A 115,343-nucleotide genomic window follows, 5' to 3' on the forward strand; every position below is an offset into this window, starting at 1 on the left:
ATGGCGATGAGAAGTTCATGATTTGGCGTCGCTCTTACGCAACTCCACCTCCTGAGATTGATCCAAATGATCAGTATTCCCAAGCTAACGATCCGCGTTATGCTGGCGAACCAGTTCCAGAAACTGAGGCTTTGGCAAACGTCGTGACTCGCGTAACTCCTTACTGGGAGTCAGATATTATTCCAGAGCTTAAGTCCGGCAAGACTGTAATGATTGCTGCTCACGGCAACAGCTTGCGCGCAATCGTTAAGATGCTCGATAACTTGAGCGAGGAAGAGATTTCCAAGGTGAACATTCCAACCGCTATTCCTCTGCTTTACGAGTTGGATGAGAACTTCAAGCCAATCAAGCCTCGCGGTGAGTATTTGGATCCAGAAGCTGCTGCTGCCGGTGCTGCCGCTGTGGCTGCTCAGGGTCAGAAGTGAGATTCTGATTCGCTGGCTTTGCCGCGCTTAAGTTAGTTTTAAGAGCTTAAGTTAGCTTTTAAAATAAAAGTAGGTTTGCAATTAATTTGCAAACCTACTTTTTGTTTACTTTTATTTTCATGCGCGCTTTGTGCAACTTGAAATTGCGTAGCGTGTTTTGCTGTAGCCGCTTTACGCTACAAATCTCGTTACGCTACAACAGTGTCTTTATCTGGCTCTGGCTTCTTGGACGGATCGAATCCGGAAACAATAAACACAATTTGCCTTGCGACGGCAACGCAATGGTCTCCAATTCGCTCAATAAAGCGGCTAAGCAGAACGACATCAATTAACTGCCTGCGCGTACCCTTCCAATTTTCGCCTTCTACCAGCTCAAAAATCTTCTCGTGCAATTTGTCGAGCGCATCGTCGCCAGCAATAATAGTTTCCGCAATTTGCACGTCGCGATTTGCAACCATGGTCGTTAAGCGACCTGACAGTTCGCGCAAGAAATCAACCATTGCAACAATAGTTTCGCGTCCTTCTTGTGCAATAGCAGATTCAGGCCAGGTTCGTCTAGTAATTTGAGCGATATGACTTGTTAAATCTCCCATGCGTTCAAACGTTGCAGCTAATCGCATTGTAGCTACAACTTCGCGCAAGTCCGTTGCCACAGGGTTTTGGCGAGCAAGCAAAGTCAAGCATTGGTCAATAGTGTTTGCTTCTAAAGCGTCTAAGTCTGCGTCTTTATCGATAACAGTTTGAGCAGCTTCCAAATCCGCGTTTAAAAGCGCGCTTCCAGCATCGTTCATAGCTTTTGCTACAAGTTCTGCCATGCGTTCGATGTTTGAAGCAATTGCCTTCATTTCTTCGTTGAAAATTACTCGCATGGTGCGTCCTTTCTCAGTGCTGTGAGTTTATTTGAACGCCTAGTTTGCACGTCGCTATAAGTCAGGCATCCTATGTAATTATAGACGACGCTGGTAACGAAGCGACCGAAACTTTACGGCGGTGTAAAGTTTCTGCCGTTTTTGTGGTGATTTTCGACCGAAACTTTACAGCCGTGTAAAGTTTATGCCGCTTTTTAGTTGCATAGTTACAAAAGCGCGCAAAGTATGAGATTATAGGAGTATGCCTCAAGGTTCTTCTGCGGTTGTGATCGTTGTATTTGTTGCTTTCGGCGTGCTTGCGTTGTGCGTTGTGCTTTCGTTGTGTGTGTTGATGTCGGATTGGTTTTCTACAGTTTGCCGTCTTTTTAAACGAGCGTTTAATTATATTCGTGGCGCAAAGTATGGCGCAAGGTATGACGCAAAGTATGACGAAAGCGACGACATAAGCGACGACATAAGCGACGATTCAAGCGACAACGCAAGTGACGATATCAGCTACGACGCGTCCCAAGTTTTGGCAATGCTCGACATGCCAACTGTTGTAATTGACGCCAACAATGACGTAATTCGCGCAAGCTCCGAGGCTTATTTGCTGGGTGTTGTTAGCGATGATTCGTTATGCCAGCCTCGCGTTCTTCAAGCTGTTAATTCCGTGCGAGCTTCTGGCGGATTCGAGCGCTTCTCTTTGGTTACTTCGACACCTGAGCGTTATGCGTCAATAACTGTAAATCCTCAAGAGTCAACCACTGTTTCGCGCCCTAATTGGCTTACTGTTACGGCTGGAAGTATTGGAGGCGGTATCGTAGTTGTAATTATTGAGGATACGAGTGCAGCTCACCGTTTTGCGCAAACTCGCGACGACTTTATTTCCAACGTTTCTGAGCAGTTAATGCGATCTACTCGCAACTTAACTCAGCTTACGAAAGTTTTGCAAAACGAACAGGTATCTGCGCAAAAAATTAAAGATATTGCGCAAATTGCCGGTAAATCTTCCAAGAAACTTCAGCACATGCTTGAAGATTTGTTGTGGCTGGTTCGCGCTCAAAATCCTATTGACTTAGATTCTGCGCAAGTATTTTCTTTGAATGATGTTTTGTCGTATGTGCAAAATCAAGTTGCTGCGTTTGCTAAGGATTGTTGCGTACATGTTGTGTCAAAAGTCGATTCGCGTTTGTGCGTGCGCGGTGAAATTTCGCAAATTCAAGCTGCAGTGCGGAAATTAGTTGAGAATGCAATTACGTATTCTCCAAAAAATTCTACAGTTTCGCTATCTGCGTCACTATCGACAGATGGTCAATACGCTGTGATCCGTGTTGTAGATCGCGGAGTTGGCATTGATTTGCAAGATCAGTCGCGAATTTTTGAACGATTCTATCGTGCGAATAATCAAAATAGTCAAAGCCAGGATGGCGTTGGTTTAGGGCTTGCAATTGCCAAGCATGTGGCACTTACGCACCACGGAAATATTACTCTTTGGAGTATGCCGGGGCAGGGTACTACCGTAAGTTTTGCGCTACCAATTGCAAATAAATAAGCAGCAAATTAGTAAGTTAGAAAATCAGTAAGTTAGCAAGCCAGCAAATCAGCAGTAAATAATTCAGCAAATCAGCAACAAACTATTTTCCTAAGCGCCTGTAGTCCCAGCGGTCAAAATGTTCCCAAATTAATAGCAGAACGCCAATAATTGTTCCCGATGCGCAAAACAACACAGGAAACCAAGTTGTAATATGCAATAACGCAACGATAAGCGCAATTATTGTTGCGACTAGCCACGCGATCGTTCCTATAGCAAAAACCTTTCGCAAATCAACTCGCAGCGGTTTTGGTGCTGCTTTTCGTGCATCAGGATTAACTATAGGTGCAAATTTCATACTTCCAACCATACAACTTACCGAAGTCTAAGTGTGACGAGTGCAGCTTAAGCGCGAAAATTAGCGGATTTAGGCTGTGTGCGTTTCTTACATCCTAACCACGTTGTAACCTTTCACATAGAGGATTGAAAGAAAGTCAGTTGGGGGTGTGGCGTTTGTGCGCTGCGTTCCACGTTTAACATAAGAAAGTGATTAGTATGAGACATGCTGCACATGGTGCCACAAAAGCAAAGAGGCATGGAGATTCGCCGCTTTCGCTGTTTGTAGCTCAGCGTGGCGCGCATGGTGCGCATAGTGTGCGTGGCATGCGTTCTGTTCAAGCTAATCGTGTTAGTGAGCGTTTGGCTGCGGTTGCTACTAGCAATGGTGCTGTTGTAGAGCTTCCAGAAGCTGTTTCTGAGCGTTTGCAGGAGCTTGTTCCTCAAAGCAGGCGCGCGCTTAGGTTGTCTAAACTTGCTAATGAGCGTCGTCGCAATGTAATACTTTCGACTTCTCTTGTTGCAATGGTTGGTACTGTTGCAGCTACTATGGCTTTAACTAAGGTTAATAGTTTTGATTCTCGCGCTTCCGAATTTGAGCCATCTATGACTGCAGTTGGCGACGCATCTTCAACAGTTTCGCGTTCTAGCCAACGCGAGTCTCTTGATCCTATGGCAACTATTAATAACGCTGTTGACTCTATTGAGAATGCTGCTAAAAAATCGCATAATGCGAACTCTGCTGATGCTGCAAATGGCGCGAATGAAAGTAGTTCTGCTCGCTCGAATTCGAAGCATGAAAACTTAGCCGATAAAGTTGCTAATTCGGTACAACCTGGCACTTTTTCTACTATATCTTCGAAGTCTGATTCGTGGAATTTAGGTTCTGGTTCAGGCTTTAATATTGCAGAGATGTCACGTTCTGCTGCGAATAATCCTAAGGTTGCTTTGTTGATAGATAAAGACTTTGACGTTTTGCCGAAGGGCTTTAATCCAAATCATGCAACTGGTGATACTGGTAACGCGTATGAGTTCAGCCAGTGCACGTGGTGGGTGTATGTTCGTCGCCATCAGTTAGGTTTGCCTGTTGGCTCGCATTTTGGCAACGGAAATATGTGGGCTGATTCTGCGCGCAATCTTGGCTATTGGGTAGATAATTCCGCTCGTCATGTTGGCGATATTATGGTGTTCCGCTCAGGTCAGGCTGGTTCTGATCCATTCTACGGGCACGTTGCAGTTGTTGAAAAAATTAATTCAGACGGTTCTATTGAGACTTCTGAATGTGGCGCTTCTTACCAAGGACGAACTTTCTCGCGCAAGTTTGACGCTAAGGAAGTTTCTCAATATCAGTTTATTCATTACTAAAGTTGTACTACCGAAGCTTCGTTACTAAAGCTGCTTTGTTAAAATTAGTTTGTTTATTACTAAAATGAGTTTGCTTGTTACTGGCGTTGCTAATTTCTCTCGTATGTAATGCCCCGATGATATACTGCAAAAAGTATGCTAAAACAAAGTAGAATTTTCTCAGTTTTTGTATCAGCTGCCGCTGCAGCTTCAATGCTTACTGTTATGGCGCCATTCGCCATGGCAGAGTCTTCGCATGAGCTTTCCGAGTCAGCTGTCACTTCTACGCGCGCATTTCCAAAGGTGACGAATGTGCGTCGCGATATTTTAACTGAATCTACTTCTACTGATGTCGACGCAAATTCTCATTGGGGTGGCATAGAAAGCTTGAATGTACCTCAAACTAAGACTCCTAGCGAACAAGCTGCTGAAACGGCACGACGTGCTTTTGCTGGAAATGCTACTGCAAGCCGTTCTGGTTTCCGCAGTGGCGTTGAGCAGGTTCCTCTTGCTTCTGTAGTTCCTCCTGATGGTAAGTCTGTTGCCTCTCTTTTGAATTTTGCTACTCAATTCTTAGGCAAAGTGCCGTATCGCAGCGGTGGCAATACTCCTGCTGGATGGGATTGCTCCGGTTTTGTGCAGTATGTTTTTGCTAGTGTTGGTATTTCTTTGCCTCGTACTTCTGGAGCGCAGGCAACTGTTGGAACTCCAATCCCAAGTTTGGCTCAAGCGCAGCCTGGAGATATTATCGCGAATGCGCAGCATGCTTCTATTTATGTTGGCAACGGCATGGTAATTAATTCGCAGCTCGCTGGCACTAAGTACGATCCTATCCGCTACGTGTTCCCAGGTGGGTACTCTATTCGTCGCGTTCTGTAGCTTCTGTAGTTTCTGTATCTTCTGTAGTTTCTGTAGCTTCTGTAGTTATATATCGCAAAACTGCCAACACTCAATCTAAAATTACGCTACAATAGTATTTACAAGTTGTGCGCGAGTGACGCTGCTGTCGCGAGTGCAAGTATGAGGAGGTTGGCAATGATCCCAGAAAAAGCTGTATTGGTTGGAGTTGACGGCTCACACGCGAGCTATAAAGCGGTTTGGTGGGCTGCAAATTACGCAAAGCATGCTGGGTTGCAATTGCAAATTGTTTGCGCTTATTCGTTGCCAAGTTATGCTGCTGTTTCTTTTGATGCCACCTACACTGCGATTGGTGACGATAATGCAGCTCATCACGATGCGCAAGAAATTCTATCTAAAGCAAAAGCTGTTGCTCTTGAGCAGGGTGTTGACGCGACTACGCTAATTGTTACGGGCGATCCTTCTTCGGTTTTCGTGGAGCTTTCTCGTAACTATCAGCTTATTGTGATTGGTAATCGTGGAAAAGGTGGCTTGGCAGAGCGTTTGCTCGGCACAACTAGTTCTTCGCTTCCAGCTTATGCGTATTGCCCAATTGTGGTTGTGCCTTACACTGACGATGACGGTCAGCGTATTCACTTGAATAATACGATTACGCGTGTGGCTGTTGGCTCTGACGAGTCAAAGTGGGGGCTTAAAGCTCTTGAAATTGCGGCTGATTTGGCGGATAGCTGGCATGCTGAGCTTGATGTTATTTCCGCAGTGCCAAGAGTGCAAGGTGCTGAGGGCGATACTGCTGTTATGGGATCGTACATGGAGGATCTTGAGGAGCGCGTGAAGCCGATTTTGCAGCGTTTGCCGGATTTGCAAATTCATCGAACTGTTGTGCCTGGTTCTGCCGTTGAAGCTTTGACTCAGGCTAGTTTGAATCATGATCTTGTGGTTGTTGGTTCTCGCGGTCGCGGTGGCTTTACCGGTTTGCTGCTTGGTTCGATTAGCCAGGGATTGTTGCAGCATTCTTCGAGGCCTGTGTACGTTGTGCCGCGCAAGTATGTGGAATTTAGTGCAGCTCAGGTTGCAGCAGCGCAAAAGCAGCATTCTGAAGCGTCTATTGACGATATTTCCGGAGTACATGAGGTTGATGTGCCGAAGGCTGGTAAAGAAGCTGCTAAGGAGATTGAGCAAACAATCGATCCGCTGCGATAGCGCGAAAGCATGTCGTTACGTGCGCAGTCGCTCATCTGCACCAGTAACGAAAAACGGCAGAAAACTGTGCAGCTGTGTAAAGTTTCTGCCGCCTACGCGCTAAAAACGACCAAAACTGTGCAGCTGTGTAAAGTTTCTGCCGTTTGCCAGCCGGATTCCGACCAAAACTTTACAGCCGTGTGCAGTTTCTGCCGCTTCCCAGTCGGATTCCGACCAAAACTGTGCGGCTGTGTGCAGTTTCTGCCGCTTACGCGTTGTGCTGCGCTCAAGCATGTCATCGCGACCGCGTTTGGAGCGTTTGGAGCGTGAGAGCGTCTAATCTTGCGATTCTTGCGGCTCCGCTTCAGTATTCTCGCGCTTTTTCAGCATAAAACGCGCGCGCCTGGCATCTCGCTTAGCTTTCTTTTCAGCGAGCTTTTCCTTGTTCATCTCGATTGCGCGCTTGTAAATCTTAAGCAGCTCAAGCGCTTGGCTCTTAAAATCGTTATTCTTCGAATACTCGAGCACGTTCGCCTTAAGCTGAGCCTGCTCAGCCTCGCTCATATTCAAAACTTTACTAAAAACAGTCTTAAAATCTTCCTTAGTATCCCACTGATACCCGTTTTGACCGCTAATAATCTGCTTCTCATTCGGCACATCATGCTTTACAAGCGCAAACAGACCGGAAGCCATTGCCTCTAGCATCGAAAGTGAGTGCATTTCGGAAAGTGATGCTGTTGTGTAGTAGTCCATTGCGTGCAAATACTTTGGAATTTCCGTGTGAGCAATAGGCCCAAGCAAGCAAATTCTGTCGTCAAAACCATTATCTGCCACGCGCTTGCGCAACGATTCCAAATCAGGACCGCCGCCAATAACAAATAAGCGCGCTTTTTCGCGAGGAAAATCGCAATACATAAAGTTGTCAATTAATTCTGAAATATTTTTTTCAGCGCCGATTCTACCAACGAAAACAAACAGCTTAGTAGAGTCAGAAACGCCATATTTTTCGCGGAAAGCTTTGCGGAATGCAAGTCGCTCAGGCGTTGGTAGGAACTTCTTATATTCCACAGCGTTATTCAGCACAATTACTTTTTTATCAACCTTCTGACGGTCAATATATGCCTGTGCTTTAGGAGACATGCTCGTAATAATTGTGGCATTTTTCGAGAATCGCATAAAATATTTCGCCGAAATATTGCGAGAGAACTCAGTAAAATGCTTTAAGCCAATGTAAAACAGGAATTTATCGTATTCTGTGTGAAGCGTATAAATAACGGGAATATGCTCTTTTTTTGCTACTTCCAAGCCGATTTCGCCAATGCCAAATTCGTTTTGAATATGAATGACATCCGGCTTAAATTTAAGAGGAAGTTGCTTTCGCATGTGACCAATCGGGAGCGCAACGCGGTATTTGTAAAGCTTTTTAAGCAATATGCCCGGAACGTAAACAACTCCATCTTCAAGCTTGGTTTTGCGCTGTTTTTCGGAGCCGACCGTGACTACTAGCACTTCATGACCAAGCTCTTCATACATCTTTTTGAGCATATAAGACTGTGTTGCGACGCCATTTATGTACGGTGGATACGTTTCGGTAAAAATAGCGATTTTCAAAGTTTCCTCCGGTTGCATACATGCATGCGTAGCGTCATTATTGCGCAAATATCTTGTGTACTCAATTGTGCCACATGTGGTGAATTTTAGTGTGATTTTAGTGCGATTTTTCGCGACTTTTGGCGCGACTTTTGGCTTATTCTAGCTGCGAACCGTAACGTTTACGCTAACTTGCGCGCCTTTTTCAAGCGTATGCTTAACAGTACAACCCCTGGAAATGTGGCGTTCCATGCGCTCTTTTAGTGCGGACGCATCTTCCTGGCTGAGCGCAGGTTTTGCGCAAGTTGCGTCAAGAGTGACATCTTCTTGAAAACGCAAGTACGTGCCTTCTTCCGCGTCGTACGTGCCGTTTACTACAACTCGCGCTCCAGCGCCCTCGCCAATAGCGTGTTCTGCAGCGTATTGGCTGCTAAGAGCTGTGCAACCAGCTAAAGCGATTTGCATTAATTCAACCGGGTTGAACATGCCTTCGCCGTGACCAAACTTCAAGCTCACACCGTCGTCGCTGTGTGCTTCCCAAGTGCCGTCCTCGTTGCGCTCTACCCATAATCTTCTAGACATTTTTGCTCCTTTGCTGTAGTCGTTTTTGTTCATGTTATCGTAAGGATTGTAACTTTGCGCTCAATTGTCGAATCTAGCGTTTTGCGTGGTAGACATATGGTTTTACGAGCGCAATTCTTTAAATTTATTAGCGCTTTGTTAACATGGCAGCATGGCTTTAACAGAAGAAGAACTTGCAGCAATTCGCGCGCGGGTACCACAAAAACCAGCGTCTAATATTCCAACTCCTTACGAGGATTTAGTGCGAAAAATCCTCACGGAAGGCACTCTAAAATCAGATCGCACAGGCACTGGTACGATTTCGCTTTTTGGCCAGCAAATCCGCTTCGACATTAGCAAATATTTCCCGCTTATCACCACGAAAACCGTGTTTTTCAAAGGACTTGCGTACGAGTTGCTTTGGTTCCTTAAAGGCTCGAGTAATGTGCGTTGGTTGCAAGAAAACGGCGTTCATATTTGGGACGAGTGGGCGGACGAAAATGGCGATTTGGGCCCTGTTTACGGAGTGCAATGGAGGAGTTGGCCGGCGCCGACAGCGGAAAATCCAAACCGCACAATCGACCAAATCGCAAACGTGCTGGATCTTATGAAGAATCACCCGGATTCTCGTCGCATGATTGTTAGCGCTTGGAATCCTGCGGAAGTTGAGCATATGGCGTTGCCGCCTTGCCATTCGCTTTTCCAATTTTACGTTGCTGACGGCAAGCTTTCGTGCCAGCTTTACCAGCGCTCTTGCGATATGTTCCTTGGCGTGCCGTTTAACATTGCGTCTTACTCGCTTTTGACGATGATGATGGCTCAGCAAGCAGGTCTTGAGCCGGGCGAGTTCGTGTGGACGGGCGGCGATTGCCATATTTATGACAATCACGTTGAGCAGGTGCTTGAGCAGCTTTCGCGCGAGCCGTACCCGTATCCGCAGCTTGAAATTCGTAAGGCGGATTCGATTTTTGACTACGATTACAGCGATTTTAAGGTGGTTGATTACAAGCATCATCCGACGATTAAAGCACCGGTTGCGGTGTGATTGATTGCAAATTATTTTGCTTGATTTTGCTTGATTTAGTTTAATTTTTAGCTTGTTTTAGCGTGTGAGGTGCGTATATGGCAAACAGCGTGTCGCATAATTTCCCTGTGCGACTGATTTGGGGCGAGGCTTCTGGTTTGGATGGCAAGCCCGGCGCTATGGGCGTAAACGGAGGCATGCCGTGGCGACTTTCGCCGGATTTGCGCTATTTTAAGGCGATGACTATCGGCTGCCCTGTGATTATGGGTCGCGGTACATGGGATGCGATGCCTCCGAAATTCCGTCCGCTTCCGGGTCGCGAAAATATTGTTGTTACGCATAATCCTGATTTTGTAGCAGATGGAGCGCGTAGTTTTACTAGCATTGACGCGGCTTTGGATTACGCGCGCGAATGGCTGGAAAATAGGGAAGTGCTGGAAAGTCAGGAAAGCGTATCTCAAAACGTATCTCAAGACTCGCCTCAAGATGGCCCAGCAATCTGGGTTATTGGCGGAGCTGCGATTTTGCGCGAAATGCTTGCGAATTATCACGCAGACGCAGCTTACGTAACGCAAATTGATGCGAAAGTTGCAGCGGACACATTTGCTCCGAATATTCATGCACTAGTTGATGCAGGAAAATGGCATGTTGCGCGCGAAGGCGAGTTTGAGGAAGCGCCTCTGAAGGTTGGCAGCGAAAGCAATCCTGCACGATACCGGTTTATGGTATATGAGCCTGCTTAGTAAACGAGAAATCGCAAAGTAAACGAGACAGCAAAATAAACGAGGAAGCATGACTGAAGAATCAAGCAAAATCAAGGTAGACGCACGTCACCCATACACTGTTATGACGGTTTGCACAGGTAATATTTGCCGCTCGCCAATGGCGGAAATTGTGTTGCGCAACGAGTTTCAATTGAGGGGATTGGGCGACGTTGTTGCTGTGCGTTCCAGCGGTGTAAGCGACGAAGAGTACGGAAATCCGATTGATCGCCGCGCGCAAAGAGAATTAACTAAGCGCGGATACAGGCTTCCTGCTTCGCATTTTGCGCATCGAATTGAAGCGGATGAGATTGCGGAAACGAACCTGTTTTTGCCTATGACGGCTTCGCATATGCGTTCGCTTTTGCGTTTGTTGCCTGCGCAAAAGCGCGAACTTGTGCATATGTATCGCGCGTTTGATCCGTCGCTTCCTAAGCCTCAGCCGGGTCGCGAGATGTTGCTCGACTTGGCAGATCCGTGGTACGGAGGTCCTCGCGAATTTGAGGTTGCGATGGATCAGGTTGAGCAGTGCGCGCCTTATATCGTCGATTGGGTTGCCACGCGCATTGAGAGGGCTTGAAAGCGGCAGAAACTTTACGTGTGTGTAAAGTAATGGTCGTTTGCGCGCCAAAAAGCGGCAGAAACTTTACGTGCGTGCGCAGTTTATGTCGCCTACGTACCAAAAAGCGGCAGAAACTTTACAGGCGTGTAAAGAAACGGTCTCGCAAGCTGACCAAAGTAGATAGTTAAGTTTGCGTCGCGTTTTCTCGCGTTTCCTCATATTTGCGGACATAGTTGCGAATATAGTTTAAATTTGTAGATATAGTTTTACAGGCATCAATTATCGCTCTGTTACTTTTAGTTGGGAGGATTTATGGCAAATTTGGCTGTCGAAGACGTGCGCGCTCGCGTGCAAAACGCCTGGAATGACGTAGTTTCCGTGCTGAATAAGAAGATTTCGCTGGCTGCGGTGTCAGCTAAGGGCATTGCTGGCGAGCATATGCGCAAGTCCGCGCAATACGTGGCTGGGGTATTGCGTGAGGTTGGTATTGACGCGCGCGTCGAGCAGTCCACGAATCCGGACGGCACTCCAGGAGCTTTCGAAGTGGTCGGCTCGCGCATCGTAAACCCAAGCGCGCCAACGGTTTTGCTCTACGCGCATCATGATGTGCAGCCAGTTCCAGATCCATCTGAGTGGGAAACCAACCCATTTGAAGGCACCGAGCGCGACGGTCGCCTCTATGGACGCGGCTCAGCCGACGACGGCGGCGGAATCGCAATTCACTACGGAGCTTTGCGCGCACTGAGCGACGATTTGCGCGTAAATATTAAGGTTTTCATCGAAGGCGAAGAAGAAATGGGCTCGCCAAGCTTCATTCCTTTTATCGAGTCGCATAAAGCCGAATTTGAATCAGACGTAATTATCGTTGCCGACTCCGGCAACTGGTCCGCCGAAATCCCAAGTCTTACAACGAGTTTGCGCGGAAATACCGACGTGGACGTAAAGGTTAAAGTGCTTGGTCATCAAGTGCATTCCGGTCAGTTTGGCGGCCCGATTTTAGATGCTTACACGCTTGCTTCCATGCTTATTGCCTCGCTTTACAACGAGGCTGGCGACCTGGCAGTGCCTGGAATTGAAGCACAGGAGCCGGTTGGCGGTTTGCAGCGCGATTTGGACGAAGCGCAAGTGCGTGCCGACTCTTCCGTGGTCGATTCTTATAAGCTTGCCGGCACCGGTTCTCTCGCAGCGCGCATGTGGACTAAGCCGAGCTTGACGGTAATCGGCATGGACGCACATCCTGTTGAGGGCAGTTTTAATGTGATTGCGCACGAAACTAAGTTGCGTCTTTCGCTTCGTACCGCGCCTTCGCAGCGTCCGGAAGAAGCGCAAAAAGCTTTGTGCGACTTCTTGGTATCTCACGCGCCTTTTGGTGCAGAAGTTACTGCAGAGCCGATTGATAACGGCATGGGTTGGGCAATGGATCCGGATGCTGTTGCAACGAAGGATGCGCTCGCTTCTATGCGCGATGCTTTCGGCGTGGAGCCGGTAAATAAGGGCGAGGGTGGTTCGATTCCGTTTATTCCGGAGCTTCAGCGCATCTTCCCGAAGGCGCAGGTGCTGGTGACGGGTCCGGAAGATCCTAAGTCCAATGCGCACAGCCCGAACGAGTCGATTTCATTGCCTGGTTTGCGCGGAAATATTGTGACGGAAGCGCTGCTTTTGGATCGATTGGGCGAGTAATTCTGACTAATTTTGCGCGCAGGCGGCATAAACTTTGCAACGCTGTAAAGTTTCTGCCGCTTTTTGCTGCGTAGCCGACTTTTTCTTTACACGCGCGTAAAGTTTCTGCCGTTTCCTCCGCGTCTGCATGCGTCTAGTCTGTTGAGTAATCTGCAAACATGACATGGAATCCATTTGCAAAGAAAACTGCCAATAATGAGGGCGCGTCTACTCCTTCGTTGCAAAAGAAAGTAGCGGATGCAGAATCGTCTGTAGCGACGAAATCTCGCGAAAAAAACGCGCCGACTCCTAAGCGCAACGCTGCTCAGGCGCAAAAGCTTCGCCCACTAGTACCAGCAGATCGCAAGGAAAGCGCAAAACGCGCGCGTGCTCGTCTTCGCGAATCTGAGAATTTGCAATACAACGCAATGCGCACTGGCGATTTGGCGCATATGCCAAAAATTGAGCAGCTTCCGTGGCGTGTGTATATTCGCGATTACGTGGATGCTCGAATTAATATTGGCGAGTTTTTCATACCAGTTGCAGTGCTGATTATGATTTGCTTGTTTGCGCTATCTAAGTTTGTGATTGTTTATTTTGTTTTTGCAGTGTTCTTGTACGCGTATTTGTTTGCATCTGTAATTGACATGTTTGTTATGTGGCGTAAGTTGCGTAAGGAGCTGATTCGTCGTTTTGGTGATGTGGCTGTGTCGCGCAAGTCGCGTTCCGGCATGTACGCATTCAGCCGCGCTATGCAGCTTCGTCGCTGGCGTTTGCCTAAGCCGAGTAGCGCAAAGCGTGGTAACTGGCCGAAGTAAGTGCAAAAGTAAGTGCAAATTTATTAATATTTGCACAAGCTACTATTATTATTTGGGATACTCAAAATAACGCGAATATTATGGGGTAAACGCATGGCACAAGATAAAGCACAAAGCAAATCGCAAGGCGCGTCGAAGGGTGCGACGCAAGGCATGAAGCAGACTAAGAAAAAGCAGGGCATGTTCTCGCAGATCATACGTATTTATAAGTACACGCATTCTGACGATAAGCAGCTGCCTCTGTGGTTGTCTTGCGCGTTTGCTGCGCCGATTTTGGTTGCTGTAATTCTTGGAATTGCATCTCGTTGGTCCATTTTGATGTGGATTATGATGCTTATTACAGCGGTGATGCTTGGTTTGCTGCTGTTTACTGTTGTGCTTACGAAGCGTGCAGATAAAGTTGGTTACGCAAAGTTGGAAGGTCGTCCGGGTGCGGCTGCCGGCATTATTTCTGCGATTAATAAGGGCGGTTTTACTTTTCCGCAGCAGCCTGTGTGGGTGGATGCGCGCACGAAGGATGCGCTTTGGCGAGGCACTGGTTTTAACGGAATTTTCCTCGTTGGTGAGGGTAATTACGAGCGTTTAATGCATGCTATGGATCGACAGGAGCACGCTATTAAAAGCGTTACTGCCGGATCTAATATACCTGTATACCGTATTGCTGTTGGTAATGGCGAAAATCAGGTGAAGCTTAAAGAATTGCGCGGAAAGGTGTTGCGCTCGAAGACGCTACAGCCTGTGAAGCACAAGTTTGCGTTGTTTGATAAAATTCATCCGAACCGCCGATTCTTCCTTACTAAGACGGAGCTTGCGATTTTGAATGAGCGTTTGCGCACGTTGCAAAGCAAGAGTGGATTTGGCATTCCGAAGGGAATCGATCCAACGCGTCCGCAGCGCATCAGCCGTCGTGCAATGCGCGGTAAGTAAATTATTCTTGCGACGGATTGGCGACAGTTACTTTACGTAAATGTGAAGGAACTATCGCTTTTTGGTGAGATTTCGACATTTTCTGTACACAGCTGCACAGTTTCTGCCGGGATTGCGCGCGCAGGCGGCATAAACTGTACGCGGTTGTAAAGTTTCTGCCGTTTTTTGGTGCGCAAGCGACCTTTATTTTACACGCGCGTAAAGTTTCTGTCGTTTTTCGTTACTGGTGCAGATGGGTGACTGCGCGCGCTGTGCTGCGCTCAAGCATGTCGTCGCGCGCACAAAACACAACCGAATTCCCAATAAACTACCATGCAAACCTGCCCTGCCTTCGTCAATCGAGACGAAGGCAGACCTCGCTTGCGTTGAAAGCACACCGTGCTTTCAACCCTGAGCAAGCTCGGCGCTCCGAGTTGCTTTCGCGCGCTCTGTGCTGCGCTCAAGCATGTCGTCGCGCCCGCGTTTGGAGGGTTGGCGTCTACGCGCTGCCGTACAATCGTCAATCGACACGGGTGCTCTGTGTTTTCGCTTATGTAAGCGTGAACATTCAGAGCTGAGAGAAAACCGCTTGAACGTGAATCCGGGTAATACCGGCGCACGGAGGTCTGTTTTTCCCGTGCCTGGAGAGGTGTTGCAAGGTTTCTTTGTAACGCAAAGTATTGCATGTAACGCATCGCAATGTAACGCGTTTGACGCACAGCATCGTAATGTACACATGTAACGCAAAATATTGCATTGCGCACAATGTAACGCATTGCAACACGTAACAAGAAAGGCACATTTTTATGTCAGAAGAAAATTATCAGTCCAACATGCAGTGGCGTGTTGCAGACATCGCAGTTGCTTCCGTAATTGGCGTTGTTTCTGCTTTTATTTATTGGGTTGTTGCCATTTTTAGTGAGGTTCCATGGACTGCGCTAAACAGCATTCTTCCAGGTTTTGCAGGTCTTATTAACGGTCTTTGGCTCTTCGCTGCTCCTTTGGCCGCAGTAATCGTGCGTAAGCCGGGTGCTGCTATTTACGCTGAAGTCGTAGCTGGCGTGCTCGAAGCTTTGATGGGCAATCAGTGGGGTGGTGCTGAAACCTTCGCTATTGCAGTGGTTCAGGGTCTGTTTGCTGAAATTGCGTTCATTATTTTCGCTTACAAGAAGTGGAATTTGAACACAATGATTCTTTCCGGCGCATTGACTGGCATTGGTTGCTGGGGTTACACCTTCCTCGGTAAGTTGCAGGCTGTTAGCGTATTTGGCAAGTATGGTCTTCCATACTTCGCCAGCACAGTGGTTTCCGGAATTGTGTTTGCTGGTGTTTTAATGTGGTTCTTGTATGTGGGAATCGCTAAGACCGGCGCGTTGGATCAGTTTGCGTCCGGTCGCGAAATACGCGAAAAATAGCGAATAACGTATTCGCAAAAATTAAAATCTATCATTGCCATAAAGGATTTACTATGCCTGATGCTGTTAAATCGCAAGAATCTGAAACTTTCCTTCCATCAGCTTCGAGCGATTGCAATAGTGACAGCAGCGCTAATAACGCTAATAAAGCTAATAATGCTGAGCTTCGTTTTGAGCATTGGGGTTATCGTCATGCTTCCCGTCGCGCTTTTGCTGTGCGCGGGTTGGACCTCACGATTAAGGCGGGGCAGCGCGTGTTGCTGCTTGGTGCGTCAGGCATCGGTAAATCCACGATTTTAAGTGGTGCGGCAGGTCTTATTGGCAATGATTTTGTGGCGAAAAATAGCGCAAAAGATAGCGTAGAAAATAGCGAAGATAGCGCAAAATCCCAGCAAACCACTCTCGTCGAAGATGCCGATGGTGGTGTGAGCGAGGGTTGCGTTTTGGTTGACGGCGTGCCGGTTCGACGTGCGCGCGGTCGTGTTGGTTTGGTTTTGCAAGATCCGGATGCACAGGCGATTTTCCAGCGTTTGGGGGATAACGTTGCGTTTGGTCCGGAAAATATGAACGTTCCGCGCGGCGAGATTTGGGATCGCGTGCGCAAAAGTCTTAAAGAAGTTGGGTTGGATGGCTTGCAATTGCATCGCTCAACTTCGCATTTAAGTGGCGGTCAGATGCAGCGTTTGGCGCTTGCTGGCGCGCTCGCTATGCAGCCGAGTGTGCTGCTTTTGGACGAGCCGACTGCGAATTTGGATCCGGATGGCACGCAGCAGATTGTTGGTGCTGTGCGCGCGGTTTTGGATTCGACGCATGCCACGATGGTGCTTGTGGAGCATCACGCGGAGCCGTGGATTGACATGATTGACCGCGTGGTTGTGCTTGGGCTTGAGAATGATGAAGCTGCGAACGGAAAAGCTGCGAACAACGAAACCGTTCATAGCGAAACCGTTCACGACGACGATATTGCGCGCGCGGCTTCTTCGCGCACGGTGATTGTGGCGGACGGCACGCCAGACGAGGTGTTTAATCGCACTGATTTGGACTTTGAGGATCTGGGTATTTGGCTTCCGGAGCGCTACAAGAAAAACGTAAAATCTTCTGTAAATGAATCTTCCATAAGTAATTCTTCCGCAAATGCAGAATCTTCTGAAAAATATTACGAAAACTGCAATCTAGCGGAAGGCTACGGAGAAGTGCTACTTTCCACGAAGGACCTCGCAATCAGCCATAATAGCGAGCCGATTGCGCGTCACATCAATCTTGAGTTTAAAGCCGGGCAGATTACGGCTTTGGTCGGCGCGAACGGTGCTGGAAAATCAACGCTTTCGCTCACTTTGGCTGGTCTTTTGCCGGCAGTAAGCGGCGAGGTTGTGGCGAGTGATGCTCTTGCTCAAGGCGCGAATGGTACGGATCCAATGAAGTGGAAGTCGCCTGATTTGGCGAAGCGCATTTCGTACGTTTTTCAGAATCCGGAGCATCAGTTTGCGTGTGGTTCGGTGTTGGATGAGGTTATGTTGGGGCCGCTTCGCACGGGTGTTTCGGCGGATGAGGCGCGCGCGAAGGCTCAGGAGTTGCTGAAGCGATTCCGTCTGGCTCGTTACGCGAAGGCGAATCCGTACACGCTTTCGGGAGGTGAAAAGCGTCGTCTGACTGTGGCAGCGTCGCTTGCTGCGGCTCCGCGTGTGCTGATTTTGGACGAGCCGACTTTTGGGCAGGACCGCAAAACTTGGTTGCAAATTATTCGCTTGATTGCAAGCCTTCGTAGCGAGGGTGTGAGCATTATTGTGGTGACGCACGACCGTGAGCTGGTTGAGGTGTTGGGTGCGCGCTTGGTTGAGCTTGTGCCGGATGCGAAAGCTGAAGCTGCTGAAATGAGTGCTGCTGAAATGAGTGCTGCTGAAGCAAAATCTACCGAAGCGCTTTCCGCAACTACCGGCGCAACCGACATTTCGCGCATCAAAGTGAGCGCAGTAAACAATCGCGACGAGGAAGCGAAACTTTCCAGCAAATCGCCACTTCTTGCGTCAATTAATCCAGTATTTCGCATTTTTGGAGCGTTCGCGGCTTCGATTCCGCTACTTTTTACGCTTGATTGCGTTTCTGCTTCGGTTGCGTTGCTGCTGGAATTTGTGATTTTTGCGTGCATTAAGCTTCCGCCATGGCGTGTGATTCGCCTTTCGTGGCCTGTGTGGGTGGGCGCGCCGACTTCCGCGCTCACTGTGTTACTATACGGCAAAAGTGGCGGAAATACTTGGTTCCAGTGGTGGCTGATGCATGCTACGGATCGTTCGGCTATGCTGGCTGTTGCAACTTCGCTTAGGATTTTGGCGATTGGCGTGCCGTCGATTGTGATGGTGATTGGGCTTGATGCTACGGATTTGGCAGATGCTTTCAGCCAGGTGTTGCATTTGCCGGATCGATTCGTGTACGGCGGTTTGGCTGGAATTAGGCTGTTTGGCGTGCTGCAGGATGATTGGGCGGCACTGACTGCGTCGAGGCGTTCGCGCGGTTTGGGTGATGAGCATCGCGTGAGGGCGTTCTTCCCGCAGTCGTTTGCGCTGCTTGTGCTTTCGATTCGACGTTCGACGACGCTCGCCACTGCTATGGAAGCGCGCGGTTTTGGGGGAGTTGGTGCGCGTTCGCACGCTAGGGTGAGTCGTGTGCGTGCGCGCGACTGGTGGATTTTTGCTGTGTGCGCGATTGTGCCGTCGGTTGCTGTTGCGGCTGCGCTTTACTTTGGCACCTTTGCCTTCCTCGGTGGCGCGTGATGGCTGCGTGCGCGATTGCGTGCGCAGGCGGCATAAACTGCGCGCTCCTGTAAGGTTTCTGCCGTTTTTTGCTGCACAGGCGGCATAAACTGTGCGTGCCTGTAAAATTTCTGCCGTTTTTTGGCGCGTAGGCGACATTTATTTTACATGGCTGCACAGTTTCTGCCGTTTTTTCGTGCGTAGCCGACCTTTCCTTTACACCGCTGTAAAGTTTCTGCCGCTTTTTGCTTCGCATCCCCAGTCACAATCTAGTTTTTAAAGCACAACCATACTAACCTGCCCTGCCTTCGTAATAAAGCCGCAGGCAGACCTCGCTTGCGTTGAAAGCACACTGTGCTTTCAACCCTGAGCAAGCTTGGTGCTCCGAGTTACTTTCGCGCGCGCTGTGCTGCGCTCAAGCAGGTCGTCAGCGCATCCTCACTAGCGTGTATACTTTCTCGAGTTGCGGGCTTGTAGCTCAGTGGATAGAGCGTCTGCCTCCGGAGCAGAAGGTCGTGGGTTCGAACCCCATTAAGCCCACTTTTGATTTTCTACTTTCCCTACTTTCCCTACTTATCGTCGTAGTGGCCTCTGCAGGCGTAGATTATAATCGAGTCATCTGTAAATGAGTAAACGATTCTATCCTTATCGTTTACTCGTCTACTCCAGCAGCCAGAATAGTTTCCTTTGAGTGGTTCAGGCTTACCTTTTCCGTCTATTGGATTCCGCATAATCTCTTTAATAATATTGTTGAGCTTTTTGCGAGTCTTATTATCGCTTTCCCAATAGAGATAGTCGTTCCAGGCATCTGGAGTCCAAGCAATCTTTCTCATTGTTTGAACCATACGTCCTAATTCATTATTAGATTGTGCTCTTCGAGCTTGATGGTTCCATTTCTCACGCCGTCAATCTGCGATTTCAAATATGCTTGATTTGACGGTTCGTAAAACGGATCTAGCGAAAAATCTAGCGGTATCCTCTTTTCGCGACCAATAGTTTTAATAAACACGTTCAGCGCGGCGCTCATAGAGATTCCGAGCTCTTTGCAAACTCGTTCCGCGTTGAGTTTGTCTTCTTTCTTTGCTCGAAAGTTTACGTTTACTATATCTGTTGTTGCTGTAGTCATTTTGACTCCTATGTCTATGGTGAATTTTGTACTTTTTCTCATACTCTCATATAAGTATACAATAATTCTATATAATGTAACGTAAATATCATTAATTATGCAAGCAATTATTGATGATTTTAGCGCGCGACGACCTGCCTGAGCGCTGCGATTTAGCGCGCGAAAGCAACTCGGAGCGCCGAGCTTGCTTAGGGTTGAAAGCACGGTGTGCTTTCAACGCAAGCGAGGACGTGAACGCGGCTAATCCGCGCGAGCGACACGACCTGCCTTTTCGCTTGGAGCGTAGCGCGCGGCTGCACAGTTTCTGTCGCAATTCCGTCATTTCGCGACATTTATTTTACGCGGCTGCACAGTTTCTGTCGCTTTTTGCCGCGTAGCCGACTTTTTCTTTACACGGCTGTAAAGTTTCTGCCGTTTTATCGCGCGTAGCAGACCCTTATTTGTACTGTTATTGACAGTCGGATATGTGAAAGATAGAATTGAAAACGCTTGAAAACCTTAGGTTTTTGGGGGGGCGGATGTGCGAGAGCGCGTCTGCCCCGATTTTTTTTTTGCCGCGCAAACGACTTTTTCTGTACACGCGCGTAAAGTTTCTGCCGCTTTTTGGTGCGCGTAGGCGACATAAACTGCGCGCGGTTGAGTCGTTTCGGTCGTGCCTGTCTACTCGTTGCTTTTCCTGCACTGTTTTGTAGAATAGTTGTATATGCGCTGATGCGTTTAAACGATGCGTTTATATGTGATTTGCGTGATTTTAGTAACTTAGTGATTTGTTTCTGTGATTTGTTTCTGTGATTTTGCAGTGTTGCTTGTGATTTATGGGTCTTGTGTTAGAAGTTACGTTTTTGTTGCACTGCGCTAGGTTTTACGTACATTTTTTAGGAGGGGTTTTATGGTAGAGCAGAATAAAAATTTAATTATCGCGGACGCTAGAAGTGTGCCATCTAAAGCGCTTATAGATGCTAAAACGATAAAAGAGAAGATCTATAACATTCGCAATCAAAAAGTTATGCTTGATTTTGAGCTTGCTGAAATTTATGGGTATACTACGGCAAGATTCAACGAGCAGGTAAAAAATAACATAGAAAAGTTTGATGATGACTTTATGTTTCAGCTAACTGCTGATGAGTTCAAAAACTTGATGTCGAAAAATTCTACATCAAGTTGGGGTGGTCGCAGAAAGCTTCCATATGCTTTTATGGAGCAAGGTATTTATATGCTCATGACTGTGTTAAGAGGCGAACTTGCCATAATTCAGTCGAAAGCGCTTATTAGAACCTTTAAGCAAATGAAGGATTATATTGTTGAAAATAAGGATTTTATTGGCGCGAAGGAATTAGCTAAGCTTGCGATTCAAACGAATCAGAATACTAAAGATATAGCGGAAATAAAATCTCAAATGGCAACGAAGGAAGATTTTAATAAGGTAATGGATAATTTTATTAATCCAGATTCGTATAAACATTTTCTTCTTATGGACGGCAATAAAATAGAAGCGGATCTTGCGTATTGCAAAATATATGAGTCAGCTAAGAAAAGCATTTACGTTGTTGATAATTATATTGGTCTTAAAACTTTGGAACTATTACGTTTTGCTGGTGAAGGGGTGGGAATAGTAGTTTTTAGTGATAATTCTAGGAGCAAGAATATGCTTACGGAAAGCATGTTGGGAGATTTTGTAAGCGATTATCCTGGTGTTGATTTGAAGTTTAAGACTGCTGGCAGAAAGTATCACGATAGGTATGTGGTTATAGATTATGGGACGGCAGATGAGGCTGTTTACGTTTGTGCGCGACGACCTACCTTTGCGCTTAAAGCGTAGCGCGCAAAGGTAATTCGGAGCGCTGAGCTTGCTCAAAGTTGAAAGCACGGTGTGCTTTCAATGCAAGCGAGGTCTGCCTTCGTCAATAAAGACGAAGGCAGGGCAGGTTTGTGTGGTGGTTCATTGTGAATTCGGTTGTGTTTTGTGTGCGTGCGTATGCGGCATAAACTGCGCACGGCTGCACAGTTTCTGCCGTTTCTTCCGGCTCCGCACTTCTGCTCGCGCTTTCTGTCTGCACTCGCGTAAAGTTTTTGCCGGATTAAGGTGCGCAAACGACCGTTTCTTTACATAGCTGTAAAGCTTTTGCCGTTTTTTGGCGCGGAAACGACTTTTTCTGTACATGTGCGTAAAGTTTCTGCCGGAATCTGGCTGGGAAGCAGCATAAACTGCGCACGGCTGTAAAGTTTCTGCCGGATTTTGGTGCGTAGACGACCTTTATTTTACACCGCTGTAAAGTTTCTGCCGGAATCTGGCTGGGAAGCGGCATAAACTGCGCACGTGTGTAAAGTTTCTGCCGGATTTTCTTTCTGACGCGATGACATGTTTGAGTGCTGCACAGTATATATAGCAGCACGGCATATAGCGACGAAGCACACAGTATATATAGAGACGAAGCATATAGCAGCACGGCATATAGTGACGAATCTCACATGGGATACAGCAGCGAAGTACACAGCACACAATACACACAGCATATACCAGCACAGTATATACCAGCACAGTATATAGCGGTGCGATGCGTGCATTATAACAACATGTAGTACTTTGGGTTGGGAAAGTGGTCGGTTTTTAGACACGCCGAAGACGCGATTTTTGCGTTTTGTCGTCGGAAATTATTCATTATAAATGCGTTTTGCAGTAGATTTTTTAGCGATATTCGCGAATTATAGAAATTTTTTATATGCACGAATATAACACGTGTTTTGCTTGAAATCCTTCATGGGGGGGGGGTATAAATATTAGAGGCTTTTCAGCAACCATGCTTGCATATAGGGCATACAGATATGTTATACTGACTACCTGTGGTTAGCTCTGTCTATGGCATTTGCAGTAGTATGCGTACAAGGTTTTAGTACGCTAAGCATTGGCATCGTATGCAGGTTGAGTACGTGAAGTCTTAAAGATTAGAGAGTTGGAATTTGGGATATACTGCGGCTTGTGCGCGGTTGAGGACCAGGAAGGCGAGAAAATGTTACCAGCAAAGTTCCGTGGATTCGCATCACGCGTGGGTCGTCTTGCGTCGCGCGCTTTGGTCTGGCGTAAGACCAGCGCTAACGACGCCGTTCGTACTTCCAGCACCGCAGTTATTTCTTCCAGCAATGCCAATACTTTCGGCGCTGCCAGCACTTCTTTCGACAATGCAGTCACTTCCAGCAACGCAGCCACTTCCGGCAGCGTCACCATCGCTCGCGCAGCACGCCCATCTCACACTCTTCGTCGCGCGCTCTTCGCAATGCTCGTATCAGCCGCCACCATAGTAACCATGCTCATAGTGCCGCCGGCACATAATGCGAAAGCTGATCAGGCTTGGTGGGATAAATCAGGTAACGGTTTTTTCACTCATAATGGTTATTGGGTTGGTGACGCTCAGAGAGATATTGATCTTTCATATCCTGAAATAGAGACTGTTAATGATAATGGTCGTATCAGGAGAAAGATAACTTGGAAAGTAACTTTTAATGCCAATAGCTTAGCACTTAAAAGAATGGGCTCATCGCAATTCGCTGCTGAAAATATTGGAAATCAGAAATCTGATGGTCAGGCTTGGGATGGTAGAAGCTACATCTACGTATATCTTCCGAGGGGTATTGATGACTCTAGTGTTCATGTTTATCGTGAATATACAAAACGAAGTTTATTGCCTGGTCAAACTAATTTTAACTGGTCGTTACAGGGAGATGAGAAGAATCCAGGAGAATTTAATGCAGGTTGGACCAGATGGACATATACTTACGCTGATGGTCCGAAATTTCAGCATGATTGGGATTTGTCTTTAGGAAACCTTGGACGAGGTAAAGATCCGAAGGATCAATTTAAAGATCAATTTGATACTTGTGAAGTTAAAAAATGGAAAGAACACGGAGATTTTTCTCGTGTGTTGATTTCTCGAGAGAACGGTGATACCGTAACTGCGTATCGATGGATAGTTTCTGCTTATCTTGATGATTCTGTAACTGTTCCAGAAAACCTTCCATTCATTGCAGGATTTAGATCGGATGATAGTGATAAGCACAAGTTTGCGATCATGGGTCCTTATGATACAGATGGCGATGGTTTCCCTGATTTATGGGAGCACGCTCATAACACGAATCCTGATTCTTGGGATGAACTACGGTATCCAGAGCCGAAAGGTGCGTTTGGTAGATTCGATGACGGCAAAGATTATAACGCTGTTTATGGTAAACCTTATTCGCAAAAACCATTTATGTATACCGGTAAGTGGGTTGGTGATTCTGTAAAAGGTCATTTCGAATACAATAAGGATAAAAATCCGAAGCCTACAAACCCTAAGGACTATAAAACAGAAGATATACCACAAAATGGCATAGCATATGTGTTTACTAATCAAAAACTACCTGACGGAGTCCGGCGTGTGTGGAGTAGTAACAATATGCAGGATGGTGATGTATACCTCAATGAATTCACTGGTGAGGTCATATACAAACCTAGGAAGCAGGATGCGGGTAAGACTGTAACCTTTAATATAGGTATAAATTATCCTGATCCATCTTTCTATAACTGCAAGAAATCACAGGTTAGTGTATCTAAAAAGGTCGTTTTCAAAGTTAAGAAGATGTCGCAGTTGTACAACCCAGTGTATGTAACAAAGGATATGTATGCTGGTACTCAGGATTTTTCTGATAGACCTACCAGTGATGGATCGTATGGATCTATAAAGGGTCCTTTACCTGAAGGTACTACTTTTGCAATAGGAAAGTACAATCATGGAATAGATCCTTTATCGTGGTCTGCAATTCAACCACAAGATACTAAGACTGGTTCTGTATATTTTTACCCTAACAAGTGGCTTACTGCAAGCAAGCCAAATGATCCTTATAAGACACCAGTAATAGTTACATATCCTGATGGATCAAAATCTACAGATGAAGATTCTATTACTAAAGGTAATCCTGTTTATGCGAAGGTAAATTTAAAGCGTCATGATCCTGGTACTGGTGACTTGCAGCTCCATATTGCTAGGAACCAAAATGGTCAAGAGATTAACTACAACAATGGATTCGTATTCCGCAAGAATCGTGATGTTAATCCACAGCCATGGATAGATTCTTGGTCAGTGCAGGAGCCTGGCGATATTAAGATTCGCTCTGTGTGTGCTGATACTACAAGTCCTACGAATATTAAGTTTTATCTTGACGGTATTAATGGAATAAAAATAAATGGCGAAAAACCGTGGCCTCATGCTACTGATGAGGAACAGGAAAAGTGTCGAAATGGTCAGGGTTGTGTAGCAAACAAATTATTTGATAGCACTGGCAATACCATGGAGCGTACGCGTGGTAGTATCACCGGAAAGCCAGTAAAGACTGGTAATTATCAGTGCACTGTATATGCTTTGAAGCCTAAGGCTTTGAAGAAATTTGAGGATGCTGAGAAAAAGAATAAGAATATTGGAAAGGAAGAAGGTTCTTCTACTAATATCATTAGTTCGGATACCTTCAGTGAGTTAAGAGAAGGCATTGACTATACATCTAGGACTGTGCCAATTAAGGTTCACTCTGACGCGCATTATTATAACCCTAAATACGATAAGATATATGTGAAGGCTGGTAATTCTAAACAATCGGCTGTTCCAGTAAGCCATCGTGGTTCTAACGGCGTGAAGGGCGACGACAAGAGTCAAAATGATCTTGTTGATGAAGGCACAAGGTTGCCAAAAGGCACTTGGTTTGAGTTAAGAGGGTATCCTAACGATAAAAATAAAGTTCGTGACTGGTTTAAGTTTGATGGTAAGCAAAGTAACAAGAAATCAGGAGAGAACAAGCCTGAAGATGCTACTTCCGAAGAGATGTATGGCAAAGTCACTTTTTCTCCAAACAAGATTGTTAAGATTAACGAAGAATATTACGCTCCTGTAATCGTGCATTATCCGGACGGTTCCACTTCTGAAGATCCGGATTCTGGTAATCTTGGCAAACCTGTATACGCTCCAGTGGAAGTAACTAATCAAGATATTCAAAAAAATGATTTAAAACTCAATGTTTATTCCCAACATGGTGGCGGAAGGAAAATTGAGGACAACGATAAAAGCGGTATGCGTTTCCGTAAAGGTGATACTTTAGGCGACAAGCCTAGCGATACGTATAAGCCAATGTTCTTTGACTCCTGGTCGAGTGCTAAGCAGGGAAAAATTTACCAGCGCATGCTTTGCTACAAAAAGAATCCACAAACTGGTAAACCTGAACCTAAAAGCTATGAGGTTGATGGTGTTAATGGTCTGAAACTTGCTGGTCGAAAAGGCAATATTGAAGGCGGTGAGTTTACCGATAAGAATCCATCTCAGTGGACGCGAGCTAATGAACAGCAGAGGAAAGAGTGTAAAGCCAATGATAGTAAGTGCGATCGTAATAAATATCTTTATGGTAATGAACGTGATACTACAGAGCGCACGTGGGGCTGGCTGTACGGCAAGGTAAAAGAAAATGGCGACTTTGTGTGCACTGTGTACGCTATTAAAGACCTTGAGGGTAAAGGTAATGCGCATGGTGCTTTGCAAACTAAGTTTGATAATGCTGTAAAGGAGTTTGTAAAGAACCCTGGTGACCGCAAGTTTGAAGATGTTATCAGTAAGTCAGTCTTAACGGATAAGCAGGGTAGTCAAGATCATCCTGAATATGCCACTCAAAGGCACATCGATTGGGACTCTGTGAAATTCCCAATTCACGTGCACTCGGACGCGCACTACTACAACCCTAAGTATGAGCCTATAACTATGGAGGCTGGTACCAAACAAGCCACTGGGCTGCCTCAAAGCAAGAAGAATGCTAACGGTGCTGATAAGTCGCAAGACGATGTGAAAGAAGGCGACTTGCCGGACGGCACTTGGTTTGAAAAGAATGGTTTAAGTTATGCATTCTTTGAGGATGGTCAAGACAATAAAGCTGACTCTGGTGATTCAGCTAAAAATGGCACGGGTCAGTTTGGTAAGGTTACGTTCCGACCGCACAGGTGGTTCCCTGTTGCTCCTGACCAAACGCAGGTTATAGTGCATTATCCGGACGGTTCTAAATCAACAGATTCAGATTCTGGAAACAACGGCAAGCCTATTTATGCGAGTGTGAAGGTTACTCGATCACATGATGAGACTCCTGATAATTTGCACTTGAATGTTGGCGATAAAGAAGGTAGTGGCAACTGGTCTAATACTACAATCAAACTCACTAAGGGCGAGGAGTTAAGTGCTTCTAAACAGACGACTCGTTGGCTTGATTCTTGGTCCGTGTATAAGCCTGGAAAAATCAATTTGCGCACAATCTGCTATAAGATCAATTCAGACGGCACTAAGTCTCACTACCAGTCGGGCGGTATTGCCGGCATTACGATGCAGGAAGTTAAAATTTGGGAGCATACAGAGAATGCGCAACAGCAGAAAGACTGCGAGAAGGATAGCAGACAGTGCCACCCTGATAGGCAGCTGTATGACGATTACATTACGAATGGTAACTCACGCGACACAACTGAGCGTACTCGTGGATGGATTAAAGGCAAGGCTAACGAATCTGGTGACTACGAGTGCGTAGTGTATGCGATTAAGCAAAAGCAGTTTAAGGACGATACCAATAATTTGCTTGATAGATTCGATGCAGCTGTAGCAAAACTCAACAAAGATGCAAGTAAGAATAACACTGATCCGTTGCAAAACTTCAAGTGGAAACTTGATGGTGATAACGGCAGCAAAAACGCGGTTGAAGGCATTGACTATGCGAAGCGCCCAATACCAATTAAGATTCACAACGAAAACCACTTCTACAACCCGAAGTACGTTGATGTGAACGTTACGGCTGGTCAAAAGGTTGAGAATGCTGTGCCTCAAAGCGTTAAGAGCGCTAACGGTGCGAATGAATACCAGGATGCTGTGAAGGCTGGCGCGCTGCCGGATGGCACTTGGTTTGAGTTTAAGGATTCTGCGAACGGCTTTGAGGTAAATGATTACGGTACTAAGGGCAAGAGTGTGTCTTTAGACTGGTCGTATTGGGCTTCCGCTGCTGGTAACACCGGTGAGCAAAGCAATAAGCCTGACGATCCTACCAAACAAAAGAGTGGCAAGCACAGTGCCAAGGATGACGGCACGCGTTACGGCAAAGTGACCTTCCATCCAGATCAATCTGTTGCGCCTAAATCGTACTTTAAAGAGATTGTCATCCATTATCCGGATGGCTCCACTTCGGAAGAGTCGGATTCCGGAAACAACGGCAATCCTGTGTATGCGAAAGTTACGGTTTCAGGTTTGGGCAGTGGTGCCGACAAGGATCTTAAGATGACATTGCTAAGGTCTCAAGATGCTGATCCTGTTGACACTCTTGGTGGAGGTCATTCTCTTACTGTTATGAGCGGCACGAGCCTTACTAAGAACCCGTATGTGCTCGCGTGGAGCTTGAAGGATCGTAGCAATATTTCATTGCGCATGATGTGCACTAAGCAAGGCGAGGAAAAGTGGAGTCGCGGGCTTGACGATACGCTCAATATGCACCTGAACCAGAATTATGGCGAAAGTGTAAAGCCGTGGACTTTTGCAACTGCTGATCAGCGAAAGTCTTGCAGTGAGAACAGTAATAATTGCATAGCTAACTTGCTGTATGGATTCACGAAGAATAAAGATCCGAACAGCATAGAAAGCGCTGTGTCTCGCAGTGAAGACGATATTGCTGGCGTACCTCAAAAGGCTGGAAATTACACGTGCGCTGTGTTTGCGTTGAAGCCGAATGCACTAACGGTGTTTAATAACACTGTTGATGCTGGGCTTAGTGCTGATAAAAAGTATTCGTCTACAGATATGCAAAAGGTTCAGCTTACAGGATTAAAGTCTGCGGTTGATTGGAACAGAATTTCCTTCGACGTGAACGTGATCGATCCGCCTAAATTCGCTCTGCCAAAGACCGGCGGAATGAACTGGAATGTGCTGCTTGGTGCGTTTGCTGTGATTGGCACGGGCGTGATGGCGGCTGGGTTCTTCCTTGAGCAAACCAAGTGGGGGCGCGCGATGCTTGATGCGTTGCTGCGTAAGACACTGATTAAAGATTTTATCTGCAAAACTGCCAAAAAGCTTCGCGCTTTAAGGCGACGTAGCGAAAGGTGGCGATGCTGATGAAAACATTTGCACGCAATCCTGCTAGCCGGCTAGTCGCAAGACGTAACTGACTCGCAAGCTTGCAGTGCGATTCTCGCTAAAACTTGTTGCGCAATGCGACGCGCGCAAACAGTGGCTAGCGGAAAACGGTGGCTAGTTCACTGAATGCGGCACGCGTGTGGAATGTGGCTCTCACTCGCAAGTTGTGGGAACCTCTGCATGTGGGAACCTCTGAATGTGGTCACACTCGCAAACCGCAAAACAAAATAAAACAATAAACGTATTTTCCTCAAAACCTGCCCACAAGGGCACTGAACAAAGGAGAAGAAAGTGAATAAATTCACTAAACAATGCGTGGCGGCATTCGCCTCGCTCGCAATGGCTGGCACGCTGTGCGTCGCCGGCGCCGTGGTGGCAAACAGCTCTGCTTGGGCTGCTGCTACGCCAAGTGTTGATACTACTTTCAATACAAAGGGTAAAACAGGTTTGACCACAGATTCGCAAACTGGTGATTACCAAAAGGCTCCGTGGCTTGAACAAGCTCCAACTTCTGGTAACATCACTGTTTACAAGTGGAAGAGTGAAACTGATCAAACCGGAAACCAGAAGAAGGAAACTCCTGTCAAGGGTGCAGAATTTACTATTAAGAAGGTTAAGTCTGTCAGCGGTAAAAAACTTGATCTGACCAAGTATGACTCTTGGGTAGAGATCGCTAAGGCAGCTGATAAACTCAACAAGAATGCAGCCGGTGTTGTAGTAACTGATGAGACATTTGCTGCTAATGCAGGTAAATTAACTGGCACTACAAACGATAATGGTGTTTTAAGGTTTAAGGATCTTCCACTTGGTTTATATCAGGTTCAGGAAACCAAGGCTCCTGAGGGCTATTCTGCTGCGGAAACTAAACCATTCTATATGACTTTGCCAATGATTCAGCAGGTTACTGCTGGCAGCAAGAAAGATACCAAGTACAACTATTCTCCGTTCGTTGATCCTAAGAACGTTGATATCAATGATAGTGTTAAGAAGACTAAGGATACAACGAAGACTGTAGGTGCTGGAGATAATATTAGTTATACCATTACCGCAGACCTCGATAAGATTAAGGCGAAGACTTCTGACATAATTACTGCAGATGATTTCAAAGGTTATAGCGTCTTCGATCTTGCGCCAGCTAATTACTTTACGAGCTATAACGATGTTGTAAAGAAGGTTAAGGCAGGAGATACTGAACTTAAAGTAACTGAAGATTACACAGTTAATACTGCTGAAGTTAACACTGATAAGAAGATTACAATTGATTTCACTGATAAAGGTCGTGGAAAGCTTGCTGCTGCTGCAAATGCTAGTACTGGCAAGGCTGCAAAAGTAACTGTTGAGTTGACGTTCAAACTTGTTGATACGGCTAAACTCGGTAATAGCTCTGTTACCAACAAGGGTGGTATTGTGCCATCTCACGATACTGGAACAACTCCAAGTGAAGTTAAAACTAAAGACAACCCAAAGGTAGACTTCGCTACATTCAAAATCAAGAAGGTTTCTTCTAAGGATAATTCTGTTTTGAAAGATGCAAAGTTCAGGTTGTTTGCAGTGGAATCGGAAGCGAATACTTGTGCTAAAGCCCTTAAAGAAGGTAAGAGTGGCAATGAACTTAAGAATGCTTGTGAAACTCCATCCTCTACTGGTTTTGGCGAGAAGAAGACTGGTGTGGATGGCTTAACTGAAGCTTATTCTGTTAAGCGTGCTGAAAAGTTCTATGCAGTGGAAACTGTTGCTCCAGCTGGATACATTCGTAACCCTGATGTTCATCCTATTATTGTTGATACAGCTAAGACTGAGGAAACTATTACCGTTGAGAACCTTCCAGATTCAGGCAATGACGGTAAGAGCTGGCTCTTCAATCTTCCAAAGACCGGTGCTGCAGGCGTGATTATCTTCGCGTTGGCTGGCATGTGCTTGGTTGCTGTTGGTATGTTCATCTTCTTGCGCAACCGCAAGAAGGATGAAGAGCAGCAGGCTGCCTGATTGTAGTTGGTGACTGCTGAGAAAAATCAGCAGTCACTGCTGCATGAATGTAAATATCTGTTTGCATGGCATAAATATTGGAGCTGGGTGCGACTTGTTGCTCCCGGCTCTATATTTGTGCGCTTTAATTGAACTAACTAGCGAGCGCAAAATAAATAAATCGTAAATCAAATCTAAATCCAACGAAAAACCCACGAAACGAGGAAGCATGAAATTAAACGACGCTGTTGCTAAAGTATATGCCTTCCTCAACAAAATTGCCCTTAATACACCCATCGTAAGTAAGCTTTTCAAGAATCGCACTGCTGAAACTAGTACTGCTGAAACTACCGTAATCGAAACTGTTACATCCGAAACTAATCCTGCAGACTCAAACTCTTCCGAGCAGACTTCCGCAAGCGCGCAGCCCACCGTAGGCGCGCAAAAAACCAAGCAAAAATCCAAGCTCCGCCGCATCGTTGAACCAATCGCATTCGTGTTGGCAGGTATTTTGTGCTTCAGTTACCCTGTTGTTTCAACGCTTTGGAACAATCGCGTGTCGAAGGAAATTTCTAACGCGTACGACAAGTATAACCACGATCAGGCTGGTGATGTGCGCCGCGCTCACATTCGCGCCGCGAAGCTTTACAATAAAACTCGCAAGAATATGCTTACCACGGATCCGTATGGTCCGAATGGTCAAAAAGACGTAACTAACACACCTGAATACAAGCGTTATCTTAAAGCGCTTGAGGAACCTATGGGCATTATCGGCATCGTAAAAATTCCGAAAATTGGTGTAAAACTTCCTATTTATCACGGCAGTTCGCAAGAAGTTTTGGCGCGCGGCGCTGGTCATTTGTACGGCACGGATTTGCCGGTTGGTGGCAAGAACCGCCACACAGTTATTACCGCGCACACGGGTCTTGCGGATGCAACCATGTTCGACGATTTGGTGAATTTAAAGAAGGGCGACTACTTCTACCTTGACGTGCAAGGCGAAACTTTACGATACAAAGTGTTCCGCATCAGCGTGGTTGAGCCACACGATATTAGTTTGTTGCAGCGCGAAAAGGGGCGCGACTTGGCGACTCTGCTAACGTGTACCCCGTATGGTGTGAACTCGCATAGGCTTTTGGTGACGGGGTATCGTGTGCTGCCGGACCCTGTGAAGCCGCCGGATGACCACGTGCAATGGCCGCTTTGGATGACGCTATTCGTGGTTGCAATGGCGTTCTCATTGATTGTTTTGTCCATGATGATTGCTGCTGCAACGTCTAAGCGAGGGCGACAGCTCGACATTCGCGGCAAGCATTTGCTGATCCTTTCGCGCAAAATGCTGCGTAAGTTGCGTCGCGAGTAACGCGACGACTGTGCGGTGAGCGTTGTGACTGCGCGCGCTAAATCGCAGCGCTAAAGCAGGTCGTTACTAACGCAGTCACTAATCTGTACCAGTAACAAAAAACGGCAGAAACTTTACAACCGCGCGCAGTTTATGCTGCTTCCCAACTAGATTCCGGCAGAAACTTTACGCGCGTGTAAAGAAAAAGTCGGCTACGAGCGAAAAAACGGCAGAAACTTTACAACCGCGCGCAGTTTATGCTGCTTCCCAACTAGATTCCGGCAGAAACTTTACGCGCGCGCTGTGCTGCGCTCAAGCAGGTCGTCGCGCCTGCGTTTGGAAGCAAAAGTAGCGCAAACCCTCCAAATGTGAGATAAGTTCCCCGCAAATGGAGTGATTCGCAGCAGATAACACTCCAAACGTGAGATAACACTCGCGCGAGTTTTGTAGGCGAGCGCGTTACTGCGCGAGCGTAAAATTTAGGTCATTTGCGCATATCGTCGGTTGGCTGAAAAATTTACGGTTTATATTGCACAACGCGCCAACATTAGTTGGTAAATCAGCAATATTTTTTTAAAAAACATTGTCAAAATGCAAGGTTGTTGAAAAATTCTGTAAATTATATGTTAACTACAGATTTTTTACATGTTACTTGCGGAAAGGTGTTTGCGAGAAAATGGCGTAATTTAGCCATTTTCCTATCCTAAATATAATTTTTTCAAATTTTATTTGCTAAATTAACAAGTTAAAAAAGTTTTTTCTCTTTAAACAAGTGCTAGAGTATATGAAAAATATTTTGTTGCACTTGCAAAAATGCATCATTATTTGCTGTTTGCATGGGGGGGGGGTATGCCTCTTGTGTGATATTTAGCGGAAATGATTCAAACCAGCGTAACAAAAATATTTACACCCGTATGAAAGATTTTGGCAGTCAGTATGAAAGATTTTGTCAGCTGGCTTGAGTTTGTTATAGCTAGAACCGAAATTTTTCCGGGATAACAACCACCATTTTGAAGGAGAGTATGTTTATGAAGTTCAAACGAACGTCATATCTGACTCGTTTAGCAGCATTAGGCGTGGCTGCGGCGACGCTTATGGTACCGCTTGGTACAGCAAATGCTAAAGACAATAGTGCTGAGAACAATAATCTCGCACAAGTTGTAAATCAAAAGAATAAGAATAAGAAGAATAAAACTACTAAATATCTTGATCCTAAGATTGTTAGCAGAATAGTTAATAATCCATTTAATAGGACTGGTACTTCTAATAAGCCTGTTACTGTTATCGTTACTTTGAAGAAACAGCCAAAACTTCCTTCGGAACAAGCTGAAGACAGTAATAAAGTTGACCAGAATCGTCTTATTGGAAAATGGTCTTCAAAATATGGCATGACAGTACGTCGCCAATTTGGTTACCTGATGAATGGTTTTGAAGCAACATTACCAGCTAACAAAGTTGCGGCTTTACGTCATGAACATGAAGTAGCTTCTGTTGCAAAAGAACGTTTGTATTATCCTCTTGAAAATTATGCTCGCGGTTTGCAGGGTGTAAATGAAGAATTTAAGAAGCGTGGACTTGATGGAACTGGAATGCTTGTGGCTATCATCGACACTGGTATTGATCCAAGTCACCATGATATGAAGCTTGATTTCAAAGCTGAAAAAGCTCGTAAGATTCAGAAGACATTCCCGTCTAATGGTGTAAAGTTCACCAATAAAGTTCCTGCTGGATTCAACTATGCTGATGAAAACTACACTATTACAGATAGTGGTGCAGAGCAGCATGGCATGCACGTAGCTGGTATTGTGGCAGCTAATGGTGATGATGAGAATAAGCCAGCTGATAAAAACGGTCATATTAACGGCATTGCTCCAAATGCTCAGCTACTTGCAATGAAAGTATTTTCAAATAAGCCGGGAGCGCACGGAGCTCGTGATGCTGATATAGTTGCTGCAATTGAGGATTCTGTAAAGCTTCATGCAGACGTTATTAACATGTCTCTCGGCTCAGATAACGGTTTTGGTGGAACTTCTAACGCTACATCTCTCGCTTTAAAGAAGGCTCGCGAAGCTGGTGTGCTTCCAGTTATTTCTGCAGGAAACTCCGGTTTAAGCTTCTCTACATCTGGAGGAACTAATGATGCATTAGGAAAGTGGGATGATGCAACTCTCGGCTCGCCATCTTCTTATCCTTCTGCTTTCAGCGTTGCTTCTGTAGAAAATTCTTATATTATTCAAACCGCTGGTTCATATACGGATAAAGCTAATAAGACAACTGAGATTCCTTACTCTATAGCCTCAGGAAAAGCTGATGGTAAAGAACATGAGATTGTGAATATCGGTCTTGGCAAAAAAGATGAAGTTAAGGATTTGAATCTTCACGGAAAGTACGCTTTAGTTGAACGTGGCGCAATAGCATTTAGTGAAAAATTCCAGAATGCTATTGATAAGGGTGCTGATGGTGTAATCGTTTATAACAAAGCTGGCGATTCGGCACAGTTCCTCGGCATGGCTGGAGTTGATAAGTTCACATGCTTTGGAGCATCAATTCGTCGTGAAGATGCTTTAAAGATTGTTGATGCACTCAAAGCTAATGCAAGTGGTACAGTTAAGGTTTCCTTCTCTGATAAGACAATGGGCATTGCAAATCCTGATAAGTTGCATCCTTCTAGCTTTACTTCTTGGGGTCCAACGCCAGAACTTGATTTTAAGCCTCATATTGCTGGCATCGGCGGTAACGTGTGGTCTACTCAGAACAACAACAAGTACACTAATATGTCTGGTACTTCTATGGCTGCTCCAAACGTTTCCGGTCTTTCAGCTTTGGTGATGGAAAGCTATATGAAGCGTTTCCCTAAGCTTTCTCCAAAAGATCGTGCTACTCGTGTTGAACAAGCCTTGATGAATACGGCTGAGATTCTCAATAATTCCAGCAATGTACCATTTGCTCCCCGTCAAATCGGCGCTGGCTTAGCTCAGGTTGATAAAGCTGTTGCTACTAACGTGATTGCAACAGTCAATGGCAATTCGTACGTGGCTCTACGCCAGGTTAATGGAGATCGTAAGTTCACTGTTAAACTGCATAATTATGGAGATAAGGCTGTAACTTATGAAGTTCCTAAACAAAATGTTGTTAATGAATCTAATAATGCTAATGCAGAAACTACTACCTCTATTAGCTCAGAAACATTAGCTTCTTCGACTAATACAGTTACAGTAGATCCTAAGTCAGAAAAGGAAGTAGAGTTTACATTAACTCCAGACGTGACTCGCGACCATTATGTTGAAGGTTGGGCGCGTTTTACTTCAAAGACTTCTGGGGAACCAGATTTGGCTGTTCCATATCTTGGCTTTGTTGGAAATTGGGATAAGGAACCAATTCTTGTAAAGCCTGGTGAAGAGTATCTTCAAAATGCAATTAATATGACTACTTCGCTGATTGCCGAAAGTTATTTTGGTGATGTGCAAGTTAATGATGAAGCTCCTGGTCATTTAGAATTTTCTCCAAATGGTGATGAGTTATTCGATAAGATACGACCATCATTAGCATTATTCCGTAATGCAAGTTTAATACAGTATTCTGTTTTGGATAATTCTGGTAAGACTGTTGCAGAAGTAGGAGAGGAACATGACGTTTCTCGTTCTAATTTCTCAGAATTATTACGTGATCCAAGAGCATTAAATAGTTCTATTGATTTTGATGGAACTATTTATGATAAGACATCTACTGATATTGCGCATTTTAATAAGAAACTTCCTGATGGCAAATATATTTATCGAGTAAAAGCTTGCTTGACTAAGGATATGTGCCAGACGACTGATATGCATTTTAACCTTGATACTAAAGCTCCAACCGTTACAATTAGCGAACCTGATAATGATGGTAAAATCACCATTACAGCTCATGATGAGTTAAGTGAAACGTTGAGTGATCCAGGTGTAAAAGTTAATGGTAACAGTGATTATGTCAAGGTTGATGAGAAGGACTGCAGCGAAACTCATGACGCAAATGGCTATACTCGCACTTGCAAAGTTAATGTAGGTAAGGATGCTTATTACGTCAATGTCAGTTTGCATGATGGCGGTTTCAATGAAACCAATACTTCCAAAGTGTTTAAGGGATTTGCTAATAAAAAGATTCTCATAAATAATGAGGTTAATCTTAAGAATATTGGCATTAAGGATGTCACTGCTAAAAAAGATAACGGTGTTGATAAATATAGCATCGAAATCTCTGGACGTATTGCTGATGGTTGCAAGGATGTGAAAGCTTATGTTCAATCAGGAACTGAAGCAGAAAAAGAATTAGCTGTTAAGACAGATGATTCTGAATTTAGCTTTACAGCCCCTATTAAACAAGGTGCTAATACAATAAAAGTTAAGGCAAAAGGTTCTGATAATAAAGAAGTAGTTGAAACTCTTGCAACTAATTTCGACGGAAAAGCACCAACAATTAAACTAACTAATGCAGATAGTAATGGGAATGTAACAATTGACCAAACTGGTGCAGTAGAAGTTAAAGGTGAAGTTAAGGACGATACTAATCCAAAGCAGAATCTTACGTTTACTGTCAAGTATAGTAAAGATGAGGTTGTTGATGGTGAAGTCCAGAGTGAACAAGTGGAAGAGCCTGTAAATGTTGCTACTGATGGCTCATTTACTGTAAAAGTTATTCCATCTGCTAGTACATATTCAGTTACCTTGGTTGCTAATGATGGAGTTAACACAGCTACTCAGAATGTAGGTTTCGCTAATCGCGTTATGCCAACAAAGACAGAGCCAAAGCTTTATAATATTTCACTGAGTAATGCTAATAGCTTAGGAGCATACAACTGGATTGTTCCTGGAAATAGTGGTACTTCGCTCGATTCATTCACCGCAAACGGCAAAGTAAGTAACAAAGCTACAGAAATACTATTTACAAAAGCTAATCGAGTTAAAGATGATGGTTCGGGGTATGAGGATTTTGATCCTATAGCTGCAACAATCACTAAGTCCACTAATGCAAATGCTGATTCTACATTCACGGTAACTCTGCCAATGCATCCTGGAATAAATGACTTTAGGATGATTGTCAAAGAGGGAAGTGATGTGGTATTAGACACTCCAGTTGCTTTCTACTTCGACAGACAGGCTCCAGAAGTAATGTTTAGTACTCCAAAGTTGTATGGCGGCAGAATATTCACTAATAATGACACTGTGAAATTCAAGGGTGTTATTAGTGATGATTTTGCTGGTTATACTCTTAAGATTAATAATCTTATTGCTTCAGACAACTTCAGTACTGATTCTAAAGGCAAAGAAACTAATGCTCAGAGCTTCGATAGAGATGTTGAAGTTAAAAATGGAGAGTTTGTGTTAATCCAAGCCATCGATCAGATGTCTAGCGCACTGTATGGTCGTGCTCCTGTTATTGTTGATAAGGATGCTCCTTCTGTGACACTTGGAATAAAGGACAATGATCATGTTGAAGCAAATCATAAGATTTCTGTAACAGCTAAAGATGATCATTTGAAGTTATTGCGAGTGAAGATTGATGGTAAAGAAGTAAATCATGCAAGTAATGGTCTTAAAGAAACGGATATTAAGCTGAGTAAGAATAATCCTTACGATGCTACTTTTGCCGATCTGAAAGATCTGAAGGATCCGCTGAAGGTAGATGTTGATTTCAATTCACTTTCTGCCGGAAAGCACTTAATCACAGTTGAAGCTGTTGATTATGCGGGTAACGTTGCAACGAAGAATACTTCCGCAGAATTCGTCGTTGAAAAGAAGTCGAATGATGGTCATGGGAACGATCATGGTTCCTCCTCTGTAACTGTCAATCCTCCTTCCGCTTCAACTCCAGCACCTAAAGCTCCTGAATCTACCGCAAAGCTAGATCAGTCGCTTAAGGGAAGCCTTGTTGCTGGTGAACACATGAATGATGTTGTTCGTGCTGGTAAGAGCAATCCTGTGAAGTTGTATTTCGCTGGCATGGATGCTCCTGCTAAGGGTGATGCTGGCTCTAAGTCTCACAAGACTAAGGTCTCTTCTGCCACGAGCGAGTTCATCAAGGAACTTAAGAAAAACAAGGTTGCTTACGCTTATGCTTACATGTATTCTTCGCCTGTGTTATTGAAGGGCGCAGATGGATCTAAGTATGTGAAAGTAACTTTGGATAAGAATGGTCAACCTCAGTTTAATGTTGTGATTCCAGCTGGCTACTCCGGTAAGCATACGATTGTTTTGCTTAACGATAAAGGTGAGCAGCTTGCTTGGGCTAACGTGTGGGTTGTTCCTGAGAATGCTACAGCGTTCGATGAAACAGTTGCAGAGATTAACCTGAAGTATTCGGAGCTTCATTCTGGTACTGGATTCGGCAACGGGCTTGGTACTGGATTTGGTAACGGATTAGGTGCTGGTTCTGGATTCGGCACATTTACTGGCACTACTTACGTTGGTACAGACGGAAATGCCGCCAGCGGAAGTGGTAGCGCAGGTGCCGCATCCGGCGATGCCGCTGCCAATAATGGCAACGCAAGTGCTGCGAATGGCAACGCTGCTGCAAAGCAGAGGGCTGCTGAAAAGGAGCAGGCTGCCGCTAAGTCTGCCGCCAAGAAGATGACTTCTGATTTGGCGATGACTGGTAGCAGTGTGATTGGTATGGTTGTGACGTTTATGGTGTTGCTTGCAAGCGGTGCTGTAACGTTTAAAACTCGCCGCCATCATGTGCACGCAAGCAAGTAAATAAACAAAATAAGTAAAAAAGTAAATAAACAAAGAGCACTCTTCATCTTCTAGTAAGGTGGGAGTGCTCTTTTTGTATGTAATATATTTTGTGGAATAACCTGAATAACCCATATTTTGTTGTATGTAATATATTGCGAATATTCTAATTGCTCCATAAATTTTAAGGTTAAAATAACGTAATTTTAGATATTTTTCGCAAAATCTTTTAAATCTTAAATAGTGGTTGAAATCTGCCTTGGGGGGGGGGGTATAGTTGCAAGAACTGTGGCTGCAATTAAGAGAGGTTTTGCAGTGCTGTGTAGTTTCTGATTTTGTAATGATGACTACACAAATTTTGAGAGTTTGAACTTAACGAAGGTGATTAGAGATGTTTCCGCAGCGTCGTCGTAACAGTCTTTCTAAGATTATGCGCGTAATTTGCGGTTTCACGTCCTGCGTGCTGACTCTAGCAACTCTCGCGATTGTGCCTATCACTCCGTCGAGTGCTTCAACCGAAGAAACAACGCCTAAGACCTCAGAGCGTGCTGAGATTAAGGGTAATCAAGAGCTTAAGAATAAAGACGAACATAAGTCTGATAAAAAAGCTGAGCAGCAACCTGTTAGTAATCTTGAACAACATACTTCCGCAACGGCTAATACAAATCCTAAGAACGAAGTTTCCAATAAAGATAAAGAAGCTGATCAAAACAGTAAAAATAAAAAAGCTAAAAACGCTGCTGAAGCCGCGCAAACTGGTTCGAACGGTGACAGAAGTTCTACCAACACTACCGAAAACGGAGCGCAATTCTATAATCCTGAGTATTTACGTACTCTGAATATTGTTGCTGGAAATCTTTCTACAAGTGCAAACAATAAGTCGGGCGCTCCTAGGAGTAAGCCAATTCACGGCAATAGGAAAATTAAGCGTGGATATCTTCCTGTTGGTACGCGGTTTGAAATTAAGCCAGATGCAAATGATAAAGAAGACGCGTACGAGTGGGCTAATTTTGAAGGCGAGCAATGCGCTGTAGCCAATGATGCGTCAGCCAATAATAAACAGTGCAAGGAAACGAAAGCTATTCCATCCGATAATTCAAAAAGTTATGGCGTTATAACTTTCCGTCCAAATAGGTGGACTAAAGCAGGTCGTTACAAAGTGCATGTAATTGTGCACTATCCAGATGGAAAATCTACTTCCGATGATGCAAATGCTGGAAATAGCAAAGGTGGTAAGCCTTCGCCTGTTTATGCAAATGTAGTTGTTACGCGATTTGATCCTCACGATAGTGATTTACAACTTTCAATAATTAGCAAAGACAAAGAAGATTTGAAATATGGACAATCTGATAACTCAGATTTAGTGTTATTGGCTGGTCAAGAGGTTAAGAAAACCACTTTTGATGCTTCTGCGCATTTTGGCATAGGCAATATTAATCAGCGTGTGATTTGCTATAAGAAAGATAAGAATGGAAATCCTGTTGATGGAAAATACGAGTCTGGTGGAATTAACGGGCTTGAATTAAAACAAGATACTAACGTAACAGTTTGGAAGCATGCCAGTTACGATCAGCAAAAGAAGTGCTTTGATGATCCTGCTAATGGCTGCAAGATGGATGATTTACTTTATGACGATTACGTGTACAACGAGTATGTTAAAACACATCCGAATTTTGAACCTAAGCGAGTAAATGAGCGTACAGTAGGACAGTTTAAGGGAACTGTAAAGAAAACCGGTGATTTTGTGTGCAAAGTTTATGCTTTAAGAAATTCTGTTAAAGATGACGGCGCGCAAGACAAGCAAGATGATGCTTTAGTAAAGAAGTTTGATCAAATAGCTGCAGAAAAACACAATAAGATTGATGAAATTGATTCTGCGCTAAAGTCAGAAAATTTGTTTAAGTCAAGTAAAGGCATTACTTGGGAAGCTAAGACTTTGAACATTACTGTTCGCAAAATGTCTTACTATTATCAGCCTAATTATGGTGATGGAATTAATACTCTTCCAGGTCAATATGCGACTTCTATTGTGCCGCTTAACCAGTGCGGAGTTGGCGAAAATTGCAGTAAGAAGTTAGCTAGAACTCGTAATCTTCCTGACGGAACTTGGTTTGAAATAAAGCCATATAAAAATGATTCTGAGCATCCAGTTCCTGATTGGGCCTCATTTATTGATGAAGATAACATTGATCAAAGTAACAAACCTACCAAAGCTGGGAGTGAAGTCGGAGAAGATAGTAGTGATGCTTCCGGTGCAGTGTACGGAAAAATTACTGTAAGAATGAGCACTTGGATTAAAACAGGGCATTACAATGTGCCAGTGGTTGCGCATTATCCTGATGGCTCCTCTTCAGAGGATGAAGATTCTAGTAACGAAGGTAAGCCTATCTATTTGAAAGTCTCGGTCAATAATTCTCCACGGATTAATAATGATGATTTAAAGTTACGTGTGACGACCGAAAAAGCTTCTGCTGATGGTGAGTCTGACTCGCAAAACGACGATTATGGTGATGTAGATCCAGACCAGGGCATCACAATGATGCGCGGAATGCGATTTTTGAATCCGTATATTGATGCGTGGTCATTGCGTGAAGTGGGTAAGAAAATTTCGCTGAAAGTTTTGTGCACTAAGGTTAGCAAAGATAGCAAAGCTAGCAAAGACGGCTCTGTTAACGCTAATAGCTCTAGTGGTGTGGGTGTTTGGTCTAGTAGCGTTAATGGCTTGACTGCTCCTACGGAGAACCAAATTCATAATTGGGATCATATTAAAACTGTTGCTGAACTTGAAAAGTGCAAGAATAATTCAGCTTCGTGTGATGCAAGTCGTACCCTATTTAGACGAGACGTTGAAGCTAGCGATTGGGATGAAGAAAATCCATTCTATGCAGTCGAACGCACGGATTCGATTATTGGCGGTGCGCCTAAAGAAACGGGCGATTATCAATGCGTTGTGTATGCGTTGAAGCCGACTGCGCTTGCTGCTTATACAAATAAAGTGGGTAGCGCAACTTCCGTACAAAATGGCGATACTCTTCTTAACGGCGTCGCTGGTCTCGAAAAAGGCAAGGACTGGACGATGACCGCGGTCAAAATTCACGTTGTTGAGCCTTTTAAACTGCCAAAGACGGGATTCGCCGGCTGGAACATGATTCTTAGCGTTGCTACAACGATTTTCACAAGTCTTATGGTTCTTGCGTTTGCTCTCGACCAAACACAGTGGGGGCGCGCATTTATGAAAAATTTTGTATACCAAAATTCTGCTCAAAAGGTCAGTGAAATAGCTGTTCAAAAGGGCACTGAAGTATCTGCTCGCAAGGGCACTGAAATAAAGGAGAAGAAATGAATAATTTCACAAAACGATGCGTCGCCGCATTCGCCTCGCTCGCAATGGCTGGGACGCTGTGCGCGGCGGGTGCTGTGACAGTGTCCAGCGTTGCGTGGGGTGTTGATCAAACTCAAGGCGGTGTTGCTGGTCTTAATAACCCATCTCAAGCTCAAGTGCTTGATGAGGCTCCGTGGAAGCTCGATGATACCAAGAAGAACAAGACTTATTCCCTCACTATTTTCAAGTGGAAAGACGAGGTTGAAAAAGGCAAACAGAAGAAGTCAACTCCTGTTCCTGGTGCTAAGTTCACTGTAAAAAAGGTGACAAAGATTGGTAGCGATACTATTGACTTAACTAAGTACGCCGATTGGGTTAAGGTCGCCAATCAGATGGATAAGCTTAATAAAAACACTGCTACTGTGACCACTGAAGCTGTTACTGGTTCTCCAAAAGATACTGATGCTAGTGGTGTTGCGAAGTTCGATCTCGGAATCGGCCTGTACCAAGTTACAGAATCAAATCCTCCAAAGGGCTTCTCTGCTGCAGAATCCAAGCCATTCTATATGACAATCCCAAGGATTGATAAGGATAATAAAGGCAACGTAGTCTACAATTATGCTCCATACGCGGATCCAAAGAACAAGGATTTGAGCGATAGCGTTAAGAAGACTGCGGATACTTCTAAAACTGTTGGCGCTGGCGATAAGATTTCCTACACCATTAGCGCTGAGCTTGACAAGATGAAGGAGAAGCCTGAGGCTGGAAAAACCACTGCTGATCTTGCTGACATTGATTTTAACGGCTATTCTGTAGTCGATCTCGCTCCTGCTAATGCTTTTGTTTATCCTACTGACATTGCTAGCGTAGTTACAAAGGTACAACTTGGAACCGGCGAAGCACCTGTAGCTAGCGATACGACGCTTCCTACTGCTGACTACACCGTTGCTAAAGACGCAAATCAAATTGCTGCTACAACCACTGACGTTGCTCGCGATAAGATTGTTGTATCTTTCAATGATGCCGGTAAAGCTGCGCTTGCTAAAGCGGCAAACGACAATGCTGGCAAAGTTGTAAGGGTATTTGTCACCTTAGAGTTTACTCTTGCTGGTTCGGATGTTCTTGGCAACAGCACTGTTGCTAACAAGGGTGGCTTAATTCCTTCGCACGAGGGTAAGACCCCAGACGTTGTTGAAGGTAAAAAGTACAAGGAAGTGAAGTTCTCAAAGTTCACTATTCAGAAGCTTTCTGCAAAGGATAAGTCCAAGGTTACAGGTGCAAAGTTTAAGCTGTTTGCCGATGAAACTAGTGCAAATACGTGCTCTCAGGCTATTACCGACGGAAAGAAAGATAACGAATTGGCCACCGCTTGCTCTGCTGCTTCTACTAACTTTGGTGAGCAAGAAGCAAAGGGCGCTGAGGCTAAGACTGCTGAATATTCAGTAGTTCGCGGTAAGACGTACTACGTTGTGGAAACTGCTGCTCCAACCGGCTACATTCGTAATCCTAAGGCTGTTGCAGTAAAGGTTGAGGATACTGACGCTACCAAGAACTTCGAGTTCCAAGATGTTCCAGATGATAGCCAACACGCTTGGTTCAACCTTCTTCCAAAGACCGGTGCTGCTGGCGTAATCATCTTCGCAGTTATCGGCATGTGCTTCGTTGGTTCCGGATTCTTTGTGTACATGCGTCGTCGCAAGAAGGAAGAGGAGCAGGATAAGCTCCGCGCTTAGTTAATCCCTTTCTTTAAGCATTAACGAAAATGGGGAGTCGGGCGCGCGTTAACTAACGCTTTCCCGGCTCCCTGTTTATTTATTGGAGGAATTATGAAGCTAGCTAATTTTACAGAGTCTGCTCGCGCGCTATTTAAGCGGCTGACTCGTATGTGCACTAATAAGTCCTCCAAAAGTGCGCGAGATTCCGCAAGCTCGCAAGATTCCGCAAGCTCTGGAATCACTGCATCTTCCGAAAATACTGAATCTGCGCAATCTCCATCATCGCAAAAGCAGTCTTCCCTAAAACCAATGTCCCCACTTCGCAAGCTGGCTGAGCCGATTGCGCTTGTTACTATTGGCATTTTGTGTTTCAGCTATCCTGTGGTTTCTACTTTGGTCAACAATCACGCTGCCAAGGAACTCTCAATCGAGTACGACAAATTAAATAAGGAAAAACCTAAAGAAAATCGCGCGGAAATTTTGCGAAAAGCGCGTGAATACAACGCTCGCCACAAGGCGATTATTAGCGCGGACCCGTATAACGGCAATAACGATTACATGGACACTCCCGAATATAAAGAGTACGAAAAAGTGCTTAGTGAGCCGATGGGAATTATGGGCATCGTGAAAATACCAAAAATTGGCGTGAGACTGCCGATTTACCACGGAACTACTCAAGATACTCTAGCAATGGGCGCGGGGCATTTGTACGGCACGGATTTGCCGGTGGGTGGCAAAAGCAGACACACGGTTGTGACGGCGCATACGGGTATGCCGGATGCCACGATGTTCGACGATTTAAACACGCTGAAAAAAGGCGACTACTTCTATTTTGATGTGCAAGGCAAAACTCTTCGGTACAAAGTGTTTCGCATAAATGTGGTGGAGCCGAACGATATTCGCTTGCTGCGGCGCGAGAAGGGGCGCGACTTGGCGACGCTGATTACGTGTACGCCGTACGGAATTAACACGCACAGGCTGCTCGTGACGGGGTATCGTGTGCTGCCGGATCCTGCCAACGTGCCGGGCGACCATATGCAGTGGCCGCTGTGGATGACGCTGTTTGTGATATCGATGGTGATGTCTGCGGTGTTGATGGCGATGATGCTGGTTGCGTCGTTGCAAAAGAAGAATGGTGTGAGTAGTCTGCAAGGCAGGCATTTGCTGGCGGTTTCGCGCAAAATGCTGCGTAATTTACGGCGCAAGTAGCGCGACGACCTGCCTGAGCGCAAATCGTCGTGTGCTTGCGTGGTTTTTGGCTGGCGGGTTTCTTGTGTGGCTGTGATTGTCGTGAATTTCTTTTGCTGTGGAGCGAGTTTTTGGGGATTTCTCTCCTCGCAAGTTCCCGTCCTTCGTCGCTCTGGCTGTTAAAGACGATTATTGTGTTCGCCTTTCTTTAAAGAATGTTGCTTCCTCAGTCCTCTTTTATTGCTCGTAAAGAAATCCCCCAAACTCTGCGTGTTTAATCGTTAATAACCGTGCTCATCGCAGAGATTTTTCGATTTTTCTTCTTCGCTTGGCGAATCAGCAGCCTGCGGCTCTGACGTTCGCCGCGCTCAGTGCGAAAAATCTCAAATCTCACCGCACGAATATTTGTTCCGACCAAGCAACACCCACCCTCACTACTAGTAAAACCGCTAGTGTTTTGTGGTACGGTAGGAGTGCCTGGTGTGGCGCATGCAGTAGCACGGATGCTAGTGTTCGTTAATCAACAGGAATCAGCGTCTGCAGAGCATTGATGCAAAGCTTCTTTACTCGTCAGATTGTGCTTTCTTAAGATAATAAAGAAAGCACAATGCGACACGCCGGCTTGCGTACGCTCTCATTCTGAGTATAGTAGTTATTCGGTTCGCGAAACGAGCCAAGATAACCAACGCCCCTTTAGCTCAGTTGGTTAGAGCAGCTGACTCTTAATCAGCGTGTCCAGGGTTCGAATCCCTGAGGGGGCACAAGCAAAACCCAAGCTTCACCGCTTGGGTTTTTTCGTATCTAATCCCTCCGTCACGCATATGCAGCAGCGCGCGTTTGTCCTTCTTTGCAGTCAAGCTGGAAACATGACCTCGTCAAATATGATGCCGCAATTATTCCAGGATGATGCCCATCTTGAACAGCCGCAACCGTCGCAACAACTGCTGCTAAATTTAGCACAGTCGCAGTCGCAACAAGTTCAGTCGCAGCCGCAACCGCTTACTCCGCAGCAAGCTCAGCCGCGCCAGCTCCCTTTAAAAGCTGCCGACACGACTGCCGAAAACCCGTGGCCTGTTGCAATCTTAAGCCAAAAGTTCCACAGTGCAGTAGAACGGTGGCCAGCAGCGTGGATTGAGGGTCAAATCGTCGAAATTAACATGCGCCGCGCATCTTCCGGCTACATCACTCTTCGCGACAGCAACGAAGAAGTGTCGATTTCCGTAATGGGCTTCAGCAATTTCGTGCAGCAGGCGCGCGAACTTCGTCAAGGCGACCGCGTAGTCGTTCACGGCAAGGCGGATATTTGGGTAAAAGCCACGCGTTTAAGCTTCGTTGCGGACGAAATCCGCCGCGTCGGTGCAGGCGACTTAAAAGCGCAAATTGACGAGTTGCGAAAAAAGCTTAAGGGCGAAGGTCTATTTGACGCTGAAAATAAGGTGCCGCTGCCGGAATTTCCTAAGTGCATCGGCCTCGTGTGTGCGCCTCAGGCTCGCGCAGAGGGCGATGTTATTACGAATGTGAATTTGCGCTGGCCTGTTACGCGTTTTAAAGTTGTTCACGCGCACGTGCAGGGCGTGCAGTGCCCGGCGGATATTATTGCCGCAATCAAGCAGCTCGATGCAGACCCAGAGGTTGATGTTATTATCGTTGCCCGCGGCGGCGGTAGCTTTGAGGATTTGATTGGTTTTTCGGATGAAGGCGTGGTTCGGGCTACTGCTGCGTGCGTGACGCCGATTGTGTCTGCAATCGGCCACGAGGACGATTGGACGCTGATTGATTTGGCTGCAGACATGCGCGCTTCGACTCCTACGGATGCTGCAAAGCGCGTTGTTCCGGACGTGCGCGAGCAGTGGCAGCTTATTGATAACGCGTTGCAAACTATGCGCATGCGAATTTCTGCGCGCGTTGACAATGAGATTCGCCTCGTTGAAGGTTATGCGAATCGCCCGAGCCTTACGCGCCCGAGCACTATGCTTGAACCGCACGAGCGCTTGGTTGAGCAGGCTGTTGAGCGAATGCGTCACGGTTTGGTGCGACTTCTTGACGATGCGAGCTTGACTGTTGAGAAGGCTCACGCAAGCTTGACTGCGTTAAGTCCGCAATCGACTTTAAATCGCGGGTACGCTGTTGTGCAGCTCAGCGGTGGGCGAGTGCTTGACGACGCGGCTTTAGCGGAAGTTGGCGACGATATGACAGTTACGCTTAAAAGCGGTGTGGTTCTTGGTAAGGTGACTGGTACTAAGGTAGCTGGAACAAAAGTAGCTGCCGGAAAGTCAGCTGGTATGCAGAAGTCTAAAACAAAGTCGTCTGCCGTAAAGTCAAGTAAGTAATTTTTTAGATATTTTAGATATTTATTTAGATACAACGAAAGGTTAGATATGAGCGAGAAAGTAACGAAAAAAGCGGAAGAAGTAGCGGCAGAAAGTAACGAAAGTGCAGAATTTGCAAGCACTCTTACGAAAGAAGAGCGCGCTGCGATTGGGGCGATGCCGTACGAAGAAGCTCGCGAAAAGCTGGTTCAGGCGGTTCAAGCGTTGGAAGCTGGCGGTTTGACGCTTGACCAGTCCATGCGTCAGTGGGAGATTGGCGAGGCGTTGGCAAAGCGCGCGCAGGGTTTGCTTGCCACTGTTCGCGCTAAGTTGGACGCGGCACAAGCTGAACAGTCGGCGACGGCTGCAACTGCTGGCACGCAGTCTAATCTTGAATCTTGATCGCGTAGCCGACTTTTTCTTTACGCGGCTGTAAAGTTTTTGCCGTTTTGTCGCCTTAATCCGACCGAAACTTTACATGGTTGCACAGTTTCTGCCGTTTTTTGGTGTGTAGCCGACTTTTTCTTTACGTGGCTGTAAAGTTTCTGCCGTTCCGATCAGTCGCCTAGCCTAAATTGTTGCTCGCATAATTGTGCGCGAATCACGCCATGGTGTATAATTGCCATTTGTTGCCTCGGTAGCTCAGTGGATAGAGCACCACTCTCCTAAAGTGGGTGTCGTCAGTTCGATTCTGATCCGGGGCACTTTTATTACTTGTTTGCTTTTGCTATATCTCTTAGAACAAGTTGGACTGTTTTAGTATCTCCATCTTCTAGTGCAATAGCAAGATATTCATCAATTGCTTCCTGTGTGTCTAAGTATTTACTTGCGTCAAACGTTGAAAAACTAACCTTGTCCATCTTATTGTTCCTCGTGTAATTGTCCTGTCAATTTATATTAGCAAAGTTGCCAATGTTAGGGGATAGTGTTAGATTATTTCTAACTTAAGCGATGATCCGTTATCGGCGGGGAGTTTTCGGAAGAACGGCGAGTGTTTGTAAGATTCTCGCTTATTAGAACCGACGGGGTTGGCCCGTACAGCCAAACACGAGAGGCTATAAGAATAGTTCGATTGCGTCGCGTATCTGCGTCGCATATTCGCGTTGCGCACTTGCGCACTTGCGTTACGTAATCATCTTATAGCAAGCGAGGTGGTACCGCGGCAGTAACTGTCGTCCTCGCAGGGAAATATTCACCCTGTTGAGCGAGGAGAGCACAGTGAGCGAATCCACTAATCCAGCAGCAAACGCGTCCGAAAATACGTCCGAAAATACGTCCGCAAATACTTCCGCAAATACGTCCGTAAATCACGTATATCCAAAGGTAAGTGTTTCTGCATCAACGCAAGAAAACGCCGGCGCGCAAGTTGCACCAAATCCTTCCTTCCCAAAGCTTGAAGAGTCAGTTCTCCAATACTGGGATGCAAACAACACTTTCCGCAAGTCAATCGAATATCGCCCGTCCGGCAAGGGTAGCCAAAACGAGTTCGTGTTCTTCGACGGCCCTCCATTCGCAAACGGTCTTCCTCACTACGGCCACTTGCTCACAGGCTACGCAAAAGACGTCGTTCCGCGCTATCAGACTATGCGCGGCCGCAAAGTAAACCGCGTTTTTGGTTGGGATACTCACGGTCTTCCTGCAGAGTTGGAAGCGCAGAAGGAACTCGGCATCGAGTCAGTTGAGCAAATCGAAAAAATGGGAATCGCGAAGTTTAACGATGCTTGCCGTGCCAGCGTTTTAAAGTACACGAACGAGTGGCAAAACTACGTACATCGTCAGGCTCGCTGGGTTGATTTCGAGCGCGGCTACAAAACATTGAACATTCCATACATGGAATCCGTAATGTGGGCATTTAAGCAGCTTTATGATAAGGGTTTGGCTTACAAGGGTTACCGCGTGCTTCCGTACTGCCCGAAGGACCAAACTCCACTTTCAGCGCACGAGCTTCGCATGGATGCGGACGTTTACCAGAATCGTCAGGACACCACCGTTTCCGTCGCTGTTAAGCTTCGCGACGAAGCCGACGCTTACGCAGTCTTCTGGACTACTACTCCTTGGACTGTGCCAACCAACTTCGCAATCGTAGTTGGCGCAGACATCGACTACGTGGAAGTTCGCCCAACTGAAGGCAAATTCGCAGGCAAAAAGTTCTACATCGGTAAGCCTTTGCTTGGCTCCTACACTAAGGAACTTGGCGAAAATTACGAAGTTGTGCGCGAACTTAAGGGCGCGCAGATGGCTGGTTGGCGCTACTACCCAGTATTCCCATACTTTGCAAGCGAATCTGCACTCGCAGAGGGTGGCACTCCTGGTCCTAACGCTTTTACGATTTTCACTGCAGATTATGTTGACACCGCTGAAGGTACTGGCCTTGTTCACCAGGCTCCTTACGGCGAGGACGATATGAACACGCTTAACGCGCACGAAATTCGCAGCGTTGACGTGCTCGATGCAGGCTGCAAGTTTACAAGCGACTGCCCAGATTACGAAGGCTTGTACGTTTTCGACGCGAACTTGCCAATTTTGCGTAACTTGCGTGCAGGAGACGGTCCGCTTGCTCAAATGCCGGAAGATCAGCGCGCGTTGCTATTCCAAGAAAAAAGCTACGTGCACAGCTATCCTCATTGCTGGCGTTGCGCAACTCCGCTTATTTATAAGCCTGTTTCTAGCTGGTTTGTGTCTGTTACGAAGATTAAGAAGCGCTTGCTTGAGCTTAATCAGGAGATTAATTGGATTCCTGGAAACGTTAAGGACGGCCAGTTTGGTAAGTGGCTTTCTAACGCGCGCGACTGGTCGATTAGCCGTAACCGCTTCTGGGGCTCGCCAATTCCAGTGTGGGTGAGTGACGATCCAAAGTATCCTCGCGTAGACGTGTACGGCTCTTTGGAAGAACTTAAGGCTGATTTTGGCGACTATCCGCGCGACGACGACGGCAATGTGAATATGCACCGCCCGTATATCGATCGCCTTACTCGTCCAAATCCAGATGATCCTACCGGAAAGTCGCAAATGCACCGTATTACGGACGTTCTCGACTGCTGGTTTGAGTCCGGTTCCATGCCTTTCGCGCAATTCCATTATCCGTTTGAAAATAAGGAATTCTTCGAAGAGCACTTCCCATGCGATTACATCGTTGAATACATTGGTCAGACTCGCGGTTGGTTCTACACACTTCACATTATGGCTACGGCTCTATTCGACCGCCCGGCTTATAAGAACGTGATTTGCCACGGCATTGTGCTTGGTTCCGACGGCCAGAAGATGAGTAAGCATTTGCGTAATTACCCGGATGTTAACGGCGTTTTCAACGAATACGGTTCTGACGCAATGCGCTGGTTCCTCATGTCTTCACCAATTTTGCGCGGTGGCAATTTGATTGTGACTGCAGACGGCATTAGGGATACTGTTCGTCAGGTTATGCTTCCAGTTTGGAGCTCGTATTACTTCTTCACGCTGTATGCGAACGCTGCAAACGGTGGTAAGGGTTACGATGCTCGTCGCCTTCGCGCGGATGAGGTTGCAGGACTTTGCAACATGGATCGCTACTTGCTTGCTCGCACGCGTTTGCTTGTTGAGCGCGTAGAAAAGTGCTTGAACGAGTTTGCGATTAGCGATGCTTGCGCGGCAGTAAGCGATTTTATTGACGTGCTTACGAATTGGTATATTCGTGGCAGCCGTGACCGCTTCTGGAATGAAGACGAGACTGCTTTCAACACGCTTTACACTGTGTTGGAAGTGTTCATGCGCACGATTGCTCCTCTTGCTCCTATGGAAGCTGAGGCTGTGTGGCGCGGTCTTACAGGCGGCGAATCCGTGCATTTGGCTGATTGGCCTTATTTGGTTGAGCCTGAGACTCTTTCGGATGGTGAGCCAAATCCTAAGGCTGGCGAAGTCACTGAGCTTGGCGCTGTTCTTGCGCACGACGATGCTTTGGTTGCTGCTATGGATAAGGTTCGCGAGGTTGTGTCTTCTGCGCTTTCGTTGCGTAAGGCGGAACAGTTGCGTGTGCGCCAGCCGTTAGCAAACTTGACTGTTGTTGCAGAAAATACTGCCGCTGTTGAGCCTTACGAGCAGGTTCTTGAGCGTGAGCTTAACGTGAAGAATGTTACATTCTGCACGTTGCAAGATGCAAGCGAACACGGTTTGAAGATTGTTCACGAGCTTAAGGTGAACGCGCGCGCAGCTGGCCCTCGTTTGGGTAAGCAAGTGCAGTTTGCTATTAAGTCTTCTAAGAGTGGCGATTGGCGAGTTGACGAGTCTGGTGCTCCTGTTGTTCAGACTCCAAACGGCGAAGTTGCGCTTGTTGAGGGCGAGTATGAGCTTGTAAATCGCGTTGAGTCTTCGGATGCTCAAGCGGCTCAAAATACGGCTTCTGCTGCAATGCCAACTGGCGGTTTCGTTATGCTTGACACTGCTTTGACTAGCGATTTGCTTGCTGAAGGTTATGCTCGCGATGCTATTCGCGCTGTTCAAGATGCGCGCAAGGAGAACGGTTTGGATATTAGTGACCGAATCGCTTTGACTTTGAGCGTGCCAGCTTCGGACGTTGCTAAAGTTGAGCAGTTCCGTGATTTGATTGCGGAGGAGACTTTGGCTACGAGCTTCGAGGTTGTTGAGGCTGATTCTAGCGCAACTGATCTTAGCGTAACTCTTAAGCGTGCGTAGCTTAAGTGCAAATCTTAGCTAACTAAACAAAACGTGCCGGTGTATTTCAATACGTCGGCACGTTTCTGTTATTGCTGCGCTATATATGTTGAGGCTCGCCATTACGATAGTAAGCGTTTTTAGGAGGTAGTTTATGGCATCGTCGGCAGCAATTGGCGTTTTTGATTCGGGGCTTGGGGGAATTTCCGTAGCTCGTCAGTTGCATGCTGTTCTTCCGCATGAGCGAATTATTTATTTCGGCGATTCTGCAAACGCGCCATACGGCATTAAAACTCCTGAAGAAGTCAAAAAGCTGAGCTTTGCAATCGTCGAGCATTTTGTTCGTCTAAATGTAAAAGCTGTTGTAATTGCTTGTAATACCGCCACTTCCGCAGCTGTGAACGATTTGCGCGCGCATTACAATATACCTATCATAGGTATGGAGCCGGCGCTTAAATTAGCTTGCGATTTAGGCAAAGGTGAGTCTCAGCGCGTAATCGTAGCTGCAACTCCGCTTACTCTTCGCGAGCGCAAGTTTGCGGATTTGCTGCAACGTTTTTCGCAAAATAACACGATTTTTTCGCAGCCTTGTCCTGATTTAGTGCGTATTGTTGAGCGTGGGGAGCTTAATGATCGTGATGTAGTTTTTGCTGCTCTTCGCAAGTATTTCGACGAGTATGATTTAGACAGTATTGATTCGGTTGTGCTGGGTTGTACTCATTTTGTGTTTTATAGGGATTATTTCCGCGAGTTTTTGCCTGCGCGCACGAATATTGTTGACGGCAACGAAGGAACTATTAATCATTTGCGCAAAATATTGGAACTTAATAATGAGCTTGCAAGCGATTCTCAAGAAGGCAGCATAACTCTTACTAATTCGGATACAAGCTTGCGCATGCAGCAACTTGCGAAGAGCTTGTGCTGAAAGACTTGCGTTAAAATCTTGCGTTAAGACTTTGCGCTAAAAATCGCTCTTATTCAGCCAAAAAATACTTTAGAATATTGGCACAAAATCAAAGTAAGCAATGCCGCAACCCAAAGCACGTCTATGAGCAAGTCGTATCGCAAACGGTAGTAGCTTTCAACCAAGCTAAAACGCTTAACAAGCAACTTTTGCGAACTTACGCTTGCGTGAGTCAACGATATAAATTGCATTGTTGTGGAGAACATAAGCACAATGCACCACGGGCACAACGCGTGAATTACGAACATAGATTGCGAAAACAGCCAGTAAGCGTAGGCAAGTGCGCATAATCCACCAAGCCAAGTGCAAATTGCAAACCATCGCGGCACACGTACGCGAATCATTCCAATAACTGCGAGCGTTACGAATACGCTTTCTGCAGCAATTCCAAAGAATGCGTTTGGGAAGCTTAATTCGCCAAATTTCACAATTTCTGCCTGCCAAGTTTGCGCAACTCTAGAGCAGGATACTACGCTGTTGAAGTCGCAACTGAGCAGCTTATTAGGTTCGCGTGCTAAAGCAAGGGTTTCAGCAGAAAGTATAAGCGAAGTTACGAGTGCTACCGCAGAGAAAAATAGCATAATGCCATACGTCCATACTGCAGAGTGCCTCCATCCGCTAAGTGTTGTTTCATAGTCTTCTTTAGCGGCGTTAGTTTGCTCCATTGCTGCTCCTAAAAGTTACTAATTGCGAATGATGTGAATAATAATAAATAATAGCAAATAATTATGTGTGCATATTCATTTCTCGTTACATGGCACAGTTTACGATGATTATATGACCGCAATAAGCAACAACCAACACGACGCATCAAATCATGCTAGCGATAGCAACTCCAGCATGATGAATTTTGCGCGCGAACGCTGGGATTTGCACTGTCATACTGTTTATTCAGACGGTACTGCAACTCCAGAAGATTTAATTACGCAAGCTAAAATCGTTGGTTTGCAAGGTGTTGCTGTTACTGATCACGACACAACTGCAGGATGGCATGATTTTCAAGAGGCTGCTAAGGCTTCGAATATGCCAGTATTATTTGGTTCGGAGATTACCGCGCAAGACTCAGGCGTGTTTGTGCACATGCTCGCATACCAGTACAATCCGCAAAATAGCATGATTGTGAGCATGTTTGAGCTTACTAGGAAGCGTCGTTTTGATCGCACAAAGCGTATGGTTGAACGTATGTCGCGCGATTTTCCAATTACTTGGGATGACGTTTTAGCTCAAGCTAAGCTCGGTGACTTAACTACAATCGGGCGGCCGCATATCGCTGATGCTTTAGTAAAAGCTGGCGTTTATAAAACGCGTTCTGAAGCTTTTGCTGGGCCTATTTCTCCGTGCAGCCCGTACTATATACCAACTCCTTCTCCAAATGTTCGTGAAGTTATTGAAGCTGTTAAAGATGCTGGGGGAGTTGTTGTTATTGCGCATCCTGCTGATCCTACGCGTAACCGCGTGCTTCTTTCGGACGATCAGATTATATCGTTTGCTAAAGCTGGTCTTGACGGTTTAGAAGTGTATCATCGCGGAAATTCTAAAGCGCAGCGTGAAAGACTGCTTTCTTTAGCGAGTAAGTGCGATTTGCTTGTGACGGGCGGCTCGGATTGGCATGGCTATGGTAAGCCAAATCGTTTGGGCGAAGAAACAACAAGCCGCGAAGTAGTATCGGAAATACTCTTGCGCGGCTATAAGCTTTAAATTCCTTATTTACTATTTACTTAGTGTGGCGCGAGTTTTGGGGGATTTCTTTTTGCTGCTGCGCGAGTTTTGGCTGGTGTTTTGCTGGCGGGTTCCTTGCGTGGCTGTGAGGGTGGGTGTTACTTGTCTCGCAGCGCTCCGCTCTTATACCTTATTTGGACTTAGCGGTTGCGTAGTTAAGTTTAGTTTTTTTTACTTACTTTTTCTGCAAAAATAGTATTCGTCAATAAGATTATTACTATCGTTCCGCTTTTATATTGCTCGACCAAGCAACACCCACCCCTCACTACTAGTAAAACCGCTAGTGTTCTGTGGTACGGTAGGAGTGCCTGGCTTGATGTGTGCAGCAGCAATAACGCTAGTGTTCACTATGCAATAAATACTCAACGTCAGCAGAGCATTAATACTAAAGTTCACTAAGCAATAAATAATCGACGTTTGCAGAGCAATGCTGCAAAGCTTCAGAAGGTTTGGATAGAGTTCGCTATTTTAATTGAGCGCTCCGAAGCCTACTGAATGCTTTGGCGTATCGCCGATGAGCGCGTAAGACAGCGACGAAGCTGAGACCATAATAGTGCGCCCATTTACGTCCGTAAACTCAAGCATATCCTTGGAATCGTTAATCACTTTGCGCACTTCTTCTGCGCTTTGGTTGGTTTCAAAATCGATGGAATCAGAAACGTTTTTTACTCCTAAAACAACTCGCATACATGCTCCTTTTGCTTTTTACGCTATTTATCGTTTTAATTAGTATTTAGTATTTTATTTATCTTAGTCTAAGTCTGCTTGTGCGTCGCGCATCGCTCGTTCTTCACGTTCCAGAAGAGGAATGATTACGGTTTCTGGTTTATCGTCATAGTCTTGCATATTTTTTTCTTCATCTTCAGAAAGTTTTGAGTCAGAAGAAGTATTTGAGTCAGAAGAAGTCTCGTTTGCACTATCGACCTTACTGTCACGCTCAGCTATAACTTTATCCTTAACCTCAGAATCATTGTTGTTCTTGGTGTCCTTAGCTTCCTCAGCGCTACCAGCGTTATTGACGCTTTCAGGCTCATCACTAGCATAGCTATCAGCAGATTTACTCATTGCAGTTTGCACAATAGTTTCTGCGGTTTCGTGTACTGTTTGAGTTTTTACATGAGTAATTACTTGAGTTGCTGTGTCATCAGCGAGTTGTGCTGCTTTTTCAGCCTCCTCAGCGTTAGCTGCGTGTGTGCCAGCATATTGAACTTTGCGCTCATGAGTATCGTCGCTTATAGTTTTGTTGCTATCGTAAGTCTCGTCTTGAGCGTTATTTAATTCAGTATTTCCTTCTGAAGTAATGTCTCGCTCATTAGTTTCGTCGCTATTTCCAGTGTTTAGTTGGTTTTCAGTAGAATTATTCTTAGAAATTTGGCGACTTTGCGTATTGTCATTTTCAAGAAGCGTTCCAACTGTAATAGTCGAGGCAGGATTTCCTGTAGCACGACCAGTTTTAGCAGTTTGTGCATTGCTAATACGACTAAGCTCGTGCGCTAAACGCTCAACTTGAGCCTTAAAACGCATAATACTGGTGTTATCTGCACGTTGCAAAGCTTGAACAAAATCGCCAACTTGTTCCATTTGTAGCCACAAGTTTGCGCGGAGCATAATCAAACTATCTAAACGAGAACCCATAATTCTACCGTATGCAGAAAGCACTGCGTTTCGGCGCTGCTCGTTAAGTTTTGCAAAAATCCAAGCCAAATCGCGCGCAGGATCGTTAATTTGCATTCTTTGCCAATTTGTTACAGCAGTAATCGTTGAGCCGGTAAATAAAATGTCACCATCCATAAAACCGCCGTGTACTGGGCAAGTTTCAAATGACCACAATCCTTCAGTTTCCAACACTCTCGACCAACTGTCAGTAATTTCGGTTGGAATATGGCCGGCTTGACGAAGTCTTTTAATCCAACCGGTTAACTGTGCTCGAATTTGACCAGTAGTAAAAGCAGGGTATTTTCCGCGCGTCACGAAAGTAGGGCGCAAGCGATGAATAGCGCCGATTGCAGTTCCAACATTTGCGCAATCGTCGGTAGTAAGAAGACGCAAGTCGCGAGCGCTACCTTCAAGATGTTCACAAATAAGCACAGTGTCTTCATCGTTGTCGTTGGCAATAATGCTTGACATTCGTGTAGATTGCTGTTGAGTAGATTGCTTTTGCGCATATTGCTGGGTGCCAACAACTGTAGAATTTCCAGCGGTTACATTATTTGCAACATTTCCAGTGTTATTATTGGCATCTTCGCGTTTTCCTGGCATAAACGTGAGCATAGTGTCGTAAGCGAATCCCAAAGCTGCCAAATCTTTACTGTGCTCAAGAGTCCATGCTGCACGAGCCCGGTCATGCAAACGCTTGCGACCTTTACTATCCGCACTGATAAAAACGTCGTAAAGCTTACCGGAAATATCTTGCACAACGGCGTGAGAAATTCCAGCCGCGGTATCAGTGGCATTAACTTGCTCACTTTGGCGCGTTCCTGCAAACTGTACTTCGGGCATGGCTGCAGATGCCAGTGCTGCCAACTTGAATCTACTGAGTTGTGTCACACTCCCACAGTAATACAAAGCACCGAAATTTTGCCAATTTTTTGTAAGTTATACACATATTTTTATTCTTGTTGCGTAAGCGTTGCTATTGCTGCAACAATAGAATTATGAATTCTTCACCAGAAACTTCGCAAGTGACTTCGCAAGTGACGTCTAAAACTTCGCAAGTGACTTCTCCAGGAGCGCTTTTAGACGGGTTGGATGATTCGCAACGCGAAGCTGCTACCGCGCTAGAAGGGCCTGTGCGCATTATAGCTTGTGCAGGAGCTGGTAAAACGCGCACTATTACGCGCAGAATTGCGTATGCTTGCGCTACTGGTAAGTGGGATCCTGAAAGAGTTTTGGCAGTTACTTTTTCTGTAAAAGCAGCTGCGGAAATGAGATCGCGTATTGAGGCTCTTGGTGTAAGTAATGTTGGATGCGTCTCAACATTTCATTCTGCGGCTTTGCAACAAATTCGCAGCGTGTGGAACGACGTCTGTTCAGCACAATTCCCGTCAATTATGAATGATTCTCAGCAAATCATAGCTTCTGCGCTTAAACGTTATCCAGATTTTGCAGATATGACTTTGTTGCAAACTCGCGATATTTTGGCAGAAATTAATTGGGCGAAAGTTTCGCTTATTGCGCCTGACGATTACTTGCGTGTGTGCGCTTCTACGCATCGTTTGCCTCCTGCAGGCATAGAGCCGCAGCAATTTGTCGATATATATGAAGCTTACGAAACCGAAAAAAATGCGCATACTTGCATCGATTTTAACGATATTCTTCTACTTTGCTGCCATATTTTACGAAATTTTCCGGAAGCTGCAAACCGTATTAAGCAATCAATCGGATGGATCACAGTTGATGAATATCAGGATGTGTCTCCTTTACAGCATGAATTGTTGCGATTATGGATGGGGCAGAACCGCGATATTTGCGTAGTGGGCGATCCTGCGCAAACAATCTACTCGTTTGCAGGTGCGAATAGTTACTATTTGCTTTCATTTCCGCAAGAATTTGCGCCTCTTGGTGCAGATATTAGTTTGAATACTGACTACCGCTCCACAGAACGCATCGTAGGTCTTGCTAATAGAGTGCTTGCTGCTTCTGCACATAAAAAGGATTACGTAAAAGTTAAAGCTGTAACGAAAGGTGGTGTTCGCGTTAGTCAGCAAGTTTTTGCCACCGATGTTGAAGAAGCTTTGGGCGTGGTTGAGCAAATTGCAAAACTTGTAAAAAGCGGTGCTGCGCATCTTGGGGAGTGCGCAATACTAACGAGAACCAATGCTCAACAGCAAGTAGTTTGTAAAGCGTTAAAAGTAGCAAAACTTCCGTATCGCGTGAGAAAAGACGTGGGGTGGCAGCGAAATGTTTTAGAGGATGCACAAAGCTATGGTGCTCAAGGTATTTCTGACGTTTTTGCATCTTCTAATATTTCAACTGTTACTGTTTCAACTATTCATGCTGTTAAAGGTTTAGAGTTTGCGCATGTTTACGTAATTGGCTGTTCTGAAGGGCTTATTCCTTTTGGCTCTACGGCTGATGACAGTGCCTTGGAAGAAGAGCGCAGACTTATGTACGTTGCAATAACTCGCGCAGAAAAGACTTTGCATCTTTCTTACGCTTCTAGAAAAGACAGTGGAACTGGCATGAATCGTGTGCCTAGCCGCTTTCTGGCTTAATCTCGCGGCATAAACTTTACGCTCGTGCACAGTTTATGCCGTTTTTTGGCTTGCAACCGACTTTTTCTTTACACAATTGCACAGTTTATGCCGTTTTTTGGCGTGAAAGCGGCATAAATTTTACATAGTTGCACAGTTTATGCCGTTTTGAGCGTTGAGGTCGATTATTCAGCTGGATTGTTATTGAATCAGGAGTTTTATTCGCCGTCAGCATCAGTTTCGTCGGAATTGCCGGATTCGTTACTGTTTTTGTTACCAGATTCGTTGCCAGCTTCGTTACCGGATTCGCTGTTTTGCTTCTTTTGGCGCGCATCCTCTTCCAAAAGCTTGCTAAGTTCAGCATCCCAATCATTTGTGCCTAAATCGTCTTCTGTTAATTTTTCAAACGATTTTTCGTTAGGCGCATTTTCGATAGCGTTAGCAGTATTTTTGTTACTTTCGTAATTGTCCGCACTTTCGTGACTTTCGCTAGTTTTTTCAGTTGCTTCATTAGTTTGATTAGACTGAGTTTCTGTTGCATTTTTTGCAGCAGTTTCCGTTGCATCCTCAGCATCGATTTCCTTCGTAACTACGTTACCTGCGTCACCTGCGTTACCAGCTTTACCTTCGTTACCTGCGTCACTAGCGTCTTTCGTAACTTCGCTAGCTTCCGGCAAAGTTGGCAACAAATCTGGATGACTCCACAAGCTATCTCGCTCTTCAATACCGCGCTCGCGAGTCAACTTTTCCCACAATTGCGATGCCTCACGCATACGGCGAGGGCGCAAATGCAAACCAAGTAACGATTCAAACGTCACTTCTGCAGGTCCTCCCGCAGCTCGCTCGCGACGCATCATCTCTCGCAACTGCTCAATGTGCACAATATGAGCCATTCCAGACTGCCATGTAACGCAATCAACCCAACCTTCAACAAGTGCAAGTAAAGTTTCCAAACTATGCAAAGCTTGACGCTGCTCTTCAGAATCATTGCTGCCAATATTTTGCAAATTAACAGCTCCTGAAATTGCTTCCGGATTCATTGTTTCCACGTCGCGAAGCTGTTCTTCCATAGCTTCTAAGTCAATGTTTATTCCGTTTGCGTACTTAATAATCAGCGCTTCAAATCGTGGCATAAGCCATGGCACGGATGCAAATAATCTTGCGTGTGCAGCTTCTCGCAAAGCCAAATAATTCATGACTTCTGTAATATCCAATTCCCACACTTTTGCATACTCAATGCAATTATATGGAATTAATCCGCCTGCAGGATTTTGTAAAAGCGCAAGACCTTGATCAAAACTGCCGTGCACTTCGTGTGAAAGTGCTCCAGCTGCTTGACCTAGTTGCATAGCAAACGAAGTGTTTCCAAGCAGTTTCATTAGTTGCGCTGGATTATTCATTCCTTCAGGCAGCGGAATTGGCACAACTCCTGCAAATAATCCTTTTACTTCAGCATCATCCACATCTTGGAATCGCTCTTCAATAACAGAAGTGAGTGCTTCATTTACTGATTTTGCAACAGGATTAGCGAATTTAACCCAAGCTTCAAGCGTTTTTTCTACCCAATCAGCTCTAGACAATACTTCTGGCGTTCCAGGAGCAGGATTGAAATTGCACGTTATATCTAGCCACAAGTTCGCTTGGCTTAAAGCTCTTCGTGTGGCATCTGCTACGTCTGCATTTACATTTCCTTGATCGCCATTAGCGTGCTGTAAAGCAATAGATTGCGCTAACTTGCGATTAATTGGACCTTCTTCAAGTGTTGCTTCCATTTCGTACGGATTATTAAGACCGCCCGCACTAAAAGCTTGCATCATTCCGCGAACTTCGTCTGGTTTAGGAAGCTTATCTGGATTCTGATTTAAGAGTTGTTCGCGTAGCTCAAAAGGAAGCTGATCAAGTTGTTTCCATGCTTCTTCTCCTTGTATTGGCCCAAAGCATTCAATGAGCCATTGGTGAATTGCATCGTCATTCATGAGCGTATCCTTCTCGTGCCACGTGTTGCATAATTTACAGTTTTTATTTTTATACGTTTCGTACCTGCACGTATTTGTACGTATTTTATAAGTATTTATACGTATTTTACACGTCTTTATATGCGAGTTTAGCGCATCTTCTTAATAAAAATATTTTTTAATACAAATATTCTACTCGATAATATGGTTTTATGCGCTATAACTTGCGTGCAAATATATTTTAAAGCAAAACTATATAGGGCTTGTGTCATGATACAAGCATGTTTCGCTTTTCTACAGGTGCTAGTGTATTCCGTACGTGTTTTAAATTCTTGCGCTCGCTGCCTCATGCTTTAGTTTTGTACATTACTTCGCATTCTTTGCGATATTTTGCAGGATTCTTTACAGTAGTTGTTGCAATTTTTGCGTTGTCGCTTCCAAGCGCATACGTTGTAGAAGAGCCTGGTCCAACGCAGGATGTTTTAGGATCCCTATCAAATACTCCTGTGATTGATATGTCTGGTTCTCGAGTAAAAGAGAATCATGATACTGGTAAGTTATTGTTGATTACTGTCAATGTTTCTGGTGTTCCTGGATATGAAGTTTCAACATTTTATTCATTGACTTCATGGATGGATCCTCATAAAAGTTTGCTGCCTCGTGAAGCTATTGTGCCAGTAGGGCAGAGCGCTGACGAGTATGAGAAGGAATCCACAAACGAGATGGATGATTCGCAAAGTCTTGCTCAAAATGTTGCGTTGCAGTACGCGTCTAAGCATCTTGGAATTAAAAAAGAAGATGTAAAAGTTCGTTTACATATTGAAGATATTGGTGGACCGTCTGCCGGAATGATGTACACTCTAGGAATTCTTGACAAACTTACTCCTGAACAAGAAACTGGTGGTAAGACGATAGCCGGAACTGGAACTATTGAAAAATCGCAAAAAATTGGAGAAATTGGCGGTATTCGGTTAAAGATGATTGCAGCTAAAAGAGATGGGGCCACTTGGTTCTTAGCACCTTACGATAATTGCAATGAAGTTGTTGGGCATGTGCCACAAGGCTTGCGCGTTGTAAGTGTAAAAACATTGGATGATGCTTACAGAGCGTTAAAAGCTATTGGTTCTGGTCATGGGGCAAATAAATTGCCAAGCTGCAATGTGAAATAAAACTACAAACCAAATAAAACAGAAAATAGATAAAAAAGAAAGTGGGCGATGAGGGACTCGAACCCCCGACATCCACCGTGTAAAGGTGGCGCTCTAGCCAGCTGAGCTAATCGCCCGTTCGCAACAAATTAAAAACATACATGATGGTGTGTACGAATGCAACGTGTGGCGCGCGTCGTAACAATCGCGTACAGTATACTGAATAAGAACATGTGCTCAGGAGGTCGATATTCGATGGCTCAGAAACCTGATACCGCTCGTAATGCTTCAGCAATGGAGCGTGTGGGTAAGCGTAAGTTAGGATATAACGTCGCGCAGGTGAATGCTTTTCTAGAGCGCGCTCACACTTTGTACGAAAGCGATGAAGCTCGACTCACGCAGAAAGATATTCAAGAGGTTTCTTTTGACTTGGAGCGTAATGGTTACATTATTGGTCAAGTTGATGCTGCGTTATCGCGTTTGGAACGTGCGGTAGTAGATAAGTGCACTGAGCAAGAATTGGCGCAATGCGGACGAGTTGCATGGAAAGCTCGTGTAGAAGCGCTTTATCGTAAACTTTTGCAACATGCGCAAAGAGATTATCGCGATCGTTTTGATCGTGGCTCTTCGCGTCACCCATCTTATGCGCGTAAACAAGTGGATATTATGGTTGATCAAGCCTTAGATAAGATTGCTCTTATGCTTGGTCATGAGCTTGAGTGGGAAACCGACAAAGAAACATTGCAAGATATTGATTCTGCTTATGTTTCTAATGTGATTTTTACGCAAAAAAACGGTAAGCACGGTTATGATGAGCGTCAAGTTGATTATTATTTAAACGCTTGTGTGCGTTTGCTTAGCAGCTTGGAATCTTTTGAGCGTGTAGAACAGTATGTTGATGCGGATAATAGTAGTTCCTCATACTCTCGAGCAGAATCTGAATCTTATTCTGCTCCTGCTTCTGTTCCTCCTTCCGTTCCACCTTCTGTTATTCCTGTAACTAAAGCTGAAGAGCCTGCTAAATCTTCAGAATCTACGGAATCTTATAACCATTATGAAGAGCCTGTTCCATCATTTGCTCCTTCAATAAAGCCTGCATCTGATTTCAGTGCTGCTTCTGCAGCTTCTTCTGCTTCTGCCACTGAACCTTCTGCTTCTTCAATATTCAAACCTGTTGAGGATGCTGTGGAAGATGAAGACACTGCGGATAGGTTGCCTAAGATTGCACCTCGCTCAATACCTAGCGTGCCAAATCATGATAAACAAAGCATTTTTGCTCCTGTAGATTATGCTAATCAAGATTCCAATGATTCGTTTGAAGCGTTAAATAAGTCTGAGCGCGCAATATTTACACCTCATGCTGCTGCAAGTAAGCCTTCTAATGTTCTTAACGATACTGATAGCAATGATGAGCTTTTGCAAAGCGCTACAGTAATGCGAAACTCTTCTGAATCTTCTGTACTACCTCCTTCTTTCACTCCTGCAGCTCGTAATCGCAATAATTCACCTGCTGCACCTAAGCCTGTTGCTGCTCCTGCACCGGCTCCTGCTGAGTCAATTCCATCATTTGCTCCTCAAGATCCTGCACAGCATTCGTCGCAGCATTCCTCGCTTAATATTCCGGAGTTGCATGTTTCTGATTTGCAGCCGAGTAAGCCATTGAGTTTAGATATTCCAGATTTGTCATTCCCAATTATTGGCCATATTGATGAATCTACTAATTTCGGTAGCTCTTCTCAAAGCGGCGACGATTCGGAAAATAACGATCGTAATTAATCTAACTATTAAAAAAGATATAGTTTGATTCATGCCATTGTATCGCGATGAAGCTGTTGTGCTTCGTACTTTTCCTTTAGGTGAAGCGGATAGGATTGTTGTGCTTCTTACTAAGCGGCATGGTAAAGTTCGTGCTGTTGCGAAGGGAGTTCGTAGGCTTAAATCACGTTTTGGTGGTCGTCTTGAGCCGCTTATGCGTGTTGATTTGCTTCTTGCGCAAGGTAAATCTTTGGATGTAATCTCGCAGGCTGTTTCTATTGCTGCTTATGCTGGTGAAATTTGTGCAGATTATACGTCCTATGAGTATGCAAACGTCATGCTTGAAGTTGTGGATTTGCTTGTTTCTAACGAATATACAGATGAATACAGGCGTGAATATCAAGATACGCTAGGGCAGTATCGTCTGCTTACTGCGGCTTTACTTTCATTGTCTAAGCATAAGCATTCTCCTGATGCTATTGGCATGTCGTATATATTGCGAGCATTGTCATTAGCTGGGTGGTCTCCGCGACTACAGGCTTGTGTTGTATGTGGCAAAAATGAAGATTTATGCTATTTTTCGCCTTGCACAGGTGGAATGATGTGTGCAAGCGATCACACTCCGGATTCAATAGTTTGTGCTAATTCGACGCGTTTGCAATTGTGTGCGCTTGCGCAAGGAAACTGGTCTGTTCTTGACGGAGTGTCGGTTGATTCTTCTACTATGCGATGCGTTCAGCAATGGGCTGAATATTATCTTGAGCGACCTATTCGTTCGATGGGGTTGTTACATTCGTAAGTATGGCTTTTGAAAACGTGGATTATAAGTCGCTTGATATTCCAGCGGCTCCTTTTAGTGACCCTTCTCGCATACCAGATTTTCCTAAGGGCAAAGTGCCTCGTCATGTCGGTGTGATTATGGACGGAAACGGACGCTGGGCAAAAGAGCGCGGAATGATTCGAACCGAAGGTCATAAAGCTGCAGAACCGGTAGTTTTTGACGTTATTGCAGGAGCTATAGAAGCAGGAGTTCGTTATTTAAGCTTATACACTTTTTCTACCGAAAATTGGAAGCGATCTCCGCAAGAAGTGCGCTTTTTAATGGGATTTTCTAGGGAGATTATTCATAGGCGAGTTGCACAAATGAACGAGTGGGGAGTGCGAGTTCGTTGGGCAGGTCGTCGTCCTCGTTTGTGGAAGTCTGTTATTGACGAGTTGGAAAAAGCGCAAGAAATCACCAAAAATAATAAAACCATTGACGTTGTTTTTTGCATAAATTACGGCGGTCGTGCGGAAATTGCGGATGCTTGCGCGCAAATTGCGAAAGAAATTCGAGACGGCAAAATTAAAGGCGATCGCGTAAGTGAAAAAATGATTGCTGAGCACTTGTATAATCCGGATATTCCAGATTGCGATTTGGTGATTCGCACTTCCGGCGAGCAGCGCACTAGCAACTTTTTGCCTTGGCAAGCATCCTACGCGGAACTTGATTTTGTGCCGGAACTATTCCCGGATTACGGCCGCGAAGCGCTGTGGAGATCAATCGACCGTTATGCGCATCGCGATCGCAGATTTGGTGGCGTAAAAAACGCCTAGTATCTCACTAAGATTTGTTACTTTTCGCTAGCGAGCCAAGCGCAAGCTGCTACAACTGCAGCTGCTAATCCGCGATTAAGAGTGGGCTGCAAATCTGGGGCGAATGCCGGATTGTGATTTCCAGGAGCATTCTGCATATCCGCAAAACCACCTAAGCCCCAGTAAGCGTAAGGAGTTTTAAAAGCGTTCGCGACTATAGAAAAATCTTCCGAAGCAGAAGCGCGCGAAATATCTACAGAATCTTCTCCAAAGTATTCATCAAAAGCTTTACGCACGCGCAAAGACGCATTCTGATCATTATTCGTAAGCGGATAGCGATCATAATACGTAAACTCTGGTTCTTTAGGACATCTTGCAAGCTCGCACTCTCCACGCACAATTCGTTCAATAGCATTGTGCACAAATTCTTGAGTATCTTCGCTATAAGTTCTTGTGTTAATTAAAAGCTCGGCATCATCAGGAATAATATTCGACTTACTTCCTGCATTAAGCGCGCCAACTGTAACAATTGCGTAATCTTTAGCTGCAAGTTCGCGAGAAACAATCGTCTGCAATTTAAGCACAATTGATGAAGCAACAACCACCGGGTCAACGCTCAACTCAGGCATAGAACCATGCGAACCTTTACCAAAAATGTGCACGCGAATCGAAGCTGCAGTAGTTAAGAATGCGCCCGAACGAATACCGACTGTTCCTGCAGGAATAGCACCCAACACATGCTGACCAAGGTAAACGTCGGGCTTTGCAATCATGCTCGTAATGCCATTTTCCACCAAGTCTTTTGCGCCTTGAGCTGTTTCTTCTCCAGGCTGAAAAACGCCAATGTACGTTCCTCTCCAAGCATCTTTATGTTCATTAAAAGCCTTCAAGGCACCAAGTAGGCTGGAAATATGAAAATCGTGACCGCAAGCGTGTGAAACTCCAACCGTTTTGCCATTTTCGTCTTGCGTGCTAACTGTTGAAGTGTAATCTTTTCCTGAATTTTCTTTAATTGGAAGCGCATCGATATCCGCTCTCATAGCAACAACAGGACCTTCGCCGTTTTTAATTTCTGCCACAACGCCTGTTTTTCCAACTCGCTTTGTTTCAATCCCAGCTTTGCTAAGAATATCAATAATTGTTTGAGCTGTATGATCTTCTTTCATTGACAGTTCAGGATGTTGATGAAAGTATTTGTATTGTTTTTCTCGTTCTGCTTGGGTTTCATCTAAATCGGATAATATTTTTTGAACTGCCGTAAGTTGCAGCATAAACTCCTGCTTTCTTTTGTTTTATTATAACTTTTTTGAGTTTTGAGATTATTTGAGATTATTTGATTTCAGTTTTATTCTTCTTTATTTCGTTCGTTGAGAATTTTATCTATAAGCGCACTTTTTGCGTCAATTTGATTGCTAAAACCAGGGCGAATATCTAATTTTAGTATTACTCCGGTACGGTATCCTTTGCTGACTAAAGCCATCGTAGCGTCTTTTACAACGCTCATAACGTCATCAAATTCGCCCTCAATATTCGTGAACATTGCGTTAGTTTCGTTCTTTAATCCAGAATCGCGAATTACTTGTACGGCATCCGCCACGTACTCGCTCAACTCGTCTCCGACTCCGCTTGGAGCAATACACAACGCTGCGACCGTGTTAGTTTTGTGAGCGTTTGTGCAACTATTTTCGCAATTCTTTGCGTTTTTATCTTTGTTATCTTTATTATTTTCACTCATAGTAACAATCCCTTTAAAATCGTAATCTTACGCAAATTTAGCAAAACAAGACAACGCCAAATAATGCGTCAACAAACTTATAAATTTGCGTTACTTTAACAGTTACTTTAACAATTTTACAAGCGTCACAGGGTTTTTCTATAATAGCAACGTTTTCACCCGAATTTTCTAGTTTTACGAAAAGGTGTATTGTGGCTGTTTCAAAGCTTGATGAAGTCGTCTCCTTGGCTAAGCGTCGAGGATTTGTGTTCCCAGCCGGCGAAATTTACGGTGGCACGCGTTCTGCGTGGGATTACGGCCCGCTTGGTGTTGCGTTAAAAGATAATATCAAGCGCGAATGGTGGCGCTACATGGTGACCACGCGTGGAGATGTTGTTGGAGTGGATACTTCCGTTATTCTGCCTTCACAGGTGTGGGTTGCCTCCGGTCACGTTTCCGTGTTTAACGATCCTTTGATCGAGTGCTTGAATTGCCATAAGCGTCATCGTGCAGATAAGTTGGAAGAGTCTTATGCTGAAAAGCATGGCGATAAAATGCCAGAAAATGGCTTAAAAGACATTGCTTGCCCAGATTGCGGTACTCGCGGAAACTGGACTGAGCCACGTGACTTCAACATGATGCTTCGCACTCATTTAGGACCGGTTGAAGACGAAAATAGCTTGCATTATTTGCGTCCAGAAACAGCTCAGGGCATTTTCGTTGACTTTAAGAACGTCATGACTTCTACTCGTCAAAAGCCACCTTTCGGTATTGCAAATATTGGTAAGTCTTTCCGCAACGAAATTACGCCTGGAAACTTCATCTTCCGCACTCGCGAGTTTGAGCAGATGGAAATGGAATTCTTCGTAGAGCCTGGAACCGACGAAGCTTGGCACCAGTATTGGATTGACACTCGCGTGCGTTGGTATGTTGATTTGGGTGTGAAGCCAGAAAACTTGCGCATGTATGAGCATCCTAAGGAGAAGCTCAGCCACTATTCCAAGCGCACTGTCGATATTGAATACAAATTCGGCTTCCAAGGTTCGGATTGGGGAGAGCTTGAGGGTATTGCAAACCGTACTGACTACGATTTGTCTGCTCATGCTAAGCATTCCGGCGAGGATTTGAGTTACTTTAACCAGGCTACTGGCGAAAAGTATGTGCCTTACGTTATTGAGCCTGCAGCTGGTCTTACGCGCTCGCTTATGGCATTCTTGGTTGATGCTTACGACGTTGACGAAGCTCCAAACACTAAGGGCGGAGTTGACAAGCGCACTGTTCTTCGACTTGATCCTCGTTTGGCTCCTGTTAAAGCTGCAGTTTTGCCTTTAAGCAAGAAGCCAGAATTGCAAGCTGTTGCTCAAGATTTGGCTGCAGATTTGCGTCAGCATGATTGGGTTATCGATTACGATGAGGCTGGAGCTATTGGTCGCCGCTATCGTCGTGAGGACGAAATTGGTACTCCTTTGTGCGTAACAGTCGACTTCGATACTTTGGAAGATCATGCTGTTACAATTCGCGAGCGCGACACTATGCAACAAGAGCGCGTTTCCTTGGACAAGGTTGCAGATTACGTTGCTAGCCGAATTAACGAAAAACGTGTTAAGTATCCGCAAGGTCCTGTTGAAATCGTTGGTACTCGTGCAGCCGACGGCGCTACGGATATTGCTAAAGAAGCTGGCGAAGACGAGTCTAAGCCTGTACAAATCGCTACTGCTGGCGGATTGTACTAATACGCGTTTGAGTAGTGCTTAAGCATTAATAAGCAAAATTATTATTATAGTGAACGGAGTTAAAGCAATATGAATTTTTCTATAAAACCAGTGGATTTAGGGAAAGTTCATATTGCAACTCCTGTTGTTCTATCTCCAATGGCTGGGATCACTAACTGGCCATTTCGCGTAATTTGCCGCGAATTTGGTCCGGACGGGCTTTACGTAGCGGAAATGATTACAGCGCGAGCTCTAGTTGCACGAAATCCAAAAGCGCTTAGACTTTGCCGTTTTGCTCCTAGCGAAAAAGTGCGCTCTTTGCAGCTTTATGGTGTAAATCCTTCTATTGTTGAGCAGGCAGCTCGAATTGTTGTCGACGAAAACATGGCTGACCACGTTGACTTAAACTTCGGCTGTCCAGTTCCAAAAGTGACGCGACGCGGCGGCGGTTCTGCTCTTCCTTGGAAAACTGATTTGTTGCAAGAAATTTTGCATCGCGTTGTTTCTGTTTGTGAGCCAGCAGGAATCCCTGTTACGGCTAAATTCCGTGTTGGAATTGACGAGAATCATGAAACTTTTATTCAAGCTGGTCATATTGCACAAGAAGAAGGATGCGCTGCTGTAACTTTGCATGCTCGCACAACTGCAGAATATTACGGTGGTCATTCAGACTGGCAGCGTATTGGTGAGCTTGTAGAGGCGCTGAATATCCCCGTTTTTGGCAATGGTGATATTTGGGGTGCTGAAGATGCGCTCGCAATGTTTAAGGAAACTGGTTGCGCTGGCGTTGCTATCGGTCGAGGATGCCAAGGTCGCCCATGGTTGTTTGCTGATATTCGCAATGCTTGCGAAGGTAGCGATAATCGTGTGAATCCTACTTTGGCAGAAGTTGGTTCCGTTATTTTGCGTCACTTGAAGCTTTTAGTTGAGTTTTATGATGGTGACGAGCGTATGGCTGTTCACGACTTGCGTAAGCATGTTGCTTGGTATTTAAAGGGCTTTCCTGTTGGTGGTGGCACTCGTAAAGCGTTTATGGAGTGCGAATCGATTGAGGATGTTCAACGTAATCTCGATATGCTTGATGGTTCTCTTCGTTTGCCAGAAAAGGTGTTAGACACGCCGCGTGGACGAGTTAGATTTGCTAAAAAAGTTCATTTGCCGTATGGGTGGTTAGATTCTCGTACAACTAGTCACGAAGAGCGAGAGGCGTTATTTGGTGATGATCCAATGGATGCAAGTTACTAGTGTTTTCTAGGGCTTTCGTCATTTTTTTGCTCTGATTATTTCGAGAATATTCTATTAAAATCACCTTGTGCTCATATTTGCATATAGCACGGTGTATTATCAAAGCAGTGACATTTTTTCAGTTTATTGTGAAAACGTCGTCAGTATCGAGCGTTTTGCGCTAAAATATTGTGTAAACGTGCGTGAGTGACAGGAGATAACGGTGAGCGAGATTGCCCAGACTGACAATTTCAACGACAAAACCATCATCAAGGTAGTCGGCGTCGGTGGTGCCGGCGGTAACGCCGTCAATCGGATGATCAGCGAGGGCCTACAGAATGTAGAGTTTGTGGCCATTAATACTGACGCTAAAGATTTACTGCGTTCTGATGCTGATGTAAAGATTTCATTATCTGATGCTTCGAGCCGAGGCTTAGGCGCTGGTGCTGATCCTGAAAAGGGTGCTAAGGCTGCGCAGGATCATCAATCAGACATTGAAGAGGCACTTAAGGGTGCTGACATGGTGTTTGTTACCTGCGGTGAAGGCGGCGGCACAGGTACTGGTGCAAGCCCAATTGTGGCTCGTGCAGCTCATCAGCAAGGTGCTTTGACTATTGCTGTTGTTACACGTCCATTCGGTTTTGAAGGACCACAACGTGCTGCATCTGCAAAACTTGGTATCGAGAATCTTCGCAAAGAAGTTGACGCGTTGATTGTTATTCCAAACGATCGTCTTTTGGAAATTTCTGATCGTACTATTGGAATTATTGAAGCATTTAAGACGGCAGATACTGCGTTGCTCGCAGGTGTGCAAGGCATTACTGATTTAATTACCATGAATTCTTACATTCATGTTGATTTCTCTGATGTTACAGCTGTTCTTCGCGGAGCGGGTACCGCATTGTTCGGTATTGGTGCTGCAAAAGGCGAGGATCGTGCAACTCAGGCAGCTGAAATTGCTATTAGCTCCCCATTGCTGGAAGAAAGCATTGAGGGTGCTCACGGTGCTTTGATTAATATCGCAGGTCCAAGTGATTTGAAGCTTCAGGAAGCTTCTGCTGCAACTGAACTTGTTCGTAAAGCTATTCATCCAGAAGCTCAAATTATTTGGGGTCTTTCCCTGGATGATTCTTACGGCGATGAGGTTCGAGTTACGGTTATTGCTGCTGGTTTTGATGCTCATCCTAAGGCGGAGGAGTCCTCAGCTAAAGCTGGTCAGTTTGTTGATATGCAAGCAGATGTTAAGCCTGTAGCTCCTGCACAGTCTACCTCATCTTTCAAAGAGGAAGCTCAAGCTGCTCCACAAGTAGAACAACCTGCTTCTATGCCTTCTATGTTTGAGCCTGCAATGAATCAGCAATATTCTCCTGCGGCAGCTCCTGTACAGCAGCCTGCCGAACCTGACGAATTAGATATTCCTGATTTTCTGCGTTAAGCGTGACGAGAGGAGGGTTGCTTCATGGCTGGCTTTATGAAGAACGTGATGTCATACGTTGGTATGGCAGATGTGCCTGAGGATGATGATTATGCTGAATCTGATGTTCAAGAAACGTCATTCGATAATGATCGCTCGGTAACTCCTGCTGTGTCGCAACATGGTAATGATTTGCGTGGTGGTTCTGCTCGTGCGAATGCTAGTCGTATGAGTCGTATCACTACAATTCATCCTAAGTCTTACGATGATGCGCAAATGGTAGGTCGTGCTTTGCGTGACGGTGTTCCAGTGGTTTTAAACCTTACTGGTGTAACTGAATCGGTTGCGTATCGTATTGTTGATTTTTCTGCTGGAGTTGTATTTGGTGTTCGCGGTTCTATTGAGCGTGTGACTCCTAGGGTATTTTTGCTAAGCCCAGCACAAGTGAATATCAAAGTAGAGGATGCTCCGAACGACAATACTGCGCGTGACTTGTTCTCCTAAAAATTGTATTTGCTAAAGAATTAATTGAGCAGCGTTTGTTTAACAACTTTCGCTGCTTTTTTATACTTTTTGGTAGCATAAAAGCGATGCGTACGAGCATGACTAAAATCATGCGAATTTAAACTAAAGGCATATAGCCCAAATAACGAAAGTAATCTCATGAGCATTGAAAATGAAAACGAAAACACTATGCAAGCCAAGCAACGCACTGTATTGTCGTTTGTGCGTCGTTCTGGGCGCTTAGATGCGCGTTTACAGCACGCTCAGGAGCGTTATGCAACTCAGTACCTGCTAGACGTTACTGAAGCGCCTGGCTCATTTAGATTGCGCGAAAATTTGAACATTACGCATGATTGGATTAGCGATAAGTGGGGGAATGATAATCCGCTTATTGTTGAAATTGGTTCCGGGCAAGGCGAAAACATTGTTGCTGCAGCTGAACGTTTGCCGGAAACTAACTTTTTAGCGCTTGAAGTTTATGATCCAGGCGTTGCTCACACAATGCTTCTTGCTGGAAAGCAAGGTTTGACTAATCTTCGTATTGCGCAAATTAACGCTCCTGATTTCTTCGCTGCGTGCGACTGCGGAGTTTTAGAAGAAGTTTGGACTTTCTTCCCGGATCCATGGCCTAAAATGCGCCATCATAAGCGTCGTATTGTGCAGCCAGAGCTTGCCTCTACAATACACCAGGCGTTGCGTAGAGGGGGTGCGTGGCGCATTGCTACAGATATTGAGGACTACGCTTTGCATGTGCATGAGATTATGGATTCTCGCGAAGATTTTGCAAATATTGGCGAATTAAGCGCAAGTCTTCCAATTGAGCATGTAGGGAAAGGTACAGCTGATACTGCAGCAGCTCTTCCGCACGCAGATTTTAGCGAGTCTGAGCGCTTTGCTGGTCGAGTTCTTACGAATTTTGAGCGCAAAGGCTTGGAAGCTGGTCGCACGATTCACGACTTCACCTACATAGTACAATAATGCTTTGCCGCCGCTGTTCTCGTAGCTTTGCAGTTGTACTTAGCCTCAACACGCCGTGAGTTGCGCGACTCTTTTTTGAGTGTTAATATCATATGGTTTGGTTCGAAGCCCCCTTCGTCTAACGGTTAGGACACCAGACTTTCAATCTGACAACAAGAGTTCGACTCTCTTAGGGGGTACAAATTACAACGCCGCTGGGTTTCCAGCGGCGTTTTTCGTTTTTCGTATTTCTGATTTTTGTATTTCTATTTTTACTGCTTACCCTATTTTTGCGCAGCAATTAGTTTTTCATATATTTTTTCTATAAATCGATATAACATCTGACAATGTATTAAATATCACAAAAGGTATGTTGTGCTTTTTAGAGATGATACACTTTCTCATTGGTACTTCTGCCCGGGCTGCGTAGGTCAGGAAGTATTCAATTCAGTAATTTACAATGCGCAGCAGCTTAAAAAAGGATTTCCTATGAGCGATATTTTCAATACAAATAATAATGGATTAGAATCATCTAATTGTGTAACGGATCAAGTGGATAGTAATGCTGCTTCTAGTATTAATAGGGTTGTAAGCATGCGTTGGCGTGTTGCAGATATCGCATTAGGTGCTGCTCTTGCTGCTGTTTTTGGCGTTATCTTGTATGGCTATGGCTTGGTGTTTATTCCTTTGATTCGTACTTTGAATGCAGCTGTTCTTCCTGGTTTTGCAAGCATCACGCATGGTGTTTGGTATTTGTCTGGAACTCTTGCAGTTTTGCTTATTCGTAAACCAGGTTCTGCAGTGTATGTAAATGTTGTTGCAGCATTTGTACAGGTGCTTCTTGGAACTCCGTTTAATATGCGAGATACGCTTATTTCCGCACTTTTGCAGGGTGTGTTTGCGGAGATTCCGTTCTTAATTTTCCGTTTGCGAAAGTTTAATTTGACTTTAAGCGTTGTATCTGGATTATTGGTAGCGTTTGAGTATGGAGTTTACTTAACATTTACTAAGTATCAAGGTAAGGCTCCAACTTATATTACTATTCACATGCTTAATGAGCTTATTAGTGGATTGCTGCTTTCTGGAGTGCTTGTGTGGTTTGTGTATTTAGCTTTGCGCAAAACTGGTGCTCTTGATAACTTAGCATCTGGACGTTCTGACCGAGCTTGAAATCATCGGGATTTCAAGCTCAGTAATCCTAAGCAAGGTCAAAAATTCGACTCACTGAGTTGGCGACGTTTATGGGTATGTGCTAATCTAGTCGTTGCTAACTTTGTTAGCGTGGGGCTTTAGCTCAGTCGGTTAGAGCAGCGGACTCATAATCCGTCGGTCCAGGGTTCAAGCCCCTGAGGCCCCACAAGATATTAATAATGCCACTTCATTATGGTTTATGAAGTGGCATTTTTGTATCTTATAATTTAAATTTTATTTTTTGTTCTATTTGTTATTTTCTGCCAATGACAAGTAATCTGGTATTTGTTTTGGATACTTAGGCCATGCTCCTTCTTGAGTGCACACGAATGCTGCAGTATTAACAGCTGCGCGATGCGCCTCTTGTAAGCTTTCTCCTTTAAGAATATGCGCTGTGAATGTTCCTGAGAACGAGTCCCCAGCACCAACTGTGTCAAGAACGTCAACGTGTGGAGTTGGGATAGTTGAGCTTTCTCCAGTGCTAGTAGTAATCGTACTAAAAGTAGAGCCGCCTGTAAGAATCACATAATCTAGTGCATAACGAGCTTGGAACCACTTGCAAGCTTCCTCGTCTGAAGTGTCGCGAATATTGAACATGTCGCGCAATAAGAATAGTTCCGAATCGTTAAGCTTAAATACTGTGGCTTCTTGAAGTAATGTGTCAATAAGATCCTTAGAGTAGTGATCGCTTCTAATATTAATGTCGAAGAACTTCATTGCTCCAGGCTTAGTATGCTTTAACAATTGTAAAATTGTGTCGTGAGTTTCTTGAGAACGTAAGCTTAGAGTGCCAAAACATACTGCATCTGCTCGTTCTACTAAATCAATGAGTTCTCGAGTGTAAAGAATATGATCCCATGCTATATTTCGTAGAATAGTGTACTCTGGTATTCCATTTTTTAGTGTTACTTCTACAGTGCTTGTTGGCCAAGCGTTGCGTTGAATAATTGAAGCGATGCCAGCTTTGTTTACTTTGTCAATCAGCTCATCGCCGAGTTGGTCTTGACCAACAGCACTAATCATGCAACTTTGCGCTCCGTGACACTGTGCGTGATATGCAAAATTTGCTGGCGCTCCGCCAACACGTTTTCCGTGTGGGAGTAAATCCCATAAAAGTTCGCCGAGTGAAAGAACAATTGGCTTAGTCATAAATATTCCTTTCGCGCGCGTCAGTGCAGCAAATTTGTAGAGCTATACTTTTTACTAAATATCTTCTCGCTTCTTCAAAAGCATTTTGATGCAAATTTTGCTTGTAAAAATGCTATATAAACAATTATGGTGCGCCCTTTCGATAAGTAACATGCGCAATGCGTGTTACGTTTCTATAGAGCGCACCATAAGTGCCATATTGCGTACGTTTAACTTAGCTTATGCTGGCGTACTATATTATTATTTCGTTTTATTATATTTTTCTATTATTTTGATTTGCTGCTTAATGTTGGAAAATATCACTTTTGTGAGCTTGTTCAGCCATCCATGCTTCTACATCATCGATTTGCTTTGGAATGTCAATAGAAAGCCATTCTGGACCGTTTTCAGTCATTAGCACATCATCTTCAATACGAATTCCAATTCCGCGCATTTCTTCAGGAAGCATCAAATCGTTAGCTGCAAAGTATAATCCTGGCTCAATAGTGAATATCATTCCTGGAGTAATTTTTGCGCCCTGATAAGACTCATAGCGTGCTTGTGCGCAATCGTGCACATCCAAACCAAGATGATGAGCAACGCCGCAAGCGTGCCAACGACGATGCTGTTGACCTTCTGGCGAAAGTGATTCTTCAACGCTAACTTTCAAAATTCCCCATTCGTGCAAGTGTTCGGCTAGAACGCGCATGCAAGCATGGTGAATATCGGAGTAGGTTGCACCTGGCTTAGCTGCCTCAAAACCGGCTTGTTGAGCGTCAAGAACGCACTGGTAAAGCTTCTTTTGCAAGTCAGTGAATTTGCCATTTGTTGGGAAAGTTCGTGTAATGTCAGCAGTGTAGAGGCTGTTAACTTCAACGCCGGCATCAATAAGTAGCAATTCTCCGCTGGAAACAACGCCAGTATTGCGCATCCAGTGCAAAATTGGTGCGTGCTTGCCTGAAGCAACAATAGTGTCGTAGCCTACTTCGTTCCCTTCCTCGCGAGCAACAGAATTAAAAGCACCCTCAATCATGCGCTCGGAATGCTCATGACCTAAAGCATTAGGCAAACGCGTAAGCATGCGGTCAAAACCAAGTTTTGTGGCTGCAATAGCTTTGCGCATTTCGCGAATTTCGTAGTCGTCCTTAAGCATTCGTGCTTCTGCAGCGAATTCGTGCAATTTGTCGTCTGCGCAAGTGTTTGCATCTTCATCAGTAAATCCACTTGCTTCGCGCATTGTTTCAACTTTTGCAGTAAGCTCAGGATCCGTTTCTCGAACAATTCGCACGCGAATGCCCTCACCATTAGCGTCGTCGCTTACATTCTTTGCAATAGCGTCGTCAAGTTCTGCAATATCGCGCGTTTCAATGCCGGTCATTGCTTTAAGTTCTTTTAAGCCTGCACGAGGGCCGACCCAATATTCTCCATAGTGAGGATCCTTATAAAATGCTGAAGTGCTGTTATCTGCGCGTGGAGCTACAAAAAGCTCAGGTACATGTGTTTTTCCAGCCTTAGCTTCTTCGCTATCTTTGTTGACTGGCTCCATAACAAGCACAGCACCAGCCTCATAGTCTTGACCTAATCCAGTGTAGTAGGCAAATGTAGTGTCTGGGCGGAAAGCATAATCACAGTCGTTATTACGCACCTTTGGTTGTCCTGCAGGAATAACTAAACGTTCGCCTGGGAAACGTTTTGAAAGAGCCTCTAAACGAGCTGGAATATACCTACTAGATTCAAGAGCCTTAACTTCTGGCTCCTGGTTATCCCAGTTATTCGTCATAAAATCTTTAAAAGAATCACTGTTTGGACGAAGTGAACGGTTATTTACACGATCTTCTGTCTTTTGTGTTCCGTCAGCCTTTAGCTCTTCGCCGTGCTCAGTTGGCGTATATTCTGCCATTATGAGGCTCCTTAATTTTTGCTTGTTAATTTTTGCTTGCGCAAATTATACAAATAGTAAATAAACAGTCAATAAACTAACATAGTCTTATTTAGTGTTTTATGCGAGTTTTTTAGTGCAAAATAGCAAGATTTTATACGCAATTTACAAAGTGCGTATAAAACGCTTTTGCTATGTGAATATTGTCACAACATATTTATATGCGTGTGTTGTTGGTATCAACTAATCTAGATAGTTGGAAAATGAGTGAGCGAGCGTAAAAATTAGGGGGAGTAGTTATGTCTATTGAAAATCCAAATCGCAATAATGAGCGAATTGTTGATATTGAACGCAATATTATGAGCCGAGCTCCAGAACATAATAAAACTAATCTCGACTTGGACCGCATGCGTCTTATTCTCGATATTTTAGGTCATCCAGAGAAGTCTATGCGTGTTATTCACATAACTGGTACGAACGGCAAAGGTTCTACTGCTCGAATGGCTGAGTCGATTTGTCGAGCATACGGTTTGCGAACCGGATTATATACTTCTCCACATTTGGAGCGCGTAAACGAGCGCATTATGATTGACGGACAGGAAATTAGTGACGATCAGTTCGTTGATGTGTGGGATCAAATGAAAGACATTATCGACATGGTTGACGCTCGCATGGAGGCTGACGGTAAGCCAAAAATGAGCTTTTTTGAAGTGCTTACAGCCATGGCAATTTGGGCTTTTGCGGATGCTCCTGTTGATGTTGCTGTTATGGAAGTTGGCATGGGTGGTGAATGGGATGCCACCAATGTTATGAATGCTGATGCTGCAATTATTGGGCCGGTTGATATGGATCACATGCAATGGCTTGGAAACACTGTTGAAGAGATTGCTCGCACGAAGGCTGGTATTATCAAGCCAAATTGCACTGTTATTTTGGGTCCTCAACCGCATGAAGCTAAGGTTTTGCCAATTATTAAGGAAGTTGCGGAGCGCAATCATGCTACATTATTGCGCGATTCTTCTTATGGAGATGGCGAACTTGAAGTTGTGTCTCGTACTCCTGCAGTTGGTGGACAGGTTGTTACTTTGCGTACGCCTCTTGGCACTTATGAGGATGTTCCGGTTGACAAGTTTGGCAAACATCAGGCTCATAATGCTTTGGCAGCTCTTGCCGCTGCAGAGGTTGTGCTGCCTGTAAATGGTGCTTTGGATGGCGATTTAGTTGCAGAGGCTTTAAGCCAGGTTAAGGTTCCTGGTCGTATTGAGCAGGTTCGTACTTCGCCTACGATCATTATTGACGGTGGACATAACGTGAATGCTGCTGAGTCTCTTCGCGAAACTATTGAAGAAAACTATCATTTTGAGCAGCTTATTGGCGTTGTGGCAATGATGGCAGATAAGCAAGTTGAAGAATACTTGGGTGTTCTTGAGCCTATTTTGACGAAGATTGTTGTTACGCGTAATTCTTGGCGCGACCGTGTAATGGATCCAGAAGAGCTCGAAAAGATTGCTGTAGGCGTATTTGGCGAGGATCGCGTAATTCGTGTTGACGAGTTGCCGGATGCTATTCAAACTGCCGTTGATTTAGTTGATGAAGACGATGAGCTTGGTGTGGGCTATGGTCACGGAGTGCTTATTTGCGGTAGTTTCGTCACTGCAGGAGACGCGCGCACAATGCTTGTTGAGCACGTGAATCCGGATCTAAAAAAGCCAAAGGATCAGCGCGTAGCAATCCACCCAAATATTGACGAGTCCTGAAAATTAAGCCATCTTTTGCTACTTAATTCGCAAAGATTTAGCTTTTTCTACAGTATTTTTTACGAGTACTGCTTGAGCGTCAACTAACGGTATTTGCGGGAGAGGGAAAGCTTCATTAAGCACGCTTAATTCTGTGCAACCCAAAATAAGTGCGTCGCAACGGCACGCTCCTGCAGGATCGAGCATGTCGCTTAAAACGGACTCGTAACGGCGTAAATTAAGATCGCCTGTGCCTTTTACATCATCATAAATAAGCGATGTAATGCGTTTTTGTAAATCGTCGTCGGGTGCTACGAATGTGTATCCTGCTTCTTCTATAGCGCGCTGATACACTTCAGCTTTACGCGACCCTGCAGTACCTAAGAATCCAATACGGTTACATTTAGACTTTGGGTAACGTTTAGAAACTTCAGCTACAGCACCACGTGGCATATGCATAATTGGCACGTCGGTAAGTGCTTGGAACTTATCGTAAAAGTAATGCGCAGTATTGCACGTGAGCACAATAAATGAAGCACCCATCGCAGTTGCTTTAGCTATGTCGTCTGCAAGAGTAGGGAATGGGCTTTCGGATGATTCGCCAACAATATATGCTGTTCTATCTGGCACAGAAGCATCATTGAACACCACATAATCTAAAAACTCTTGATCATTATGCGCATGCGTTTCTTTGTTAAGTAAACGAATATAGCTTTCTGTTGCAAGTGTGCCCATGCCGCCAAGTACAGCAAAAAACGGACGTTTCATTGTCTCATATTCCCTTCAAAGTTACGTAATAATTTTCACGCTTTATTGCGGAAAAATTCTGCATAACGTCTTGTGTAAATTGAAAACATATGACGAATCATCAACCAGCGTAGCAGATTCATATCTTTTTTATATTCTAGCGTAGTGCCCCAATCGCCGCGACGAATCATATTAAGACCGCGCTTCTTTTCATCGCCTTCTGCTACATAATTGCAAAATATCGATCGCGGAATCTCCATCCACAGCTTTTCTCCACGGCCGAACACAGTATTCCCGTCAAAAGGCTTATGGTCAATTAAATCTTCAACAAAATATTTAGCAATATTAAATCCGTTTAAAGTGACGAAATAGCTTGAACGTCCTTGGCGTAAATTGATTTCAAAAAGCTTATATTTTCCGTCTCTCTCATCGTATTTCATATCAAAATTAGCTACGCCAACGTAACGTATATCTTCCAAAAATGCTTTAATATTTTGGAAAACTTCCTCATTATAGTCTGGAATAATAGCTGCATAATTTCCGATTGCTTCTGGAGTTGGATCCTCCAGTAGAGGGTGTCCTAGAAACATCATGCGCACATGATGGTCGCTATCAACGTAAGCATTTAGCACACGCATGCGGCTGTCGTCTCCAGGAATAAAGTCTTGCAAAATCATTTCGTCATCGTAGCCAGCTTTGTACGAGCGTTGAATAAGAGTATCAAGTTCTTGCGGAGTATTGATAATAAAAGCTTTTTTACGTCCCTCAAAATCAATGTCAAGCCATTTAGTGCTATTCGCTGGTTTCATAGCAATAGGGAAGCTGAATGGCAAATCTTCATAAGCGTGCGCTGCTACTTCTTGAGCGTTTACAACTTTAGTTTTTGGATGAGGAAGATTGTATTTTTCACAAGTTTTATAGAATGAGCTTTTAAGGCTAAGCTGGCGATTGAGCGAATTTGGCAATGTGTGGAAAGCAAAATATTCGTGCAATTCATCACCGCATTGGCTTAGAAGGTTCGCATATACGTCGCCGCAAGGAATAAGCAGAAGCTTGGTATTAGGATGCTCTTGATGCCATGATTTAGCAAAATTAAGCATTGTATTGCGGAATGTAGGAAGTTCTCCAAAGCCTGGAACAATTCTCACATCGACAATTTTGCTAAATTTCGTAGGTGAAAGTTGGAAGTGCGCAAAAGCAATTGAAGTAATGCCATATTCTTCATGGAATGCTCGAGCCATGCCATATGCGTTTATATCGCTACCGAGTAACACAGGTTGGAATTGTTGATTATTCATTTGTATCTTCTTCATTTGTTTTAATTTGTTATTTAACTTGTTTGTTATTTAGTTTGTTAGCTAGCTTGTTATTTAGTTTATGTAGTAATTGCGTTTATTTTATTCGTATATTTTCATACTTTCGCATAAGCGTATTACAGACCAAAAAGACGCTTTATTACGAATGAATCACCCTCATACGGCACATGCTTTCGTTTGTTTTTAATCCAACGTTCATCGCCCTTACCAATAGCAAGAAGAATGTTTAATCTTCCATTTTTTTGTTCGCTGTTTGCAGCATCGTTGTAAGCGTATTCTATTGCTTCAGCTCTGTCGATAATAATGCGTGAAGAAACATTTGGGTCCGTAACATAACTTTGCATATCCTCGCAAATATGCATTACGTCTTCAGTATCAGTATCTTCAGTAGTGAAAATAAACTGTTCTATGCGGTTTTGCGCTGCTTCAACAATTTCTTTACGACGGTCGACAGCTTTATCTCCTGTGGAACCAGTTATTAGCGTAATTCGAGGATTAAATTTGCCGTAGCGCTCTTCTACAAAGTCAAGAACTGATTTTGTAGAAATGTAGTTATGTGCATAGTCGACAACTGCAATCATATTTGAGTGCGTGTCTTTGAAAACTTCCATGCGTCCAGAAATTTTCACGTTCTCAATAGCGTGTAATGCGTGTAAATCAGTATCTTGATTAATTCCCAATTCTCCTGCAATAGCGATTGCAGCTAAAGCATTTTCGTAGTTAAAATCTCCTGCAATAGACAATGCGAATTCGTCAATAGGGCAGTAGTGCACGTCTTCTTCGTAGTCGTTATCTTCATAGTCGTCGTCTTCGCTTGAGTCTCGCATAGCGATGCAATGTGATTCACTATTTTCTACTGGCATTGCAATGTAGTCAGGAGTAAGTAATTCTGTGTAGTCATCATCGTTAGCAGGAGCGCAATAATTTATGCGATCGTCGTCAATATCATCGAAATTGTCATTTTCGCAAGCGTCGCTTTCTATTTCATCTTTTTTAATGCGAGCAAAAGTTGTTACGAGCACATTGTTGCGTTCTGCATCTTGTAAAAGAAGATCTGCGTGATCTGTATCAGAATTTAGTACTAAACGCTTAGTATTTGCAATAATTTGTCGTTTGCAATACAAGTAATCTTCAAAAGTTGGGTGCTCAATAGGGCTAATGTGGTCTGGGCTAATGTTTAAGAATGCTGCAACATCGAATTTAAGACCGTATACGCGATTCACCTTATAAGCTTGTGAAGAAACTTCCATAACAAGATACTTCATGCCGTTATCTACAGCTTCGCGCATCATTTTGAAAGCATCAAAACTTTCAGGAGTAGTTAAATTAGATTCAACGTAATTTTTTCCGTCTACGCAATTATCTACTGAAGAAAACAGTGCTGCTTTACCGTGCGAATGGGAGTTTAGAATAGCGTGAGTAAAGTAGGCTGTAGTTGTTTTGCCTTTAGTTCCAGTAATTCCAACAATAGTGAGTTTTTCTTGTGGATTTCCAAAGATTGCTGCTGCAAGCACGCTCATTGCTTTTTTAGCATCCGTAACAATTAAACCGACAGCTTTTGTGTATTGTGCGTAGCTTTGTTCAGCAACATATGCAGCAAGTCCTTTGTTATCTGCATCTAAAAGATATTCCGACTGAAAATTGCCTTTAATAAACAGAAGTGTTCCAGGTGTAATATCGCGAGTATCGTAAGTTGCGTTAGTAAAGCACTCATCTGCATCAATATTTGGGAAATAATACGGATTCAAAGACCATATTTCATTACGAGAATGAGTAGAGTCTACAGTTTTTTCTTTAGTATTAGCAGTATTAGCACTATTAGCATCTTCTGCGTTACAATATTGAATCATTTCGCGTAACAAACCATAGTGTTGCAAAATTTCACTTGCGTTTGCTAGTGACAACGTGTTATGCATGATCATAATTTACTTCTTTTCGCCAAATGTTTTATAGCCATGTTCCAGTAATAGGCTCACGTCCGTGAGATTGCAGCCATTGATTGAAGCTATCTCGCCAATTAATATAAGCTTCGCGCTGCCAATCCATCATAGTATTCAGCCTCATGCAACTTACTGACTCATATAGTTTGCTCATTGGAGCAATCAAATCAAGAGCTGCAACTGTGTCTGCTGTAGCATCGTGGAAATCTCCGATTGGTTCAACTCCATAAAATTGAGATGTAATAGTGAGAGTACGCTTGCCGGATCTTCTAGAAACAGCTCTATCGATAACAAGAGGATCAACAGTAAGAATGTCATTAGCGTTTAGTGCATGTATTGAACAAGTTGCGCGTTCTTCTAGCGCAGTAAGATGCCAACGCTTCAAGTCGTGACGTAACATTGAAATATCAAATGGAGCGTTATAAGCAAGTAGTGGAATATTCTTAGCTTGAGCCATGCTTACTGCGCGTGCAAGGAATTCAAGTTCTTCTTCAGGCTCTCCGCCGTGTTCTTGAAGGTATTCGTCTGTGAAACCATTTACTTCGCTTGCCTTAGGATTCATAGGCTGATGAGGGTTAATTAACCAAGTTGATACCACATCTCCATCGTGAGCTAGTTCAGGATTGCGTAATACTAGAGTTGCAGAAACAATGGCATCTTTACCAATATTTGCACCTGTAGTTTCAGTGTCGAAACCAAGTAACCATGATTCAGCAAGTAATGTATTCTCATCTTGCTTAGGTGCTAAATCTAAAGCATTTAACAATTCTTGAATATGAGTTGGCATAGTCACAATACTACCGCAATGTCACGCAATGTCACACTATGCCGCGCTGCATTATTGTGCTGCGATGTGTTATCATCTCGCGCTGCGCTACACTATGCAACACGACAAATTAGTAGCTATATGTGCAAAGTAAAAGTATTATTGACTATATGAGTGAGCAAATCGAGAAGACAAATGTTATGTGCTCTAAAAGCGTAAGAGCTAAAAAACAAAGTGCAAAAAATTGTAATGCTCGCTTATTTAGTGATCGTTTAGTAGATACTAAGCAAAGTTCTGCAATGGAAAGTCGACGCAAAAGATTTGAACAACTTGTATCTACTTGCGTTGATCCTTTGTACACTCAAGCTATGCGTCTTACGCAAAATGCGCAGGATGCGCAAGATTTAGTGCAAGATACTTTTGAGCGTGCTCTTAAATCTTTTGAAACTTTTCAGCCTGGCACAAATTTTGCTGCCTGGATTAACAGGATTGAACGAAATTTGTATTTTAATCAGTACGCGAAAGCAAAACGAAGCCCTAAACGTGCTAACGATGAAACTGGCGACTACAATGATTGGGATATCTATGAGGCTTCTAATCATTGCGCAAAAGGGATGCTTTCTGCTGAACAAGAATATTTAGAAGGGTTTGCTCCACAAGAGATTATTGCTGCGCTTAGTAAGTTGCCGCCTGAGCGTAGAAAAGTTTTTATTGAAGTCGCTATTCGAGGTAAATCTTATAAACAAATTGCCCAAGAAGAAGGCGTAAAAATAGGAACTGTTATGAGCAGACTTAACCGCGCTCGCATGCAACTTAAACGTGAGCTTTCTGATTATTGTGGTGAATAAAAGTATGCTAAAACGAAAAAGCCCACGATTGACGTGGGCTTTACAGTATGTATAAGCGAATTTATAGCTTAAGCATTTGGTCTTTTGCCATGATTCGCTGCTTTTTTACGACGCGCCTTGCGCTTGCGGCCACGCATACCCATAATGCACTCCTTAACGATTAATGAACAACCTTAGGGATTATCGCACGTTGCCAAGACGTTATATTTGTCAACGTACTAATCTCGTGCGAGTAATCACTTGTTAGTAGCAATATTTGCAGTAATAAAGCTTATGTTGCTTATGCTGCTATATCAGCTACAGTTGCGTTTAATAATGTTACGATATCTTGAGGATTAAGAACTACGTCCAATCCTCGTTTTCCTCCAGAAACAAGAATCTCATCAAATTGCATTACGCTACTATCTAGTACTGTTTCATGGTGCGTTTTTTGTCCGAATGGTGAAATTCCACCAACTACGTAGCCGCTTTCTCGTTGCGCAACTTCTGGGCTTGTCATACTTGCTTTCTTTGCGTGTACTGCTCCTGCAATTGCTTTCATATTGAGACGTCCGTTTACTGGAACAATTCCAACTACTCGCTTTTCACCAGTGTCAACCATAAGAGTTTTGCAAACTTGAGCTGCGCTTACGCCTAGCTTCTCAGCAGCCTCAATTCCATAGCCGTCGTCCATGTGATCAGCGTCATGCTCGTATTGCGCTATGCGGAAGGTGATGCCTGCGTTTTCGAGTTGCGCAATAGCTGGAGTTGCTTTTCCGGTTTCTGCATGTTTTTTACTCATTTTGTTACCGTGCCTTATACTCAACTGTCAAATTGTGTTACATGATATGCTATACCGACTGTTGACTTAGTGTATATTAAACCAATTGTGGCGCGAGTTTTTGGGGATTTCTCTCCTCGCAAGTTCCCGTCCTTCGTCGCTTTGGCTGTTAAAGGCGTTTATTGTGTTCGCCTTTCTTTAAAGAATGTTGCTTCCTCAGTCCTCTTTTATTGCTCGTAGAGAAATTCCCAAAACTCTGCATGTTTAATCGTTAATAACCGTGTCTATCGCAGAGATTTTTCGATTTTTCTTCTTCGCTTGGCGAATCAGCAGCCTGCGGCTCTGACGTTCGCCGCGCTCAGTGCGAAAAATCTCAAATCTCACCTCGCTAATATCCACACGACTGAATTATGACGCTAAAAATAAATATAAACCCCTTGTGTAGCTTAGAAAGCAGCACAAGGGGTTTATATATTAAATATTCGCACAACCAGCTATTGCTGATTGATGCTTAGCGAAATCACTCGGAGATTTCAGCGAAGTAAAGAAGAGTGCGAATCATGTTGGAAGTGAAGCCGTACTCGTTGTCGTAGAAGGTAACGGTACGAGCCAAAGTTACACCGTCAACAGTGTTCACGTCGGTCTGAGTTGGATCGAAAACGCCACCGTGGGTGTCGCCGATGATGTCAGAAGACACGATGCTGTCTGCATTGTAACCGAAGTACTCGCAGTTTTCGAAAGCCTTCTTGAAAGCGTCGTTAATTTCTTCAGTGGTTGCTGGCTTCTCAAGAACAGTGGTCAACTCGGTAACAGAGCCGTCTGGAACCTGAATGCGCTGTGCGTGACCCTGGAGCTTGCCGTTAACTTCTGGCACAACCTTGCCGATTGCCTTAGCAGCGCCGGTGGAGTGCTCAATGGTGTTGCAAGCTGCGGAACGGTTATTGCGTGGCTTAGAGCCGCGTGGACCGTCGAGAATCATCTGAGTGCCGGTGTAGGCGTGAATTGTGGTCATGAAGCCGGACTTGATTCCCCAGTTGTCTTGAAGCAACTTCACCATTGCAGCCATGGAGTTGGTGGTGCAAGAACCAGCGGAAACAATGTTGTCAGAAGCCTTCAAGATTTCGTGATTAACGCCGAACACAACTGTTGGAGTGGTTTCATCCTTAGCAGGGGCAGAAATAAGAACCTTCTTAGCACCCGCGTTCAAGTGAGCCTGGGACTTTTCTGCAGAAGTGTAGAAACCGGTGCATTCGAGAACGAATTCAACGCCATCGTTCTTAACCCATGGAATGTTATTTGCGTCTTTTTCGGCGTAAACCTTGTAAGTCTTGCCATCTACAACGATTGCGTCTTCGGTGGAGGTTACCTCAACTGGGGTGCCGTCATCGTGGCGGAATGTGCCGTGGGTGCTGTCATACTTGAGCAAGTAGGCGAGCATCGAAGGGGTGGTCAGATCGTTGATGGCTGCGACTTCGATGTCACCTGCTTGACCGCCGCGAGCCTGAAGCTCAAAAATACGACGGAATGCGAGACGACCGATACGACCGAAACCATTAATACCAATCTTGACTGTCATGTGGTTCTCCCTTGAGTGAGACCTCGTGCGCAACGTTTTAAGTCGCGCTATTTTCGCGATGAAAACTCACGCATTTAGGTCATCGTTATTTGAATTAACGGTGTTCATTTTAGTGTGCGGTATGTACGAAGAGTTGTAATATAGCTCACTTTTATTGCAATCATGCACTATGAGAACAGTGAGCGTTAACATGCTGTGTTTTATGAGTGTTTTTGTGAATTTTTTGATAGTTTCCAGTTGCGTTTTTGCATAACATTTTACGAATCAATATTGTTCAATTGAACAACGAGTGTAATTTTAAAAAGAAAAAGGCTGACGAGTTTTTCAAGTAAAAGAACCTCGTCAGCCATTTGCATAAACTAAAGTTTGCGCCTATTCGTTATACGTCATTGCTTCAGCAGCTGCAGTAGTCGAATATGTTGGAGTAGTCTCGCTTTCAAGAGGAACTGCTAATGCCTCAGATATAGAAGTATCGACTTCGCCTAAATCTCCAATTGGTCTTTTAAACCAGCTCACCTGTGGTAATGGAGCATTAATAGGGAAGGTTACAATAAGTGTTCCTTCATGAACGTCAATATGAGCAGGCGTATCATTTAATAATTCGTTACTTAAACCTTGTACTGCATCTCCATGCATGGTTGCGTGTTTAAGCTGATACTTTAATCCAACTTCATTTACATCATTAGAAACTGGAGTATGAGAAAAAACGGAAACTATGCGCAAATCATCTCCAGATGATGCTGGAAAATCAAGAGATCCATCATGTATTGCTGTAACAATTTGACCGTCGCCGTACAAGAATCCAATTCCGCCGCGGCGCGCTAAACGAACCATAAGTTGAATATTAGAAATAGTATGGTCAACTCGACCACCTAATCCTCCAAAAATATGAAATTCTCGAGCGCCTTTAGCCCAACCGACTTTCAACGCAGAAAGTAAGTCAGGATCATCTTTTTCTGCAGGCAATCTAGTAATAACTGCATCAGTAGGAAGTTTTAATCTAACAGAGTCAAAATCGCCGATGAGCGCATCCACATGCAAACCTAATTTACATGCATGATCCCAGCCTCCATCAGCTGCAATTGTTAAAGCGCGATCTGGCACATGTTCACGCGTATGATCGTAATAATCTCCTGCTGCTAATACTACGCAGCGTTGCAAAGGTTCCATAACAACATAATAACGCTGCATTTGTACTGATGACATACATTTATAACAAGAGTTTATAAGCGTAGTGTCAATCAACATTTGACTACGTTTTATGCCATTTTTCGGATTTGATATTAGCGCATTTGATTGTTTTTATTCCGGCAAATACAGGAATTTTTAGACTAATACTCGCTTAACATAAAGTGCTTGGTGTAGTATTGCATGGCAAGTTAGATTTTCCAAGTTATTATGGATTTTCGTTAATTATTTGCTAGTAGACTAACGTAATGCTGTGTTGTATATTCTACGAGGAGAAATAAATGTGCGGAATTGCAGGGTTCATTAATGACACCCCAATTAACGTCAAAAGCCAAATTGTAAAAGATATGACAGATGTGATTGCGCATCGTGGTCCTGACGAATATGGAACTATGATTGACGAACATGCAGCACTCGGTTTTCGTCGACTTAGCATTATAGATCTTCACGGTGGATCCCAACCTATGTACAACGAGGATGGGAATCTTGCAGTTACTTTCAATGGTGAGATTTATAACTACAAGCCACTTCGCGAAGAACTTATTAAAGCTGGTCACACTTTCCACACTGATTGCGACACAGAAGTATTAGTGCACGGCTACGAAGAGTGGGGTAAAGGCTTACTTAATCGTTTACGCGGAATGTTTGCATTCGTTATTTGGAACAAAAGTACTCAAGAATTGTTCGGCGCTCGCGACCATTTCGGTATTAAGCCTTTTTATTATGCGCAAATGAATGGTACTTTTATGTACGGATCCGAAATTAAATCTTTACTGCGCCATCCAGATTTTAAGAAGGAGCTTAACGAAAATGCGCTTAAGCCGTTTATGACATTCCAATATCCTGCAATTAACGAAACTTTCTTCAAGGGCGTTTTTAAGCTGCGTGAAGGTAATTGCTTTACGTATAAGAATGGCGAAATGAAGATTGAGCAATATTACGATCCTAATTTCAAAGAAACAAAGCAACGCTTGAATGAATTAGTTGATTCTATCGATAAAACAGTTTGTGATTCTGTTCAAGCTCACCAAATTGCGGATGTTGAAGTTGGTTCGTTCCTTTCTTCTGGAGTTGATTCAAGTTATGTTGCAGCTGTTGCACGCCCTGAACACACATATTCTATTGGTTTTGCTGGTGGAAGATACAATGAATCCAAACAAGCAAGCGAATTGGCAAAAATTATTGGCTTAAACAATAAATCTGAAATTATTGACGCTGCTGACGCATTCCGTTATTTCCCACAAATTCAGTGGTATTTGGACGAACCTGATTCTAACTTCTCTTGCGTCCCATTATTCTTCCTTGCAAAATTAGCTTCGCAAGATTTACGCGTTGTGCTAAGCGGTGAGGGAGCAGATGAATTATTTGCAGGATACATTGATTATGGTGTTCATACGCGTTCTAAACTTATTAAAGTTGTGACTCGCATGCTTGCAAAGTTGCCAAAAAAGTTGCGTTACGCGATTGGTCGAGCTGCAAAGGGTAAGCATTTCCACGGAGCGTGGCATTTGTACGCTAATTTGGCTCCAGCTGAGGAGCATTTTATCGGTCAGTCAAAGGTTTTCAATGAGGAAGATGCTGTAAAACTTTTGAAACCTGAGTATCGCAAGGGTCCTAGCGTTCGCAGCATTGTCGATGCTATTTACAATAGAATTGCTGGTAAGGGACTTTCTGAAGTGAAGAAAAAGCAATATCTTGATATGCATCAATGGATGCCAGGAGATATTTTGCTTAAGGCAGATAAAATGACTATGGCACATTCTTTGGAGCTTCGCGTGCCTTTGCTTGATCGTGTTCTTATGGATGTTGCAGAAAAAGTTCCTACTAAATATTTAATTACTGATGAAAATACGAAGTTTGCTTTCCGACAAGCTGCGTCCCGTCATTTGCCAAAAGCTTGGTATGACAGAGAAAAGCTTGGTTTCCCTGTGCCAGTTAAGGATTGGTTGCGTGAGGAACGTTTTTATAAGATTGTTCGTAAGACGTTTGAAAGTGACGATGCTGCTAAATTCTTCGATAGAGATGCTTTACTTCGTATGATTGACGATAATTATGCAAAGAAAAATGACGATCGCCGTAAGATTTGGACAGTTTACACATTCCTGACTTGGTATGATGTGTACTTTAATCACGATGGATTGAAGCCTGAGCCAATGCAGTTAGCGTAGAAATCGCATAGTTCTAGCTTTGATTTGTGGCAGTCAAAACACGTTTCGTGTGTTGACTGCCTTTTTGTCAAGGCTTCTAGTAGAATAGATATTCGGCTTGAGTAATCAAGAAAGTGGGATGTCCCCACCTGGAAGCCTACTGTGGTTTCGGGTTCATGACTTCGGTCACGCAAGTTAGCTTCTTGTGCTGCTTGCTGCGCTGTTATATAGCGTTTTATTGATATGAAGTAGTGAATCTTAAGCTCTTGGACTTCTTGGTGTATTACATCTTACAAGTATTTAGAAGGATTGGAGTCATCATTAGCGACGAACCACGCATTAACGAGGAAATTCGAGTCCCTCAGGTGCGCCTTATTGGTCCAAAGGGCGAGCAAGTGGGAGTTATCGCAACCTCTGTCGCGTTAAACCTTGCAAGGGAAGCTAACCTCGATCTTGTCGAAGTTGCGCCTACTGCTAAGCCTCCAGTAGCCAAGCTTATTGACTACGGTAAGTACAAGTACAACGAAAAGATTAAGGCTCGTGAAGCACGTCGTAATCAGACTGTCGCAGAGGTTAAGGAAATTCGTTTCCGCCTCAAGATCGACGATCACGATTTCGATGTGAAGAAAGGTCATGTGCTTCGTTTCTTGAACGGCGGAGACAAGGTAAAAGTAACTATTATGTTGCGTGGCCGTGAGCAATCTCGTCCGGTTGGTGGCGTTGAATTGTTGCGCCGACTTGCAGATGAGGTCTCTGAAAGTGGCACAGTAGAGTTTGCGCCAAAGCAAGAAGGTCGAAATATTATTATGACTCTTGCTCCAAAAGGCAAGAAAATTCATACACAGTCTGAGCAACGTCGTCGTGGCGCTGAATCTCGCGCTGAGCGTCAAGCTCGTCAGGCTGCTCGTCTTGCAGCTAAGCAAGAGGTTCAGTCACAAGCTGCAGCTGCAGTAAATGCTATGCAATCCGATCAACATCACAAGGAGGGCAGCAATGCCGAAGATGAAAACTAATTCCGCAGCGTCCAAGCGCGTTCGTCTTACCGGTACCGGTAAGGTGATGCACGATGGTAGCGCCATGCGCCACAACTTGGAGCACAAGTCGGCTCGTAAGCGTCGTGCTCTTTCTGAAGATAAAGTATTGGCTACTGCGCAGAGCAAGAAGCTTAAGGGCTTGCTCGTTAAGTAAGTAACAAGTAAGAATTGCTTGTAAACGAATACGCAATCGAAAATTTTAAGAAAGCTGAGGAATACTTATGGCACGAGTAAAGCGCGCAGTAAACGCTCACAAGAAGCGTCGCGTTGTTCTTGAGAGGGCTTCTGGCTACCGCGGTCAGCGCTCCCGTCTTTATCGCAAGGCAAAGGAACAGCTGCTCCACTCATTCACTTATAACTTCCGCGACCGCAAGGCTCGCAAGGGTGATTTCCGCAAGTTGTGGATTCAGCGCATTAACGCAGCAGTTCGCGCTGAAGGCATCACTTACAATCGCTTCATTCAGGGCTTGCACTTGGCAGGCATCGAATTGGATCGTCGCGCTCTTGCTGAGCTCGCAGTTTCCGATATTGAAGCTTTCAAGGCTGTTGTTGAAGCTGCTAAGGCTGCATTGCCAGCTGATGTAAACGCTCCAGTTGAAGCCTGATTTTGCTTTAATAGAGTTCTATTTTAAGCCCACCAATTTAGGTGGGCTTTTTCTTTTAAATCAACAAATTTACTTATTAGCTATAATTATTTTTATGCGCTCAAATCTTGATTCTGACAATAGGAAAAATAATATTCCTGAAGAGTTTGCACTTCATATTCAACGCTTTATTGCGCATATTGATATTGAGCGTGGTCTTTCTAAAAAAACAGTATCTGCATACGCTTCAGATTTGCAAGATTACACATGCTGGCTTTACGACGAACGAAAAATAAAAGATATTACTACTATTTCTCAATTAGATATTGAATCATATATTCGAACTTTGAATGAATTAGGGTTGGGGACTAGGACAGTTGCGCGTCGACTTGCAAGTATTCACGAGTGGCATCGCTTTATGCTTGCTCATGGTGACATACAAGCTGACGTTTCAGCGCAAGTAAAAGCTCCAAAACAAGCAGACTACTTACCGGATGTTTTAAGTATTGAAGAAGTAAATAGAGTTATTGAAGCTGCAGGGAATTTTGGAAGTTCCGATGCTATTTCGATTAGAGATACTGCGCTTCTCGAGTTTTTATACGCTACTGGAGCGCGAATTTCGGAAGCAGTTGGCGTAAAATTCGAAGATATTGATTTAAATGAGTCCGTTGTAAAACTTACAGGTAAAGGCTCTAAGCAGCGTTTAGTTCCGATTGGTGGGTGTGCTGTTCGTGCTCTTCGTAACTATATGGAGAAATCTCGCCCAGAATTAGCGTCCAAGGGCAAACGTGAATTGCACACAATTTTCTTAAATAAGAGAGGTAATGCACTTTCTCGCCAATCAGCATGGGCAATAGTAACGCAAGCTGGCGAGCGTGCAAAACTTGACAAACCATTGCATCCGCATACGCTGCGCCATTCTCTTGCCACGCATCTTATTGCAGGTGGTGCTGATGTGCGCACAGTTCAAGAGTTACTTGGACATGCTTCAGTTACAACAACTCAAATTTATACGCATATTAGTCCTGACGCATTAGTTGAAGCTTACGTAATGAGTCATCCTCGAGCTAAATAATTTTATGCTCAGAGTTTCGTGAGTATACCTGTTGATAAAGTGGGGAGCATGCCTACTGATTTACTTGGACGCGAATACGAAACTTTTCATGCACCAGAGCCGTTAACTTCACACGGTCCTGCTCGCATTATTGCAATGTGCAACCAGAAAGGTGGAGTTGGTAAAACTACAAGTTCCATTAATATTGCTGGCGCACTAAGTCAGTATGGTCGTCGCGTTTTGATTGTTGATTTCGATCCGCAAGGTGCGGCAACAGTTGGACTTGGAATTAACGCAAATGCGCTTGATAATACAGTTTATACGGCATTATTTGATTCGTCTGTAGACGTGCATGATGTAATTCGTCATACTGAAACAGAAAATATTGATATTATTCCTGCAAATATTGATTTATCTGCAGCTGAAGTTCAGTTAGTAACCGAAGTAGGACGAGAGCAAATATTAGCAGGTGTATTACGCAAAGTGCGTGACGAATACGACGTTATTATAGTTGATTGCCAGCCTTCTCTCGGCTTGCTTACTGTAAATGCGTTAACAGCAGCTGATGGCGTGATTATTCCACTTGCTGCAGAGTTCTTTGCTCTTCGAGGCGTGGCTCTTCTTATGCAATCAATTGAGAAGGTACAATCTCGTATTAATCCAAATCTTAAAGTATTTGGCGTTTTGGTTACTATGTATACACGCACTTTGCATAGCGAAGAAGTCTTACAGCGCATTTACGAAGCTTTCCAAGATAAAGTTTTGCATTCCGTGATTTCGCGTTCTATTAAGCTGCCAGATTCTACAGTTGCTGCAGTTCCTATCACTATTTTTGCTCCTGAGCACAAGACTGCAAAAGAGTACCGCGAAGTTGCGCGTGAGCTTATTGCTAAAGGTGTTGTTGCTTAAGTTCTTGTGATTCTGCGTTAGTATGTTTTGTAAAGCTGTCTTAGCTCGCTAGTAAAATCGGTGCGGTTTGGCAGCTTACCTATTTGGGCGCTCGTCAATAAGGTATATGGCTACTGTTTTAGCTGATGTTTATAGCTTAAATGGTTGCATGTTAATAATTACTTAAACGCGAAGAATGGAAGAGGTTTGTGATGACTGTTCGCGGTGATATTCGAAATGTGGCAATTGTGGCGCACGTAGACCACGGTAAGACCACTCTGGTAAACGCCATGCTTCAGCAGTCGCACGTATTTTCTGAGCGTGAAGAAGTTCCAGATCGCGTTATGGATTCCAATGATTTGGAACGCGAGAAGGGCATTACTATTCTTGCTAAAAACACTGCTGTTCAGTACACAGGTCCATTAGCTGAAAAGTATGGTCATCCAGAAGGTATCACTATTAACGTTATTGATACTCCAGGTCACGCTGATTTCGGTGGTGAGGTCGAGCGTGGTATCTCTATGGTTGACGGCGTTGTTTTGTTGGTTGACGCTTCTGAAGGTCCTCTTCCACAGACTCGCTTTGTGCTTCGTAAAGCTTTGGAAGCTAAGCTTCCTGTTATTTTGTGCGTAAATAAGGTAGATCGTCCAGATGCTCGTATTGAAGAAGTTGTTGGCGAATCTACAGATTTGCTTCTTGGCTTGGCTCAGGATGTTGTTGAGGAAGGTATTGACCTCGATCTCGACGCTTTGCTTGATTTGCCAGTAATTTATTGCGCTGCTAAAGCTGGTTATGCTTCTGTTAATCAGCCTGCGAATGGTGCTCTTCCGGATAACGATAATTTGGAGCCATTGTTTGATTCTATTATTTCAAACATTCCAGCTCCTGAATACGAAGAAGGCGCTCCTCTTCAAGCTCATGTTGCAAACATTGATTCCTCTGACTTCTTGGGTCGTCTTGGTTTAGTGCGAATTTACAATGGTACTTTGGAAAAGGGCAAGACTTACGGTCTTTCTCGTGTCGATGGTTCCATTGAAAACTTCCGTGTTTCTGAGCTTCTTCGCACTCAAGGTTTGGAGCGCACTCCTGTAGCTTCTGCAGGTCCTGGCGATATTGTGGCTGTTGCTGGCGTAAACGACATTATGATTGGTGAAACTATCGTTGACCAGAATGATCCAAAGCCGCTTCCATTGATTCATGTCGACGATCCTGCAATTTCTATGACTTTCGGCGTGAACGATTCTCCTCTTGCTGGAACTGAAGGCAAAGATCATAAGCTTACTGCTCGTATGATTAAGGATCGTTTGGATCGCGAGCTTATTGGTAACGTTTCTATTAAGGTTATTCCAACTGAGCGCCCAGATGCTTGGGAAGTTCAAGGTCGTGGCGAGCTTGCTTTGGCTGTGTTAGCTGAGCAAATGCGTCGCGAGGGCTACGAGCTTACAGTTGGTCGTCCTCAGGTCGTTACCAAGACTATTGATGGTCAAATTAATGAGCCTATGGAAAGCACTACGATTGATGTCCCAGAAGAATACATGGGTACCGTCACTCAGCTTATGGCTGATCGTAAGGGTCGTATGGATTCTATGAGCAACCACGGTTCTGGTTGGGTTCGTTTGCAATTTACTGTTCCTTCTCGCGGTCTTATCGGTTTCCGCACTGCCTTGCTTTCTGCTACTCGCGGAACTGGTATTGCAAGCTCTATTTCCGCTGGTTATGCTCCATGGGCTGGTCAGATTGTGACTCGTCAGAATGGTTCCATGGTTTGCGATCGCAAGGGTGTTGCAACTCCTTATGCTATGCAGCGTTTGCAAGCTCGTGGTATCTTCTTCGTTGATCCACAAAGCCCAGTTTACGAAGGACAAATCGTTGGTATTAACAATAAACCAGATGAGCTGGATGTAAATATTACGCTTGCTAAGCACATGACTAACATGCGTTCTTCAACTGCTGACGTGCTTGAAACTTTAACTCCACCAATTAAGATGAGCTTGGAAGAGTCTCTTGACTTCGCTAACGAAGACGAGTGCGTGGAAGTTACGCCTGAAGCAATTCGCGTGCGCAAGATTATTTTGAGCCGCGATGAGTGGTACAAGTGGCGTGCTAAGCAGCGTCGTCAAAACAACAACGCTGCATGATAATCGCAATATACCAATTAGTGATGGAACGTTAGGCTTATTATGTCGTCGAAACCGTGGTCGCATCGCTTGCCTTCGTGGGGCAGGTATGCGACCACGTCTGTTTCTGCGCTAATATGCGCGTTGATTGGTACGTTTGCTCATCGCTGCGGTGCAGTGGATAATATTCCTTACGGATTTGCATTATCTATGCTTTTGCTATTTTTGTCTGCTTGGTGTGCAAGATCTCGTAGTGGTTGGAGTGGATTATTTATTCACGCAATAGTTTTTTCATTTGTAGCTTGGCTTATTGCTTTAGATTTTGTTGGTAGCGCAATTCTTGTACCTGTTGGTTTCACAATACCGTTGCCATGGTGTTCGCAATATGTTGGATATTTTTGGCTTTTCGGCATTCTTGTTGCTCACTTAGTTTTGCTTTGTATGCCTCAGCGTTGGTTTGTTATTGAATAGTAAAATAAGTAAAGAATTTGCAATAATCTAAGCGTGACTTAGAGCTGAGTTTTGCATAAAAGCAGTATTAAGCAGTATTTTTTACAGTAGTCTTGATTACAATATTCTTAACTGCAACAGTTTTTAAGGAATAGTCATGAATGGTAATAAGAACAGTCAGAGTGCTCGTAAATTATGCTATTTAGGGCCGGAAGGTTCTTTTACTCATCATGCATCTTTAAAAGTTCAAGAACAATGTCAATCATTTGATAATTTGCGACTTATTCCAACTGCTTGCGAGAATGTTCTTAGTATTGCTAGTGAAATTGAAGAGCATCACCATTGGGGTGTTATTGCGTGGGAAAACAATATTGAAGGCGTTGTAATACCTAATTTAGATTTACTCATTGATGCAAAGAATATGGTTGGTATTGCTCGAATAGGCGTTGATATTAGTTTTGATGCTGTTGTTTGCAAATCAGATTCAATCGATAATTGCTCTACTATTGTTGCTCACCCTCACGCGTTGGCGCAATGTCGTAAGTTTTCTCAAGAGCGCGGTTTACAAGAAAAAACTGCGTCTTCAAATGCTGCTGCTTGTAGGGATTTAGTTCCTGGCGAAGTTGCTTTATGTCCTAAAATTTGTGCTGATTTATACAATAGGCAGATTGTGAGCGAAGCAGTTGAAGATTTTTCTGGCGCGCGCACTGAATTTTTAGTGTTAGCTCCTCGAGATCAGGCTTTAGATTTTGTTAATGTGCAGCGAGAAAATTTTTCATCTTTTTCATCAATTATTGCGTTTATTCCGCGTTCTACAGGTGCTGGAGTGTTAGCAAATTTGCTTGATGTTGTGCGAGATCATGGCCTTAATATGACTTCCTTTATGTCTAGACCAATTAAAGGGCAGGATGGTTTATACAGTTTTATTGCAACTGTTGATGCTGCTCCTTGGGATTCTACGTGTAAAGCTATGATTCAAGAGGTTGTTGAACATGGTGATTGGGTTCGAGTTTTAGCAGTGTATTCTTCTGATAAACGCAAGAATCCGGTGATGAATGATTGGATGCTACCTCATGGTGGAGTGTGCGTTGAACCTTCAGTTGATGCTTTACGTAATTTGAACGTAATGCGTGCAGAAAGAGAATTATTATGGTAGAAGATGCTGAATTTTCGCAAAAATTTTCTGTTGGCATTGTAGGTCTTGGTCTTATTGGTGGATCTCTTGCAAAACGACTTGCTAAACTGGCAAATTGCAACGTATATGCATGGAATCGTCATAATGAGCCTTATGACGAAGCTAAAAGTTTAGGAATTACTTGCGTAGAAAAAGTGCAGGATTTAGCAAAACTTCGTCCAAATGTTTTGATTTTATGCAATGCTTTAGCTGCTATGCCAAGTATTTTGCATGAAATTGCACCTTATATTGACAAATCTTGCACAACTATTAGCGATGTCGGCAGCGTAAAAACTTTAGTTCGAGAGCAAGTAAAAGACGCAGGTTTGCAAGATTGTTACGTTGGTGCGCATCCGATGGCTGGTAGTGAATTTACTGGTTGGAAAGCTTCTAGTGATGAGCTTTTAAATGGTGCTTTGTGGGCTTTAACTGTTGATGATTCTACTGAGTTTTGGCGAGTTTGCAATGTTTTGCAAATGATTGTTTCTCTATGCAAGAATCGCGCAATAGTTTTGGATGATGCAGCGCACGATAATTCTGCAGCTCTTATTTCTCACATGCCTCATGTTGTTGCAACAGCTCTTGCAAACGTATTATGTGAACAATCTAATCGTGCTATTGCTTTACAACTATCTGCAGGTTCCTGGCGAGATATGACACGAGTTGCTCTTACTGATCCTCAACGCACTCGTGCTATGGTAAGTGAAAATCGGCATAATACTGCGAAATTATTGCGTTCCGTAATTTCTGAGCTAACTTTTGCTGCAAATATGTTAGATAATGATATTGAAACCGCGGATGCTTTAGAGCAAGAGTTTTTTGCTAAAGCTCAATCTTGGAGAGAATATAAATACCAGCAGCGCAACTCATCTAAAACTAGTACGCAACAAAGCGACGATGCTAAGCAAAATGATGATGCAAATAGCAGATTGTGGAAGTATGATTCTCAAATCAATTGGCAGCAGGAATTACTAGAATCCGCGCGCTCAGGTGAATCCATTATTGAATTTTACGGATTTAATACCAACGAATCTTCGCAACTGCTATTGCGCTCAGATGCTTCCTTGAGAAATGTGTAAAACTTGCTTCTCATCAGACAATTCTACACACTAAGCGGTTTTTGAAATTTGCGTTCTGGGATTGGTTTTAATCGGTAAATAGTTTTGGCGTCAATGAACATTTCTTCGGCAGCTCTAGTGCCGTTTGCTGCAGGATCTCGAAGTAAATGAAGCATTACCCCGTCCCACTCGAGTACGTGCCCAATCGCATCATGATACTCGATTTTTTGTGTTCCATCGTTATTGTTTTCTATAATTTTGTAAGTTCTTACTACTATGCGCGAGCCTGCAGGTATTTGCTTCGGTAGTGTAGTTAAATTCCGTGTTTGTGTGTTCATAACATGCTCCTTGTTGTATTATGCATGTGACTGAAGTATATGGCAAACGTTTTGTTTTAAACTTTTATGGAAGGGTGAGTTAAGCATGAGCAACAATAAATTTGTTTCTGAAAATTTCTTAGGTTTACCTTCTAAATATATGAGTTTAATAGATGATTATATTGATTATGTTCGTGCTAATAAAGGCTTGGGTGAACGCACGCAGAAAGCTTATGCCAGTGATATTTTGCAATGTTTAGCATGGTGTAATCGGCACGGATTTAATAATATTTCAGAGCTTACTACGGATGATTTGCGTTCGTGGATGGCTGATGAGTCGCGAAGTCATGCGCGTTCAAGTTTGGCTCGCAAAGTAGTCGCGGTGCGTGGTTTTTTTGCGTGGTGTCAGCATGTTGAATACATAAGTAGTAATCCTGCAGAAATTTTAATGACGCCAAAAATTAAAAACATGCTACCATCTGTTTTGGATGAATATCAAGCAGAATCATTAATGAATAATGTTGATTCTAAAGCTAATGTTTCATCTTCGTGTACCAAAAATCAGAAAGCTGTAGGACTTCGCAATGCTGCAATTCTGGAGCTTTTATATGCGACTGGTATTCGTGTTGGTGAGCTTACTAGTTTAAATATTCAGGATATTAATTTTTCCTCGCACACTATAAAAGTTACTGGTAAGGGAAATAAGCAGCGTGTTGTGCCTTTTGGGGTTCCTGCTTATAAAGCTTTATCTGCTTGGATTTCTAAAGATGGACGAGAAATTTTATTGCGGAATTCTGTTGAAGAGGCAGTATTTCTTGGTACTCGCGGAAAGCGTATCGATCAGCGTTTGGTAAGGCGGATTGTGCATGATGAGGCTAAGAGTGCGCATGTTCCGGATATTTCTCCTCATGCTTTGCGGCATAGTGCTGCGACGCATATGTTGAATGGTGGAGCAGATTTACGCGAAGTGCAGGAATTATTGGGTCATTCATCGCTTAATACTACTCAGCGTTACACTCATGTTTCTATTGAATCTTTAAAACGTAAGTATTCTCAAGCTTTTCCGCGTGCATGATATTAAATGTTTTAAGTATTCAATTATTCATATTTAACATGTTTTTTACATAATAAATATGTTAATTTACATTTTTGTAATATACATATACCTGTAAAAAACAATAAATTTTACTATATAAATAATAAAATTTTCGGTATTTATAATTAAATCTAGACTTAAATAATTAATTATTACTAATATACAATATTTTTTTCAATTTTCTTTTACTATTGCATTGTTTGTAAAAATACGTATCATTGAATTTTAATCAACGAAGAGGCCTCGTCATTGGCTTGCGAGAATCCATCTGGCAATAAAAACCGGATGGATTTTTATGTTTTAGCTGATGCTTGGCTTTTTTGTGATATGACAATCCTGCCTACCAGACGTTAGGAGAAAATATATGAAGAATAGGGCTTTGGCTTTCGCTGCTGCTGCCTGCTCGCTGGCAATGTTACTTGGTGGCTGTGGCTCTTCCGCTAAGAATGCACAAACAAACGGTGGCAAGGTTATTATTACCGTTTCAAACTCTGAGCCACAAAACGAATTAGTCCCTGGAAACATTAACGAAAATGCTGGCGCTCGTCCTGCCATGTTGGTTAATTCCACGTTGGTAACTTTCGATGAAAAGGGTAATCCTGTAAATGAGGATGCTGAAAGCATCACTCCAAATGCTGATGCTACCCAGTACACCGTGAAGGTTAAGAAAGGAAAGAAGTTCAGCGATGGCACTCCTATTACAGCCGAAAGCTTTGTGAAGGCTTGGAGCTTCGTTGCTAACGCTAAGAATGCTCAGAAGTGTGCTTCCTTCTTCCAAACCATTAAGGGTTATGCTGATTTGCAGAAGGATGGTACTAAGGGTGACGAACAGCTTTCTGGTTTGAAGGTTGTTGATGAAAATACTTTTACCGTTGATCTGGAACAGCCAGATTCTGTATTCCCAATTAAGGTTGGCTACTTGGCATTTGCTCCACTTCCGGAATCCTTCTACAAGGATCCAAAGGCTTATGGCGAAAAGCCTGTTTCTTCTGGTCCATACTTGTTCAAGTCTTGGGATCACAACAAGCAGATCGAAGTTGTAAAGAATCCTGATTACAATGGTCCGCGCAAAGCTCAGAATGATGGCGTAACCTTCAAGGTTTATACAGATGGTAACGCTGCATACCGCGATGTGCAGGCTGGAAACCTCGATATGACTGATAATATTCCAGATACCCAAACTAAGACTTTCCAGAAGGATACAACTGTTAAGGCTTACAACCGTCCAGGTTCTGTAATCCAGCAGTTCACTATTCCTTCAAGCCTCCCACACTTCGATGTAAAGACTGAAGAAGGTAAGCTTCGTCGTCAAGCTATTTCTATGGCTATAGATCGTAAGGTGATTATCGACAAGATTCTCAATGGCACTGCTTCTCCTGCAAACGAATTTACTTCTCCATTGACTCCAGGCTATAAGGCTGATCTTAAGGGTCACGAGAACGTAGAATTTAATGCAAAGAAAGCTAAGGAACTTTGGGCTAAAGCAGATAAGATTTCTAAGTATGATGGATCTCTTACTTTCTCCTACAATGCCGATGGAAATGCAAAGTCTGTGTTTGATGCTGTTGTGAATTCCCTCAAGAATAATCTCGGAATCAAGGCTGAAACCACCCCAATTCCTACATTCCAGGAATTCCGTAATGCTTGCGCTAAGCGTCAGATTAAGGGTGCATGGCGTGCAGGTTGGATGCCAGATTATCCAAGTGCAGAAAATTACTTGACTCAGGAATTTGCTTCCGTTGCAGCTGATGGCAATGGCTCTAACGAAGGTGATTATAAGAATCCAAAGTTCGACGATTTACTTAAGAAAGCTGCATCTTCTAAGCCAGAAGAGGCTATTAAGCTCTATCAGCAAGCAAACGAAATCCTTCTTGAGGATCTTCCATCTGTCCCATTGTTCTACTCGAACGCTAAGGCTGTGATGGTTCCAACTTTGAAGGGCTTCACAATGGATTGGCAGAATATGCCGCTGTACTATCAGCTTCACAAATAAGCTGGTAGCTAATTAAGAAAACAGCATAGTGTTACATACTTTTTAGAAAGTTAGTAAGTAACACTAGTTGGTTCCTCTCAATAATTTGATATCGCTTATTGCGAAATTGCTGCTCCAGCTAAACTAGTTAAATAAAACTATTGAGCTGGAGCGGCACTTTGTTGTTTTTTGAGTAAGTTTTAACAATTCAAGGAGAATTCGATGGGTAAGTACATTCTGCGTCGTATTTTGCAGATGATTCCTGTTGTTCTCGGCACAACATTATTAGTTTATGCTTTAGTATTTGCTTTGCCTGGAGATCCAGTAAAAGCAATGTTTGGAGAAAAACCTGTTAATCCTGCAGTGGCTGCACAAATACGAGCCGAGTATAACTTAGATAAACCATTTATTATTCAATATTTACTATTCTTAAAGAATGCTCTTACCCTCGATTTTGGTCATACTTTTGCAGGTCAACCAGTTATCGATGAAATTGGTCGTGCATTCCCAGTTACTGTTCAACTAGCAATTATGGCATTCGCTTTCGAAGCAATATTTGGTGTCATATTTGGCATAATTTCAGGTTTGAAGAAAGGCAAGTGGTATGACAGTGTGATCCTGGTTGTATCACTTCTTCTTATTTCTGTTCCAACATTTGTGACAGGTTTCGTAGGACAATACTTATTTGGTGTTAAATGGCGTATATTACCAGTTACAGCTAGTAACGATCCTGGATTCTTCGATTTGCTTCTTCCTGCAATGGTTCTTGGTTCTGTGTCTATGGCGTACATCATTCGACTTACAAGATCTGAAATCTCTTCAAATATTTCGCTTGATTATGTGCGTACAGCTCGTGCAAAGGGCTTAAAAGAAGGCTCTGTTATTGTTCGCCACGTTTTGCGCAACTCGCTTATACCTGTCGTCACCTTCTTAGGCCAGGATTTGGGTGCTCTTATGGGCGGTGCAATGATTTCGGAAACAATCTTCAACATTCATGGCGTTGGATTCCTCACATATCAAGGGATTCTAAAGGGAGAAGAAAACCTTGTTGTTTCCATTGTCACGCTTTTGACATTGATATTTGTATTTAGCAATTTTCTTGTTGATATGTTGTACGCGGCTCTTGATCCGCGCATTCGTTACGCGTGAGGGGAGTACACTATGGAAGATAATTTGATGAAAAATGATTTGATTGCAAATAATGCTTCAAATTGCAATATATTACCGGGGCAAGAACGCTACGTTGCACCATTAGACGATACGCCTATTCAAGAAGTGGATTCCGTAGACGAATCCGCTGCTGCAACGAGTATGTGGGCAGATACCTGGAGAACTTTGCGCAGGAATCCATTGTTTATTGTTTCTGCAGTTTTGATTATTGCAATTATTTTTGTTGCATTCTTCCCAAGCATTCTTACAAAGCACAATCCTAATTATTGCGTTTTGGAACACTCTCTTGAGCCAGCTTCAGCCGCGCATCCATTTGGTTTTGATATGCAAGGTTGCGATATTTATGCTCGAGTTGTTTATGGTACTCGTACATCACTAAGTGTTGGTTTGCTTGCAACTATTTTGGTTGTACTTGTTGGTTCTTTAATTGGTGCGTTAGCAGGATTCTTCGGAGGCTGGGTTGATACTATTCTCAGCCGAATAACTGATATCTTCTTGGCTTTACCAATGCTTCTTGGTGCAATCGTAGTTTTACAAATGTTCCGTACATCTAAATCAATTTGGAAAATTGTGCTTGTTATGGTGCTTTTTGGATGGGTTAGCGTTGCTCGTATTGCACGAAGCGCTGTTATGGAATCAAAAAATCTTGAATTCAATACCGCATCTACTGCTTTAGGATCTACTCCAATACGTAATCTTTTCAAACACATTATCCCGAACTCTTTGGCTCCAATCATTGTTGTTGGAACAACTTCGCTTGGAACTTATATTGTGTTGGAAGCAACATTAAGCTTCCTTGGAATTGGTTTACCAAGTACTACTGTCAGCTGGGGTGGAGATATTTCTACCGCTAGAAATGTTCTTACTACGAACCCAGAAGTCTTGTTCTATCCGTCTATTGCACTCGCAATTACTGTGCTCGCCTTTATTATGATGGGTGATGCTGTAAAGGATGCATTAGATCCGAAGAGCCGTAAGGCGTGAATTTAGCGTGGAGGAATAAAACTTATGAATACAACACGTAAAGATATAGACATTCGCGCCATGCAGCTAGAGCAAGGGCCATTGTTGGAAGTAAAAAATCTCCAGGTTGATTTCACAACAGACTCAAAAAAAGCTGTTCATGCTGTTAGAGATGCTAGCTTCTGTGTTTATCCTGGTCAGTGGGTTGCAATTGTAGGTGAATCTGGTTCAGGAAAGTCCACTTCTGCAATGGCTGTTCTTGGTCTTCTTCCTGGAACCGGTCATGTTACAGGTGGATCTATTAAGCTCAAGGGTAAAGAAATTAGCAGTTTGAAGCCAAAAGAGATTGCTGCTTTGCGTGGTACTGCAATGGGTCTAGTTCCGCAGGATCCTATGAGCAACTTGAACCCCGTGTGGCGTATTGGCGAACAAGTTAAAGAAGCATTAATCGCAAATGGTGTTGACGTTGATCACGAGAAGCGCTCTTCATTAGCTGAGGCTCTTGCAGGCGATTCTGTTCAAGTCAAAAGCAATGAGGATGAAACATTCCTTGGCTCTAAAGAATTACCAGATTTGATTGAAGTCGCTAAGAAAGCTTTGAAAGAAGTTGGACTTGATGAGCATAACGATGCTGAAAAGTTCAATGAAGCTATTGATTACTACAAGAAAGAGTGGGTTCCAGGCTCTGAAACTCGTTGGCGCGTAGCAGACGATTTAATCAAATATGGTGTGAATGACGACAAAGCTTGGGAAATCGCCAAAAAGTATGTTGTAGGTGCAAGCGTTGAAGATCGTATTGCTGGTTTGCTTGACGAAGCTGGTTTGCCAGATGCTGCAACTCGTGCACGTCAGTTCCCACATGAGTTTTCCGGCGGTATGCGTCAGCGCGCTTTGATTGCCATTGGTTTGGCTTGCCGACCGGACTTGCTTATTGCAGATGAGCCAACTTCCGCTTTGGATGTTACTGTGCAAAAGCGTATTCTTGACCATTTGCATACACTAACTGATTCGCTCGGAACTTCTGTTCTCTTCATTACACACGATTTAGGCTTGGCTGCCTCTCGCGCGCAGCATGTTGTTGTTATGTATAAGGGTCGTGTTGTTGAATCTGGCCCATCGTTGGAAGTTTTGCAGCATCCTCAGCATCCGTATACAAAGAGACTTGTTGCTGCCGCTCCAAGCTTAGCTTCTCAGCGCATTATTTCTGTTAAAGAACACGGTGGTAATGCTGATAACTTGCTTGAGCATCACGTAGTAGGTGAGCAAACTCTCGAAAAAAGTGAGCATATTATTACTGTGGATCACTTAACTCGTGAGTTTAAGCTTCCTCGCAAGAAAGAGCTTTTTAAGGCTGTTGACGACGTTTCATTCTCTATTAAGCGTGGTACGACGTTAGCTATCGTTGGTGAATCTGGTTCAGGTAAATCTACCGTTGCGAATATGGTTTTGCGACTTCTTAAGCCAACAAGTGGAACTGTTACTTACGAAGGTAAGAATATTTCCGATTTAAAGGGTGCGGATTTGCTTGACTTCCGTCGCCATGTGCAGCCAGTTTTCCAGAATCCGTATGGTTCTTTGGATCCTATGTACTCAATTTATCGTTCAATTGAAGAACCTCTACGTATTCATAAGATTGGTGATAAAAAGAGTCGTAAAAACCGTGTGGTAGAGCTTCTAGACATGGTTCGTATGCCTGCTTCAGTTATGACTCGATTCCCGAACGAACTTTCTGGAGGACAGCGTCAACGAATTGCAATTGCTCGTGCTATGGCTTTGGATCCAGATGTTATAGTTTGCGATGAAGCTGTATCTGCTTTGGATGTGCTTGTGCAAGATCAGGTTTTGCACTTGCTTAACGATTTGCAGGCAGAGCGTGGTTTGAGCTATTTGTTCATCACACACGATTTGGCTGTCGTTCGTCAGATTGCAGACGAAGTTGTTGTTATGCAGCATGGAAAGCTTGTTGAGCATGCAACTACAGATGAGGTATTCGATCATCCACAGATGGAATACACTCGCGATTTGCTCGATGCAATTCCAGGAGGAAATTTGGAGCTTGGTTTAGACTAAATAGTACAAGCTGATGAAAAGGTGCAGGTTTTATAGAATCTGCACCTTTTTATTTTTCTATTAATTCCGTGTTTATTGGTTGAGTAATCCATAACTTGTAATCTGTGTTGGTTGTGTGATTTATGTCCGTTGTTTAGTGATGGAGCTGTTTGTGTTGTGCGCATATTAGAGTTGATTACATGATTACAATTACGACTTCGAATTTAAACGGTATTCGTGCAGCTGAGCGCAAAGGTATGCTTAACTGGTCTGACGCACATACTCCAGACGTGTGGTGTATGCAAGAAGTGCGCGCTCCGCAGGATGCAATCGACCCAATTATGACAAAAATTGAAATGGGATATCGTGCGTCTGAAAATATCGCAAATCCTATAGAAAACGATAATTTTACTTATACGAATGAAGTTTGCCGTGTAAAAGGTCGAGCTGGAGTAGCTCTAGTTACGTCTCTTCCTGTAGTAAACAAACGCTACGGTTTGCCTGGCTTAAGCGAGGATGTTGATTCTGGGCGATGGGTTGAAACTGACGTGCGTACTCCTGACGGCTATGAAATCACTATTGCTTCTGTGTATGTTCATGCTGGAAATGTGGACGATCCGCAAAAAATGAAACAAAAATTCCGCTTTTTAGACACAATGCTTACTCGTTTAGGGGAGCTTCGAGATGCAGCAGCAAGTGGCGGAAATCAAGCGATTTTGTGCGGTGACTTTAATATTGCGCATACTTCACTTGATATTAAAAACGCTAAAGCTAATGAAAAAAGTGCAGGATTCTTGCCAGAGGAACGTGCGTATATTGATCGCTGGATTAACGAATATGAATTTGTGGACGTTATGCGCATGCTTGCAGGAGATATTCAAGGACCATACACTTGGTGGAGCCAGCGCGGTAAAGCTTTCGACAATAACGTTGGTTGGAGATTAGACTACCAGTTCGCAACTCCTGAAATTGCGGAAAGCGCTCGCGGATTTGTGATCGATCGTGCTGAAAGCTATGATGCGCGATGGTCTGATCATGCGCCGTTAAGTATAAAGTATGACGTGTGATGCGTAAGTATTAATTTGTATAATGTGAAATAACTAAGTAATCGCATGTGTATATGAATGTACTATATACGCAAATTTTTCAGTGCTTTGCTTGTGCTATTCTGGTGAAGTTAGGCAATTTACAATAATAAGTAATAAATATATTTTTGTAGATTTGTTGTTTTAAGAAATGAGGAATAATGGGTTGGTTATTTGGCCGACATGAAGAAGAAAAATCTTCAAAAGTTGAAGACAAAATCGTAGAGGTAAAAACTGGTCCATGGGATTTCAATGATGAAGATGCTCCTGATTTTAGCGATTATCTAGATTTTGGTTCAATCTATATTCCATACTTTCAAGGCATTGAGTTGCGAGTAAAAAAGCAGCATGAAACATCGCAAGTTCTTGGTATGACAGTAACTTATGGTTCTTCAAGCGTAGAAGTTGAAGCTTTTGCTGCGCCTAAAACATCTGGTATTTGGCTAGAAGTGTGCAAAGATTTGCTTGATGGTAATAGTCAAGCGTGTACAGTACAAGGCGAATTTGGTACTGAGCTGCTGTTACCTGTAAAAGTTGGAGAAAAAACCATTACAACGCGTATTGTTGGCGTTGATGGTCCTAGGTGGATGCTTCGCGGAGTATTCTCTGGGCCTGCAGCAACAGAGCTTGCAGATAATAATAACGAAACAAAACAATTAGATGAATGGTTTAAGGGGATTGTTGTAAATCGTGGTGAAGAGCCGCTTGCGCCTCGCGATTTTATTCCTATGCATGATCCAATAACTAGAGAAGAAAAAGAAGCTGCTTTAAATGCAGAAAATAGCGGTAAAGATGGGGAAAATAATACGTCTGATGAAGATGCTAATAATGCACTAAAAAAAGACGATAAACCATTAGGTTACGACCAACAAGTAGAAGTAAAAACTACGCTTACACGCGGTCCAATGTTTGCTGAAATTAGATAATGCAAGTAGTAGAAAGTTAATTGAATGGATTCACAAGAATCTTTACAGAAATCCGAAGAAGAGTTTTCTTCGCAAGAGTTTTCAAATGAAGTAAAACTCAACGATTCTGCGCAAACCAACGATTCTGCGCGAACCAAAAAACGCTCAGGACTAGCGACATTGGCTTCAATCGGAGCCGAAGGGTCTACATTTTCTGTAATTGATTCAATGGGTGGCGTTCGAGGCGTAATCGAATCCATGCTGCCCGGCTTGCTGTTTGTTATTTGCTTTGTTGTAACACGAAATGTGCAAACAACGGTTATTGTGTCAGCTGTGATTGCTGTTTTGCAAGTTGTGATTCGTCTTATTCAGAGGCAATCGCTTATGGGAGCAATTAGTGGACTTATTTCCATTGGAATCTGCCTTGTTTGGGTGTGGACGAGTCACCAAGCGCGCGACTACTATATGATGGGCTTTATTACGAACGCTGTTTATGGTGCGCTTCTTGCTATTTCGCTGATTGTGCGCGTGCCTGCTTTAGGGCTTGTGATTGAGTCAATTCGCAAAATGCCTACAGAAAACTTTGGTGCGTGGCTTCACGAATGGCTCGATTATAAGCCGCTTAAGCGAGCGTATATGTATGTGACAGGATTGTGGATTGCTGTTTTTGTGCTGAGGCTCGTTTTGCAAGTGCCATTATATTTGACGAATCACGTTGTGTGGCTTGGTACCGTTCGCTTGATTATGGGATTGCCGTTCTGGGCGCTCGCAATTTGGGTTTCTTACTTGATTATTGCAACGCCGTTTATGCGTCTACATCATAAAAATCGTGAAGAGAAGCATAGCGAAGAAAATCAGCTTAACTAAAATCGGCTTAACAAAACGCAAAACTAAGGGGTAGTTTATGCAAGTGACGATGCGAATCGAGCGATATGCGGATCAAGGCAGATGTGTAGGTCATCTTGACGGACGCGTTGTATTCGTGCGATTTGCGCTACCTGGTGAGCTGGTTGTTGTGCGCATGGATGAGCCGATGCGTGCAAAAGCGCACTTTTTTACTGGCGAAGTTGTGGAAGTTTTGGAGCCTAGCGCGGATCGTGTAGAGCCGCAATGGAAACTCGCTGGTCCTTTGGCTCAGGGTGGTGGAGTTGGAGGAGCGGATTTAATTCACGTTTCTTTGCCTGGGCAGATTCGTTGGAAGGCTTCCGTAATTGCTAATCAATTCCAGCGTTTAGCGCATATGGATGTTGTGGAAAGCGATGTTAACGTTGAGCGCATGCCGGGGGATGAGGAGCTTAACGGATTTAATTGGCGTACGCGCATGGAGTTGGTTGCGGATGATGAAGGGCGATTGTCTATGCGAAAGCGCGAGTCGCATGATCGCATTGCGATTGATACTATGCCACTTGCGTCGCGCGCGGTTTTAGCAGTTGCGGATTCTTTGGATTTGTGGAATCGCAAATTTGAGCCAAATTCGCAAATTCGCCTTGCTGTTCCAGAGCCTCGAGTTGATGGTTTGGATTTTGGTGTTTCTGGTGATAAGTCTGCGCTCCTTAGTGCGATTGGCGAAAATTATGCGCTTATAGTAAATGATGAACTGGTTGCAGGCTCGGCTTTGTTGCGCGAGCGCGTGCGCGTTGCGGTTGATGGTGATTCATCGCGTGCGCGTACTTTTGATTACAATGTTGACGCGCGTGGTTTTTGGCAGATTCATCGCGCAGCTCCAGAACATTTGGTGAACTACGTTTTGGGATTAGTTCGTTCTGCGCTTGGTGGGCGTATTAAGAATACGGTTTTGTGGGATTTGTATTCTGGATCTGGTTTGTTTACGATTCCGCTTGCTACTTTGGCTAATATTGGCGGAGATTCTTCTAGTGCCGTGGGTGCTATTGGTACTACTGGCGCTTTTGGTTCTGCAGAGCCAGCTCGCGTGCTTAGCATTGAGGGTGCGCCGATTGCTGTAAAGAATGCAAGGCGAAACATTGGGCGCGCAGGTCTTGGCAGGGATGTTGTTGAAGCGCTTGAAGGCGATGTTTCGCAAACGCTTGAATCACAGGTGTTTAAGGCGAGTAAGTCATCTAAGATTGTGCGCCGATTTGCGCATCCTGATGTTGTTGTGTTAGATCCTCCGCGCGCTGGCGCTAAAGCTCAAGTTTGTAAGCAGATTGCTAAGTCTGGAGTAAGAAGCGTTGTGTACGTTGCTTGCGATCCGACTAGTCTTGCTCGCGATGTTGGCACGTTTAGAGAGCTTGGCTACAACGTTCAGTCTTTGCGCGCGTTCGACATATATCCCAACACTCACCACGTTGAGAGTGTCGTATTGATGTCAAAGGCTTAATAGGTGGGTGCAAGTTTGCCCTTGTGTAGCAGGGTTTAGCGAGGGCTATTGTTAAAAGGTTTAATGCGAAGCGGCTTCAAGCCGGGTTCTCGCGGTTTTTGAGCGTGTTTTGGCTGTATGAGGGAACATGTCAACGCTCTAGGGTCGAGTGCACAAGATGGATAACGTTAAAAAGTGCACCCACTTTGCACCCAGCTAGAAGTTAGGAAATGTTAATTAAGCACGATTCATGCACAGTATGATGAAATAATAGTTGAATCGTATGCGTCAACAAGGCGCGCAACTTTAGAACAATTTTGATTTGCTTTGGAAAAGAAACGAGTTCATTTGCGTTTATATTCATTCATACTCCCTTTTGGGGAGGTCATAGTATGTGGTTCAAGATAAATAAATTCTATGCATTTCGAGAGCTAACTTTACATATGAATTAATCTTGTGCAACATGCATGTATGAGTTCACTATCGTGAGTTACTACAACAATTGTTGTATTCATTGACTTAAGTTTTGATAGTAGCTGTGCTAGTTCTTGCATATGCGCATAGTCTAATCCGCTCGTCGGCTCGTCTAACGCTAGAATTTCTCTACCTGTTGCCAGCGCGCATGCAATTGCTAATCGCTGTTTTTGCCCACCCGATAGACTCTGCGGATGACGGTGTGCCAAAAAGTCCAAATCAAATTGTCGTAATATATTCATCGCAACATCGTTCTTATTTTTGCTGCGCTTAGGCAAACTAATTAAAACTTCATCTAAAACGCTTTCTGTAAACAGCTGGTTGCCTGTATTTTGCATCACCATAAAACATAATTTTTTACGTGCTCGATTACTTAAAACGCGATCCTCGTATTTAAAAATACCTTTGCAGTTTTTTTCTAAACCGCAAAAACAATTGAGAAAACTGGTTTTGCCAGCTCCATTTTTTCCTACAATTGCTGTAATTTGATTACGCGCAATAGCAAGCGATTTAATATTGACTATTTTCTTCTTTACGCCATGATACGCAAAGTTGAAATTTTTTAATGCGATTATCTGATCGTCTTGTGTGACAGATGGCATTTTATTAATTTGTATGGGTGATACCATAAGTCGTGTTCTCAGTCCCATTTTTTGCGCATCTATGTCGTTAAGAGCATCTTTTTGTTCGGATTTAATATCTTTAACGATCTCACCTTGTTGCATAACCACTAGGCGATCCATAATATCCCAAAGATAAGCTATTCGATGCTCAGCTACAACAATTGTTCTTCCTTGTTTTTTCCAATGCAAAATCAACTTTTTAAGCATCAACGTTGAGTCGTAATCTAAATTTGCTGAAGGTTCATCTAACAAAATTATGTTTAATCCTGCTACTTCAATTGACGCACAAGCTATTTTTTGCTTTTCGCCATCAGATAGATGAAAAATATTGCGATCCATCAAATTTTCCATGTGCAAATCAGCAACTGTTGTATCAATACGCTGATAAATATCAGATTTTGGTAGTCCTTGATTTTCACACGCAAACGCTAGTTCACTCGTTGTATCAACATTATAAAATTGTGACTTAGGATTTTGAAAAACCGTGCCTACAACATGTGCTAAATCATATAATTCATTATTTTTAAAAGATCGACCGTTTAATAGTATATCGCCTTTTACATTTCCTTGATAGAAGCGTGGAATTAAACCATTTATAAGACGTAACAGCGTTGTTTTGCCACAACCCGAAGGTCCGGTTATCAAAATTAATTCGCCATCTTCTATGCGCAAGTTAATATCATTTAATTCACTTGTATGATGGTCATCTTCAGTTCCATAATGGAAATAAACATGCCTAAATTCGATCATACGCTTACTCCTAAGCTACACAACAACCAAAAACATATGACCGACAAAGAAATGAGTAATAAAAACCAATCTTGTATTCGAAAACCAATTTGGCAAATATTAGTTCGCTTGATAGGGTAGCCTAATCCTCGAATTAACGCTGCTGCCGATAGTTCTTCGCCAATACGTACACCCGAACTAATCATAGGAATTAATTGGTACTCTAATATTTTTCCAATACCAACTGCTCCTATATGAATTTCACGCATATTCATAGCGCGACAAATTGATTTCCATTCTGTTGCAATCGTTGGAAACATTCTAAACATAACTGACATTGGCACAATAATGGCTCGTGGCATATGTATTTTTTCCATTGCTGCAATAAATTCACTCACCGAAGTTGTAGCTATAACATAATTGCCCATTGCAACTGTTGCTACAAAGCGCGTAAGAATATATCCGCACATTAAAGCGATAGGTTTTATCATACTAGGCAAATATGGTATCACCAAAAGACAGCCATAACCTATTATGAGCATGATACTTGCATGCCAAAATTTTTTCCATTGTTGTTCTATCAAAAGCAGCACAAAAGGAATGATAGATAATACAAAACTTATATCTTTCATGCGTGCGCCACACACGCCGCCCATTACGAATATTGCTAATAGCAAAACAAGGACGATTTTTACGCGTGGATCTAGAAAACTGCGTTTGTTCTTTTGCGCTGCTAGAGATGAATATGCCATTAAACAAGACCAGCTTTTTCAAAATGTTTTTTCAAAACTTTTTGACCAAACAGTCCGCCTAAAATACCGCAGATAAAGCATACAATTAGCAGAACGAACGCCATCCAATTTGGTAGGAGCTGAGCAACAGCCTCGGCATAAGCTTTACCAAAGCTTGCACGTTGTGCAAAATATTGTTCGCGATCAAGAAACAGTGACATATAGTTGCCATACATCCACAGGCTAAAAAATCCATATGTCAAAACAGCTTTTTTAGCACTGGCATAGTTGCCACTTTTGAACACAATTTCTGCAATCAAACCAGCAATCGCACTTGTTAACAACGACCACATTCCCATGCCTGTGAGCACCATCAATAGACCCATCATGATTGCCATGATAAAAATCATTCCTGGCTTTTTAACTTTGGTCAAAAAGAGCATAAAAGGAATACCGCCTATAATTGGCATTAATACCGCAAGGAGCGGCAAAAAGACGGGTACTATCCCAAGCATTGATATTACACATACAATAACAAAATAAATGGCTCCAAATATACCAATGTTTATCAGGTCATGACCACTTAATTTAGTTGCGCGTTCCATAACAAATTCCTCCTTTTTCTATCATGCGCGTTCTACACGCGCTCAAACTAATACGAAAACTCCTCTGCTGCACACGTTTTATCAATAAGATTTTGATAAGTAGGGCTTATCTGGATAAGCTCGGCATGTGTACCGCATGCTTCAACGTGACCATCTTTTAACACAACTATTCGATCAACATTTTCAATTGACTTCATGCGGTGAGAAATAATAATCACAGTCTTATTTTTTACCAATTCGGTAAGTGACTGTTGAATTTTAATCTCGTTGTCAACGTCTAAACTTGAAGCAATTTCATCAAGAATAAGAATTGGTGAGTTTTTCAAAAATGCGCGCGCTATTGATATACGCTGACGCTCGCCTCCAGAAAGCTGCTGACCGTTTTCGCCGATAATGGTGTTGATCCCATCTGGGAGTGCGTCAATAAAGTCGCAATGCGCAAGCTGAGCTGCATGTTTCACTTCTTCGTCTGTAGCATCTTCTCGACCTATACGAATATTTTCCAAAATGCTTGTGTTGAAGAGAGTAACATCTTGAAAAACGATAGATATATTTCGGTACAGGTTTTCAGTAGAAACTTTCCGTATATCTACGCCGTCAATACGAATGCTACCAGAATTAAAATCGTACAGACGCGCTATAAGTCGAAGCAGAGTTGTTTTTCCGCAGCCTGACTGCCCAACAAGTGCGCAAACTGTTCCATGCGGCACAGTAAAACTTACGTCGTTTAGCACAGGAGTAGCGTCATCGTAAGAAAAGCTGAGCTTGTTTATCTCTATATCAAAATTAGCAAATTGAGTAGCGCGTTTATCTGTAGTGTGTACGTCTGTAGCAGCTTCCGGCTGCACATCTAATACCTTTGCGTCGCGAATTTCACGAATACGCTTCACAGCCGAATTGATATAGAAAACTTCCATAAGGAATTCCATATTCGAGTCCACAAATTCTTTGAGCTTCATGGCAGCAAGAACGTAGCCTAGCAGATATAGCACAGAAATTTCGCCAGTTTGCATAAGAAAAATGCCACCGATAATCGTGAATGCCAACGAAAAATGCGAGAAAATATCGGCAAATATCAGCAAGAACCCAGCGTTGCGTTCGCTTTCCCACTGGACGCGGAGCGTGTCATCAAGCTTGGCATAAAGCTTTGTTTTTATACGTTCTGCAAGATTAAACGCCGCAATTTCCTTGGACAGCTCAATACGATCTTGAAACGCTTGAGAATTTTCGCGTAATCGCAGGTAATGTTTGTTGTGCTGCGCACGTACATAGCGCTTTGATACTACAATCAGCAAAAACGAAAGAAGCGTAGGGCCAACGGCACAAATCGCCATTTTCCAGTTCCCTATGAACATTAATACAGAAAGAAATGGTAAGAATAAACAAAACGCGAGCAGTTTCGGAACTGCGTGACTTTCTGCATGCTCAAGTGACGCTACGTCTGCCATAATACTTTGAGAGAGATCGGTAAGATCGTGTTTTGCGAAGTAAGACATTTCTAGTCGCGAAAGTTTCTCTGCAATATTAAGACGCAAATGAGCTGCTTCTTTATATGTTTCGTTATATTGTGCTTCGTATTCAAAACTCAATAGCACTGCCATTACCACCAAGGTCACAATAGAACACACAAGATAGATGGCTGTACTATGTACATGGCGTAGTAACAGATGATCTACCAACAATAGCAGCAGCATTGAAGGAACCATATTGATAACAAATACCAAAAAACTAAGTACACCCGATTTAAAAGCGCCTCGTACACCTTGATCGGTAAGAGCAAACGTATTTTTTAAAAACTTAATCATTAACAACCCTCCACTCATTAGCTTGGGTGTAAATT

87 protein-coding genes and 6 tRNA genes (3 of these 93 only partly in view) are annotated in these 115,343 nt (G+C 43.9%); 63 read left to right on the forward strand and 30 right to left on the reverse strand.

What is annotated here, in order from left to right:
• Positions 1-425, forward strand: the 3' portion of a protein-coding gene (locus tag DOD25_RS00835; RefSeq protein WP_004119231.1) for a phosphoglyceromutase. It extends 316 nt beyond the left edge of the window; only the last 425 of its 741 coding nucleotides appear in the window; its start codon lies beyond the left edge, outside the window; it ends in the stop codon at positions 423-425.
• A gap of 188 nt (positions 426-613) precedes the next feature.
• On the opposite strand, the gene phoU is transcribed toward DOD25_RS00835, so the two are convergent.
• A complete protein-coding gene (gene phoU / locus DOD25_RS00840; protein WP_004105212.1) occupies positions 614-1,294 on the reverse strand; it encodes a phosphate signaling complex protein PhoU in 681 nt (226 codons plus the stop codon).
• Between the two features lie 241 nt (positions 1,295-1,535).
• On the opposite strand from phoU, the gene DOD25_RS00850 reads away from it, so the two are divergent.
• Positions 1,536-2,828, forward strand: coding sequence for a sensor histidine kinase (locus DOD25_RS00850; RefSeq protein ID WP_112928525.1), 1,293 nt, complete (start codon positions 1,536-1,538; stop codon positions 2,826-2,828).
• Positions 2,829-2,910: 82 nt separating this feature from the next.
• Here the strand turns inward: DOD25_RS00850 and DOD25_RS00855 are convergent, their stop codons facing one another.
• Complete coding sequence (locus DOD25_RS00855) at positions 2,911-3,177, reverse strand: DUF2530 domain-containing protein (RefSeq protein WP_004105210.1); 267 nt, start codon at positions 3,175-3,177, stop codon at positions 2,911-2,913.
• Between the two features lie 185 nt (positions 3,178-3,362).
• On the opposite strand from DOD25_RS00855, the gene DOD25_RS00860 reads away from it, so the two are divergent.
• From DOD25_RS00860 to DOD25_RS00870, 3 genes are all read left to right on the forward strand, one after another.
• Positions 3,363-4,508: a CHAP domain-containing protein gene (locus DOD25_RS00860; RefSeq protein ID WP_004119219.1), complete on the forward strand. Its 1,146-nt coding sequence runs from the start codon at positions 3,363-3,365 to the stop codon at positions 4,506-4,508.
• Positions 4,509-4,643: 135 nt separating this feature from the next.
• Positions 4,644-5,366: a C40 family peptidase gene (locus tag DOD25_RS00865; RefSeq protein WP_112928526.1), complete on the forward strand. Its 723-nt coding sequence runs from the start codon at positions 4,644-4,646 to the stop codon at positions 5,364-5,366.
• Positions 5,367-5,522: 156 nt separating this feature from the next.
• Positions 5,523-6,548 (forward strand): universal stress protein, encoded by a 1,026-nt coding sequence (locus DOD25_RS00870; RefSeq protein WP_004105206.1) that lies wholly within the window; start codon positions 5,523-5,525, stop codon positions 6,546-6,548.
• Positions 6,549-6,863: 315 nt separating this feature from the next.
• Here DOD25_RS00870 and DOD25_RS00875 read toward each other — a convergent pair whose 3' ends face one another.
• Positions 6,864-8,138: a glycosyltransferase gene (locus tag DOD25_RS00875; RefSeq protein ID WP_112928873.1), complete on the reverse strand. Its 1,275-nt coding sequence runs from the start codon at positions 8,136-8,138 to the stop codon at positions 6,864-6,866.
• A 141-nt stretch (positions 8,139-8,279) separates the two neighbouring features.
• Positions 8,280-8,699: an OsmC family protein gene (locus DOD25_RS00880; RefSeq protein ID WP_004119211.1), complete on the reverse strand. Its 420-nt coding sequence runs from the start codon at positions 8,697-8,699 to the stop codon at positions 8,280-8,282.
• Positions 8,700-8,850: 151 nt separating this feature from the next.
• Between DOD25_RS00880 and DOD25_RS00885 the strand changes: the two genes are divergently transcribed.
• From DOD25_RS00885 to DOD25_RS00930, 9 genes are all read left to right on the forward strand, one after another.
• Positions 8,851-9,723 (forward strand): thymidylate synthase, encoded by an 873-nt coding sequence (locus DOD25_RS00885; RefSeq protein ID WP_064340453.1) that lies wholly within the window; start codon positions 8,851-8,853, stop codon positions 9,721-9,723.
• A gap of 77 nt (positions 9,724-9,800) precedes the next feature.
• Positions 9,801-10,445: a dihydrofolate reductase gene (locus tag DOD25_RS00890; protein ID WP_112928527.1), complete on the forward strand. Its 645-nt coding sequence runs from the start codon at positions 9,801-9,803 to the stop codon at positions 10,443-10,445.
• 49 nt (positions 10,446-10,494) lie between these two features.
• Complete coding sequence (locus DOD25_RS00895; protein ID WP_004105200.1) at positions 10,495-11,043, forward strand: low molecular weight protein-tyrosine-phosphatase; 549 nt, start codon at positions 10,495-10,497, stop codon at positions 11,041-11,043.
• A gap of 294 nt (positions 11,044-11,337) precedes the next feature.
• Positions 11,338-12,705 (forward strand): dipeptidase, encoded by a 1,368-nt coding sequence (locus DOD25_RS00900; RefSeq protein ID WP_112928528.1) that lies wholly within the window; start codon positions 11,338-11,340, stop codon positions 12,703-12,705.
• 158 nt (positions 12,706-12,863) lie between these two features.
• A complete protein-coding gene (locus DOD25_RS00905) occupies positions 12,864-13,502 on the forward strand; it encodes a DUF3043 domain-containing protein (protein WP_004105197.1) in 639 nt (212 codons plus the stop codon).
• A gap of 153 nt (positions 13,503-13,655) precedes the next feature.
• The gene (locus DOD25_RS00910) at positions 13,656-14,429 is read left to right on the forward strand and encodes a DUF4191 domain-containing protein (RefSeq protein ID WP_032835341.1); all 774 of its coding nucleotides are present in this window, start codon (positions 13,656-13,658) and stop codon (positions 14,427-14,429) included.
• A gap of 785 nt (positions 14,430-15,214) precedes the next feature.
• The gene (locus DOD25_RS00920) at positions 15,215-15,823 is read left to right on the forward strand and encodes an ECF transporter S component (RefSeq protein ID WP_004105192.1); all 609 of its coding nucleotides are present in this window, start codon (positions 15,215-15,217) and stop codon (positions 15,821-15,823) included.
• Between the two features lie 53 nt (positions 15,824-15,876).
• A complete protein-coding gene (locus DOD25_RS00925; protein WP_112928530.1) occupies positions 15,877-18,591 on the forward strand; it encodes an ATP-binding cassette domain-containing protein in 2,715 nt (904 codons plus the stop codon).
• Positions 18,592-19,037: 446 nt separating this feature from the next.
• A tRNA-Arg gene (locus DOD25_RS00930) sits at positions 19,038-19,110 on the forward strand.
• A 29-nt stretch (positions 19,111-19,139) separates the two neighbouring features.
• On the opposite strand, the gene DOD25_RS00935 is transcribed toward DOD25_RS00930, so the two are convergent.
• Together DOD25_RS00935 and DOD25_RS00940 are read right to left on the reverse strand one after the other, a co-directional pair.
• Positions 19,140-19,403, reverse strand: coding sequence for a Txe/YoeB family addiction module toxin (locus tag DOD25_RS00935; RefSeq protein ID WP_080550925.1), 264 nt, complete (start codon positions 19,401-19,403; stop codon positions 19,140-19,142).
• A gap of 17 nt (positions 19,404-19,420) precedes the next feature.
• Complete coding sequence (locus tag DOD25_RS00940) at positions 19,421-19,696, reverse strand: type II toxin-antitoxin system RelB/DinJ family antitoxin (protein WP_004105185.1); 276 nt, start codon at positions 19,694-19,696, stop codon at positions 19,421-19,423.
• A gap of 889 nt (positions 19,697-20,585) precedes the next feature.
• Here DOD25_RS00940 and DOD25_RS00950 point away from each other — a divergent pair.
• The 12 genes from DOD25_RS00950 to DOD25_RS01005 all read left to right on the forward strand — a co-directional run bounded on the left by DOD25_RS00950 (position 20,586) and on the right by DOD25_RS01005 (position 48,112).
• Positions 20,586-21,515: an ORF6N domain-containing protein gene (locus DOD25_RS00950; protein ID WP_112928532.1), complete on the forward strand. Its 930-nt coding sequence runs from the start codon at positions 20,586-20,588 to the stop codon at positions 21,513-21,515.
• Positions 21,516-22,704: 1,189 nt separating this feature from the next.
• Entirely contained in the window at positions 22,705-28,839 is a 6,135-nt protein-coding gene (locus tag DOD25_RS00955; protein ID WP_112928533.1) for a Rib/alpha-like domain-containing protein, read from the forward strand.
• A 312-nt stretch (positions 28,840-29,151) separates the two neighbouring features.
• Complete coding sequence (locus DOD25_RS00960) at positions 29,152-30,846, forward strand: SpaH/EbpB family LPXTG-anchored major pilin (RefSeq protein ID WP_112928534.1); 1,695 nt, start codon at positions 29,152-29,154, stop codon at positions 30,844-30,846.
• A 208-nt stretch (positions 30,847-31,054) separates the two neighbouring features.
• On the forward strand, positions 31,055-32,188 hold the full coding sequence (locus DOD25_RS00965; protein ID WP_112928535.1) for a class C sortase: 1,134 nt from the start codon (positions 31,055-31,057) through the stop codon (positions 32,186-32,188).
• 1,007 nt (positions 32,189-33,195) lie between these two features.
• Complete coding sequence (locus DOD25_RS00970; protein WP_112928536.1) at positions 33,196-38,895, forward strand: S8 family serine peptidase; 5,700 nt, start codon at positions 33,196-33,198, stop codon at positions 38,893-38,895.
• 370 nt (positions 38,896-39,265) lie between these two features.
• A complete protein-coding gene (locus DOD25_RS00975) occupies positions 39,266-42,217 on the forward strand; it encodes a hypothetical protein (protein WP_112928537.1) in 2,952 nt (983 codons plus the stop codon).
• Positions 42,214-43,929 (forward strand): SpaH/EbpB family LPXTG-anchored major pilin, encoded by a 1,716-nt coding sequence (locus tag DOD25_RS00980; RefSeq protein WP_112928538.1) that lies wholly within the window; start codon positions 42,214-42,216, stop codon positions 43,927-43,929. The genes DOD25_RS00975 and DOD25_RS00980 overlap by 4 nt, the downstream gene beginning before the upstream one ends.
• Positions 43,930-44,022: 93 nt before the next feature.
• Positions 44,023-45,120, forward strand: a complete 1,098-nt coding sequence (locus DOD25_RS00985; RefSeq protein WP_112928539.1) for a class C sortase — start codon at positions 44,023-44,025, stop codon at positions 45,118-45,120.
• A 666-nt stretch (positions 45,121-45,786) separates the two neighbouring features.
• Positions 45,787-45,860: transfer RNA gene (locus DOD25_RS00990), tRNA-Lys, on the forward strand.
• 120 nt (positions 45,861-45,980) lie between these two features.
• The gene (gene xseA, locus DOD25_RS00995; RefSeq protein WP_112928540.1) at positions 45,981-47,429 is read left to right on the forward strand and encodes an exodeoxyribonuclease VII large subunit; all 1,449 of its coding nucleotides are present in this window, start codon (positions 45,981-45,983) and stop codon (positions 47,427-47,429) included.
• 48 nt (positions 47,430-47,477) lie between these two features.
• A complete protein-coding gene (locus tag DOD25_RS01000) occupies positions 47,478-47,810 on the forward strand; it encodes an exodeoxyribonuclease VII small subunit (protein WP_112928541.1) in 333 nt (110 codons plus the stop codon).
• A gap of 229 nt (positions 47,811-48,039) precedes the next feature.
• A tRNA-Arg gene (locus DOD25_RS01005) sits at positions 48,040-48,112 on the forward strand.
• A 6-nt stretch (positions 48,113-48,118) separates the two neighbouring features.
• On the opposite strand, the gene DOD25_RS06400 is transcribed toward DOD25_RS01005, so the two are convergent.
• A complete protein-coding gene (locus DOD25_RS06400) occupies positions 48,119-48,268 on the reverse strand; it encodes a helix-turn-helix domain-containing transcriptional regulator (RefSeq protein ID WP_004105159.1) in 150 nt (49 codons plus the stop codon).
• Between the two features lie 358 nt (positions 48,269-48,626).
• Between DOD25_RS06400 and ileS the strand changes: the two genes are divergently transcribed.
• Both ileS and murI read left to right on the forward strand, forming a co-directional pair.
• Positions 48,627-52,073 carry a mupirocin-resistant isoleucine--tRNA ligase gene (gene ileS, locus DOD25_RS01010; RefSeq protein WP_064340288.1) on the forward strand — a complete coding sequence of 1,149 codons (3,447 nt, stop codon included), beginning with the start codon at positions 48,627-48,629 and terminating at the stop codon, positions 52,071-52,073.
• A gap of 133 nt (positions 52,074-52,206) precedes the next feature.
• Positions 52,207-52,977 (forward strand): glutamate racemase, encoded by a 771-nt coding sequence (gene murI / locus DOD25_RS01015; protein WP_064340287.1) that lies wholly within the window; start codon positions 52,207-52,209, stop codon positions 52,975-52,977.
• Positions 52,978-53,030: 53 nt separating this feature from the next.
• Here the strand turns inward: murI and DOD25_RS01020 are convergent, their stop codons facing one another.
• Positions 53,031-53,681 carry a vitamin K epoxide reductase family protein gene (locus DOD25_RS01020; RefSeq protein ID WP_112928542.1) on the reverse strand — a complete coding sequence of 217 codons (651 nt, stop codon included), beginning with the start codon at positions 53,679-53,681 and terminating at the stop codon, positions 53,031-53,033.
• Positions 53,682-53,793: 112 nt separating this feature from the next.
• Here DOD25_RS01020 and DOD25_RS01025 point away from each other — a divergent pair, with 112 nt between their 5' ends.
• A complete protein-coding gene (locus DOD25_RS01025; protein ID WP_180947423.1) occupies positions 53,794-54,714 on the forward strand; it encodes a PHP domain-containing protein in 921 nt (306 codons plus the stop codon).
• Positions 54,715-55,203: 489 nt separating this feature from the next.
• Here DOD25_RS01025 and DOD25_RS01030 read toward each other — a convergent pair whose 3' ends face one another.
• Entirely contained in the window at positions 55,204-55,422 is a 219-nt protein-coding gene (locus DOD25_RS01030; RefSeq protein ID WP_004105154.1) for a DUF3107 domain-containing protein, read from the reverse strand.
• Positions 55,423-55,485: 63 nt separating this feature from the next.
• Positions 55,486-57,234: a phosphotransferase gene (locus tag DOD25_RS01035; RefSeq protein WP_064340292.1), complete on the reverse strand. Its 1,749-nt coding sequence runs from the start codon at positions 57,232-57,234 to the stop codon at positions 55,486-55,488.
• A 155-nt stretch (positions 57,235-57,389) separates the two neighbouring features.
• Between DOD25_RS01035 and DOD25_RS01040 the strand changes: the two genes are divergently transcribed.
• Positions 57,390-58,949, forward strand: a complete 1,560-nt coding sequence (locus DOD25_RS01040; RefSeq protein ID WP_064340285.1) for an ATP-dependent helicase — start codon at positions 57,390-57,392, stop codon at positions 58,947-58,949.
• A gap of 197 nt (positions 58,950-59,146) precedes the next feature.
• Here the strand turns inward: DOD25_RS01040 and DOD25_RS01045 are convergent, their stop codons facing one another.
• The gene (locus tag DOD25_RS01045; protein ID WP_064340284.1) at positions 59,147-60,904 is read right to left on the reverse strand and encodes a zinc-dependent metalloprotease; all 1,758 of its coding nucleotides are present in this window, start codon (positions 60,902-60,904) and stop codon (positions 59,147-59,149) included.
• Between the two features lie 260 nt (positions 60,905-61,164).
• On the opposite strand from DOD25_RS01045, the gene DOD25_RS01050 reads away from it, so the two are divergent.
• Positions 61,165-62,052, forward strand: a complete 888-nt coding sequence (locus DOD25_RS01050; RefSeq protein WP_082851890.1) for a YlbL family protein — start codon at positions 61,165-61,167, stop codon at positions 62,050-62,052.
• 42 nt (positions 62,053-62,094) lie between these two features.
• On the opposite strand, the gene DOD25_RS01055 is transcribed toward DOD25_RS01050, so the two are convergent.
• Positions 62,095-62,168, reverse strand: a tRNA-Val gene (locus DOD25_RS01055).
• A gap of 118 nt (positions 62,169-62,286) precedes the next feature.
• Here DOD25_RS01055 and DOD25_RS01060 point away from each other — a divergent pair.
• The 3 genes from DOD25_RS01060 to DOD25_RS01070 are packed head-to-tail and all read left to right on the forward strand — an operon-like array spanning position 62,287 to position 65,382.
• Positions 62,287-63,807: a DivIVA domain-containing protein gene (locus tag DOD25_RS01060; RefSeq protein WP_064340669.1), complete on the forward strand. Its 1,521-nt coding sequence runs from the start codon at positions 62,287-62,289 to the stop codon at positions 63,805-63,807.
• Positions 63,808-63,838: 31 nt separating this feature from the next.
• Complete coding sequence (gene recO / locus DOD25_RS01065; protein WP_004573900.1) at positions 63,839-64,585, forward strand: DNA repair protein RecO; 747 nt, start codon at positions 63,839-63,841, stop codon at positions 64,583-64,585.
• Positions 64,586-64,587: 2 nt separating this feature from the next.
• A complete protein-coding gene (locus DOD25_RS01070) occupies positions 64,588-65,382 on the forward strand; it encodes an isoprenyl transferase (RefSeq protein ID WP_004105147.1) in 795 nt (264 codons plus the stop codon).
• A 17-nt stretch (positions 65,383-65,399) separates the two neighbouring features.
• On the opposite strand, the gene DOD25_RS01075 is transcribed toward DOD25_RS01070, so the two are convergent.
• Both DOD25_RS01075 and DOD25_RS01080 read right to left on the reverse strand, forming a co-directional pair.
• Complete coding sequence (locus DOD25_RS01075) at positions 65,400-66,632, reverse strand: M20 family metallopeptidase (RefSeq protein ID WP_004573901.1); 1,233 nt, start codon at positions 66,630-66,632, stop codon at positions 65,400-65,402.
• A gap of 74 nt (positions 66,633-66,706) precedes the next feature.
• Positions 66,707-67,096 (reverse strand): MTH1187 family thiamine-binding protein, encoded by a 390-nt coding sequence (locus tag DOD25_RS01080; RefSeq protein ID WP_064340585.1) that lies wholly within the window; start codon positions 67,094-67,096, stop codon positions 66,707-66,709.
• A 191-nt stretch (positions 67,097-67,287) separates the two neighbouring features.
• Between DOD25_RS01080 and DOD25_RS01085 the strand changes: the two genes are divergently transcribed.
• From DOD25_RS01085 to DOD25_RS01120, 8 genes are all read left to right on the forward strand, one after another.
• Positions 67,288-68,808, forward strand: a complete 1,521-nt coding sequence (locus DOD25_RS01085) for a glycine--tRNA ligase (RefSeq protein WP_004105144.1) — start codon at positions 67,288-67,290, stop codon at positions 68,806-68,808.
• A gap of 69 nt (positions 68,809-68,877) precedes the next feature.
• A complete protein-coding gene (gene dusB, locus DOD25_RS01090) occupies positions 68,878-70,032 on the forward strand; it encodes a tRNA dihydrouridine synthase DusB (RefSeq protein WP_004573903.1) in 1,155 nt (384 codons plus the stop codon).
• Between the two features lie 202 nt (positions 70,033-70,234).
• Positions 70,235-71,446 (forward strand): cell division protein FtsZ, encoded by a 1,212-nt coding sequence (gene ftsZ / locus DOD25_RS01095; RefSeq protein WP_032835254.1) that lies wholly within the window; start codon positions 70,235-70,237, stop codon positions 71,444-71,446.
• 24 nt (positions 71,447-71,470) lie between these two features.
• A complete protein-coding gene (locus tag DOD25_RS01100; RefSeq protein WP_004105139.1) occupies positions 71,471-71,929 on the forward strand; it encodes a cell division protein SepF in 459 nt (152 codons plus the stop codon).
• A gap of 159 nt (positions 71,930-72,088) precedes the next feature.
• Positions 72,089-72,907: a tRNA (guanosine(46)-N7)-methyltransferase TrmB gene (trmB, locus tag DOD25_RS01105; RefSeq protein ID WP_064340584.1), complete on the forward strand. Its 819-nt coding sequence runs from the start codon at positions 72,089-72,091 to the stop codon at positions 72,905-72,907.
• A gap of 107 nt (positions 72,908-73,014) precedes the next feature.
• Positions 73,015-73,086: transfer RNA gene (locus DOD25_RS01110), tRNA-Glu, on the forward strand.
• Positions 73,087-73,375: 289 nt separating this feature from the next.
• Positions 73,376-74,056, forward strand: coding sequence for an ECF transporter S component (locus DOD25_RS01115; RefSeq protein ID WP_112928874.1), 681 nt, complete (start codon positions 73,376-73,378; stop codon positions 74,054-74,056).
• A 113-nt stretch (positions 74,057-74,169) separates the two neighbouring features.
• Positions 74,170-74,243, forward strand: a tRNA-Ile gene (locus DOD25_RS01120).
• 80 nt (positions 74,244-74,323) lie between these two features.
• Here DOD25_RS01120 and DOD25_RS01125 read toward each other — a convergent pair.
• Positions 74,324-75,226, reverse strand: a complete 903-nt coding sequence (locus DOD25_RS01125; protein ID WP_004105130.1) for a carbohydrate kinase family protein — start codon at positions 75,224-75,226, stop codon at positions 74,324-74,326.
• 283 nt (positions 75,227-75,509) lie between these two features.
• Complete coding sequence (locus DOD25_RS01130; RefSeq protein ID WP_004573905.1) at positions 75,510-77,105, reverse strand: aminopeptidase P family protein; 1,596 nt, start codon at positions 77,103-77,105, stop codon at positions 75,510-75,512.
• A 278-nt stretch (positions 77,106-77,383) separates the two neighbouring features.
• Here DOD25_RS01130 and DOD25_RS01135 point away from each other — a divergent pair, with 278 nt between their 5' ends.
• Complete coding sequence (locus DOD25_RS01135) at positions 77,384-78,841, forward strand: bifunctional folylpolyglutamate synthase/dihydrofolate synthase (RefSeq protein ID WP_004573906.1); 1,458 nt, start codon at positions 77,384-77,386, stop codon at positions 78,839-78,841.
• Between the two features lie 18 nt (positions 78,842-78,859).
• Here DOD25_RS01135 and DOD25_RS01140 read toward each other — a convergent pair whose 3' ends face one another.
• From DOD25_RS01140 to DOD25_RS01155, 4 genes are all read right to left on the reverse strand, one after another.
• Positions 78,860-79,588: an aspartate/glutamate racemase family protein gene (locus DOD25_RS01140; RefSeq protein ID WP_004573907.1), complete on the reverse strand. Its 729-nt coding sequence runs from the start codon at positions 79,586-79,588 to the stop codon at positions 78,860-78,862.
• Between the two features lie 35 nt (positions 79,589-79,623).
• On the reverse strand, positions 79,624-80,865 hold the full coding sequence (locus DOD25_RS01145) for a carboxylate--amine ligase (RefSeq protein ID WP_112928543.1): 1,242 nt from the start codon (positions 80,863-80,865) through the stop codon (positions 79,624-79,626).
• 134 nt (positions 80,866-80,999) lie between these two features.
• Positions 81,000-82,805 carry a UDP-N-acetylmuramoyl-L-alanyl-D-glutamate--2,6-diaminopimelate ligase gene (locus tag DOD25_RS01150; RefSeq protein ID WP_112928544.1) on the reverse strand — a complete coding sequence of 602 codons (1,806 nt, stop codon included), beginning with the start codon at positions 82,803-82,805 and terminating at the stop codon, positions 81,000-81,002.
• Positions 82,806-82,830: 25 nt separating this feature from the next.
• Complete coding sequence (locus DOD25_RS01155; RefSeq protein WP_112928545.1) at positions 82,831-83,610, reverse strand: exonuclease domain-containing protein; 780 nt, start codon at positions 83,608-83,610, stop codon at positions 82,831-82,833.
• 149 nt (positions 83,611-83,759) lie between these two features.
• Here DOD25_RS01155 and DOD25_RS01160 point away from each other — a divergent pair, with 149 nt between their 5' ends.
• On the forward strand, positions 83,760-84,437 hold the full coding sequence (locus tag DOD25_RS01160) for a sigma-70 family RNA polymerase sigma factor (RefSeq protein ID WP_050543367.1): 678 nt from the start codon (positions 83,760-83,762) through the stop codon (positions 84,435-84,437).
• A 68-nt stretch (positions 84,438-84,505) separates the two neighbouring features.
• On the opposite strand, the gene DOD25_RS06535 is transcribed toward DOD25_RS01160, so the two are convergent.
• The 4 genes from DOD25_RS06535 to DOD25_RS01175 all read right to left on the reverse strand — a co-directional run bounded on the left by DOD25_RS06535 (position 84,506) and on the right by DOD25_RS01175 (position 87,943).
• Positions 84,506-84,580: a 50S ribosomal protein bL37 gene (locus DOD25_RS06535; protein WP_369803150.1), complete on the reverse strand. Its 75-nt coding sequence runs from the start codon at positions 84,578-84,580 to the stop codon at positions 84,506-84,508.
• A 137-nt stretch (positions 84,581-84,717) separates the two neighbouring features.
• On the reverse strand, positions 84,718-85,218 hold the full coding sequence (gene ybaK / locus DOD25_RS01165) for a Cys-tRNA(Pro) deacylase (RefSeq protein ID WP_004105119.1): 501 nt from the start codon (positions 85,216-85,218) through the stop codon (positions 84,718-84,720).
• 499 nt (positions 85,219-85,717) lie between these two features.
• Positions 85,718-86,773, reverse strand: a complete 1,056-nt coding sequence (gene gap / locus DOD25_RS01170) for a type I glyceraldehyde-3-phosphate dehydrogenase (RefSeq protein ID WP_004573912.1) — start codon at positions 86,771-86,773, stop codon at positions 85,718-85,720.
• A gap of 372 nt (positions 86,774-87,145) precedes the next feature.
• Positions 87,146-87,943, reverse strand: a complete 798-nt coding sequence (locus DOD25_RS01175; protein ID WP_032835267.1) for a thiamine diphosphokinase — start codon at positions 87,941-87,943, stop codon at positions 87,146-87,148.
• Positions 87,944-88,242: 299 nt separating this feature from the next.
• Here DOD25_RS01175 and asnB point away from each other — a divergent pair, with 299 nt between their 5' ends.
• The 10 genes from asnB (at position 88,243) to DOD25_RS01225 (ending at position 98,488) form a co-directional block, all read left to right on the forward strand.
• The gene (asnB, locus tag DOD25_RS01180; protein ID WP_004105112.1) at positions 88,243-90,129 is read left to right on the forward strand and encodes an asparagine synthase (glutamine-hydrolyzing); all 1,887 of its coding nucleotides are present in this window, start codon (positions 88,243-88,245) and stop codon (positions 90,127-90,129) included.
• 230 nt (positions 90,130-90,359) lie between these two features.
• A complete protein-coding gene (gene infC, locus DOD25_RS01185; RefSeq protein WP_012913964.1) occupies positions 90,360-91,121 on the forward strand; it encodes a translation initiation factor IF-3 in 762 nt (253 codons plus the stop codon).
• Positions 91,102-91,296 carry a 50S ribosomal protein L35 gene (rpmI, locus tag DOD25_RS01190; protein WP_004128670.1) on the forward strand — a complete coding sequence of 65 codons (195 nt, stop codon included), beginning with the start codon at positions 91,102-91,104 and terminating at the stop codon, positions 91,294-91,296. Before infC ends, rpmI begins: the two co-directional genes overlap by 20 nt.
• A gap of 67 nt (positions 91,297-91,363) precedes the next feature.
• On the forward strand, positions 91,364-91,747 hold the full coding sequence (gene rplT / locus DOD25_RS01195) for a 50S ribosomal protein L20 (protein ID WP_004105106.1): 384 nt from the start codon (positions 91,364-91,366) through the stop codon (positions 91,745-91,747).
• Positions 91,748-91,841: 94 nt separating this feature from the next.
• Positions 91,842-92,801 carry a site-specific tyrosine recombinase XerD gene (gene xerD, locus DOD25_RS01200; RefSeq protein ID WP_004105098.1) on the forward strand — a complete coding sequence of 320 codons (960 nt, stop codon included), beginning with the start codon at positions 91,842-91,844 and terminating at the stop codon, positions 92,799-92,801.
• 48 nt (positions 92,802-92,849) lie between these two features.
• Positions 92,850-93,689 carry a ParA family protein gene (locus DOD25_RS01205; protein WP_004105096.1) on the forward strand — a complete coding sequence of 280 codons (840 nt, stop codon included), beginning with the start codon at positions 92,850-92,852 and terminating at the stop codon, positions 93,687-93,689.
• Positions 93,690-93,880: 191 nt separating this feature from the next.
• A complete protein-coding gene (gene typA / locus DOD25_RS01210) occupies positions 93,881-95,806 on the forward strand; it encodes a translational GTPase TypA (protein ID WP_004105095.1) in 1,926 nt (641 codons plus the stop codon).
• Positions 95,807-95,848: 42 nt separating this feature from the next.
• A complete protein-coding gene (locus DOD25_RS01215) occupies positions 95,849-96,256 on the forward strand; it encodes a hypothetical protein (protein WP_064340237.1) in 408 nt (135 codons plus the stop codon).
• A 136-nt stretch (positions 96,257-96,392) separates the two neighbouring features.
• Positions 96,393-97,391 (forward strand): prephenate dehydratase domain-containing protein, encoded by a 999-nt coding sequence (locus DOD25_RS01220; protein ID WP_004573916.1) that lies wholly within the window; start codon positions 96,393-96,395, stop codon positions 97,389-97,391.
• Positions 97,385-98,488, forward strand: a complete 1,104-nt coding sequence (locus DOD25_RS01225) for a prephenate dehydrogenase (RefSeq protein WP_112928546.1) — start codon at positions 97,385-97,387, stop codon at positions 98,486-98,488. The genes DOD25_RS01220 and DOD25_RS01225 overlap by 7 nt, the downstream gene beginning before the upstream one ends.
• Before the next feature lie 23 nt (positions 98,489-98,511).
• Here DOD25_RS01225 and DOD25_RS01230 read toward each other — a convergent pair whose 3' ends face one another.
• Positions 98,512-98,805, reverse strand: coding sequence for a DUF6725 family protein (locus tag DOD25_RS01230; RefSeq protein ID WP_112928547.1), 294 nt, complete (start codon positions 98,803-98,805; stop codon positions 98,512-98,514).
• Positions 98,806-98,890: 85 nt separating this feature from the next.
• On the opposite strand from DOD25_RS01230, the gene DOD25_RS01235 reads away from it, so the two are divergent.
• The 9 genes from DOD25_RS01235 (at position 98,891) to DOD25_RS01280 (ending at position 110,362) form a co-directional block, all read left to right on the forward strand.
• On the forward strand, positions 98,891-99,859 hold the full coding sequence (locus tag DOD25_RS01235; protein ID WP_004573919.1) for a tyrosine recombinase XerC: 969 nt from the start codon (positions 98,891-98,893) through the stop codon (positions 99,857-99,859).
• 385 nt (positions 99,860-100,244) lie between these two features.
• Entirely contained in the window at positions 100,245-101,873 is a 1,629-nt protein-coding gene (locus DOD25_RS01245) for a peptide ABC transporter substrate-binding protein (protein WP_101885958.1), read from the forward strand.
• A gap of 201 nt (positions 101,874-102,074) precedes the next feature.
• Positions 102,075-103,001: an ABC transporter permease gene (locus tag DOD25_RS01250; protein WP_112928548.1), complete on the forward strand. Its 927-nt coding sequence runs from the start codon at positions 102,075-102,077 to the stop codon at positions 102,999-103,001.
• Between the two features lie 12 nt (positions 103,002-103,013).
• Positions 103,014-104,006: an ABC transporter permease gene (locus tag DOD25_RS01255; RefSeq protein WP_004105075.1), complete on the forward strand. Its 993-nt coding sequence runs from the start codon at positions 103,014-103,016 to the stop codon at positions 104,004-104,006.
• Positions 104,007-104,030: 24 nt separating this feature from the next.
• A complete protein-coding gene (locus tag DOD25_RS01260; protein ID WP_004105069.1) occupies positions 104,031-106,055 on the forward strand; it encodes a dipeptide ABC transporter ATP-binding protein in 2,025 nt (674 codons plus the stop codon).
• A 179-nt stretch (positions 106,056-106,234) separates the two neighbouring features.
• A complete protein-coding gene (locus tag DOD25_RS01265) occupies positions 106,235-107,101 on the forward strand; it encodes an exodeoxyribonuclease III (RefSeq protein ID WP_112928549.1) in 867 nt (288 codons plus the stop codon).
• A gap of 179 nt (positions 107,102-107,280) precedes the next feature.
• Positions 107,281-108,045, forward strand: a complete 765-nt coding sequence (locus tag DOD25_RS01270) for a DUF3710 domain-containing protein (protein ID WP_004105066.1) — start codon at positions 107,281-107,283, stop codon at positions 108,043-108,045.
• Between the two features lie 24 nt (positions 108,046-108,069).
• A complete protein-coding gene (locus DOD25_RS01275; RefSeq protein WP_231880196.1) occupies positions 108,070-108,891 on the forward strand; it encodes a DUF3159 domain-containing protein in 822 nt (273 codons plus the stop codon).
• A 37-nt stretch (positions 108,892-108,928) separates the two neighbouring features.
• Positions 108,929-110,362, forward strand: coding sequence for a class I SAM-dependent RNA methyltransferase (locus DOD25_RS01280; protein WP_112928550.1), 1,434 nt, complete (start codon positions 108,929-108,931; stop codon positions 110,360-110,362).
• Between the two features lie 416 nt (positions 110,363-110,778).
• Here the strand turns inward: DOD25_RS01280 and DOD25_RS01285 are convergent, their stop codons facing one another.
• The gene (locus DOD25_RS01285) at positions 110,779-112,188 is read right to left on the reverse strand and encodes an ABC transporter ATP-binding protein (RefSeq protein WP_101887808.1); all 1,410 of its coding nucleotides are present in this window, start codon (positions 112,186-112,188) and stop codon (positions 110,779-110,781) included.
• A complete protein-coding gene (locus DOD25_RS01290; protein ID WP_101887807.1) occupies positions 112,185-112,919 on the reverse strand; it encodes an energy-coupling factor transporter transmembrane component T in 735 nt (244 codons plus the stop codon). Before DOD25_RS01290 ends, DOD25_RS01285 begins: the two co-directional genes overlap by 4 nt.
• Positions 112,919-113,503: an MptD family putative ECF transporter S component gene (locus tag DOD25_RS01295; protein WP_004120520.1), complete on the reverse strand. Its 585-nt coding sequence runs from the start codon at positions 113,501-113,503 to the stop codon at positions 112,919-112,921. Before DOD25_RS01295 ends, DOD25_RS01290 begins: the two co-directional genes overlap by 1 nt.
• A gap of 47 nt (positions 113,504-113,550) precedes the next feature.
• Positions 113,551-115,343 carry the 3' portion of an ABC transporter ATP-binding protein gene (locus tag DOD25_RS01300; RefSeq protein WP_308313809.1) on the reverse strand. It continues 25 nt past the right edge of the window, so only the last 1,793 of its 1,818 coding nucleotides appear in the window; its start codon lies beyond the right edge, outside the window — the gene reads right to left on this strand; it ends in the stop codon at positions 113,551-113,553.
• Positions 115,301-115,343: the 3' portion of an ABC transporter ATP-binding protein gene (locus DOD25_RS01305; RefSeq protein WP_101887805.1), read on the reverse strand. The gene runs 1,703 nt beyond the window's last position; the window shows 43 of its 1,746 coding nt (coding positions 1,704-1,746); the start codon falls outside the window, past its right edge; it ends in the stop codon at positions 115,301-115,303. Before DOD25_RS01305 ends, DOD25_RS01300 begins: the two co-directional genes overlap by 68 nt.

Source organism: Gardnerella leopoldii (assembly GCF_003293675.1).
Lineage (GTDB): Bacteria > Actinomycetota > Actinomycetes > Actinomycetales > Bifidobacteriaceae > Bifidobacterium > Bifidobacterium leopoldii.

Excerpts from the sequence above, each read along its gene's own strand:
- phoU (WP_004105212.1), bottom strand. The coding sequence starts at position 1,294 with ATGCGAGTAATTTTCAACGAAGAAATGAAGGCAATTGCTTCAAACATC.
- DOD25_RS00850 (WP_112928525.1), top strand. The coding sequence starts at position 1,536 with ATGCCTCAAGGTTCTTCTGCGGTTGTGATCGTTGTATTTGTTGCTTTC.
- DOD25_RS00855 (WP_004105210.1), bottom strand. The coding sequence starts at position 3,177 with ATGGTTGGAAGTATGAAATTTGCACCTATAGTTAATCCTGATGCACGA.
- DOD25_RS00860 (WP_004119219.1), top strand. The coding sequence starts at position 3,363 with ATGAGACATGCTGCACATGGTGCCACAAAAGCAAAGAGGCATGGAGAT.
- DOD25_RS00865 (WP_112928526.1), top strand. The coding sequence starts at position 4,644 with ATGCTAAAACAAAGTAGAATTTTCTCAGTTTTTGTATCAGCTGCCGCT.
- DOD25_RS00870 (WP_004105206.1), top strand. The coding sequence starts at position 5,523 with ATGATCCCAGAAAAAGCTGTATTGGTTGGAGTTGACGGCTCACACGCG.
- DOD25_RS00880 (WP_004119211.1), bottom strand. The coding sequence starts at position 8,699 with ATGTCTAGAAGATTATGGGTAGAGCGCAACGAGGACGGCACTTGGGAA.
- DOD25_RS00885 (WP_064340453.1), top strand. The coding sequence starts at position 8,851 with ATGGCTTTAACAGAAGAAGAACTTGCAGCAATTCGCGCGCGGGTACCA.
- DOD25_RS00890 (WP_112928527.1), top strand. The coding sequence starts at position 9,801 with ATGGCAAACAGCGTGTCGCATAATTTCCCTGTGCGACTGATTTGGGGC.
- DOD25_RS00895 (WP_004105200.1), top strand. The coding sequence starts at position 10,495 with ATGACTGAAGAATCAAGCAAAATCAAGGTAGACGCACGTCACCCATAC.
- DOD25_RS00900 (WP_112928528.1), top strand. The coding sequence starts at position 11,338 with ATGGCAAATTTGGCTGTCGAAGACGTGCGCGCTCGCGTGCAAAACGCC.
- DOD25_RS00905 (WP_004105197.1), top strand. The coding sequence starts at position 12,864 with ATGACATGGAATCCATTTGCAAAGAAAACTGCCAATAATGAGGGCGCG.
- DOD25_RS00910 (WP_032835341.1), top strand. The coding sequence starts at position 13,656 with ATGAAGCAGACTAAGAAAAAGCAGGGCATGTTCTCGCAGATCATACGT.
- DOD25_RS00920 (WP_004105192.1), top strand. The coding sequence starts at position 15,215 with ATGTCAGAAGAAAATTATCAGTCCAACATGCAGTGGCGTGTTGCAGAC.
- DOD25_RS00925 (WP_112928530.1), top strand. The coding sequence starts at position 15,877 with ATGCCTGATGCTGTTAAATCGCAAGAATCTGAAACTTTCCTTCCATCA.
- DOD25_RS00935 (WP_080550925.1), bottom strand. The coding sequence starts at position 19,403 with ATGAGAAAGATTGCTTGGACTCCAGATGCCTGGAACGACTATCTCTAT.
- DOD25_RS00940 (WP_004105185.1), bottom strand. The coding sequence starts at position 19,696 with ATGACTACAGCAACAACAGATATAGTAAACGTAAACTTTCGAGCAAAG.
- DOD25_RS00950 (WP_112928532.1), top strand. The coding sequence starts at position 20,586 with ATGGTAGAGCAGAATAAAAATTTAATTATCGCGGACGCTAGAAGTGTG.
- DOD25_RS00955 (WP_112928533.1), top strand. The coding sequence starts at position 22,705 with ATGTTACCAGCAAAGTTCCGTGGATTCGCATCACGCGTGGGTCGTCTT.
- DOD25_RS00965 (WP_112928535.1), top strand. The coding sequence starts at position 31,055 with ATGAAATTAAACGACGCTGTTGCTAAAGTATATGCCTTCCTCAACAAA.
- DOD25_RS00970 (WP_112928536.1), top strand. The coding sequence starts at position 33,196 with ATGAAGTTCAAACGAACGTCATATCTGACTCGTTTAGCAGCATTAGGC.
- DOD25_RS00975 (WP_112928537.1), top strand. The coding sequence starts at position 39,266 with ATGTTTCCGCAGCGTCGTCGTAACAGTCTTTCTAAGATTATGCGCGTA.
- DOD25_RS00980 (WP_112928538.1), top strand. The coding sequence starts at position 42,214 with ATGAATAATTTCACAAAACGATGCGTCGCCGCATTCGCCTCGCTCGCA.
- DOD25_RS00985 (WP_112928539.1), top strand. The coding sequence starts at position 44,023 with ATGAAGCTAGCTAATTTTACAGAGTCTGCTCGCGCGCTATTTAAGCGG.
- xseA (WP_112928540.1), top strand. The coding sequence starts at position 45,981 with ATGATGCCGCAATTATTCCAGGATGATGCCCATCTTGAACAGCCGCAA.
- DOD25_RS01000 (WP_112928541.1), top strand. The coding sequence starts at position 47,478 with ATGAGCGAGAAAGTAACGAAAAAAGCGGAAGAAGTAGCGGCAGAAAGT.
- DOD25_RS06400 (WP_004105159.1), bottom strand. The coding sequence starts at position 48,268 with ATGGACAAGGTTAGTTTTTCAACGTTTGACGCAAGTAAATACTTAGAC.
- murI (WP_064340287.1), top strand. The coding sequence starts at position 52,207 with ATGGCATCGTCGGCAGCAATTGGCGTTTTTGATTCGGGGCTTGGGGGA.
- DOD25_RS01020 (WP_112928542.1), bottom strand. The coding sequence starts at position 53,681 with ATGGAGCAAACTAACGCCGCTAAAGAAGACTATGAAACAACACTTAGC.
- DOD25_RS01025 (WP_180947423.1), top strand. The coding sequence starts at position 53,794 with ATGACCGCAATAAGCAACAACCAACACGACGCATCAAATCATGCTAGC.
- DOD25_RS01030 (WP_004105154.1), bottom strand. The coding sequence starts at position 55,422 with ATGCGAGTTGTTTTAGGAGTAAAAAACGTTTCTGATTCCATCGATTTT.
- DOD25_RS01035 (WP_064340292.1), bottom strand. The coding sequence starts at position 57,234 with ATGCCCGAAGTACAGTTTGCAGGAACGCGCCAAAGTGAGCAAGTTAAT.
- DOD25_RS01040 (WP_064340285.1), top strand. The coding sequence starts at position 57,390 with ATGAATTCTTCACCAGAAACTTCGCAAGTGACTTCGCAAGTGACGTCT.
- DOD25_RS01045 (WP_064340284.1), bottom strand. The coding sequence starts at position 60,904 with ATGAATGACGATGCAATTCACCAATGGCTCATTGAATGCTTTGGGCCA.
- DOD25_RS01050 (WP_082851890.1), top strand. The coding sequence starts at position 61,165 with ATGTTTCGCTTTTCTACAGGTGCTAGTGTATTCCGTACGTGTTTTAAA.
- DOD25_RS01060 (WP_064340669.1), top strand. The coding sequence starts at position 62,287 with ATGGCTCAGAAACCTGATACCGCTCGTAATGCTTCAGCAATGGAGCGT.
- recO (WP_004573900.1), top strand. The coding sequence starts at position 63,839 with ATGCCATTGTATCGCGATGAAGCTGTTGTGCTTCGTACTTTTCCTTTA.
- DOD25_RS01070 (WP_004105147.1), top strand. The coding sequence starts at position 64,588 with ATGGCTTTTGAAAACGTGGATTATAAGTCGCTTGATATTCCAGCGGCT.
- DOD25_RS01075 (WP_004573901.1), bottom strand. The coding sequence starts at position 66,632 with ATGCTGCAACTTACGGCAGTTCAAAAAATATTATCCGATTTAGATGAA.
- DOD25_RS01080 (WP_064340585.1), bottom strand. The coding sequence starts at position 67,096 with ATGAGTGAAAATAATAAAGATAACAAAGATAAAAACGCAAAGAATTGC.
- dusB (WP_004573903.1), top strand. The coding sequence starts at position 68,878 with ATGAATTTTTCTATAAAACCAGTGGATTTAGGGAAAGTTCATATTGCA.
- DOD25_RS01100 (WP_004105139.1), top strand. The coding sequence starts at position 71,471 with ATGGCTGGCTTTATGAAGAACGTGATGTCATACGTTGGTATGGCAGAT.
- trmB (WP_064340584.1), top strand. The coding sequence starts at position 72,089 with ATGAGCATTGAAAATGAAAACGAAAACACTATGCAAGCCAAGCAACGC.
- DOD25_RS01115 (WP_112928874.1), top strand. The coding sequence starts at position 73,376 with ATGAGCGATATTTTCAATACAAATAATAATGGATTAGAATCATCTAAT.
- DOD25_RS01125 (WP_004105130.1), bottom strand. The coding sequence starts at position 75,226 with ATGACTAAGCCAATTGTTCTTTCACTCGGCGAACTTTTATGGGATTTA.
- DOD25_RS01130 (WP_004573905.1), bottom strand. The coding sequence starts at position 77,105 with ATGGCAGAATATACGCCAACTGAGCACGGCGAAGAGCTAAAGGCTGAC.
- DOD25_RS01135 (WP_004573906.1), top strand. The coding sequence starts at position 77,384 with ATGTCTATTGAAAATCCAAATCGCAATAATGAGCGAATTGTTGATATT.
- DOD25_RS01140 (WP_004573907.1), bottom strand. The coding sequence starts at position 79,588 with ATGAAACGTCCGTTTTTTGCTGTACTTGGCGGCATGGGCACACTTGCA.
- DOD25_RS01145 (WP_112928543.1), bottom strand. The coding sequence starts at position 80,865 with ATGAATAATCAACAATTCCAACCTGTGTTACTCGGTAGCGATATAAAC.
- DOD25_RS01150 (WP_112928544.1), bottom strand. The coding sequence starts at position 82,805 with ATGATCATGCATAACACGTTGTCACTAGCAAACGCAAGTGAAATTTTG.
- DOD25_RS01155 (WP_112928545.1), bottom strand. The coding sequence starts at position 83,610 with ATGCCAACTCATATTCAAGAATTGTTAAATGCTTTAGATTTAGCACCT.
- DOD25_RS01160 (WP_050543367.1), top strand. The coding sequence starts at position 83,760 with ATGAGTGAGCAAATCGAGAAGACAAATGTTATGTGCTCTAAAAGCGTA.
- ybaK (WP_004105119.1), bottom strand. The coding sequence starts at position 85,218 with ATGAGTAAAAAACATGCAGAAACCGGAAAAGCAACTCCAGCTATTGCG.
- gap (WP_004573912.1), bottom strand. The coding sequence starts at position 86,773 with ATGACAGTCAAGATTGGTATTAATGGTTTCGGTCGTATCGGTCGTCTC.
- DOD25_RS01175 (WP_032835267.1), bottom strand. The coding sequence starts at position 87,943 with ATGGAACCTTTGCAACGCTGCGTAGTATTAGCAGCAGGAGATTATTAC.
- asnB (WP_004105112.1), top strand. The coding sequence starts at position 88,243 with ATGTGCGGAATTGCAGGGTTCATTAATGACACCCCAATTAACGTCAAA.
- rpmI (WP_004128670.1), top strand. The coding sequence starts at position 91,102 with ATGCCGAAGATGAAAACTAATTCCGCAGCGTCCAAGCGCGTTCGTCTT.
- rplT (WP_004105106.1), top strand. The coding sequence starts at position 91,364 with ATGGCACGAGTAAAGCGCGCAGTAAACGCTCACAAGAAGCGTCGCGTT.
- xerD (WP_004105098.1), top strand. The coding sequence starts at position 91,842 with ATGCGCTCAAATCTTGATTCTGACAATAGGAAAAATAATATTCCTGAA.
- DOD25_RS01205 (WP_004105096.1), top strand. The coding sequence starts at position 92,850 with ATGCCTACTGATTTACTTGGACGCGAATACGAAACTTTTCATGCACCA.
- typA (WP_004105095.1), top strand. The coding sequence starts at position 93,881 with ATGACTGTTCGCGGTGATATTCGAAATGTGGCAATTGTGGCGCACGTA.
- DOD25_RS01215 (WP_064340237.1), top strand. The coding sequence starts at position 95,849 with ATGTCGTCGAAACCGTGGTCGCATCGCTTGCCTTCGTGGGGCAGGTAT.
- DOD25_RS01220 (WP_004573916.1), top strand. The coding sequence starts at position 96,393 with ATGAATGGTAATAAGAACAGTCAGAGTGCTCGTAAATTATGCTATTTA.
- DOD25_RS01225 (WP_112928546.1), top strand. The coding sequence starts at position 97,385 with ATGGTAGAAGATGCTGAATTTTCGCAAAAATTTTCTGTTGGCATTGTA.
- DOD25_RS01230 (WP_112928547.1), bottom strand. The coding sequence starts at position 98,805 with ATGAACACACAAACACGGAATTTAACTACACTACCGAAGCAAATACCT.
- DOD25_RS01235 (WP_004573919.1), top strand. The coding sequence starts at position 98,891 with ATGAGCAACAATAAATTTGTTTCTGAAAATTTCTTAGGTTTACCTTCT.
- DOD25_RS01245 (WP_101885958.1), top strand. The coding sequence starts at position 100,245 with ATGAAGAATAGGGCTTTGGCTTTCGCTGCTGCTGCCTGCTCGCTGGCA.
- DOD25_RS01250 (WP_112928548.1), top strand. The coding sequence starts at position 102,075 with ATGGGTAAGTACATTCTGCGTCGTATTTTGCAGATGATTCCTGTTGTT.
- DOD25_RS01255 (WP_004105075.1), top strand. The coding sequence starts at position 103,014 with ATGGAAGATAATTTGATGAAAAATGATTTGATTGCAAATAATGCTTCA.
- DOD25_RS01260 (WP_004105069.1), top strand. The coding sequence starts at position 104,031 with ATGAATACAACACGTAAAGATATAGACATTCGCGCCATGCAGCTAGAG.
- DOD25_RS01265 (WP_112928549.1), top strand. The coding sequence starts at position 106,235 with ATGATTACAATTACGACTTCGAATTTAAACGGTATTCGTGCAGCTGAG.
- DOD25_RS01270 (WP_004105066.1), top strand. The coding sequence starts at position 107,281 with ATGGGTTGGTTATTTGGCCGACATGAAGAAGAAAAATCTTCAAAAGTT.
- DOD25_RS01275 (WP_231880196.1), top strand. The coding sequence starts at position 108,070 with ATGGATTCACAAGAATCTTTACAGAAATCCGAAGAAGAGTTTTCTTCG.
- DOD25_RS01280 (WP_112928550.1), top strand. The coding sequence starts at position 108,929 with ATGCAAGTGACGATGCGAATCGAGCGATATGCGGATCAAGGCAGATGT.
- DOD25_RS01285 (WP_101887808.1), bottom strand. The coding sequence starts at position 112,188 with ATGATCGAATTTAGGCATGTTTATTTCCATTATGGAACTGAAGATGAC.
- DOD25_RS01290 (WP_101887807.1), bottom strand. The coding sequence starts at position 112,919 with ATGGCATATTCATCTCTAGCAGCGCAAAAGAACAAACGCAGTTTTCTA.
- DOD25_RS01295 (WP_004120520.1), bottom strand. The coding sequence starts at position 113,503 with ATGGAACGCGCAACTAAATTAAGTGGTCATGACCTGATAAACATTGGT.